At 40.6% G+C, this 115,343-nt stretch carries 104 protein-coding genes and 1 pseudogene (2 of these 105 cut by a window edge); 57 read left to right on the top strand and 48 right to left on the bottom strand.

Annotated features, from left to right (window positions below; translation table 11 throughout):
* The 3 genes in view from DI077_RS03605 to DI077_RS03595 are tightly spaced (at most 54 nt apart) and all read left to right on the top strand, a layout consistent with a single transcriptional unit that may run on beyond the window.
* Positions 1-1,089 carry the 3' portion of an ABC-F family ATPase gene (locus DI077_RS03605; RefSeq protein WP_109020779.1) on the top strand. The gene continues 552 nt to the left of window position 1, outside the view, so the window shows 1,089 of its 1,641 coding nt (coding positions 553-1,641); its start codon lies beyond the left edge, outside the window; the stop codon is at positions 1,087-1,089.
* Between the two features lie 54 nt (positions 1,090-1,143).
* Positions 1,144-1,605 carry a GNAT family N-acetyltransferase gene (locus DI077_RS03600; protein WP_109020780.1) on the top strand — a complete coding sequence of 154 codons (462 nt, stop codon included), beginning with the start codon at positions 1,144-1,146 and terminating at the stop codon, positions 1,603-1,605.
* A gap of 10 nt (positions 1,606-1,615) precedes the next feature.
* Positions 1,616-2,338, top strand: coding sequence for a class I SAM-dependent methyltransferase (locus DI077_RS03595; RefSeq protein WP_109020781.1), 723 nt, complete (start codon positions 1,616-1,618; stop codon positions 2,336-2,338).
* 77 nt (positions 2,339-2,415) lie between these two features.
* Here DI077_RS03595 and DI077_RS03590 read toward each other — a convergent pair whose 3' ends face one another.
* From DI077_RS03590 to ompL47, 7 genes are all read right to left on the bottom strand, one after another.
* On the bottom strand, positions 2,416-3,243 hold the full coding sequence (locus DI077_RS03590; protein ID WP_109020782.1) for an amidohydrolase family protein: 828 nt from the start codon (positions 3,241-3,243) through the stop codon (positions 2,416-2,418).
* Between the two features lie 118 nt (positions 3,244-3,361).
* The gene (locus DI077_RS03585) at positions 3,362-3,955 is read right to left on the bottom strand and encodes a GNAT family N-acetyltransferase (RefSeq protein ID WP_109020874.1); all 594 of its coding nucleotides are present in this window, start codon (positions 3,953-3,955) and stop codon (positions 3,362-3,364) included.
* 36 nt (positions 3,956-3,991) lie between these two features.
* Entirely contained in the window at positions 3,992-4,933 is a 942-nt protein-coding gene (locus tag DI077_RS03580; protein ID WP_109020783.1) for a S1C family serine protease, read from the bottom strand.
* A gap of 114 nt (positions 4,934-5,047) precedes the next feature.
* Positions 5,048-5,647: an RdgB/HAM1 family non-canonical purine NTP pyrophosphatase gene (gene rdgB / locus DI077_RS03575; protein WP_109020784.1), complete on the bottom strand. Its 600-nt coding sequence runs from the start codon at positions 5,645-5,647 to the stop codon at positions 5,048-5,050.
* Between the two features lie 15 nt (positions 5,648-5,662).
* Positions 5,663-6,007: an STAS domain-containing protein gene (locus tag DI077_RS03570; RefSeq protein WP_109020875.1), complete on the bottom strand. Its 345-nt coding sequence runs from the start codon at positions 6,005-6,007 to the stop codon at positions 5,663-5,665.
* Positions 6,008-6,012: 5 nt separating this feature from the next.
* Positions 6,013-6,726, bottom strand: coding sequence for a ComF family protein (locus DI077_RS03565; RefSeq protein ID WP_109020785.1), 714 nt, complete (start codon positions 6,724-6,726; stop codon positions 6,013-6,015).
* 61 nt (positions 6,727-6,787) lie between these two features.
* Positions 6,788-7,828 carry a multi-beta-barrel domain surface protein OmpL47 gene (ompL47, locus tag DI077_RS03560; RefSeq protein WP_109020786.1) on the bottom strand — a complete coding sequence of 347 codons (1,041 nt, stop codon included), beginning with the start codon at positions 7,826-7,828 and terminating at the stop codon, positions 6,788-6,790.
* Positions 7,829-7,893: 65 nt separating this feature from the next.
* Here ompL47 and DI077_RS03555 point away from each other — a divergent pair, with 65 nt between their 5' ends.
* Positions 7,894-8,529 (top strand): flagellar assembly protein FlaA, encoded by a 636-nt coding sequence (locus tag DI077_RS03555; RefSeq protein WP_109020787.1) that lies wholly within the window; start codon positions 7,894-7,896, stop codon positions 8,527-8,529.
* Positions 8,530-8,607: 78 nt separating this feature from the next.
* Positions 8,608-9,063: a hypothetical protein gene (locus DI077_RS03550; RefSeq protein ID WP_109020788.1), complete on the top strand. Its 456-nt coding sequence runs from the start codon at positions 8,608-8,610 to the stop codon at positions 9,061-9,063.
* Positions 9,064-9,069: 6 nt separating this feature from the next.
* On the opposite strand, the gene DI077_RS03545 is transcribed toward DI077_RS03550, so the two are convergent.
* The 8 genes from DI077_RS03545 to DI077_RS03510 all read right to left on the bottom strand — a co-directional run bounded on the left by DI077_RS03545 (position 9,070) and on the right by DI077_RS03510 (position 19,070).
* Complete coding sequence (locus tag DI077_RS03545) at positions 9,070-10,614, bottom strand: hypothetical protein (RefSeq protein ID WP_109020789.1); 1,545 nt, start codon at positions 10,612-10,614, stop codon at positions 9,070-9,072.
* Positions 10,595-12,355: an apolipoprotein N-acyltransferase gene (locus DI077_RS03540; RefSeq protein ID WP_109020790.1), complete on the bottom strand. Its 1,761-nt coding sequence runs from the start codon at positions 12,353-12,355 to the stop codon at positions 10,595-10,597. Before DI077_RS03540 ends, DI077_RS03545 begins: the two co-directional genes overlap by 20 nt.
* 24 nt (positions 12,356-12,379) lie before the next feature.
* Positions 12,380-13,411 carry a PIN/TRAM domain-containing protein gene (locus DI077_RS03535; protein ID WP_109020791.1) on the bottom strand — a complete coding sequence of 344 codons (1,032 nt, stop codon included), beginning with the start codon at positions 13,409-13,411 and terminating at the stop codon, positions 12,380-12,382.
* A gap of 42 nt (positions 13,412-13,453) precedes the next feature.
* Positions 13,454-14,032, bottom strand: a complete 579-nt coding sequence (locus DI077_RS03530; RefSeq protein ID WP_109020792.1) for a CarD family transcriptional regulator — start codon at positions 14,030-14,032, stop codon at positions 13,454-13,456.
* A gap of 84 nt (positions 14,033-14,116) precedes the next feature.
* On the bottom strand, positions 14,117-14,758 hold the full coding sequence (locus DI077_RS03525; RefSeq protein ID WP_109020793.1) for a hypothetical protein: 642 nt from the start codon (positions 14,756-14,758) through the stop codon (positions 14,117-14,119).
* A gap of 412 nt (positions 14,759-15,170) precedes the next feature.
* A complete protein-coding gene (locus DI077_RS03520; RefSeq protein ID WP_109020794.1) occupies positions 15,171-16,649 on the bottom strand; it encodes an Lcl domain-containing protein in 1,479 nt (492 codons plus the stop codon).
* A 74-nt stretch (positions 16,650-16,723) separates the two neighbouring features.
* Positions 16,724-17,686, bottom strand: a complete 963-nt coding sequence (locus DI077_RS03515; protein ID WP_242935341.1) for a LamG domain-containing protein — start codon at positions 17,684-17,686, stop codon at positions 16,724-16,726.
* A 244-nt stretch (positions 17,687-17,930) separates the two neighbouring features.
* The gene (locus DI077_RS03510) at positions 17,931-19,070 is read right to left on the bottom strand and encodes a LamG domain-containing protein (protein ID WP_109020796.1); all 1,140 of its coding nucleotides are present in this window, start codon (positions 19,068-19,070) and stop codon (positions 17,931-17,933) included.
* Between the two features lie 110 nt (positions 19,071-19,180).
* Between DI077_RS03510 and DI077_RS03505 the strand changes: the two genes are divergently transcribed.
* Complete coding sequence (locus DI077_RS03505; RefSeq protein WP_109020797.1) at positions 19,181-20,770, top strand: 7TM diverse intracellular signaling domain-containing protein; 1,590 nt, start codon at positions 19,181-19,183, stop codon at positions 20,768-20,770.
* Positions 20,771-21,041: 271 nt separating this feature from the next.
* Here DI077_RS03505 and DI077_RS03500 read toward each other — a convergent pair whose 3' ends face one another.
* Entirely contained in the window at positions 21,042-21,851 is an 810-nt protein-coding gene (locus tag DI077_RS03500) for a hypothetical protein (protein WP_109020798.1), read from the bottom strand.
* Positions 21,852-21,969: 118 nt separating this feature from the next.
* Between DI077_RS03500 and DI077_RS03495 the strand changes: the two genes are divergently transcribed.
* Together DI077_RS03495 and DI077_RS03490 are read left to right on the top strand one after the other, a co-directional pair.
* Complete coding sequence (locus DI077_RS03495) at positions 21,970-22,821, top strand: SH3 domain-containing protein (RefSeq protein ID WP_109020876.1); 852 nt, start codon at positions 21,970-21,972, stop codon at positions 22,819-22,821.
* Complete coding sequence (locus DI077_RS03490) at positions 22,818-24,086, top strand: phospholipase C/P1 nuclease family protein (RefSeq protein WP_109020799.1); 1,269 nt, start codon at positions 22,818-22,820, stop codon at positions 24,084-24,086. Before DI077_RS03495 ends, DI077_RS03490 begins: the two co-directional genes overlap by 4 nt.
* Here the strand turns inward: DI077_RS03490 and DI077_RS03485 are convergent.
* Positions 24,083-24,466 (bottom strand): DUF2237 family protein, encoded by a 384-nt coding sequence (locus tag DI077_RS03485; protein WP_109020800.1) that lies wholly within the window; start codon positions 24,464-24,466, stop codon positions 24,083-24,085. The genes DI077_RS03490 and DI077_RS03485 overlap by 4 nt on opposite strands.
* Before the next feature lie 260 nt (positions 24,467-24,726).
* Between DI077_RS03485 and DI077_RS03480 the strand changes: the two genes are divergently transcribed.
* Positions 24,727-25,113 (top strand): TIGR04452 family lipoprotein, encoded by a 387-nt coding sequence (locus DI077_RS03480; RefSeq protein WP_109020877.1) that lies wholly within the window; start codon positions 24,727-24,729, stop codon positions 25,111-25,113.
* A 31-nt stretch (positions 25,114-25,144) separates the two neighbouring features.
* Here DI077_RS03480 and DI077_RS03475 read toward each other — a convergent pair whose 3' ends face one another.
* Both DI077_RS03475 and DI077_RS03470 read right to left on the bottom strand, forming a co-directional pair.
* A complete protein-coding gene (locus DI077_RS03475; protein WP_109020801.1) occupies positions 25,145-26,365 on the bottom strand; it encodes a multidrug effflux MFS transporter in 1,221 nt (406 codons plus the stop codon).
* A 59-nt stretch (positions 26,366-26,424) separates the two neighbouring features.
* On the bottom strand, positions 26,425-27,477 hold the full coding sequence (locus DI077_RS03470; protein WP_109020802.1) for an alkene reductase: 1,053 nt from the start codon (positions 27,475-27,477) through the stop codon (positions 26,425-26,427).
* A gap of 349 nt (positions 27,478-27,826) precedes the next feature.
* On the opposite strand from DI077_RS03470, the gene DI077_RS03465 reads away from it, so the two are divergent.
* The gene (locus tag DI077_RS03465) at positions 27,827-28,963 is read left to right on the top strand and encodes an NAD(P)/FAD-dependent oxidoreductase (RefSeq protein WP_109020804.1); all 1,137 of its coding nucleotides are present in this window, start codon (positions 27,827-27,829) and stop codon (positions 28,961-28,963) included.
* Positions 28,951-29,937, top strand: a complete 987-nt coding sequence (locus DI077_RS03460) for a sigma-70 family RNA polymerase sigma factor (RefSeq protein WP_109020805.1) — start codon at positions 28,951-28,953, stop codon at positions 29,935-29,937. The genes DI077_RS03465 and DI077_RS03460 overlap by 13 nt, the downstream gene beginning before the upstream one ends.
* On the opposite strand, the gene DI077_RS03455 is transcribed toward DI077_RS03460, so the two are convergent.
* On the bottom strand, positions 29,930-31,156 hold the full coding sequence (locus tag DI077_RS03455) for a M23 family metallopeptidase (protein WP_109020806.1): 1,227 nt from the start codon (positions 31,154-31,156) through the stop codon (positions 29,930-29,932). The two genes, DI077_RS03460 and DI077_RS03455, sit on opposite strands and share 8 nt — an antisense overlap.
* A 310-nt stretch (positions 31,157-31,466) precedes the next feature.
* Here DI077_RS03455 and DI077_RS03450 point away from each other — a divergent pair, with 310 nt between their 5' ends.
* On the top strand, positions 31,467-32,204 hold the full coding sequence (locus DI077_RS03450; protein ID WP_109020807.1) for a glutathione S-transferase N-terminal domain-containing protein: 738 nt from the start codon (positions 31,467-31,469) through the stop codon (positions 32,202-32,204).
* Here DI077_RS03450 and cutA read toward each other — a convergent pair.
* A complete protein-coding gene (cutA, locus tag DI077_RS03445; RefSeq protein ID WP_109020808.1) occupies positions 32,174-32,488 on the bottom strand; it encodes a divalent-cation tolerance protein CutA in 315 nt (104 codons plus the stop codon). The two genes, DI077_RS03450 and cutA, sit on opposite strands and share 31 nt — an antisense overlap.
* Before the next feature lie 62 nt (positions 32,489-32,550).
* Between cutA and DI077_RS03440 the strand changes: the two genes are divergently transcribed.
* Entirely contained in the window at positions 32,551-33,336 is a 786-nt protein-coding gene (locus tag DI077_RS03440; RefSeq protein WP_109020809.1) for an NADase-type glycan-binding domain-containing protein, read from the top strand.
* A gap of 2 nt (positions 33,337-33,338) precedes the next feature.
* Here DI077_RS03440 and DI077_RS03435 read toward each other — a convergent pair whose 3' ends face one another.
* Both DI077_RS03435 and DI077_RS03430 read right to left on the bottom strand, forming a co-directional pair.
* Positions 33,339-34,394 carry a hypothetical protein gene (locus tag DI077_RS03435; RefSeq protein WP_135354905.1) on the bottom strand — a complete coding sequence of 352 codons (1,056 nt, stop codon included), beginning with the start codon at positions 34,392-34,394 and terminating at the stop codon, positions 33,339-33,341.
* 127 nt (positions 34,395-34,521) lie between these two features.
* Positions 34,522-35,616: a DegT/DnrJ/EryC1/StrS family aminotransferase gene (locus tag DI077_RS03430; protein ID WP_109020811.1), complete on the bottom strand. Its 1,095-nt coding sequence runs from the start codon at positions 35,614-35,616 to the stop codon at positions 34,522-34,524.
* Positions 35,617-35,777: 161 nt separating this feature from the next.
* Here DI077_RS03430 and DI077_RS03425 point away from each other — a divergent pair, with 161 nt between their 5' ends.
* Genes DI077_RS03425 through DI077_RS03410 form a run of 4 tightly spaced genes read left to right on the top strand, consistent with a single transcriptional unit; the run spans position 35,778 to position 40,177 of the window.
* Positions 35,778-37,034 (top strand): valine--pyruvate transaminase, encoded by a 1,257-nt coding sequence (locus DI077_RS03425; protein ID WP_109020812.1) that lies wholly within the window; start codon positions 35,778-35,780, stop codon positions 37,032-37,034.
* A 3-nt stretch (positions 37,035-37,037) separates the two neighbouring features.
* On the top strand, positions 37,038-39,383 hold the full coding sequence (locus DI077_RS03420) for a hypothetical protein (RefSeq protein ID WP_109020813.1): 2,346 nt from the start codon (positions 37,038-37,040) through the stop codon (positions 39,381-39,383).
* A gap of 58 nt (positions 39,384-39,441) precedes the next feature.
* Entirely contained in the window at positions 39,442-39,741 is a 300-nt protein-coding gene (locus tag DI077_RS03415) for a type II toxin-antitoxin system Phd/YefM family antitoxin (protein WP_109020814.1), read from the top strand.
* A gap of 1 nt (position 39,742) precedes the next feature.
* On the top strand, positions 39,743-40,177 hold the full coding sequence (locus DI077_RS03410) for a PIN domain-containing protein (RefSeq protein ID WP_109020815.1): 435 nt from the start codon (positions 39,743-39,745) through the stop codon (positions 40,175-40,177).
* A gap of 39 nt (positions 40,178-40,216) precedes the next feature.
* Here DI077_RS03410 and DI077_RS03405 read toward each other — a convergent pair whose 3' ends face one another.
* Complete coding sequence (locus DI077_RS03405; RefSeq protein ID WP_242935338.1) at positions 40,217-40,831, bottom strand: hypothetical protein; 615 nt, start codon at positions 40,829-40,831, stop codon at positions 40,217-40,219.
* A gap of 16 nt (positions 40,832-40,847) precedes the next feature.
* Between DI077_RS03405 and DI077_RS03400 the strand changes: the two genes are divergently transcribed.
* Complete coding sequence (locus DI077_RS03400; protein ID WP_109020817.1) at positions 40,848-41,885, top strand: calcium/sodium antiporter; 1,038 nt, start codon at positions 40,848-40,850, stop codon at positions 41,883-41,885.
* On the opposite strand, the gene DI077_RS03395 is transcribed toward DI077_RS03400, so the two are convergent.
* Positions 41,875-42,849, bottom strand: coding sequence for a DNA-processing protein DprA (locus DI077_RS03395; RefSeq protein WP_242935337.1), 975 nt, complete (start codon positions 42,847-42,849; stop codon positions 41,875-41,877). The genes DI077_RS03400 and DI077_RS03395 overlap by 11 nt on opposite strands.
* A gap of 11 nt (positions 42,850-42,860) precedes the next feature.
* Entirely contained in the window at positions 42,861-43,766 is a 906-nt protein-coding gene (locus DI077_RS03390; RefSeq protein WP_109020879.1) for a tetratricopeptide repeat protein, read from the bottom strand.
* A gap of 167 nt (positions 43,767-43,933) precedes the next feature.
* Here DI077_RS03390 and DI077_RS03385 point away from each other — a divergent pair, with 167 nt between their 5' ends.
* The 5 genes from DI077_RS03385 (at position 43,934) to DI077_RS03365 (ending at position 48,586) form a co-directional block, all read left to right on the top strand.
* Positions 43,934-44,320: a GNAT family N-acetyltransferase gene (locus DI077_RS03385; protein WP_242935335.1), complete on the top strand. Its 387-nt coding sequence runs from the start codon at positions 43,934-43,936 to the stop codon at positions 44,318-44,320.
* Positions 44,317-45,090, top strand: a complete 774-nt coding sequence (locus DI077_RS03380; RefSeq protein ID WP_109020819.1) for an SDR family NAD(P)-dependent oxidoreductase — start codon at positions 44,317-44,319, stop codon at positions 45,088-45,090. Before DI077_RS03385 ends, DI077_RS03380 begins: the two co-directional genes overlap by 4 nt.
* A gap of 2 nt (positions 45,091-45,092) precedes the next feature.
* Positions 45,093-46,424, top strand: coding sequence for a DUF445 family protein (locus DI077_RS03375; protein ID WP_109020820.1), 1,332 nt, complete (start codon positions 45,093-45,095; stop codon positions 46,422-46,424).
* A gap of 589 nt (positions 46,425-47,013) precedes the next feature.
* The gene (locus DI077_RS03370; RefSeq protein WP_109020821.1) at positions 47,014-47,394 is read left to right on the top strand and encodes a TRL domain-containing protein; all 381 of its coding nucleotides are present in this window, start codon (positions 47,014-47,016) and stop codon (positions 47,392-47,394) included.
* Between the two features lie 106 nt (positions 47,395-47,500).
* Positions 47,501-48,586, top strand: a complete 1,086-nt coding sequence (locus tag DI077_RS03365) for a hypothetical protein (RefSeq protein ID WP_109020822.1) — start codon at positions 47,501-47,503, stop codon at positions 48,584-48,586.
* Between the two features lie 1,004 nt (positions 48,587-49,590).
* Here DI077_RS03365 and DI077_RS03360 read toward each other — a convergent pair.
* Together DI077_RS03360 and DI077_RS03355 are read right to left on the bottom strand one after the other, a co-directional pair.
* Complete coding sequence (locus DI077_RS03360) at positions 49,591-51,723, bottom strand: toprim domain-containing protein (protein ID WP_109020823.1); 2,133 nt, start codon at positions 51,721-51,723, stop codon at positions 49,591-49,593.
* Positions 51,724-51,726: 3 nt separating this feature from the next.
* Complete coding sequence (locus tag DI077_RS03355; RefSeq protein WP_109020824.1) at positions 51,727-53,097, bottom strand: DNA gyrase subunit A; 1,371 nt, start codon at positions 53,095-53,097, stop codon at positions 51,727-51,729.
* Positions 53,098-53,267: 170 nt separating this feature from the next.
* Here DI077_RS03355 and DI077_RS03350 point away from each other — a divergent pair, with 170 nt between their 5' ends.
* The 10 genes from DI077_RS03350 (at position 53,268) to DI077_RS03305 (ending at position 65,321) form a co-directional block, all read left to right on the top strand.
* Positions 53,268-54,032: a hypothetical protein gene (locus DI077_RS03350; protein WP_135354906.1), complete on the top strand. Its 765-nt coding sequence runs from the start codon at positions 53,268-53,270 to the stop codon at positions 54,030-54,032.
* A complete protein-coding gene (gene gltX / locus DI077_RS03345; RefSeq protein WP_109020826.1) occupies positions 54,029-55,582 on the top strand; it encodes a glutamate--tRNA ligase in 1,554 nt (517 codons plus the stop codon). The genes DI077_RS03350 and gltX overlap by 4 nt, the downstream gene beginning before the upstream one ends.
* A gap of 169 nt (positions 55,583-55,751) precedes the next feature.
* A complete protein-coding gene (locus tag DI077_RS03340) occupies positions 55,752-56,285 on the top strand; it encodes an ATP-binding protein (RefSeq protein ID WP_109020880.1) in 534 nt (177 codons plus the stop codon).
* Position 56,286: 1 nt separating this feature from the next.
* The gene (locus DI077_RS03335) at positions 56,287-57,414 is read left to right on the top strand and encodes a glycosyltransferase (RefSeq protein ID WP_109020827.1); all 1,128 of its coding nucleotides are present in this window, start codon (positions 56,287-56,289) and stop codon (positions 57,412-57,414) included.
* Complete coding sequence (gene polA, locus DI077_RS03330) at positions 57,392-60,166, top strand: DNA polymerase I (RefSeq protein ID WP_167837164.1); 2,775 nt, start codon at positions 57,392-57,394, stop codon at positions 60,164-60,166. Before DI077_RS03335 ends, polA begins: the two co-directional genes overlap by 23 nt.
* Positions 60,167-60,985: 819 nt before the next feature.
* Positions 60,986-61,765, top strand: coding sequence for a GNAT family N-acetyltransferase (locus DI077_RS03325; RefSeq protein ID WP_109020828.1), 780 nt, complete (start codon positions 60,986-60,988; stop codon positions 61,763-61,765).
* Positions 61,762-62,895, top strand: a complete 1,134-nt coding sequence (locus DI077_RS03320) for a hypothetical protein (RefSeq protein ID WP_109020829.1) — start codon at positions 61,762-61,764, stop codon at positions 62,893-62,895. The genes DI077_RS03325 and DI077_RS03320 overlap by 4 nt, the downstream gene beginning before the upstream one ends.
* A gap of 91 nt (positions 62,896-62,986) precedes the next feature.
* Positions 62,987-63,667 (top strand): biliverdin-producing heme oxygenase, encoded by a 681-nt coding sequence (locus DI077_RS03315; protein ID WP_109020830.1) that lies wholly within the window; start codon positions 62,987-62,989, stop codon positions 63,665-63,667.
* A gap of 1 nt (position 63,668) precedes the next feature.
* Positions 63,669-64,922 carry an MFS transporter gene (locus tag DI077_RS03310; protein ID WP_109020831.1) on the top strand — a complete coding sequence of 418 codons (1,254 nt, stop codon included), beginning with the start codon at positions 63,669-63,671 and terminating at the stop codon, positions 64,920-64,922.
* Between the two features lie 33 nt (positions 64,923-64,955).
* Positions 64,956-65,321: an LIC13410 family lipoprotein gene (locus DI077_RS03305; protein ID WP_109020832.1), complete on the top strand. Its 366-nt coding sequence runs from the start codon at positions 64,956-64,958 to the stop codon at positions 65,319-65,321.
* On the opposite strand, the gene DI077_RS03300 is transcribed toward DI077_RS03305, so the two are convergent.
* On the bottom strand, positions 65,318-66,082 hold the full coding sequence (locus DI077_RS03300) for an LIC13411 family adhesin (protein WP_109020833.1): 765 nt from the start codon (positions 66,080-66,082) through the stop codon (positions 65,318-65,320). The two genes, DI077_RS03305 and DI077_RS03300, sit on opposite strands and share 4 nt — an antisense overlap.
* Positions 66,083-66,145: 63 nt before the next feature.
* Between DI077_RS03300 and DI077_RS03295 the strand changes: the two genes are divergently transcribed.
* The 4 genes from DI077_RS03295 (at position 66,146) to DI077_RS03280 (ending at position 70,567) form a co-directional block, all read left to right on the top strand.
* On the top strand, positions 66,146-67,150 hold the full coding sequence (locus DI077_RS03295) for a helix-turn-helix transcriptional regulator (protein WP_242935334.1): 1,005 nt from the start codon (positions 66,146-66,148) through the stop codon (positions 67,148-67,150).
* Positions 67,140-68,636 carry a DUF2779 domain-containing protein gene (locus DI077_RS03290; protein ID WP_109020834.1) on the top strand — a complete coding sequence of 499 codons (1,497 nt, stop codon included), beginning with the start codon at positions 67,140-67,142 and terminating at the stop codon, positions 68,634-68,636. The genes DI077_RS03295 and DI077_RS03290 overlap by 11 nt, the downstream gene beginning before the upstream one ends.
* Positions 68,630-69,679, top strand: coding sequence for an alpha/beta hydrolase (locus DI077_RS03285; protein WP_109020835.1), 1,050 nt, complete (start codon positions 68,630-68,632; stop codon positions 69,677-69,679). The genes DI077_RS03290 and DI077_RS03285 overlap by 7 nt, the downstream gene beginning before the upstream one ends.
* 72 nt (positions 69,680-69,751) lie before the next feature.
* Positions 69,752-70,567, top strand: a complete 816-nt coding sequence (locus tag DI077_RS03280; protein ID WP_167837165.1) for an LIC13212 family protein — start codon at positions 69,752-69,754, stop codon at positions 70,565-70,567.
* A gap of 41 nt (positions 70,568-70,608) precedes the next feature.
* Here the strand turns inward: DI077_RS03280 and DI077_RS03275 are convergent, their stop codons facing one another.
* Together DI077_RS03275 and DI077_RS03270 are read right to left on the bottom strand one after the other, a co-directional pair.
* A complete protein-coding gene (locus DI077_RS03275) occupies positions 70,609-70,833 on the bottom strand; it encodes a hypothetical protein (RefSeq protein WP_109020838.1) in 225 nt (74 codons plus the stop codon).
* A 2-nt stretch (positions 70,834-70,835) separates the two neighbouring features.
* Positions 70,836-72,185, bottom strand: a complete 1,350-nt coding sequence (locus DI077_RS03270) for an MFS transporter (protein WP_109020839.1) — start codon at positions 72,183-72,185, stop codon at positions 70,836-70,838.
* 67 nt (positions 72,186-72,252) lie between these two features.
* On the opposite strand from DI077_RS03270, the gene DI077_RS03265 reads away from it, so the two are divergent.
* The 5 genes from DI077_RS03265 (at position 72,253) to DI077_RS03245 (ending at position 75,694) form a co-directional block, all read left to right on the top strand.
* Positions 72,253-72,492, top strand: coding sequence for a (2Fe-2S)-binding protein (locus DI077_RS03265; RefSeq protein ID WP_242935333.1), 240 nt, complete (start codon positions 72,253-72,255; stop codon positions 72,490-72,492).
* Entirely contained in the window at positions 72,489-73,127 is a 639-nt protein-coding gene (locus DI077_RS03260; RefSeq protein WP_109020841.1) for a RibD family protein, read from the top strand. The genes DI077_RS03265 and DI077_RS03260 overlap by 4 nt, the downstream gene beginning before the upstream one ends.
* An 86-nt stretch (positions 73,128-73,213) precedes the next feature.
* A complete protein-coding gene (locus tag DI077_RS03255) occupies positions 73,214-73,651 on the top strand; it encodes a DoxX family protein (RefSeq protein ID WP_109020842.1) in 438 nt (145 codons plus the stop codon).
* Between the two features lie 168 nt (positions 73,652-73,819).
* Entirely contained in the window at positions 73,820-74,875 is a 1,056-nt protein-coding gene (gene lpxD / locus DI077_RS03250; protein ID WP_109020843.1) for a UDP-3-O-(3-hydroxymyristoyl)glucosamine N-acyltransferase, read from the top strand.
* A gap of 15 nt (positions 74,876-74,890) precedes the next feature.
* Positions 74,891-75,694: an LTA synthase family protein gene (locus DI077_RS03245; protein WP_109020844.1), complete on the top strand. Its 804-nt coding sequence runs from the start codon at positions 74,891-74,893 to the stop codon at positions 75,692-75,694.
* 54 nt (positions 75,695-75,748) lie between these two features.
* Here DI077_RS03245 and DI077_RS03240 read toward each other — a convergent pair whose 3' ends face one another.
* From DI077_RS03240 to DI077_RS03230, 3 genes are read right to left on the bottom strand one after another with little or no spacing between them, the layout of a single operon-like run.
* Positions 75,749-76,141: a response regulator gene (locus DI077_RS03240; protein ID WP_109020845.1), complete on the bottom strand. Its 393-nt coding sequence runs from the start codon at positions 76,139-76,141 to the stop codon at positions 75,749-75,751.
* Positions 76,138-78,087 (bottom strand): ATP-binding protein, encoded by a 1,950-nt coding sequence (locus DI077_RS03235; protein WP_167837166.1) that lies wholly within the window; start codon positions 78,085-78,087, stop codon positions 76,138-76,140. Before DI077_RS03235 ends, DI077_RS03240 begins: the two co-directional genes overlap by 4 nt.
* A 16-nt stretch (positions 78,088-78,103) precedes the next feature.
* The gene (locus DI077_RS03230) at positions 78,104-79,753 is read right to left on the bottom strand and encodes a SpoIIE family protein phosphatase (protein ID WP_109020847.1); all 1,650 of its coding nucleotides are present in this window, start codon (positions 79,751-79,753) and stop codon (positions 78,104-78,106) included.
* A 427-nt stretch (positions 79,754-80,180) separates the two neighbouring features.
* On the opposite strand from DI077_RS03230, the gene DI077_RS03225 reads away from it, so the two are divergent.
* Positions 80,181-81,326, top strand: coding sequence for a DUF1577 domain-containing protein (locus DI077_RS03225; RefSeq protein ID WP_109020848.1), 1,146 nt, complete (start codon positions 80,181-80,183; stop codon positions 81,324-81,326).
* An 86-nt stretch (positions 81,327-81,412) separates the two neighbouring features.
* Complete coding sequence (locus DI077_RS03220) at positions 81,413-81,808, top strand: FKBP-type peptidyl-prolyl cis-trans isomerase (protein WP_109020849.1); 396 nt, start codon at positions 81,413-81,415, stop codon at positions 81,806-81,808.
* Between the two features lie 55 nt (positions 81,809-81,863).
* Here the strand turns inward: DI077_RS03220 and DI077_RS03215 are convergent, their stop codons facing one another.
* The 3 genes from DI077_RS03215 to DI077_RS03205 form a co-directional block, all read right to left on the bottom strand.
* Positions 81,864-84,071 (bottom strand): hypothetical protein, encoded by a 2,208-nt coding sequence (locus tag DI077_RS03215; RefSeq protein WP_109020850.1) that lies wholly within the window; start codon positions 84,069-84,071, stop codon positions 81,864-81,866.
* A gap of 72 nt (positions 84,072-84,143) precedes the next feature.
* Positions 84,144-85,508 (bottom strand): adenylate/guanylate cyclase domain-containing protein, encoded by a 1,365-nt coding sequence (locus DI077_RS03210; RefSeq protein WP_109020851.1) that lies wholly within the window; start codon positions 85,506-85,508, stop codon positions 84,144-84,146.
* Between the two features lie 116 nt (positions 85,509-85,624).
* The gene (locus DI077_RS03205) at positions 85,625-86,467 is read right to left on the bottom strand and encodes a hypothetical protein (protein WP_109020852.1); all 843 of its coding nucleotides are present in this window, start codon (positions 86,465-86,467) and stop codon (positions 85,625-85,627) included.
* Positions 86,468-86,528: 61 nt separating this feature from the next.
* Between DI077_RS03205 and DI077_RS03200 the strand changes: the two genes are divergently transcribed.
* The 4 genes from DI077_RS03200 (at position 86,529) to DI077_RS03185 (ending at position 92,087) form a co-directional block, all read left to right on the top strand.
* Positions 86,529-87,728: a helix-turn-helix domain-containing protein gene (locus DI077_RS03200; protein ID WP_109020853.1), complete on the top strand. Its 1,200-nt coding sequence runs from the start codon at positions 86,529-86,531 to the stop codon at positions 87,726-87,728.
* Positions 87,729-88,056: 328 nt separating this feature from the next.
* Positions 88,057-89,220, top strand: a complete 1,164-nt coding sequence (locus DI077_RS03195) for a beta-propeller fold lactonase family protein (RefSeq protein WP_167837167.1) — start codon at positions 88,057-88,059, stop codon at positions 89,218-89,220.
* Between the two features lie 198 nt (positions 89,221-89,418).
* Positions 89,419-90,669 carry a beta-propeller fold lactonase family protein gene (locus DI077_RS03190; protein WP_167837168.1) on the top strand — a complete coding sequence of 417 codons (1,251 nt, stop codon included), beginning with the start codon at positions 89,419-89,421 and terminating at the stop codon, positions 90,667-90,669.
* 308 nt (positions 90,670-90,977) lie between these two features.
* Positions 90,978-92,087: a hypothetical protein gene (locus DI077_RS03185; protein ID WP_135354908.1), complete on the top strand. Its 1,110-nt coding sequence runs from the start codon at positions 90,978-90,980 to the stop codon at positions 92,085-92,087.
* On the opposite strand, the gene DI077_RS03180 is transcribed toward DI077_RS03185, so the two are convergent.
* On the bottom strand, positions 92,036-94,363 hold the full coding sequence (locus tag DI077_RS03180; protein WP_109020857.1) for a hypothetical protein: 2,328 nt from the start codon (positions 94,361-94,363) through the stop codon (positions 92,036-92,038). The genes DI077_RS03185 and DI077_RS03180 overlap by 52 nt on opposite strands.
* Before the next feature lie 23 nt (positions 94,364-94,386).
* Positions 94,387-94,794 carry a GFA family protein gene (locus DI077_RS03175; protein WP_109020883.1) on the bottom strand — a complete coding sequence of 136 codons (408 nt, stop codon included), beginning with the start codon at positions 94,792-94,794 and terminating at the stop codon, positions 94,387-94,389.
* Between the two features lie 192 nt (positions 94,795-94,986).
* Between DI077_RS03175 and DI077_RS03170 the strand changes: the two genes are divergently transcribed.
* Positions 94,987-95,751, top strand: a complete 765-nt coding sequence (locus DI077_RS03170) for a UDP-2,3-diacylglucosamine diphosphatase (RefSeq protein ID WP_109020858.1) — start codon at positions 94,987-94,989, stop codon at positions 95,749-95,751.
* A gap of 176 nt (positions 95,752-95,927) precedes the next feature.
* Entirely contained in the window at positions 95,928-96,353 is a 426-nt protein-coding gene (locus DI077_RS03165; RefSeq protein ID WP_109020859.1) for an organic hydroperoxide resistance protein, read from the top strand.
* Positions 96,354-96,447: 94 nt separating this feature from the next.
* On the opposite strand, the gene DI077_RS03160 is transcribed toward DI077_RS03165, so the two are convergent.
* A complete protein-coding gene (locus tag DI077_RS03160; protein WP_174705644.1) occupies positions 96,448-97,305 on the bottom strand; it encodes an SDR family oxidoreductase in 858 nt (285 codons plus the stop codon).
* Positions 97,306-97,440: 135 nt separating this feature from the next.
* Between DI077_RS03160 and DI077_RS03155 the strand changes: the two genes are divergently transcribed.
* The 3 genes from DI077_RS03155 to DI077_RS03145 all read left to right on the top strand — a co-directional run bounded on the left by DI077_RS03155 (position 97,441) and on the right by DI077_RS03145 (position 100,830).
* Positions 97,441-99,528, top strand: coding sequence for a cellulase family glycosylhydrolase (locus DI077_RS03155; RefSeq protein ID WP_109020860.1), 2,088 nt, complete (start codon positions 97,441-97,443; stop codon positions 99,526-99,528).
* 270 nt (positions 99,529-99,798) lie between these two features.
* Positions 99,799-100,383, top strand: a complete 585-nt coding sequence (locus tag DI077_RS03150) for a DNA-3-methyladenine glycosylase I (protein WP_109020861.1) — start codon at positions 99,799-99,801, stop codon at positions 100,381-100,383.
* A gap of 36 nt (positions 100,384-100,419) precedes the next feature.
* Entirely contained in the window at positions 100,420-100,830 is a 411-nt protein-coding gene (locus DI077_RS03145) for a CoA-binding protein (protein ID WP_109020862.1), read from the top strand.
* Between the two features lie 11 nt (positions 100,831-100,841).
* On the opposite strand, the gene DI077_RS03140 is transcribed toward DI077_RS03145, so the two are convergent.
* Entirely contained in the window at positions 100,842-101,654 is an 813-nt protein-coding gene (locus DI077_RS03140) for a helix-turn-helix domain-containing protein (protein ID WP_109020863.1), read from the bottom strand.
* Position 101,655: 1 nt separating this feature from the next.
* Positions 101,656-103,620, bottom strand: a complete 1,965-nt coding sequence (locus tag DI077_RS03135) for a sensor histidine kinase (RefSeq protein WP_242935332.1) — start codon at positions 103,618-103,620, stop codon at positions 101,656-101,658.
* Positions 103,621-103,857: 237 nt separating this feature from the next.
* Here DI077_RS03135 and DI077_RS03130 point away from each other — a divergent pair, with 237 nt between their 5' ends.
* The 3 genes from DI077_RS03130 to DI077_RS03120 all read left to right on the top strand — a co-directional run bounded on the left by DI077_RS03130 (position 103,858) and on the right by DI077_RS03120 (position 107,824).
* Positions 103,858-104,466 carry a hypothetical protein gene (locus DI077_RS03130; RefSeq protein ID WP_242935331.1) on the top strand — a complete coding sequence of 203 codons (609 nt, stop codon included), beginning with the start codon at positions 103,858-103,860 and terminating at the stop codon, positions 104,464-104,466.
* Between the two features lie 195 nt (positions 104,467-104,661).
* The gene (locus DI077_RS03125) at positions 104,662-106,155 is read left to right on the top strand and encodes a lactonase family protein (protein ID WP_109020865.1); all 1,494 of its coding nucleotides are present in this window, start codon (positions 104,662-104,664) and stop codon (positions 106,153-106,155) included.
* Between the two features lie 283 nt (positions 106,156-106,438).
* Complete coding sequence (locus tag DI077_RS03120; RefSeq protein ID WP_167837169.1) at positions 106,439-107,824, top strand: lactonase family protein; 1,386 nt, start codon at positions 106,439-106,441, stop codon at positions 107,822-107,824.
* Here DI077_RS03120 and DI077_RS03115 read toward each other — a convergent pair.
* Together DI077_RS03115 and DI077_RS03110 are read right to left on the bottom strand one after the other, a co-directional pair.
* Positions 107,821-109,548, bottom strand: coding sequence for a 7TM-DISM domain-containing protein (locus DI077_RS03115; protein ID WP_109020867.1), 1,728 nt, complete (start codon positions 109,546-109,548; stop codon positions 107,821-107,823). The genes DI077_RS03120 and DI077_RS03115 overlap by 4 nt on opposite strands.
* Before the next feature lie 207 nt (positions 109,549-109,755).
* Positions 109,756-111,483, bottom strand: coding sequence for a hypothetical protein (locus DI077_RS03110; protein ID WP_135354909.1), 1,728 nt, complete (start codon positions 111,481-111,483; stop codon positions 109,756-109,758).
* A gap of 638 nt (positions 111,484-112,121) precedes the next feature.
* Between DI077_RS03110 and DI077_RS03105 the strand changes: the two genes are divergently transcribed.
* On the top strand, positions 112,122-112,385 hold the full coding sequence (locus DI077_RS03105; protein WP_109020869.1) for an RNA recognition motif domain-containing protein: 264 nt from the start codon (positions 112,122-112,124) through the stop codon (positions 112,383-112,385).
* A 504-nt stretch (positions 112,386-112,889) separates the two neighbouring features.
* Here DI077_RS03105 and DI077_RS19850 read toward each other — a convergent pair.
* The 4 genes and pseudogenes from DI077_RS19850 to DI077_RS03095 form a co-directional block, all read right to left on the bottom strand.
* Positions 112,890-113,021 carry a YgjP-like metallopeptidase domain-containing protein gene (locus DI077_RS19850; protein ID WP_423241757.1) on the bottom strand — a complete coding sequence of 44 codons (132 nt, stop codon included), beginning with the start codon at positions 113,019-113,021 and terminating at the stop codon, positions 112,890-112,892.
* Between the two features lie 448 nt (positions 113,022-113,469).
* The gene (locus DI077_RS03100; RefSeq protein ID WP_109020871.1) at positions 113,470-114,687 is read right to left on the bottom strand and encodes a Crp/Fnr family transcriptional regulator; all 1,218 of its coding nucleotides are present in this window, start codon (positions 114,685-114,687) and stop codon (positions 113,470-113,472) included.
* A gap of 65 nt (positions 114,688-114,752) precedes the next feature.
* Positions 114,753-114,995, bottom strand: a pseudogene (locus DI077_RS19845) (hypothetical protein); the annotation flags it as partial.
* 12 nt (positions 114,996-115,007) lie between these two features.
* On the bottom strand, positions 115,008-115,343 hold the 3' portion of the coding sequence (locus DI077_RS03095) for a hypothetical protein (RefSeq protein ID WP_135354910.1). The gene runs 144 nt beyond the window's last position; the window shows 336 of its 480 coding nt (coding positions 145-480); its start codon lies beyond the right edge, outside the window — the gene reads right to left on this strand; it ends in the stop codon at positions 115,008-115,010.

The following is a 115,343-nucleotide window of genomic DNA, read 5'->3' as shown; positions in this document are numbered from 1 at the left end:
CACTTGGATATCAAAACCATTCACTGGCTGGAAGAGCTACTTACAAATTATAACGGTGTGGTCATCGTGATCTCCCACGACCGTCACTTCATCAACTCGATATCCACCCATATTGCGGATTTGGATTATAATACCATCCGTGTCTTTCCCGGAAATTACGATGACTTCATGACTGCTGCGGAACAATCCAGAGAACAACTATTAAGCGATAACAAACGGGCCAAAGAAAAAATCAACGACTTACAGGATTTCGTTTCCCGTTTCTCCGCCAACGCAAGTAAATCCAAACAAGCGACTTCCCGCCAAAAGATGATCGAAAAAATCAAAGAAGAGATGGTGGATGTAAAACCTTCTTCCCGAGTCGCACCGTACATCCGGTTCAAAGCGAAAAGAGTACTTGGAAAAGACGTATTCGAAGCAATCAATATTTCAAAATCTTACGATGATCTGCAAGTGATCAAAGATTTCAGCGTTTCCATCTCCAAAGGAGAAAAAGTAGGAATCGTAGGAACAAACGGTGTGGGAAAAACTACTCTGCTTCGTATGCTGATGAAAAAATTGGAACCGGATTCCGGTCAAGTGAAATGGGGTGATTCCGTGGAAGCGTCTTATTTTCCGCAAGACCACCGTGAGGCGATAGAACCTGACGCAGATACACTCATTGAATGGTTGCTTCGTAACGCTCCGCAAGGAACGGAAGTCCAGGAGATCCGGGCGATTTTAGGAAGAATGTTATTTTCAGGAGATATGGCCAACAAATCCACCAAAGTTTTGTCAGGTGGTGAGAAGTCGAGAATCATCATCGGTAAGATGATCCTTGTGGGTGATAATGTGATCGTTTTGGATGAGCCTACAAACCACTTGGACTTGGAAACGATCGAAGCATTGAACTATTCCCTATCCTTATTCGAAGGAACCGTGTTACTCGTATCCCATGACCGTGAATTCATCTCCTCTCTTTGTACAAGAATCATCGAAGTCACTCCGGAAGGAATCAATGACTTCAAAGGAACTTACGAAGAGTTTCTGGAAAGAGAAGGCGCTGATTTTTACAAACGACTTGCAGGCGGATCTGTCGCATCAGGATAGAAGTTTCAGTTCTAAAACAACCGATTCTTTTTCCATTTCCTATTTTTAAAATTTATGAACTTACGAATCGGAAACTATTTAGAAGCGAGAAAACACTCGGAGCTCATTGCCAAATGGTACAAACAGGAATGGAATGTGCCTGAAGAACTTACAATAGAAAGACTGGATAGGTTCCAAAATACGATTCCTTTCCAGGTTATCGTTTTTAAAGACGAGATTCCGGTCGCCACCGGAGGAATTTATAATGAAGTCGGTCTCTTCAAAGAATTTCCCCATTACAAAGCAAACCAACCTTGGTTGGCATTGTTGTACACTATTCCCGAATGCAGGGGCTTAGGGATAGGAACCTATCTATGCGATTTTTTGGATCGCGAGTTGATTGGATCCGGATACAAAGAATATTTTCTATTCACTAGCACTGCCGAAAGTCTATATCTCAAACAGAACTGGGTGCCTATTGATCGTGTCATTGATCGAGGCAAACCGACTGTCATTATGAAAAAAACATTACTCTGATCGGGGACCTATGGATACGAAGGCGCATTACGACAATCATCTGGGAAATTTTTATTCATGGATGATAGGCGACTTCTCCGTAAAACAAAACGAATTTCAGGATTTTTTAGAAGCCAACCGTATACTCCCCCAATCTTCCCAACTGGCGATTGATCTTGGTGCGGGAAACGGAATCCAATCGGTTTCCCTTGCCAATTTAGGTTTCTCAGTAAAAGCAATCGATTTCAACAAACAATTGCTAGATGAATTAAGAACAAATAGTAAAAACTTGAAAGTCGAAATTTTCGAAGAAGATATCAGGGAGGTTGCAAAGTATGCAAACCTACAACCTGAGTTGATTCTTTGCTGCGGAGATACGATCACTCATCTCGATGACAAGAATGACATCCGGGAACTGATTACGTCCATACACAAAACATTACCGCCAAATGGGAAGTTGATTCTATCATTTAGGGATTATTCACAAACTCTTACCGGATATGATAGATTTATCCCTGTGAGAAGCGATGAAAATAGGATCCATACTTGCTTTTTAGAATACGGAGAAGAGTATGTAACCGTAACGGATCTATTGCACGAAAAAACAGAGACAGGTTGGAATCAAAAAGTTTCTTCTTTCAAAAAAGTAAGGATCACTACGCAAGACATATTAGGATTTTTGGAAAATCACTCTATGAAAATCATATTCAACAAACCGGTAAATCGTTTAACTACGATTATTGCTTCGAAGTAATCGATAGCCTGCGGAGTATATCGCAAAGAACCGGGAAATCACATCGTTTACGATAATTTTCCGAACAATCCGTTTTGCTAAATCCCGAACACTTTCTTTGCATTCGTATACACAAACCGTTTCAAAGAAGGTAAAGGCAAATCCAATTCCATTACCTGATCCGTACATTTTTTAAAATCCAAATGAGGAAAATTAGTACCGAACAATACCTTGCTTCTGCCCGATGTCTTCATATAATCCAATAATTGTTTAGGATAATAAGAAGGTAGGTAAGCCGACGTATCGATATAAACATTTTCATGTTTCATACAAAGACCGATCATTTCGTCCGTCCAAGGATATCCGATATGACCTCCTACAATTTTAAGTTCGGGAAATGTCAAGGCGACTTCATCCAGATAAGGTACAGGCCTTCCCGGTTCGGAAGGCATCAGTGGCCCGGTTTGCCCTACTTGGGTGCAGAAAGGTATTCCTAACTCAATGCACTCCACATACAAAGGATAATAGAGTTTATGATTGGGTGGAAGATTCCAAAGCCAAGGCAAAACAAATAATGCTTTGAAACCGTAATCTTTCACAGCGCGACGAAGTTCTTTCACCGCCTCTACCGGTTTTGATAGATTGACCGTCGCTACACCCACAAAACGATCGGGGTAACGACTCGTAAATTCAAACACCTGTTCGTTGGTACAAACCCACCCTTCCGGCCGACACCAGGCACGCAAAAGGATTTTTTCAATGCCTGCCTGATCCAAAAGAGCGATAGTCTGTTCTGCTGTGAGATTTTTTTCGGAGTAACCGCCTGAGCCGGATCGTTTGAACAAAGAGGCAACTTCAGGCATCTTTTCATACATGGAAACAAGTGCCCTTTGAGTCCAAACATCGATGATAGGAGGTTTTTCCATTCTGATTCCCCTTCCTTTCACAATCAAAGAAAACTATTTCAAAAAAGCAAGTTTATTAGATATCTAACTATATTTGTCGGGGAGATACTTCGATAAAAAATACGAAACCAAAAAGAATCTAACTCAATCTATATTGCAAATTGGTTTTTACGGTGGGCCATTCTGTTTCGATGATACTATAGACCACCGTGTCTCTTATGGTTCCATTCGGCATAATACGGTGGTTGCGCAAAATTCCGTCTTCTTTGGCGCCCAGTTTCTGAATCGCCTTTCTGGATTCAACGTTGAATATATGAGTTCTTAATTCTACCGCAATGCACTTCAAATTCTCAAATGCATGATCCAACATCAGCAACTTACATTCCGTATTCACTTCCGTCTTTTGCGCCGATTTGGAATACCATGTGTGACCGATTTCCAATCGCCTTACGTCTTTTTCAATATTCATGAACCGTGTGGAACCCACGAATTTTCCATCCGATTTTCTTTTCACCACAAAAGGAAGAGAAAGTCCTTCACGCTCCTCATCATTTGCCTTTTCAATCCACTTTCCCATGTTAGCTGGAGTTGGAACGGAAGTGAACCATAATTCCCACAACTTTCCATCGGTGACAGCCTCTTCCAGAAAAGGAGTATGTTCTTTTCTTAAAGGATGCAGTTCTACGTATTTACCTATCAGTGTGACTGGATGCGGAGGGTAAGGAGCATTCATATGGGTGGAAATCCTACCCATATACTAAACGATATTTTATCCGTTTGCGAGAAGTTTTAGCTTTTCGATCGGAGTGATATTCAAAATCACCTTTTGATTTTTTCTCAAAATGGTTATGCTTTGAATACTTCCTATTTTTTCTTTGGTAAGAATCCGGAAAAGATCATCCGAGGTTTCCACAGGATCTCCGTTGAAAGCGAGGATAGAATCTCCGTCCCTTAAACCGGCTCGAGCCGCGGGGCTATTCGGTTCCACCGAAATCACAAACAATGCCTTACGATTTCGAATCTCATTGTATTGCATCACCTTAGGATTCAATTCGATGACTTGGGACATGATTCCCAGATAAGCCCGCTTCACCTTTCCTGTTTGAATCAGCTCCAAAGCGATTTCTTTAGCCGTATTGATTCCAATGGCAAAACAAAGTCCTTGCGCTCCAAGTATTGTCGCGGTATTTACACCCACAACTTTTCCCTCCGAATCAATGAGCGGACCGCCTGAATTACCCGGATTCAAAGCTGCATCCGTTTGAATGATATGATCAAGTAGTCTTCCTGACTGGGTACGAAGTGTCCTACCCATGGCACTGATGATTCCGTGAGTCACAGTATGTTGGAATCCATGCGGATTCCCGATAGCGATGACCAATTGACCGATCTCCAGTTCACTGGAATCTCCCAAGGAAACGGTTTGAAAATCGGAAGCGAATGTTTTTAAAACAGCCAAGTCCGTATCGGGATCCTCTCCCACAAGAACCGCTTCGGATTGAGAACCGTCATGTAATGTGGTTTTGAATTGATGACCACCTTGCACCACATGGCTGTTAGTAAATAGATATCCGTCCGAAGAAAACAAAAAACCCGAACCTGAGCCGCCTACTCCGGATTTTCCATTTTGATTTTTAATCGTATCGATTTTTACTACGGAAGATTTGGCCCGACCTACTGCTTGGATTATAATTTTTGAAAACTCATCCACTTTAGATATTCCTTAAGAAAACAATTCTCAAAGATTTAGACAGAGGATGGAAAAGGATTAGTTTAAAAAAGGGAAACTGAAATCGAAAAATACCAAGCTATCCGCAAGGTGTATTTAAGAAGTTTTAGTGGAAAGCCAATCTAAGAATTTCCCCATGGCGACAGCTCTATGGGAAACTTTGTTTTTTTCTTCTTCGGGAACTTCTGAAAATCGTTTCTGAAAAGGCGGATAATAAAAAACAGGATCGTATCCGAATCCGTATTTTCCTATCGAATCGTAATCTTTTGCAATTTCACCAAACACTTGTCCTTCGAAGGAAACGTCTTTCCCCTCGGACGAATAGGCAATCACACAAGTATAGTTCGCCTTTCTATTCGGGTTGTCCCCTAGTTCCGAAAGCAATCGAATCGCCCTATCTTTATCATTCAAACCTTCCCCGCCGTAACGTGCGGAAAAAACTCCGGGCCTTCCGTCGAGTGCTTCCACACAAATCCCCGAATCATCGGCAAACGCAGGTAAGCCGGTTAACCGGAATAATTCTTTGGATTTAATGAAAGCGTTTCCAACAAAACTGGATTCCGTTTCTTCGGGAGAGAAAGGAATGGATAAATCTTTTGGAGTTACCACTTGGAAACCAAGAGGTTCGAGAAGCAGCTTCATTTCTTTGATTTTATGAGCGCTTCCCGAAGCAAAGGCGATTTGTTTGGTTGTCATTTGAAAAAGAAGATATTAGTCTTCTGCGTCTAATTGAAAGCCTTCCAAAGCGGAAGATAAATCGGGGAAAATTTCAAATACCTTGTCCAACATAGTGATTTCAAATAATTGAATGAGGTCTTCGTCTACAACGATGACTTTGATATCACCGTTCATCGGTTTTAGTTTTCTTTTTGTAGCAACAAAAATACCAAGAGCTGTGGAACAGATATGATGAACCTTTGTTAGGTCAAGAATGATCTTCTTCACAGAGGTCTGAGTGAGTTTGGACAATTCTTTTTCAATTTCGTCCGAATCCACTTTCAAAATGGCACCGGCAAACTTAATGATTCTTATGTCATCCTTGACTTGAATATCCATCGAATTCAATCACCCTCTTTGTTTAATAATACCATACAAGATACCTTTCTTGCTCCGGCTGCTATATACATTTTGGATACTTCATTTAGGGAAGCGCCAGTAGTGAATATATCATCTATGATCAAGATATGAAAACCTTTCCATATTCTATCACTTTTTGAAAAAACGAATGCCTTTTTTGCATGAAAAAACCTCTCCTGGAACATTTTTCCCGATTGTTTGTCTTTTGAGACTTTTTTCACTCCGGGCAAAATAGGAACCTTCCACTTTCTGGAAAGTCTCTCCCCCAGATGCCTGGCAGGGTGGAAAAAACGTCCTCTCTCCCTATCTTCTGACGGTAAAAACACGATACAATCCGGCTTGTCTTCGATTTTTATGAACTTTTCCTTTCTAAAGTCCAAAGCAAAGTAGTTCTGTAAGATCTTCTCGTTCCGAAATTTGCAAGTTTGGAAGATCTGTCTTTCCCAAGACATCCTCGATCGTAATGAAAATAGTGCGGAGAAAAATACAAATCGGGAATTGCAATACTCACAATTGCCATCTTCTTCCAAGTGAGAGGAACAAACAGAACAGCCGGGGGGAAAGGTTTTAGAATTTTGGATTTTCCTTCGGGAACGAATGCAATGAATGCAAATTCCGATCCGGTTGGAGAAAGAGTCCAATCTGCCGCAGGCAGTGCAAGGGTGGGAATAGAAAAAACGAATGATTTGAGAAAGCATAATGCCTCCTCAAATCAAGGTTCGGAACCAAGCTGGTTGGTTCCGACTATTTTAGAAAAATTTATTTTTCCGGAGTAGTAGCTGCAGGTGTCGCCGCAGGAGCTTCAGTTGCAGTTGTTTTTTGAATCACGGAAGAAGGAGGAGTTAGATCAACAAAGAAGGATACTTCTACAGTTGCAGATTCATTTCCTACGTTATCAATCGCTTTCGCTTGGATTTTGTGTTCACCTTGTGTTTCCACAACGATTCCTTCCACATAAGGACGGAATTCCGCTTCTGCATCCAATTTCACTAAAACTTTTTTCAAACCAGATTCTTTATCTACCGCGTTCACATGGAAAACATTTCCGCGTTTTGCGTAAGGTTTGCCGGAGATGTCAACGAGAGGGAGAGAAGGAACGATTTCCACAGTAGGTTTCACATCATCAATAGTGATTACAACGGAAGCTTCAGGGGAAGAATTTCCTGCTTTATCACTTGCACTGTATTTGATTGTGTTGGCACCTGCAGTCTCCAACTTGATCGGGTCAGTGTAAGATTTTGCAGCGTCGTTATTGATTGCGTATTGTACAGCTTGTACGCCTACTTTGTCTTCAGCGATAACAGTATAACTATTGTTTTTTGAAGTAAAAGGTACTCCATTCAATACGAAAAAAGGTTCAGCAGGTTGAAGAGTTACTTTAGGAGCAGTATTATCAACTGTTACGTTTAAGATTTTAGGAGCTTCTACGTTGCCGACTTTATCTACAGATCTGTATTGGATTTCTGTAACACCTTCTTCAGCAAGACGAATGGGAGCTGTGAAACGTCGGTAATCTCCGGCTTTCGTTTTCCATTCGATATAATCTACTGTTGAAGAATCATCTTTTGCTTCGAGAGTAAAAGCTGTTTTGCTATTAATGAAAAGTGTTTCTTTGGAAAGAGCATCCGATACCGCATCTGCCGCTGCTTTTTGTGCATTGGATGAAGTAGTGGAAGCTTCCGACTCTACCGCCGCTTCGCTTTTTGTGGAAGTATTTGCTTTTGGATCAGCTACCTGAGCTGAGATTTGGCCTGCTAAAAATATAGTTGTAATGGCCAATAAGAACTTGTGCGCCTGCATTCTTTAGTTTCTCCTTTTTTACCGATAAAACATATATATCCTCTTCTTTAGGAATTATTGTCAACATGATTGCATTCAGAATATTTACTTTCCTGAGCATTTTTCTATCGATTCTATCTATATTATATGCAGATGTTACAATCTGGAAGGAAATCCTTCTGGAAAATTTCGAATCCAATAATTACTCAAAATCTAATATTCGTACAAAATTAGAAAAAGATACTCCGCTTCCCGATATTTCCCTCTCCCAGAATTTTACGGCCCCCATTCCCGGTTCCAAACAGGCATTGGTAATTCGGGTTCCGAAACTTTCCAATTTTCCCTTTTCCGTCTATTTTCCCGAACCTATTTTGCTGAAAGATTTTGTAAAAGAGATCAGAATTCCGGTATATTCCTCCCAATCGAACGGGAACCTAACACTCATAATAGAAAATCAGGATTTTGAAACCCGACAGATCGCAATTACCTCCTTAAATTACAGAGGTTGGAAAGATTGTGTCGTTTCTTTTGCAAACCATATCGATCAAAATGATCGGATTTTTTTGCAAGGAAGCTCCCTCAGAATGCTCGGCTTTTTTTACCTTCCCCATGAAAACAACTCCAATAACCAAGAGGTTTTGCTCGCAATCGACGATATAACCGCCATTGTGCGGGATAAATACAGGCCGCTACGAAACAAAGAACTTCTCCTGGAAGACTGAGTATTTTGCCTGATTTCCGGGAACCTTGGCCCAAAAAAACTCTTTTCTTTCCAGACAAGCGAACAATCGTATCTTTAGATGAATCTTGAACTTTCCCTCGAGCAATACGAGACTCTCCTCAAATTAGTATATATGGGGGATTGGGTCATTTCTACTTTGCAAGCCAAAGAAAGAGCGGAAGATGATTCGGATAATGATTCCCGTTTCGCAGAAGTAGTACGCCATGTTTTCAATCAGGCTGAGTCCATAGGCCTAGGCAATATCGTTCAGATAGACCAGAACAATGGGGAGCCCTACCTCACCCGTGAATTCGAAGAAGAAAGCGGACTAGTCGATATTTTAGAAGATTATGAAGACGAAGTTTTCTGGCAGGCGCTCATTGAACGTCTTGCCCATAGGGATTTTTTGCGTCATTTCGGAGAGTCTTCCATTTCCGAGATGGCAATCGAAGAAAGGATCGAAAAGGAAACTCCTTTCCATGACAAATGGGCGAATGAATTTCACGAAAACGGAATCGAGAATCTTAAAACATAAATCCCTTTAGTTCGAGACTTGTTTTTTTGTCTTGGGCCAGAGGATTTTTTCCTCTCTCAGCTTTTTCTTTTCTAAAACATCTGCTAAACGATAACGGACGGCCATATCGATTCTTTCCCTAGTATGGGAAGGAAATTTTCCAAAGGCGTCGCGAATCTCTTCCTGTTGTAAGGTGAGAAGAATATTTTCCACAGTCTTCTCCGCTAGAAAATCCCCCTCTCCTTTTTTAGAGATCTTTTTCCATTCACCGATAGCCTCGTACAATAACTTGTCATCTCCCTTTAAAATCCCCGATTCCCAAAGAATCCTTCCTTTTTCAAAAAGAGCGTCCTGAAGACGATAACCATTCGGAGTGTTTTGGATCAAACTGTCCATGATCTGCAATCGTTTGTTTGTGTAAGCTGCTTCCGCATCGGAAAAAGATCGGATCTTTTTTTCACGTAAGATCGGTTTGTATTTTTCAACAACCCTGCGAATGGTTTCCACTCTCAGTTCTTTTTTTCTTTCTTCGGAATAAGTTTGGTAGAGCGATTCGTTTTGAAAATAAACGTTCAAGGCTCTGCCTTGGATCTCATAAATATTTTCTATCGTAAAAAGAATTTCCGTTCCGGTCTTTGTTCCGAGGTGTTCGGACAATAGTGCCATCATCTGTTTGAGAAAATCTTCTTTGTTCAGGTTCTCCTGAAAATAATCGACTGCAAAGTAAGTGGGGTCATTACTGAATGTATACGCCAATCTTTGCAGGTTTTCATAATAAAGATCCCGCACAAATGTGGAAAGATCTCCCTTGTTCACATCGTATCCCAAAAAGCGGGAGATAAATTCGTTTAACTGTTTTTCCTTCGGTTGTTTCAGGCTCTGATCCAGGTATCTGGAACGTTCTTCCTTAGGCATTTGCAAAGGAGACCTCGGAGGTTTTTCACCTTCCAGAGACAAACGCATCGTGATGGGAGGAGATTCCTCTTCTCCTTTTCTGAATTCTTCTATGATTCTGTTTCTTTCCTTATGAACTGCCAGACTGTCTTCGGCTTCTTCAATATCCACTTTGAAAGGTTCACGTATGCTGTGTAAGGTGGGGAAAACTTCTTTGACGATGATATCTTCGTAATCTCTTTCCCGTTTGATATAAGAATCGGAAATTCCCGAGGAAGGAACGATTGAATCCAGATCATTTTTAAAGTTTTTGCGAAGATCGGATGTGGATTCCAAGTCTTTTACGAGCTTGTCCCATTGTCCTCCTTCGTATTTGCCTTTTGCAAATCCTTCGTTTTTCCCCTTTTCTCCTTCGCCTTCCTCTTCTCCTTGATCGCTTTCTCCGTCCTGGTCTCTTTTTTTGCCGCCGTCAAGCTGAGTTCCCATTTCGAAAACAAGCTCCGTATCTCTTGTTTCTTCCGTATCATAAATCCAACTAGGTCCGCAAATCGTGAGTCCATAAGGGGATTTTGATCCGTTGAATGACCATATAGCAAGAGTTATATGGATTAAAACGGAAAGATAGGCCGCAAAAAATAATCTGTTTGCGTAGAAAAATTTAACGGAATTTCCAAACATAGAACACAAAAAAAGATCCGGAGATTGTCAAAAATAACCAAGATAGAAGATTTCCATACCTTCTATAGAATGTTTCATAACCCGGAATCACTGACACTGTTCCGCGTAAAAAAGCGGCAGAATCAAGAGAAGTAAACTCATCCTTTATATTTCTTCCCAAATGATCGGTAAAAACGGATGTACCCGAATTTGTGGAGCGAACGATCCATTTTCTAAACTCGATGGCTCGCATTCTTCCCAAAGTATGATGTTGGTAGGTCTCGACGGAATTTCCATACCATTTATCATTTGTTACATTGACGATAAAATCGGGATCTCCCTGGAACTTACGGACGAATTCGGGAATGATCACTTCGTAACAAATCAACGGTAAAAAACTGCCCGCTTGCTTTTCGGAAATCGTTTCCTTACCATAATATTCTTTCACCGCTTTCGGATTAAAATTGGCGGTATCAAACCAATGAAGAGGAGAAAGTGGAGTCACGGAAGGCGGGGTAGTTTCCATATAAGGAATAAGAGAAAGAGACTTGCCCGCTTCGAATCTTCCTGTTTGTCCGGAAAGTTCATACATCCATTCGAAAGGCATATATTCTCCAAAAATCAGTAGATAGACTTTTTGATAACTACCTTTGCGATCCGCATTCGGTCCGATGAGAGCCGAGGAATTATAACTTCTTAAGTTGTCACGGGTATGAATTCCGTCTTTAAAATCCACATCCAATTCATTATAAAATACATTCGCTTTGTGACGAAGCGCAAGTATGTTCATCATGGATTCGAAACGATCCCAATAGAGTCTGGTCATTTTTGTTTCTTCGGTTTCATGAGTGGAAAAGAAAGGAACACCTGACTCCGGTAATACGATTAAATCGATTTTGTCCTTACCCGCACCTTGTTCGGCGAGACTGTCGATTCGTTCCATGAGAAGATTGATTTCTTCCGCGATACTTCTACCGTCCCGAAACTCCAAAGGAGCATTGGGTTGAATGATCAGAACTTCTTTTGTGCCGAGCGGTTTTACATTTTCCCATTTATAAAATAAATAGGCACCGTTCATCCAGAATCCTAAAAAAACGACGAAGACGGAACCAAGTCCGAATACGATTTTTCTCTTCCTGGTTTTGTCCTTTCCCGTTGTAAAAAGATAGTTCCAAATTTTTTTCCAACGTTGGAGCTTCAAAGATTGAAACAAAAAATAAGAGAATACGAATAATAGGACACTCAGCCCGTAGGCGCTCGCATACTCTGCGTTTTGCGATAGGATATGATTTTCTCCTACCACGTTTCCCCAATACCATGGAAATACCTGAGGAGTAAAAAATTCGGAGAATAAAACGGCAACTCCGGCTAGCCAGGGAAAAAATCTTCCTACCTTTTTTACAAGAAAGGAAAAGCTAATCAGAAAAACAGGAAACTTGAAATTTAAGATGATGGCTGATATGAGAAAGATAGGACCTGCTAAAAACCAGGGAAAGCCTCCGAATACGGTGACCATATGGTAGATCCAATGAAAGGAAAAACTATAAAATACGAGAGCGAACCCGAATCCGTGCCAAATGAGTTTTTTCCATTCTCCACGGTATTTTTTTTCGATATAAAAAAGACCGAGAGGAGCGATCCAAACCAGATAGGATTGGGAAAAAGGAGCGAAAGCAAATGTGGAAAACCCGGCGGTTACCACATAACAGAGTATTGCAATGAGACCTTCGCGGCTAGAAAAGTAACGAAAGAAAGACTTCATATACAATACTCTGACAACAAATGATTACGATTTGTTGTAGTTATTATTACCGTTTTGTACTTTTGTGAAGATCATCTTACCTGCGGCTGTTTGGATGATGGAAGTTACGACAACTCGTACTTCTTTTCCTACCAGATGTCCGCCGTTTTCGATGACAACCATAGTTCCGTCTTCGAGATAACCGATCCCTTGGTTTTCGTCTTTACCTTCTTTGATGACGGAAATCGGAAATTCTTCACCGGGAAGAACAACCGGTTTCAGAGCATTTGCGAGACTATTCAAGTTTAACACTCTCACACCTTGCAACTCCGCCACCTTATTTAGGTTAAAGTCGTTTGTAACTACGGCACCACCTGTGTCGCGAGCTAATTTGATCAGCTTCGCATCCACTTCGCGTGTGTCTGAATAATCGGTATAAGTGATCTTTACTTCGATCGAACCTTTGCGTTGCAATTTGTTCAACATTTCCAAACCACGACGTCCCCGCGCTCTTTTGATCGGATCCGAAGAATCGGAGATAAGTTGGATTTCGCGTAACACGAAGTTAGGAAGGATCAGAGGACCATCTAAGAAATGCGTATCTGCAATGTCCAAAATTCGACCATCGATGACTACAGAAGTGTCTAGGATTTTTTCTCGGATATGGGAATGACCGGATTCTTCAAGTCCTGGAAGAGAAAAGCTCCCTCCGGAACCGCCGCCAAAAATGGCAAGACCTGGTTTTTTTGCAAACGCAACACCTGCTTTTACTCCTGTGAGAAAAAACAAAAATACCAAGGCGATGCCAAAGGATTTATGTCCGTACTCGGAAAGTAAACTTGCGGGATAAGCTGCAATTGCAACTCCCAAAAGGGAACCTAAGGAACCACAGAGAATTACATCTGCCTTGATTTCAGGGTAGAGTTTTTTCTCACCAAACGAAAGAAAGATTCCATAGAGAAGTACCAAACCCGACAGAGAACCAGATAGAATTAGATTCTGTGATTCTGTGTAGAGAAAGAAAAATGACGCCAAACCGACTGCAATCGAGCCGATGGCTGCAAGGAGGTGTTTCATGACTCAAACCTTTTTAGCCAAAATTTGAGCATATACGGAAGTCTATTCTAAATCTAGATCATCAATTTCTTTCGGGGGAGGTGGTGGTGCCAAACCTTGCACGGAGGCGGCCAGAACATCAGAAACAATATTTCCTGCTTCTTCCTGGGGAACACCTTTACTAAGTGCAATTTCCATCTTTACCAAATTATATGCGCTTTCATATAACTTTCTCTCCATAATGGAGAGCTCTTTGCCATAAGCGCGTTTGTAAAGATTGCGGCATACATCTGCTACTTCAAATATAGAACCAGATTTAATCTTGTTCATATTGTTTTGGTAGCGAACCTTCCAGTCTTCTTCCGTATCGATTTCATCCTTTTTCAGGAGAGTGAGAACTTTTTTGATCTCTTTTTTATCAATGATCGAACGGATACCTACATCGATCGCACGTTCCACAGGGATAGAGACCTTCATCTTGGAGCCTTGAATCTCCATGATATAGCAGTCTTTCTTCTTCCCCAGGATCACTTTTTTAGCGACCTCGGTGACTTCACCTACCCCGTGGATGGGATATACTACATAGTCTCCCACCTTGAATTTAGGCTCTTTTACTTTTTCAGTTAATTTTTTTGTTGCCAAGTAAGTATAATAACTTCCGTAAATACTCTTGCCCTTAGTATAACCCGGAAAAAGGGCAATGTCAAGGGAACTAATAAAAATAGTTCAGAAACGGATTGTTTTTACCAAAGCTTCCGTCTGTGCACTCGGAATGCGTGTAGTGATTTTCTCCAAAGCTTCTTTTGCATCTTCCATTCTGTAGAAATAACCCGCGTAAAGTTTGCCTGTCGAAGTTCTGAAAATTCTACCTTGGAGGCTTGGTTCCGAAGTCATCAGATGTTTTCCCACTTGTACTGCTTCTTCGGGAGAAAAGTTACCGATTTGCACCATATAGTTGATTTGGTCGTTTTTGGGTGGGAACTTCAAACTGGAAGGAAAAGGAGAAGATTCGTTGGAACCTGTAGATTCTTCCCGGGAAGTAGTTGCTTCTGATTCTTTGGATTCAAATGCCTTTCGATCGTTTTTCTCTGCTCTTTCGGATTTACCCACATTGGAAAAACTTTTCTCTTGGTTCGATTGAAATCCTTTTTCTTTTTGGTTTAATTGGATTCCCACAACCATCCCTGATGTGAAAAGCAAAATGGCGCCGATCAAAAGCACAAATGCGGATTTGGATTTATTGGATTCCGAAGAAGGAAAAGATGAATACGAATGAGAATGTACAGGTGAGGAATAACCTTGCGGCGATTCCTGGGAATAAGAGGTACCAGGGGACCTGAGCCTACGTGAGTAATCTATATTTTGCATGGCTTTCCGAAATCTCTTTTCTTATAGAATCGGCATGTAGAACACAAAACAAGAATCGTTTTTTTGGGAAGGAGGTCTCACTTTCCTAAGTAACAAGGATCTCTCTCTTTTACTTTCGAATAGAGTAAGGGTTTCCGTTACAAAAATATGGGTTGGTTAAAATTAACTTTTTAGGGAGTGGTAACAATTTTTAATTAATATTGCAGAACGATCTTGAAAACCCCCACCCTCTTTAGGGTTGGGGGGAGTGGCTCGTGGGCTGCAACAAACCGCCTAACACAAATTCATAATTCCGCCTATCCTTATCTCCACTTTCCCAAAAATTCTTTCGAAAAGTTCGTCTTTTTGCCTTTCACATCAAAAGGCACAATAACAGGAACTCTCTGATAAACCTGACTGACCCAAATTGCTGTTATGGTCCAGCAACACAGTCCGTCCAGCGATTGTTTGATGCAGTTTTTGGTAAATTCGAATACATAGATCCACCACTGGTAGAAAAGCCGAAGGCTTGTGATGGGGTTCCTAGGTTTGTATTTGCCGAAGTAAAAAATGCTCCATTATAAGGGGAACCAAAATACGTGGTATTGACGGAGGGAGTATTTGATGTCATGATACTTGCGAGTTCGCTCACTGTGGGCAAACGCCAATCTTTTCTTCCCCCATAACCTGTACCATTGTTCAATTGATAACAGGAAATGCCATGATTGGTCCAGGTCAATCCACCACCTACGAAGGTACAATTCGGATCGGTCATTTCTTGGGCACATTTTTTCCAAATCAAACCAGTATCGTTGTCTGTTACCAAATAACCTCCGGAGACGGTCGTAGATGTATAATTTGTTTTTGAGGATGCGGCAATGATATCTCCATCACAGACGACGGCGACAGTCAGAAAATTTCCGGAAATGGTTCCTCCTTTGTTCACTCCGCCATCATCCACATCCACCCGACAGGATTGACCGGAAGTGGAAGGAATGGTAACGGTGAACGATGCTCCACTTGCGAGTGGTGTCCCAAAATGAAACGGTCCATTTCCGGACAAACTGAGAGTCTCATTATTAAAGGTATTTTGTAAACGAAGCATTCCCTGAAGTCCGCTCACCCAACCACCCACGGAATAAGCGACTGCACCATTGATGATATACGAAGCAGATCCAACAGGAGAATTTGCGTATCCTGTCTTCACAGCGATAGCTCGAATTGTTTTACTTACTGCAACATTAACAGTGGAAGAATAAACGAAAGTAGAGCCTCCTGCAGTGGTTTTCGGGTTCGTGCCATCTGTGGTGTAGTAAATCGTCGCTCCTGCAGTGCCTGTGGTAAGAGTCACATTTTGAGCACTATTGTAATATCCGGGAAGCACACTCATATACACTTGAGAAACAACCTGATTCATAATGGCAATATTAACATTCGTTATCGCGACACCGTATTGATTTGTCGCTGTGATTGTATAAGAATTGGCGGACTGTATCACGGTAGGTGTTCCTGAAATCGCACATGTTGTATTGTCGATCAAAAGCCCCGAAGGTAGTGAAGGATTCGAAGAACAGGATGCCACAGTTCCCGTCACAACCGGTGTGATTGTAGAAATCGGGAAATTTCGTAAAAAAGTATACGGTCCATCCGTGTAACTCATAGTAGGTGGAAAATCGTTTTTGGTTTCGGATTGATTTTCCGTGAGCTTATTGGAATTACAGAAAGCACCTTTGAGCAAACAACTCAACACTTGTGTTTCATAAAATTCATGACTGTCAAAATCTCCCGAATTACCAAAATGCAATGGTTGGCAGAAAGCAACCGAACACAACAAGGTAACTGGAAATAATAACCTAATCTCTCTGAACCAACCCTGAAATCGGCAAAATCGGAATATTCGAATTTTCTCCATAATGGCGAAGTATATCCGAAACCGGAAGGCGGGTCGTTCCGAGATATATTTCGGAACTTTTTATCGATCCTGTATTACTTATATGCAATTCCAGTGCTATGGATCTGACCGATTTGTGTGGCGCTTAATTCAACATCATAAATACGCACATCATCGAGAGCTCCCCGCCAGTAGTATGCTGTACCTCCACTTCCCGTCCAAGTTCCTATCGCGAATGATCCGGATGTTGTATTGAGTGGTCCCGTACCGGAAAAGGACGAACTCGCGATAAAGATTCCATTCACATAGAGACTCGCCGTACTACCTCCGTTGAATGTAGCGCATAAATGCGACCAGGTGTTAATCGGTACAGTGTAATCGGCAAGGGCATCGTAACCAAATCCTAAAAAAGAAACTTTACTTCCGGTTGCTGTTGAAATTGCCAATACAGATGCATTAGCTGTAGTAGTATTGCCATAACGAAAGACCATATGATGAAAGCCATTTGCAGGAAGCGATGAAGGATTGATCCAAGCACAGAAGGTTCTTGGATTTGCTCCCATAGGTAAGCTGGAATCGCCGTTTCCCGCAGTTACAAAGTATTGGTTATTGGTGGTGTAAAGATAGGCGCCACTAGTGTCGCCGTCTTTGCCGAGAGTCACGACTGGTGCCCACTCAGGAGAGGATAAAGAAATAACCGCTGATCCTGAATTCAGCAGCGAACCATTAGTAAAATTATATTGCACCAATGGTGAAAGAGGTATGGCAGGTGAAGAACTGCTTTCCGTTTTCGATGACTTATTATCTGTTAGTTTAAAATTACAGTAATCACCTTTTAGCAAACAACTCAACACTTGCGTTTCATAAAACTCATGACTGTCAAAATCTCCGGAATTACTAAAATGCAATGGTTGGCAGAAAGCAACCGAATACAATAAGGTAACCGGAAATAACAACCTAATCTCTCTGAACCAACACTGAGATTGGTAAAATCGAAAGATTCGAATTTTTTTCATAATGGCGAAGTATATCCGAAACCGGAAGGCGGATCGTTCCAAAATATATTTCGGAACTTTTTTTATAGGTGCGTCTCGGGGTTGCGCGTAAAAAGCTAAGAGACATAATGTCCGGGGAATCTTGAAAGCCCCCACCCTGTTTAGGGTTGGGGGGTGAGGCTCGTGGGCTGCAACAAACCACCTAACACAAATTCATATTCCCGACTACACTAATCTCCGCTTTCCCAAAAATTCTTCCGAAAAGTTCGCCTTTTTGCCTGATCAAAGTAGGATCGTAGCGGAATGATTAGGGAAGACCCATCAAAGTGGAAATGTCACTTGCGCTCAGTTGACGTCCTTTGAAAAACCAGATATCATCCATCCTTCCCGTAAAAAAACCACTGGGGAACGCATAACCGATATTTAATGGTGTTCCGTTCCACCATTGGTTCGGCGAGGTGCCTGTGGTACATCCGGCAAAGGAACCGAAGTTTGAGGTAACACCTTCGTTTACTCCATTGACCCAAATATTTCCCTGACGAGTGGTTCCATTGTGAACATAGGCAATATGAGTCCATACGTTTGCAGATATAGCCGTTGCAGAACTCCCAATGATACCATCGACATTGCCCCAACCTGCGATCCAAAAGGCACTAAAATCGACACGCCCTGTTGCATTCAATGAAAGTGTGATTCCAGGATTATAACTCGGAGCGTCTTGGTACCCCATGATTTTGTTATTCGTGACAGAGCCCGCATAAATCCATAGGGCAATGGCAAAATCCTCGTGACAAAGAGGAACAAAGTCGCTTGCAAACAATTGGTTCGATCCGTTGAAGGTAGCAACATCATTCGGTATGTTGGAGCGACCGGAGGTATAAGACGGCCCTGATGTAGCGGGCCAAATACCGCCGGGAAAATATCCATCATGAGAGTTTCCGCTCATATCATTGATGTTTCCGTCGAGAGGATACCACGCATACAAACCGGAGGAAAGTGTGGAAGGGATCAAGAAATTATTAATGGAAATTTCAATGTTTCCCTGTATCGAACTAGAATCGGAAAGATTTGCGATAATGGTGTACGACGTCTTCGGCTGTAATGTAAGTGGCGTTCCGCTGATCTTACATTGACTATCAATGGAAAGCCCGCTAGGTAAGGAAGGACTGGAACTGCAAGATACGACTTTTACTGCCAAAGAAGGGGTCAAGGGAGTTATCGAAACTTTTTGGGTGAAAGAATACGGGCTTCCCGTATAACTTATGTTCTTTATAGAATCACCACAGCGTTTTTCCAAGAAACATTGTAAGATTTTAGTTTGATAGTATGCTTTGCTTTCATGATCTCCCGTATTATTAAACACCGGCTGGCAATAAAATGACAAACATAAAGTGAATGCAAAATGAATACACCTAGGCAAATCAAAAAATCGAATATAACTCTCCATAAACGTAAAGCATATCCGAAAAAAAGGATCGGTCGTCCTAAACTATATTTTAGGACTCTTTTTTAGAATTAAACTTGTAAGTTGTCAAAAAAAATGGAATGTGTTTCCAAATGAAATCGGTTCGATTGTTGTTCTTAGCGTTCCTCCTGTTTGCAAATCTTGCCTGTTCCGGTCAGGAAAAAAATAGAACCAATATTACGAATCGATTCGAATTCTTCCGTGATTCCACAGGGAACATGACTTTGGAGGATATAGAGAAACAAACTTCTTGGCAAAAAGTCAAAGAGGATTCTCTTTCTTTCCATTTTACAAAAGACATCCTCTGGCTGAGAGCCTCAGTAAAAGATCCTGCTTTTTTACCTGAGAAAATTCTCTCTTTAGAATGGAAGGCACTCGACAGTGCTATTTTATATTTGCCGGAAGGAACATCCTACCTATCTCTGCGAACGGGAGACTCTTTTCCAAAATCAACCTGGGCAGTTCCGAAAGCATTAGATCCTAGTTTCCAAATTCCTGGGCTCAACCCAGCCAAGAAAAACTATATTTATCTACGCCTTCAATCCATTTCACTCATCTCTTTTCCCATCTACTCTATGGATGAGGACGCATTTTATCACAAAATCGTTTTGGAAACTGCGGTGATATGGCTCATCTTGGGATTTTGTGCGGTTATGTTCGTGATCAGTCTGTTTTATCTGATCGCATTTCGGCTTTATGAATTTTTTTATTATGCGGTCTATGTTCTAGCAACGACTCTATGGTACAACACTCAATTCGGAAATTCCTTTCACACTCTTTGGCCCAATTCTACTTGGTGGCAAAGCAGATCGAATCTATTCTTTTTGGCCTTGGGGATCGCTGCATCCTTTCAGTTTGTTAGAATGTTCTTAAATACGAAACGAAGAACTCCATGGATCGATCGGTTGCTACTCATTTTAGCAACCATCGGATTTGTTTCCTCTTTCTGCATTCTATTCACTCAAACGAATGCATTCTTTTCCAGGGTAATCAATTTGATTTATTTAATATCGATTCCGATGATTCTCATCACAGGAATTCGAATCTATCTTAAGGGAGAAAAAAGAATTCAATTCTTCCTACTCTGTTGGGGGACATATCTTTGTGTTGGATACAGCTCCATTTTTTATTATCTGGGAATCATTCCCTACTCTCTTCCGATTCTATATGGATCCATGTTCATCTTCCCCATAGATCTGTTCTTTTTATTATTCAACCTTCTTCAGAAGTATAAAGATTTAGCAGGAGAAAGAAATGAAATTCTGCAAAGATTTCTTACTGTAAAAAATTCACAAAATACACGTTACACGAAATCAAAATTGGATTCTGTGAATACGAACGAGTTTTTGGTTCGCCTGGAAACATGGATGTCGGAAGCAAAACCCTATCTGGATGAAACATTGGATTTGGAAAAAACTTCCCAAGCCATCGGGCTGAATTTGCAACAGACATCCGAGTTGATTAATTCTCAAATAGGAATGAGTTTTAGAGCTTATTTGAATTCCTATAGAATCGAAGAGGCGAAAGCACTTCTCAAAACCAAGCCGAATCTATCTGTGATTGCAATCGCTTTCACTACAGGCTTCGGCTCCAAATCGGTGTTCAATTTCGAATTTAAAAAATCGACAGGAATGACTCCGATCGAATACAAAAAAAACAAGCTAACAAAAGATAAATGCTAAAAAATAAGACACGACAACCCACCCTATAACAAAAAGATAACGGTTCCATAATAATCCTCGCCATTTAAGGCAAAAAGGCGAACGTTTTAGGAAAATTTTCATACGATTTGAGGTTGGGATGGACAAGGTTGTTATTTTGTGTTAGGGAGTTTCGGCAGGCCCACGAGCCACTCCCCCCAATCCCGAAGCAGGGTGGGGGCCACTGATTCCCCGTGCCCCCATTATGTCTCTTTTAGTCTGTTACTAAATCATTACAAGAAAACAAGAGGATTCAAACCTTTTCAAACTTCTCCAGCATGGGAAAAAGACCGTCTTTATTTTGTTTTGCGGTATTATAACCGGGATAGATTTTATAAAGTTTGAGAAAAAAATATTTTTCTTTATTCCCGTCCAGATGAGATGACTCCGAATCTTTCGTATAAAAATGAAACTCGAAATACCCTCCAAGGAATTTCAAATCTTCCGTCAATGTTTTACCCAATCGAAACCGAATCGGTTCGTTTGATTCGATGGAATTGAAATTCAAATAACCTTCTTCACTTTCTTCCTTCTGAATGGTGAATCTTTCTCTGGCACCCATTTCCGTCATTTGTTTCGAACCTGGCAAAAGAATAAGAACTTTACCTTCCCTTCTAAATTCAAGATGATAGGAAGCTCCTCTTTTCCGAATAATTATAGTTAAATGATAGTCGGTAACCTCTGTGGAATGCGTTTTAACCGTTCCTTCCGATTGTCCGACAATAATTGTTTTTTCGGAAGAAAATCCTGAGACACCGAATTTGAATTTAAGACCTGAGTTGAGTAATTCGTTCGGTTGAGGAAAATGCGCCCCTTCCGGTAAGGTCTGTGTAATCGTATTTACATCCGCCAAAATGTTTCTTTCCCTTTGTTGGCCCGGCCTTGTCAGACTATGATTTTTGCGCAACTTGACGATTGCCAATCTTTGCAAAAGAGATACAAGAGACAGCAACACCACCAAAAATACTAAAAAGAAAACCCAAGTCTCGTAAGCATTGGCTTTGTCTTCCAATGCTTTGATTTGTTCTATGGAATACGGATTGATTAGCTGTAGAAAAATCATTTTATACCCCGAACAAGTAGGTGCATACAATTATCATCGGCTTGGGTCATGGGAAAAAAAACTGTCCCCCGGGGAAAAGAGATCGACTTACGATCCGGGTATAATCCGATTCCCAGTGATGTTTTCTTTGTTAAAATATTCTTCTTCCGCATTGATCCTAATCAGTTTGGCATCGCCCCTCCTCGCACAAGGCCACTGGGAAGGAACTCTTCCCGAAAAGAAGGAAAATACAGAGTATAAGGTATTTGCAGAAAATGTGAATATTCGAAAAGAGCCGAATTTAAAAGCGGATGTAGTAACAAAACTCCAACCGGGAAACCCAGTAAAAGTACTAAAAAAAACAAATACCGCGCTCGCACAAGGAAAGGTGAAAGAGTATTGGTACAAAGTGAAGGCAGGGAAAGAAGAAGGTTACGTTTGGGGAGGTCTTCTTTCCGATTACCACCTTACATTGGGTAAATACGAAATCCTTGTTCGAAACCTGGGGGTTGTGTCCGAGGTTTTGGAAATCAAAGCTCTTTCGGATTCCAAGCTGACGTCAAGTTTGAAGTTGGACCCGGGACCGGTGAGCAACGAATCCTGGGGACATGAATTGTACAATACCGAATCCTTCAAACCGAGTCCCGGAGAGATGTTCAGTCTTCGTTATTTAGTATATTCTGAAATAGAATATGGTTTTCCCAATGAAACATTCATCACTTTGAAAGACGGCAAACTTACATCCCATTTCTCCAGGGTTCCCGGAATGTGCGATCCTCCTTCCTGCGCAGAGTCCTGGCTTGTTTTTCCGGATGATATTTTGACTGCGGATTCCGAGATCAAAAGAAAGATCTACAAAGGTAAGCCGAATACGATCCGAGAGATCACAAGACATTATGATATAGATGATATCTCCGCTCAAGAGTATTACGAAAGGGAATATATTTGGAACGGAAAAACATTTAAAGAAAAGGAACAAGAAACGAAATGAAATCTAAAACATTAATTATTTTTACGGTAATTATATTCTCACTCCCCTGCTTTGCTTGGAGCAATCATGCAGGTCTTACTTATATTATTTTAAAAAACTATTGGAAAAAGTCCCCTCCTGCAAATGTAAAAGCGGAAAGCCTTGCGAACTTTCTGAACAAAGAGAAAGAAGGGATCAAGGCGGTCTTGACTGATGCGGATGAATACGGTGCCAAACTACTTCCCCATTGCCCAAAACCTGACATAAGTTTGGTGTTTCACCCGGAAGGAATTAAAAAGAAGGAAGATCTGGTTCCCGCTTTTTTCAGAGCATTACGAGTCTTCCCTCACCACAAACCAAGTCTTTATATTCAGTCCGTTTTGAGTCCTCCTCAAAACATTCAATCGAAAGAACTAGTCAACATCACTACCTTAAAAGACAAAGGAAGGCTGGTGAGTGAAAAGTTTGTAGCTCTTACCGAAGGCGCAAACGTATCCCCTTTGGATGTGGTTGCCACTGCGGTGGATGAGCCGGACTATGATTTGGATTTTTATCTATTCACCGATAATGATTCCGAATTTGGAAAAATTTACGGATTCGGAACACAACCTTTCGGCGATCCCAGGTTTGAATATTCGTCACAAGCTCCTTTTCATATGGGATTTTTTCATGAATCCTCTCTCACTCTAACCGTTGCCGGTTTCTTAAAAAGAACATATCCCGAATATAGAATCTATCAATTCACAAAACTCGCAGAGTATGCTTTTAAAACGGGACATACTTATTGGGGTTACAGATTCAGTGGTTGGGCATTGCATTACATTCAAGACCTGACTCAACCGTATCATTCTTCCGTTCTTCCGAGGGTAGGATTCGGAAAGAGAATGGGAGTTCAACTTTTATCTATCATCGGAATCGATTCTCCGAAAGCGAATATGGTGGAGTATGTAGTGAACCGCCACTCGTTGATCGAAGAATACCAATACAATTTGGTCAGAGAAATTCTTTTGAATAAAAAGGAAGACCATCCTGTTTATACTGCACTTTCCGTAGCACCGGAAAAGAACTTGGACGCTTGGAAGGATTTCAATTATATAAGGGATGTGGTTTCCAAAGAAGCCTACACGACTGCGGAAGACGCGGACCTGGAAATCGAGCATCTAAATATTATAAAATACGAATCCTTATATCCGATAGAACATCCTCTGAACGGGATCATTGCAAAACTTTTAAGCAATACATCCTATCATACGAGAGTGTATGCTAAGACTTTTTTCAGGCCTTAGGAAATTTCCGTTTCTGCGGCAAATCGTTCCAAGGTTTCCAAAGGAATAATCTCTAACGCCCGCTTGTGGGTAGATTCCAGAAACACAAGCGGTGCCACTCCGTTTCGATAAGCTTCCAGCCATCGGCTGGCGCACAAACACCACTTTTCTCCGGGCTTTACTCCTGCGAAAGAATATTCAGGATGAGGAGTCATCAGATCATTACCTGAGGCCTTTTGAGAAATTAAAAATTCTTCCGTAGCTTGGATGCAAACCGTATGGGAACCGAAATCTTCGTCCGAAGTATTGCAACACCCGTCCCTGAAAAATCCGGTGAGCGGATGATGAGAGCAAGGAACTAATTTACCGCCTAAAACATTTACCGATGGATCCATATTCATTATTTTGTATTCTTTGCTTTCCGTCTTAAAAGGGAAAGGTGTTTTTTGAGAAGATTTTGCCTGAATATAAAATCATTCACATCCCATTGGTCGTAATGTTTCCCTTTATAAAAACTATAAAGTCTTTAATCCCTATGAAGGGGGATCAGCTAGTGGACGTTTTGCTCCCAGATGAAATCATTTCTATTTTTTTTTATATCTTTTGCCTTGCTATTTCCTATTTCCCATTGAGAATTGTCGAAAAAATCAAGGTGACCAAAATGAAAATCAAATGCTTAATTCTCTTTGTAGTGATTAGTATGTCAAACTGCGTTCTGCTAAATCCGGTAGGCCTCAATATAGATCGCGAAAAAGGTAGCGAAGCTGCATCCCGCATTCGTGAAGCGGCGATTACAATTGACTTAGTCAATACACTTGCGGCAACCGGTGGAAGAGCTGCGGGAATCAGTATACTAAGTTTGATCGCAGATGATATCGCAGGTATTGATGCGGCAAAATACTATGTAAGATCGGATGTGGATTCTTGCGTGAAAGACATCAAAGGACTTACGGGATTTGTAGTGGGTTCTACAATCGCAAATCTAATCTCCTGCAGAAATTTAAAAACAGACGGTTATCTTACAGGAGACCCTCTTCCCAAACTTTAAATTCTTTCAAACACAGAAAAGGCCCTTAATTTTATCCGAGGGCCTTTACATTGACTTCTATTTTTTTCTTAACACCTAAACCGTGATATATGCTTAAACTAATCAGTGCACAAATTGCCATTGGTGCTGCCATAGGCAAAGCGCTTTCAATGTGAAAGTATCCTACTCCCGCAGTCGCCACAGAACCGATAAACATTTGCAAAAATCCTAAAAATGCGGAAGCACTTCCCACATTGGATGTGAAATGTTGTAAGGCCAAAGCATTTGCATTCGGAGGAATGCATCCTGCGAAAAATAAAAAGAAATACAAAGGCGCAAGATAAAAATAAGGAGAAACCGACAAAAGTGATACCGATCCCAATAGTAAAAGCCCCGATACCGCCAAACAAATAGAGGCGACAGAGATAATCTGATCCGAAGTGTATCTGGATAACAAGATTCTACCTACTTGACTGCCCAAAAGAAATCCGGAAGTATTGACGGCAAAAACGATTCCGAATTCACTCGGACTAAATCCCATCAAATGAATGATTACAAAAGGAGAACCTGCAACATAACAAAATAGTCCGGCCAATGTGAAACTACCGGCTAACGCATATCTTAAGAAAATCCTATCCTTTGCTACAAAGATATATTTTCCCAAAATGACATTCGGTTTTAAAGATACGCTTGTATCCGGACCGACCACAGTCGGAAGAAAAGCCACCACCCAGAAAAAAAGAATCACCGAAAACGAAGCGAGCACAAGAAAGATAAACTGCCAGCCGAAGGATGCGACGAATATACCTCCAAGCGTAGGTGCAACCATCGGTGCTACACCCATGATTAGAATCAAAAGAGAAAATACCCTTGCGGTCCGATCTGCGGGAAAAACGTCCCGAACGATCGTATTTGCCGCAACCATCCCCACACAACCACCTAGTCCCTGTAACAACCTAATCCAGATAAGAGAATCTATATTGGGAGCGACGGAACATCCTATGGATGCCAATGCATAAAGAAAAATCCCGATAAGGAGAGGGTTTTTTCTACCGAAACGATCAATCAACGGGCCATAAAACAATTGGCCAACTGCGATCCCGGCAAAGTAAAAAGTCAAAGAAAGTTCCACCTGAGCGATATCCGTTTTAAAATATTCCGTAATCGCGGGAAAACTAGGCAAATACATATCGATCGAAAAGGGGGCAATAGCAGTCAATGCCCCCAAAAGAAAGATCAAAAGGGTTTCTTGTTTTTTGGTAAGTTCTTTCATGTTCTATATTTTTTTATCAGCTTCAATCTTTCAGGCCGGTCATCGTTTCATCCCTTATATTAGGAATGAAACGGGTAATCCGTATAACCTTCCGAACCCTTTGCATAAATAGTAGAACTATTTAATTCGTTGAAAGAAAGATTTTCCTTAAAACGTCTCACTAGATCCGGGTTAGAGATAAACAAGGTTCCAAATGCCACCGCATCGGATTTTCCACTCGCGATAAAATCCGAGGCAGTTTCCTTCGTAAATTTTTCATTTGCGATATACGTGCCATTAAACAGTTGTTTGATCTCACTACCGAAATGTCCTTCTCCCACATAATCACGTGTGCAAATGAATGCGATTTTTCGTTTATCCAATTCTTTTACAACATAAGAGAATGTTTCTTTGATGCGGGAGTCGCCCATAGAATGAGCATCTCCTTTAGGAGCAAGATGTACACCTACTCTTCCTGCGCCCCAAACGGATACGACCGCATCCACTACTTCCAAAAGCAGTCTGGCTCTATTTTCCACAGAACCTCCGTATATATCGGTTCTATGATTGGAAACATCTTGTAAAAACTGATCCAACAGATAACCGTTAGCCCCATGGATTTCCACTCCGTCAAAACCAGCTAACTTAGCGTTAGCGGCACCTTTACGGTACAATTCGACGATTCCAGGAATTTCATCCAATTCCAAAGCCCGGGGTGTTTCGTATTTTTTCTTAGGACGGATGTGGCTTACATGACCTTCAGCCGCAATAGCACTGGGAGCCACAGGGGATTTTCCATCCAAATAAATTGGATCGGAAATTCTACCCACATGCCAAAGTTGAAGCAGTATCTTTCCTCCCTTATCATGAACGGCTTTTGTGATTTTTTTCCACGCTTCCGTTTGTTCCTCGGACCAAATTCCGGGAGTATCCGGATAACCGACTCCCATAGAAGTCACCGAAGTAGCTTCCGTAATGATCATCCCGGCGGAAGCTCTTTGCTCGTAATACTCCGCCATAAGGGAATTGGGAACTCTATTGTCTGCGGCACGACAACGAGTCATAGGAGCCATAATGATTCGATTGGAAAGTTCCAATTCTCCGATTTTAACAGGATCAAATAATGTAGTCATTCTTAAGTTCAAACCTCAGTTCAATACTTCAATATTATTGAAATAATGAACTAATACAAAAAAAATAACCGTGAGAATTTTCACAACCGGATTTTTTAAGGATTTGCGATTTCTTAGTTACGGATTTCGGAAAAACGGAATGATAAAAAAAAAGGAAGATCGAACGACAATGGCGAAGTAAGCTATGCCCCGGTTCGATCTTCCCATCAAAAGATTTGGTTGGAAAGCCTGAAATCAAAATACTAAACATACATATACTTGTCAAATGATTATTTAAAAAAATTTCTCCTTTTTTAGAATCCGTCACAAAAGATTTTCCCGATTCGTCTTCTTTCTAACAGGAGAAAACATGGAATCTACAAAAACAGTTATCATTGCCGGAGGAGGATATGCAGGGATCATTTCGGCAAACCGATTGGCCAGAAAAAAACTCCCGATCCGAATCATCCTAGTGACAGCAGAGGAAGAATTTCACGAAAGGATTCGTAATCACCAGGTACTTTGCGGAACTCTCGCAAAAACATATTCAACCAAATCCTTATTGCATAAAAAAGTAGAACTCAAAATCGCCAAAATCACAAAAATCGAATCCGGCTCGAAAGAAATTTTTCTAAGCAATAATAAAAAACTGAATTATGATTATCTGATTTATGCGTTAGGTGTTCAAAAGAAAGCAAACGGGACTCTGCCTGATACTTACATCTCTATCGCGGAAAAAGCCGATTGCATTCGCATGGCAAATACATTGAAGGCAGTGATCAAACCTAAGATCACAATCCTTGGAGCGGGGCTGAGTGGAATTGAAACAATGGCCGAACTTGCGGAAACATTTCCCGCAGCAGATCTTTCTTTGGTAGATTCCGGAAAACTAGGGGCAGGATTTTCGGAAACAGCGACAGATTGGATGAAAGGTTATGTTGCAGAACATAAGGTCCATTTGATAGAAGATTCCTATATTCAATCTTTCGAAGCCGGTTCATTGATTACAAAATCAGGAAAAAAAATAGAACATGATATATGCATTCTTTCCAACGGGCTAGTGGCTTCTCCCGTTGGCGCGGAATCGGGACTACCTACGAACGAAATCGGTCAATTGCTTGTGAATGAATATCTTGAATTGAAAAATAACCCAGATGTGTTTGTAGCAGGAGATGCCGCCAAAGTGGTTTCCGGAAACCACGATCATTTGCGAATGGCATGTGCCACTGCTCTGCCTATGGGAATTTATGCCGCAGAAAGATTGGCCTATACTTTTGGCATAAAATCAAAGTTAGGTGAAAAACCTTTTAGCCTTTCCTATTTGGGACGAAATATAAGTTTGGGAAGACAAAACGGAGTGGTTCAATCTTCACTGCCGGATGATACTCCTTACGGAAAGGTTTGGAAATCCAAAATGGCTGCCTTTATCAAGGAAACTATTTGCAAGCTTACAATACTGTCCTTTAAATTGGAAAAATATGCGGACGTTTATGTATGGAAAGGTTAGATCAATTTTTAGAACATAAAGGTCTGGTATTCGGAATCGCCTATCGCATGACAGGTTCTTTTACCGATGCGGAAGACATTGTGCAGGAGACTTTCCTGAGATGGTCAAATGCAAAAGAACAATTGATCCGTTCTCCGAAAGCGTTCCTCTCTACAATCGCCACAAGACTTTCTCTGGACACGATCAGAAAGACCAAACGAAAAAAGGAAACTTACATAGGACCTTGGCTACCCGAACCGATTCCTGCAAACAACGAAGATGAAATAGATCCGGATACTCTGGATCTAGCCTTCCTTCATCTCTTGGAAAAATTAAACCCCGTGGAAAGAGCAGTTTTTCTGTTAAGGGAATCCTTTGCTTTGGATTATGAAATCATTTCGAAGTCGGTAGGCAAAAAACAGGACGCCTGCAGGCAAATTTTAAAGCGGGCAAAAGAAAATCTTCGTTCCGAAAAAAAGAAATTCAATCCGAGTCTCGAATCTAAAAATGCATTGATCCATAAATTTTTGTTAGCTTCCTCACAAGGAAACCCCGAGCTGCTTTTGCCTTTGTTAAGGGAAGACATTGTAGTTTGGAGCGACGGAGGAGGAAAAGTACACGCGGCAAGAATTCCTATTATGGGAAAACCAAGAGCGGCAGCATTTTTAATCAGAACAAGAAAAAATCAATACTACAAAAACGCAGAACATTTCCTAGCCCAATCCAATGGTACAAATTGTATCATTGTCTATCGCAAAAATCAGCCGATAGGCCTGCATTCTTTTGCAGTGGATGAAAAAGGAATCTCAAAAATCCATACGATTTTAAATCCGGAAAAGCTTACCGCCTTTTCCAATAAACAAGCATTAATTGATGACGGCAAGTTGGTTCCATTGAGTTTGTTTCTTTTGTTTCCGAAAAAGAACTTTTTCAGAAAACCGATTCCTATTTGGGCCAAACCACTGGCCAATGTAATCAAATGGATATTTACTTGATATTGGTATTGCCAACGCTAAAGTTCAAAGTTTTACGAAACCGATCATCCACTTTGACTTCGGCCTTCCATTTTCCCTGAATATAAGGCGACTTTGAAAGTTCAAAGTATCCTCCTTCGTAAACATTTTCCAATCGGGATCTCCATTCCAACATAAGCGGCTTAACCGACTGCTCCAAGTTTATCACGGTTACTTCGATCTTATGATCTCCCGGTTGGATGAAATCCAGAGAGACGATTACGGACTCGCCCAATTTGAAATTTTCCGAACCACAGGCAATTCTTTCTCTTTTTGCATTCAGCTTGCAAAGAATGATATCTTCATCCAAAAGAAAATCGACCGGTTTCGACTCACCCGGCTTCGGTTTCCAGTAAACAAAATACTCCTTAATCGTATCTCTTTCCCCGTTTTGGGTTTTGAAAACCGTCGGGACAGTGGTAGCTTCGAATTTTTTATTCGGCTTATGAATTTCAAAATGCAAATGAGGCCCTTGCGTATAACCGGTATTACCCGAATAACCGATCAGTTGTCCGGCGGAAACCTTGTCGCCCACACGAACAGCCACACCTCCTTTGTTCAAATGTGCGTAATTGGCAACTGTACCGTCTTCCTGTTGGATGGAGACAAAATTCGCTTTGGTCCAAAGTTCGGGAGAAAATCCCCCTTCCGTAAATTTGCTCTCCGTCGCAATCACATAACCTTCTCTTGCGGCAAGAATCGGAGTACCTATTGGCATGGTAAAATCAATCGCATAAGCGAATTGGCCCTGATGAGTCACCTTACCATTATAAGCTTGTCCGATCTTGATTCTTTTCCCATCCTCAAAGGGAAGTTCGTAGATCACGGAGTCATCATGAACGCTATCCCAATCTCCAGGTCGCACTCTATATCCGAAAGATCGGTAATAATATTTCCCTTTTTCTTTGAAAGTAAACTTGGTGATAAAATTTTCTTCCGTTCCTTTTATCACAGTGAACAGAGGAAACTCGGTATTGGATTCCAAATTGGTTATATTTGCTTCTATCTTGATGGAATTTCTGGTCCAAGGATTTGCATTTTTATTTCTAAATTTAAGCTCAACTCCGTCTTCGGTTTCAATCTCAATCATACAAACAAAATCAGCGCAATTTTCAACCCGATTGGTCTGAGAGAAGAGTCCGTTTGAAAAAAACGGATAAAAAAGTAATAAGAATAAATTAGAGTATATATATTTTTTCATTTTCTATTTTGGTTTGGAATCGTATTTTCCAAGGCATCTCCGCTTAATTAGGAAAGGGATCCAAGTTCCTTTCATTTCTCCAAAATCCTTTCGTCAACCGACATGTATATCAGTAATCAACCGATCATTCCCAGTTCCGACAAATGCCAGTTTGGGGAAGAATACATGCATATCTCTTTTCTCCGAAAAAAGCGGAGAACAAAAAGACAATGGTTATCATCTTAATCAAGATTTCAGGAGACAATACATTTTCTTCAAATTTTAAAATCTTGGCTGACATAAATTCGGAAATAAACATTCTTATGGATTTATGAAACCTGTTTTGTATACGTTCCCTATTTCCCATTTTTCGGAAAAAGCCCGTTGGGGGCTTGACATTGCGGCTTATGATTACGAATTAAATCCTCTTGTGCCGGGACAACATGTTACTTTTCTAAAACAGATCGTTCCCGATGCATACGTTCCCGTTTTAAAAGACGGTGATTCGACTATCCAAGGGTCTGATGCCATCCTGGACCTAGTGGATAAGGAAGCTTTCGGTTCTCCTTCAACTGCGGAAGAAAGAGAATGGGAAACAAGAATCGGTATTGAAATCGGAAAAACACTACAAACGATTTTATACAGTTTTATATTGGATTATCCTGAAATCGTGGGAAAATTATTTCAATTAGTTCCACCGAAAAAAGAAGATAAAACAGTAGTCCCGGACCATTTCGATCTGATCGCAATGGTAACCCGCAGAAGATATAAGATCACACCTAAAAACGTAGATATTGCAAAACAAAGTTTTTCGGATCTGGCAAAAGAAATGCAATCCAGGTATGCGAAATCAAAATTTTTCAACGGAACTTCTTTCGGTCGCGTGGATTTAACAATTGCTAGTTTAACCTCCGCATTTGCGCTTGCTGATGAATACCCGGGTTCTCCTTGGTTCCGGGCTGTGGATATGCCGGAGAGTTTTATCTCCTGGAAGGATTCCTTGGAAATAGAATCATTATTGGAAAAAGTAAGAGAATTTTATAAAGACTTCCGCAACCAATCCAAATAATCCGGATTGCCCGATTCAATGGGTAAAGCAACGATACAAGGAACTTCATACGAATGCAGTTCCTTGATTCGTAAGATTAAAGATTCCAATTTGGATTCATTCGTTTTAAAAATCAAAACAACTTCCTTATCTTCCTGAAGTTTGCCTTCCCAGAAATAAAAGGAAGTCATCTGAGGCAAAATATTCGCACACGCTGCAAGTTTCTCCTCCACAACCTTCTTTGCGATCAAACTCGCCTCTTCTAAATTTCCAACCGTAACATAAACAAATCTTAAATCTTTCATTTGAATACTTTCGTCCGTTTCGCGCTTGCCCTTTCTATTGAAAAATTATCCATTGTTTCATTATGATTCGATCCTTTTTTATTATTTCCATCATCGTATTATTGCAAATTACACTATTCTCCCAAGGACTGAACCCTCCTGCTTTAAGTTCATCCAGCATTCTGGAACCGAACAAAAAGAAATTCCTACCTGGATTTGCAATGGATGGTAAATTGGAAACCAGCTGGGTGGAAGGTGTAAAAGGCGACGGAATCGGGGAAACGCTTACCATCAATTACAAATCTCCCGTTTTATTTCAAGTTCTCGCCATCTATAACGGGTTTGGCGATCCTAGGCTTTGGCATGCAAGCAACAGAATCAAAAAGATCAAACTCACTGCGGATGAAAATTACGAAGAAACTTTCAACTTAAAAGATTCACTCTCTTTGCAAAAACTGGAATTGAAAAAAGAAATTTCCGCAAAAGAAATCAAGCTTACCATTTTGGACATTTACAAAGGAACAGGTAGCGAAGACACTGCGATCGCAGAAGTCAATCTTATCTCCGATGGAGCCCATTCCATTCTCATTCCCCCGAAAAATACATGGGCGATCGGCAAATGGAAAACGGAATCCAATGTGGCAAGAATTACGGTTCATTCCGACGGAACTTGCGAGATGGGTTATGAAACTGCAAAAATGTTATGTACTTGGACGGATAAAGGTTCGTATGTTCAAGTCAGTCTCGAAGCGGAACTTCCCATAACAAAGACCGACAAACTCCAGTTAAGGTTGAAGCAAGGTGGAACCAATCCGATTGTGGAAGTGAATGGAAAACATCTATTTATTGCAAATAAAGACGAAGTTTAATTTCAAAAAAGATTCTGCCACTCTTCCATAACCTTTTGAAAAGTGGCGGAAGCATCGTAGTCGAGACTTTTCTTCGACTCAAAATAAAGACCGACTGTTTGGAACAATTTACCTTTCTCATCTCTCGGGGGCGTTGCAAAAAAAATCTCCCGACCGGTCTCATTTCGAAGTTTGGAAAGCCATTCCCATTCCGACCATTTTTTCAAATTGGCCAAAGGTAGAAAAAGTAGAACCGACTCTTCGTCTTTTAAATTTCTTCTTTTTCTGATCTCATATAAAATTCTTCCCATCGAATAACGAAAGTTAATTTCAGAAAAAGGCTGACAGCTTACAAGTCCGTTCCCGGTCCTATATAAAAATCCGTCCATTGCCGCAGGGCCTGTCGGTTTCACTTCCAAAAGTCCGGAAACTGTCTTAATGGTCTGCAAACTAGGCTCCAAGAAAGGTAATAAACTTTCCTCGACCCCTCTTCCCATTCGAATCCCCCGAAAGGTTCCGTCCTTTTCCACAATCATTTCCGTACATCCCAGATAGATAGGACCGTCTTCCAAAAAATCCCAAAGAGTGGAAAAGTCATAAAACCTTTCCTCACCTACCCATTGTTCGGCGATAATAGGAAAAGAAAAAAGTTTTTTGGAAATCTGTTGGAGTTTCCAACCTTGGGATTGTTTTTCGATTACGATTTGATTTCTGCCGGCAAGACCGAAAGCGGATTTCAAAACAACGGGAGAATCCAGTTCATTTAAAAAATCGATCAGAGTTTCTTCGGATCGAATGATCCTGGACCAAAGCGGGGAAAGACAGGTATCTTCTTTCCATTGGAATTGATTGAGTTTGGAGTTGAGATAACGGGAGTCTTCATAGGAATCAGGATCGAAATCCAAACCGCCATCGGAGAGAACATGCATTTTCCCCCATTCCGTAAGATTCAGATCACCGGAAAGTAAATCTCCTTTAAGGACTTGGGTTCCCATCTCCCAACCAATCTCTTTCCAGTCCTCTTCCAAACTACGTGGCAATCCGGATTCGAGTAATACGAAATCCTCCTTCTTTGACAAAAAAAAGAAAAGATTCTCAAGAGAGAATCTTCTTCTAAGTGCGGAGGAATCAAATGGAAAATTTTTATCTACTAGTCTGTATTCAAATAGAGGATCTAAAGAAAATAGCCGGGACAAGAATCACCAACTAATAAATCCTTCTGATCGCAGTTGCAATTCTTTGTACATTATCCTTTGTTAGGTTAGGATAGACAGGAATGCAATGTCCTCTTTGGAAAAGTCTTTCTGCGTTTGGAAAATCGGATTTACTTTCCTCCAAAACACTATGCAAAGGCTCTTCAATCGTTCTTTGCGTCCCAATATGGATCGATTTAAAATAACGTTCTACTTCTTCGTAACCTTGGTTCGAAACAATAATGGGAAATCTATGAAAGCTATCTTCATTCGGAGAAGCGAAATAAGTTTCAAGCCTTGAATTCTGAACGGCTTGCAAATATGCTTGCGCGATTTTTTTCTTCCGTTCCACTATCACACCCAGTTTGGAAAGTTGTTCGATTCCGAGTGCGGCTTGATAATCAATGAGACTGTATTCGAATTTGGGTTCTCCCAAAATCCGTTTGGAGGAATTTCCCGTTTTCAAAGAACGAATGTTAGCGGCCAAAGAAGTATCGTTCGTAGAAATCATGGCACCATTTCCGGTGGTGATCATGTTTTCCGCGGAAAGTCCGCATAAGGAAACCTTTCCCTGTTTTCCGATTGCAACGATTTCGGATGTCGCTCCGATCACTTCGCTATAATCTTCCAGAACAAGAGTTTCACCTAATGTGTATTTGCTGATATTGATAATGGATCCGAAACTATGATCGAAAATCGCTACTTTGGCATTCGATTCTTCTCTTTTTTTTGCGAACTGTTCTACATCGGGATGAAACGAATTTTTTCCCAAGTCCACAAGAACCGGTTTTGCTTTGATTAGAAAAATCGCATCAAGCGCAGCAATCGGAGAAAAACTGGAAAGGATGACCGAATCTCCCGCCTCTACTCCCAAAGAAAGAAGGGACAGATGATAAGCCGAAGTAAGGGAATTTGTGGAAACAGAAGACTTGAATTTGAATGTATGAGAAAATGATTTTTCGAATCGATCTACGATTTCACCAGATGACAAGTGTTCATCGACGAGACATTCCAAAACCCCTTTTAAATCCTCTCGGGACAGGGTAGGTTTGTGAAATTCGATTTCTTTTTGTTTTTTTAACGGCCTTTGTAATGTTTCCGTGCTCATCCAACTATCCAACTTTTATTTATTATGTCTCTTTACACCCCCTATACCGAATTATGTCACTTCCTTTTTAACAATGAGAACATAATTTTTTTTAGTACAGCCTCAAATCCCTAAAAAATGGGTGGGGCGGGCAAAAATCTTCCCGATTGTGGCCATTAATCATGATTCTTTCTCGAATCGCAAAAAAACTCACCCGCTCCAATGGAATCCAAAGTCTGATGGAAGATTTAGGTTCCGCCTGGTCGGGAGATACGGAAAATATAGCCTTTCTGGGCGGAGGCAACCCTGCGCGGATTCCGGAAGCGGAAGCCATCTACCGCAAATCCGTAGAATCCATCCTAACATCCGGTCAATCACTGGAATCGTTGTTAGGAGATTATACATCCCCCGTCGGATCGGATGAAATACGCCGATTGACTGCGGAATATTTGGGGAAATTTTTCGGCGCAACTCTCCAAGGAAACCAAATCGCATTTTTTAACGGCAGCCAAAATGCCTATTCTTTTCTATTGAATTCATTTTCGGGAACGATGGAAGACGGTAGCTTCAGGAAAATCCTACTTCCCGTTGTTCCGGAGTACATCGGTTATGCGGACCAGACATGGGAAGAAGATGTTTTTTTCGCTAATTTGCCTATAGTGGAAAACATAGGCACTCATCGTTTTCGTTATAAATTGAATCAAGAAAGTATTCCCTGGGAAACGATCGGTTGTGTTGCACTTTCCCGACCGACCAACCCTACGGGAAATATAATGAATCGGGAAGATGTGGAGTGGTTGTATCGGGAATCCCGAAAAAATAATATTCCTCTACTCATCGATCTTGCCTACGGAAACCCCTTTCCCAACCTGATCGGAGAGAAAGAGCCGATCCAGTGGAAACCGGGAATGGTTCTTTCCCTTAGTTTTTCCAAAGTGGGTCTACCTGGTGTTAGGTTGGGAATCATCATAGCCGATCCAAAAATCATTTCCGTGCTTTCTTCATTTGCAGCGGTGGGAAATTTAGCGGTAGGGAACTGGGGCCAAGCTCTCGCGAAGTCTTTTTGGAAAGAAGATACTCTCATTCGAGTTTCCAACCACATCTTACGTCCGTACTACGCAAATAAGCTACAGATTGCCCTGGAAATCATTGAAGAAATTTTTGCAAAATACAAAGTTCAATATGCAATTCATGAACCGGAAGGAGGATTTTTTCTATGGATTCATTTTCCAGATCTGCCGATCAGTAATAAAGAACTCTATCAAACCTGTAAGAAGGAAAATGTTTACATTGTGTCGGGACATTATTTCTTTCCCGGCCTAAATGCCCAATTTTCACACACGGAAAAATGCATACGTTTGACATATTGCAGAGATAGAAAAGAAATAGCTCGTGGGGCAGAAATCATCGCCCGGATTGTCTCTAGGACAGCAAAGTAAAAAATGGCAGAACAAGACTCACTCGATATCAGCACGGATACCCTTGCCGCTGACGCGGGATCAGGGGAAGACACAAAAGAAAGCGCTGCCGGTTCCTATATCCAGTTATCCGATGCTATAGGATCCCTTTCTCCGACCGCCAGATGCATATTAGACGAACTTAAAGATTGGCACAAACGAATTGAAAAACACGGAAGCCGCGAAAAACACGCATCCTACTTACTCACACTCGACAAACTCCCGGAAGCTCTCGGCAAATACACAAATCTAAGCGGACAATCCAAATCCGACGTCGGCATCTATCAGGCGTTAAGACAGATCCTGGACCTGGACCATAGAGGACAAAACCGGGTTGCCTATGCATATCCTTATCTGATACGTACGGGGAGTAAAATCACGAGCAAGATCGCTCTCATTGCCCCGCAAAAAGAAAATAAAACGGACACCATTCCTTATCGCCAGGCATGTTTTAATTTTTCCCAAGAGCTGGTGAAAATGCTTTTGGAAAACCGTGGGAAAAAAGGCCGCAACTGGGATGAACAAAATCCCGGTATGCTGCTAATGCAAAAAAACAAAGAAGGACAACTATGGCTTTATCCGAAGTTAGGTTGTCTGGAAGCCGAAGTTTCCTCTTTGGTCAGAAAGGGTTTCGGGAATGTTCCTTATATTCCTATGACCGATTTTTTGCAGGACTTTGTGAATTACGCAAAGAACGAAAATCTCGCTTTATCGATATTAAACGACTACCATATCGTTATAGACGAATTGGAAATCCATGCGGACGGAAGTTTCAAAAAATTGCCGGAAGCAGTGAATCAGATTTTGGCGCAGTTGGACGGTTTGGAAACTTTTACAAAAGACCATTTGGTTCGGATCGCAAAAGAAAACAACTACCAAGCTTTTTTAGAAAGATACGACGGGTATTTCTCCGAACCGAAGCCGGAAACAAACGAAGAAAAAATGAATCCGGAAGAAAGAGTAAAAAAATTTCTTTCTATCATCGAAACTTTTCCTTATCCTACCGGCAAAGGCAATCTGGTTCTCGCTGTAAAAGAAACAGTGGAATTATCCTCCAAAATCTTAAAGCGCCTGATCGAAGAAAAGGGTTCCGTATTACATAGAAAAGACGACAATATCTATTCTTCGTTGAAACAGGCGGTGATGGCTAAAATCCCCGCACATACGAAGAACAATCACACTCTTTTAAAAATCGATTTTGAAGAAGAAGTGGAAACTGCGGGAATTACTTCCGAAGAGAAGGCAAAAGAGTACGTCAAACGCCTGAAAGACGATGTATTATCCGATTTTTCCTATTATGAAGAAAGAACCGCTTCCGGCCAAGTGAACTATTATGTAGTGGATCACGGTTATATGGCGGCAGTGATTCACAAACTGTCCTTCGAAGGTAGATCCAACCCCGAACTCAAAAAACAATTGGAGTTTGCAAAGATCATCAATCATCGGCTTTCCAACCCGAAACATCCCGAACTCAACGGAAAATTAAAACCGGACTCGATCGGAAAGATGAATGCGGAAGTCCGCAATATGGAACACGAAGAAGAAGAACGAGCCAAGTCGGAAGAAATGAGAAGTCGTTTCAATGTAGTTGCCGGAGTTTTGACTTTCGTAGTATCAACGTTAATCTTTGTTACGGCAGCTTATTATCTGAAATCCGCAGTTCCCATTTTCTTCGGAGTTCCCTTTTCCATTGCAACAGGATTCTTTTCAGCGATTTTCTTCCGGGAAAAAACAACCCAGGAAATCCGCGAAGATATTAAAAACTCGGGAAAATTTCCGGGCCTTACTTCTACTGACTGGGGAAAACCTTCCTATTCTGCTTCCTCTTCGGGGTCTTCTTCCTCGGGAGGAGGAGATGACGATTCTTCAGGCACAGCCAAAGAGAAAGAAGAGAAGTTGGCACATATCGTCAAAGCCGCCGACAATTTCGTATTCCCTAAAAAATTCAACAAGATCGTGGAAAAGGTTTTGGATCCCAAATCTCTAAAAAAGCGAATCTACGAAAACCTGGACAATATCAAACGCAATAACATGACTTTGGCGAAAGAAAAGGATGATGATAAGGTTGCTTCCACCGTAGAATATGCCGTATTACAATCCGTCTCTACCATCCAGATTCCCCCTGACATCGTCGTATCGGATCAACTCGCCACTTTGATCATCAATCGAAATGACATGAAGTCTGCGCTTTTCCGAAGTCAATTGGCGGACTACTACAGAGAAGAGATGAACAAAAAGAAATTCGATAAAAAGCTGGTGAAGTATTATACTTTTTTAATCAACACTTTGGAAATGGAGTATTACAAGTATTTGCCGAAGAAAAGGGTTTAAAAGTTCGAACAGGCAAAATCGATATTGACAAAGTGTCTACCGTAGCTACCTTAGAAGTATGAAATCAGTAGGAATTAAGGATCTAAAAAACAATCTAAGTAGCTACCTTGATTTTGTCAGGAACGGAGAAACTATCATAGTTCTTGATAGGAACATTCCTATTGCGGAACTAAAGAAACTTGAAAAATCTCTCGATCTTACTCAAACTTTCATTCAAGAATCAACTTCCAATAACTCGATGATACCCGCTAAATCAAAAGAGTTGATTACTTTCCCAAAATCAATTTTGATTAAAGCAAAAACTAAAGACCAAGTTTCCAAAACATGGAAAAAAACTTATCTGGAAGATAGGGATTAATTTGGCTTTATACATTGATACCAGTTTTCTTCTGAATATCATTTATTCTGAAGATGGATTTGAAAAGAATCTGGATACTTTCAATAAATCAAACAATTTATTCAGCTCTATCCTACTTGAAATCGAAACGACCAGAAGTTTGAACCTTACTTTTACCAAAGAGAAAAAATCTCTGGGAAATAAATGGCTGAATGATGTCTCCGAATTTACTGATAAGTTGTTCTCTAGGATAAACTTAAAAAATGTAGACATTGATATCAAAAACGAAATAGGCAAAAACAAAACGATTCTTGAATTAAAATCTTTGGAGGCCACTCACTTAGCCACAGCGTTGTACATTCAAAAACTAATTTCAGAAGAACTTATCCTTTGCTCTTGGGATGACCGATTCAGAGAAGTCGCACAAAAATGTGGATTGAAATTAATTAAAAAATAAATTCATCTTCCGACTAATACGATTTTCAAAATATTCCCGTCACTCCCATTCAATCAAACGAACCACATCTTTCAAACAATCGTCCCTCACCAAACCGTCGTTCTTGATTGCCGGCAGTCCCGAAAACCAAGTCCCATTGGGATAACGTAAATCAATCCAGTAAGAATAAAGAGTCGCCGTTCCGTTATTATTTTTGATTTCCAAATTTAATAATTTCAAATCGGCAAGACCCGACTCTTTATAATAACTCTCACCGGAACGGGCACGAATCCGGATTTTTTTCGGCATAGCTTCGAAACTGATTCCTTTTTTTTCTTCTTTTTTCTGTTTCAATTCCCAAGTTTCGATACGGATGGATTCAATCTCTTCCATCTTTAATTTTTTTTTGTATTCGATCCCTTCCCGAATATGAGTGAACTGAATTCCTTCGGTCAAAACACTTCCTTCTCCCCGAACGGTTCTTCCGTCACACAAAGTTAGGTTTTGTACAACGGTTTTTTGTTCCTTCGTATCTCCTCTTGCATCTCGATCTTCTTTTTTTTCGGACCCGACCACATTGGGAAGATTCGGTTCCTTGGGAAGTTTTGGTTGGGCGGTGAGTGACAAAGATAGGGAAAAGAAAAGAAAGACTCGAAAAAGGTTCTGGGAGATCATAATTTGGTGTTTATCCATGGATGAATTCTTACAAGCAAGCTTTCAAGCATTTCCTCTTCCCCTTTTGATTTTGGTCATCATCGTCTCCATCCTATTTTTAGGCAAAGCAGCGGATGTCCTTGTAGACGAAGCGGTTTCCCTCTCCGCCCGTTGGGGTGTTCCTAAAATGATCATCGGTGCTACGATCGTAAGCCTCGGGACGACTCTTCCCGAAGTCTCAGTATCCGTCCTGGCGGCTCTGGAAGGAAATCCGGGGATTGCACTCGGAAACGCAGTCGGTTCCATCATTTGCGATACCGGGCTTATCCTCGGAATTGCCATTCTGATTTCACCACCTAGCATTGATAAGAGGCTTGTGAACCGACAAGGCTGGATCCAGGTAGGTTCCGGATTTTTATTATTCTTTTTCGCCTTACCTTGGGACAATGTTGCTTCCGCTTTTCAACAAGGCGGCCGAATCACTCAAAGTACTGGATTTCTTTTTTTGATACTACTGGCGGCTTATATTTACATCAGCATCAAATGGTCGCGTTCCAAACCGGGAGAAGCCGAAGCAGGACTTGATGATATTTCGGAAAAAGAAGATTCCGCTCCCTTGTGGCAAATATTACTCAAGTTAGCTGTTGCCATAGGAGTGGTCATTTTATCTTCTAAGGTACTAATCCCTTCCGTTCAGGAAACCGCCATCCGTTTGTCGATCCCAGAGTCCATCATCGGAGCAACACTCGTAGCTTTCGGGACTTCCTTGCCGGAGCTAGTCACTGCGATCCAAGCCTCCAGACGCGGACATTCCGAACTCGCCGTGGGAAATATCATAGGAGCGGACATATTGAACGTTCTATTCGTATCCGGAGCCGCAGCAGCAGTCACTTCCACGGGACTAGATGCACCGAAAAACTTTTTCCAGTTTTTCTTTCCGGCAATGCTCATCGTTCTCGTGATATTCCGTGTAGGGATCGCATTCTCAAAAGATACAATTAAACGACCGTTTGGTGTATTTTTAGTATTGATCTATGTCGCGGTAACAATCGCGGGATATTATTTCAAAGAATAGAAATCCAATGGGCGCCTCTTCCGAGAGGCGTCGTGTTTCTTTCTCTTAAAAATTCCCTTTCACAATCCTTTTCTTTTTTCCAATCGGCAAATCCTATCGTTTTTCCATCTCCTCTTTCCTGAGGATAATGAATCCACCCTTTGTTAGCTGCAATCTCTTCCCAAAAAATGGGATTCGCACCGTCATTCAGTAGGTTTTTTCCGCCTGAATTATCGGATTGTAAAGGATGATCAAATACATGAATCTCCCTATTTTGCGAAAGAGCACTCATAGCTGTGGAAATGGTTCCTGATTTTTTCCCGGACTCCATAATGTAAACATGAAGGGAAAGACCGGAAATCACCCGATTTCTTTTGGGAAAAGTCCACTTGGCAGGTTCCGTCTTTAACACAAATTCGGTGACAAGACATGAGTTCGGATCTTCTTTGACTTTTTTATAGAGGTCCCGATTTCCGGGAGGATATTCCTGATCCATGCAAGTACCAAGCACTCCTAAAACGGGAATTCCCAACTCCAAAGCGGATACAAATGTTTCCCGATCAATTCCTAAAGCCATTCCGGAAACTATGGCTAGGTTGGCATTTTCGGATTTTAATTTTTCGATAATCAGCTTTGTCGCCAAACGGGAAATAGGAGATGCCTTCCTGGTTCCCACGATGGAGATCAGATCTTTCTTCAAAACTTCCTTATTTCCCCTAACGGCAAGAACCAAAGGAGGATCGTAAATCTCCTTTAGATATCCGGGATATTCGGAATCGTAGATGGATACCAACTGAATGTCCCTGTTTCTTTCGGAATGAATCCAAACATAACATTCATTTAATACCTGTTCAATTATTTTGGGATCGACCAAAGACAGAATCTCTTTCGATAAGCCGTCCGGATGATTCGAATGTTTCCATAACCTGAACTTATGACAAAAGCCGCTGATCTTCGGATGGGAAAAAAATACAATTGGGAACACTCATTAAGAGGTCAGAAATTGGTATTTTGGGCCCCTAATTTTTCCAAATTTTTCAAAACATTCTGATAAGAAGGATTTTTCTCCAAGGGTTCCCGAATGGCGCCGTTCGTCTTCATTTCTTCCAAAATGGATTTGAGGCGGATGTATTCGTTATGTGCCTGCGATGATTTTCCCGTTTGATATAAAAAGTTTGCTTTGGCAAATCGAGCGGGAACATTATAAGGTTCTTTTTGCAAAACCAAATCCAATAATTGAAATGCGGTGTCAACTTCATCATAACCGGCATTAGTTTTTCCGGACCAGTTTTCTCCCTTAATGGAAGAGTCAAAATAAATAAGCGCAAGTTGAAACGGGAATCTGGTATCGTCTTTATCCAATCGGGACAATTGTTTGAGAAGTTGAATGGCCCTTGCGCGTCTGGTCGGTTCCCATCCCATATCTTTGGAAGCATTTCCGAAAGCAAGCGCCGCCTCAAATAACAGTTGTTTATCTAGTTTTCCCATCTCCATTGCTTTCTCAAAATAAGGAAGTGCCGATTCGAAACTATGAATTTCATAACCCTTGTCTTCCGTTTGCGCGACGATCGCCTCTTCGTAATGTTTGGCCCCTACTTCGAAAGAACCCGCCCTCATATAAGCGCGTGCAATCTTCCAGGAAAGTGCTCCCGCTTGATTGGTTTTTTGCACCATTTTTCGAATTCGTTTGTCAAGTTCTTCAATCTCGGCTTCTTCCAGTGCGAGCTTCTCTTTCCAATTGGCGATGTCCGATTCACTGGGAGGTTTTGCAAATTTCTGCTTCTCCCATTTGGATTTGGTAAGATCTTTCAGTTGATCACAGGAATTCAGCGAAATGCCGAAGATTAGAAAAATAAAAATACGAAAGTAAGTGGTTTTGCTTTTGAAAACTCCGGAAACCATGATTTGCACTAATTTATTTTCCATATTCCCTTCGTACCTGTTTTAAAGCCAAAATCCCGCATTTTTTTGGGTCTTTGGTTCGAATTTAGTTTATTTCTTATGCCTGGCTAGAAAAAAATGAGATTATGTCTCATGGAATCCGAATCCTCTCGGAGGAAGATCTGCCCTTGCTTTCGGACCTAGAGAAACAATGTTTCCCCGGTGAAGAATGGACTTCCAAAATGCTCGCTTCCCATTTGGAATACCACCAAGCATTTGTTTGGGAAGAAAATTCCGTCTTATCCTATGCGCTCGTATGCGAAACTCCCTGGGAAGTTGAAATCTTCAGGATCGCCACTGTTCCCACCTATCAGAGAAAAGGTGCTGCGCTTAAACTTTTAGAATCCATTTTGAAACGATTTGCCACAAAAGATTTTTTCCTGGAAGTAAAAGAGAGCAATTTGCCTGCACTCTCCTTATATGAAAAATCAGGATTTTCCATCCTGGAAAAACGAAAAAATTATTATGCCGACGGATCAACCGCAATCATTATGTTAAGGAAAAAAGAATTATGAAAAATGCCTACGTTACAGGTGCCTCTCAAGGGATCGGAAAAGAATTCGTTCGGGCTTTGGCTAAAGATTATAATGTATTCTTAATCTCACGTTCGGCGGCCGACTTAAACAAAGCCATTATAGAAATAGAACCGAAAAGCAGGGGAATGTTAAAAGCGATCTCTTTGGATCTTACAAAAAAAAAGGAGCAGGAAGAACTCGCATCCATTTTGGAAAAGGACAAAGATTTCGAATTTCTGGTGAATAACGCAGGATTCGGAACTGTAGGTGAATTTGCAAGCCTAGACTTAGAACAAGAGTTAGATGAAATTAATTTAAACGTCAAAGCTCTGGTTCTTTTGAGTCACAAAGCTTTGAACAAATTCAAAAAAACCGGAAAAGGTTTTTTAATCAATGTTGCATCCATCGCAGGGTATTTGCCTGCTCCCGGTAGCGCAACATATGCTGCCACAAAAGCATTCGTAAAATCATTTACGGAAAGCCTTCATGAAGAAGCAAGACCTTACGGGATTTATGTGCAAGCACTCTGTCCCGGACTCACTCATTCGGATTTTCATGAAAGAGCGGGAATTGAAAAATCAAAATACCCTTCTCTACTTTGGCAAAATGCAAACGAAGTGGTGGATGAATCTCTTTCCGCACTTCGCCATAACAAAGCGGTATGTATTTCAGGTGCGGTAAACCAAAGTGCAATCAGCCTAACGGAGTTTATGCCAAGAACATTACTTCGAAAAACGGCGGGGTTGTTTCTCAAATTTGACAGGAAATAAAGATGGACATAGCAAAAATTGATTCCTGGTATAGAAAGAGTTTGGTGTTTTTTTCCATTATAGCCGGTGGATTCCAAGTCTATTTGCCTGACAATATTTGGATAGACGCCTGTTTTGTGATCCTTATGGCGGGAGTGGTCGGTTATTTTACCAACTTTCTCGCAATTAAGATGTTATTTCAACCTAAGGCAGGTAAGGTGCTCGGTTGGGAAGGACTCGTCCCGAAGAATAAACCGAAGATTGCCAAATCGTTAGGCGAAAGCATTCAAAACAATCTGCTGCATCCCGATATCATTCTCGCTTATATCTATGAAAGAAACCTGGTAGAATCGGGTGTACAAAAAATAGTCAAAGAAATCGACGAAGCCATACATAACGATGAAATCCGGGAGATGTTGGTAACAAAAATCATTACCATATTGAAAGAAAGAGGCCCCGAGATACTGGAAGTCATCTTTGATTTTTCAGAGGAAACTATTAAAAAGATGGCTTCCCGACCGGAAGAAATCCAAAAGCTCTGGATCTATACCCGTAACAAACTGATGGATTATCTCAACGAACAAACCAATCGCGAAGAAATCGGAAACCAACTGCGTGTCGTACTATTGGAAGAGATGCCCAGACTTGCAAACCTTTTGAACGAGGGCCTGGAAGATTATCTTAAAACAAGAAACACTCTCGGTAAAATCGGAATCGGTGTGAAGAAGATATTTTCCTTCAATGACGAAGCGATTCAGGAACTTTTGGAACGATTTGTACAGGATCCCGAAACATCGGATCAATTCATGGGAATGATGGATGAAGTGATGGCAAGATTGCAGGAACGATTGGATTCGAAAGAAACACAAGATTTCATTACAGCCAAAATTTCCGATTGGCTATCGGCAAGCGGTGATTATGCGAGACAAAATCTATTGCCAAACGGTATCGAAAGATTGCAGTCTTATCTGGACGATCCGAGCAATTGGGAAGAAATCGAAAAAAATTTCTTCCGCGCGGTGGATTGGATCAAGAACAGGCTAGTAGAGTTTATGAATAGCGAAGAAGGAAAGATTTATCTAAAAAAGAATATAGAGAAATTCGTTCACAAAATCAATGTTACCGCACTTGTGGAAGAACGTGTAATGGAATTGGATACGGATGATCTGGAAAAGATGATCCTGGATAATACCGGCGGAAACCTGGTCGTCATTCAATTCTTAGGCGGAATTCTGGGAATGATTGCCGGGCTCGTTCAAGTCCATATCTACTTTGGGATACCGGTAGGAGCCTTGGTAGGGATAACATACATTGCTCATTATAGGAATAAGAGGAAGCAGGAGGGGGATCTTTGATATAAATCAATGACCTTGCCCAGGTATTCGGTGGTGTTCCGAATTGCGTCTTATAAACTAAGACGGGATGGGGATTGTAAAATCGACGTGCGTATTCGATCGACATCTTTTGTGTATCTTTCGTTCAAGTATAAATCGGCAAACGACTGTATTCTCAGGGCCAATCCGAAGTCAGTGTTAAAAATGCCTCATACAAATTATTGCATAAATCGGAGAAAAAAGTAAAAAACTACCGATTTTACAAAATCCCAAATGATAACAGAAACTAACAACTAAAATATTTCATATTACTTGTTTTTGTTACGCGGAACCAAACAAATCTTTGGCTCCAATTGCAACTGAAATTCATTATATATTAAAAAATATTTGCTTCCAGTCACAGCGACTAAAATAGGTAGATTTTTCCGTATCGAATGGCTCAAGCTAAGCGTTGACTTTTCTTAGTTGTTAGTTTTTTTTTCTTGAGTTTTGTAGCCCTTCAATCAAATTCTGTTATGTTATGCGGATGTCTTATTGCGGATATTAACTAGTTTGACGTTTACAATAATGCGTTTAGTATAATAAATTTAATATATTCTAGGAAAAACTCATGAAAAAAGAATACTTTCTCTTAGCCTTTGCAATGGCTACTGCCTTATTGGTAGCTTGTAATAATTATCCGACAAGATTGGATCCACCAGGTTCTTACGGTATGTCTGGAGGAGCGCCGGCATCACTTTTTGCAAATCAAAAAGGTAATGTTAGCTGTCAAGTTAGTGATGGTTCTTGCCTTGGCCAAACAGTAGGCGCAAAAACAGGCGAAGCGTGTTCATCAATTTTTCTATTCGGGGTAATTGGTACTGGCGATATGAGTATCGCTACGGCGGCGAGAAACGGAAAAATTACGAAAATCGGTACTGTTGATTATAGTCAATTGAACGTTCTTGGTTCACTATATTTCGAAAAATGTACTATCGTTAGTGGGGATTAATCCTTCTTTTCTCCTATCCTGACTTAGAAAACATTGGCCGACCCGTAGCGATATTGGTCGGTTATTTTAATTTTGACAATCCGGTAACTGCAAGCAAAACAGTTTTATGCGTTTTGACATCCCCATTCTTTCTTTTTTGTTGGCAGGACTAGCGGTCTCCTGTTCTTCAGCCTATAGAAATATTAAAATCCCAGAACCAGTTTTCGCATCGGAATGTATTCATAATGCCTATTTCGTAAATGAGCTTTGCAAGGATGAGAAGGAATATCTCGATTGGGCAAATAAGTTCCCTGCCTATCCTTTGATTACAGATCTTACACGCGATCGACTGAGTGAGTTAGCAAGACAATATGGCATTGATGAAGCTGCGGCGCTCATTTATAATCGGATCATCACAGATCCGAAAAACAAAGCCCTCTATAATTACTTAGAAAACCAGAAAACTAACAAACGATCGAAGCAGCCTGATGTCACTTCAAAACACCTAACTCTTGTTTTTATTCCAGGAATGTTCTATAGAAGTAACAAAGATTTCGATTCGGAAGGGTCCAACATCCGCAGGTTGGCAGAGAAAATTGGTTATAGAACGGACATTATTCGGGTAAACGATACTGGAACGGTGCAAGATAACGCCATCGCGATCTGTGATTATCTAGAGGGGCCCACTCCTGGCAAATTAGTTATGGCAACGCTGTCAAAAGGTGCTAGTGATTTAAAGACAGCATTTGCAAGGTGCGGTAAATCTCCTCATTTCCGAAAAATTATTGGGTGGTTCAATATAGTCGGATTAACAAAAGGCACACAAATTGCCAATTTCGTAAAAGATAATTGGACCATTAAACTATATACGAGAATTTATTTCTGGTGGAAAGGTTATGATTATAATGGCATCCTCTCCATGCAATCTGGACCTAGTACATCGCTTGACCCTGAACTTCTGGTTCCTAATCACATTAGACTATTGAATATTATGGCTGTCCCGATTCGCCGGACAGTATCCGAAAAAGCTATGCCTTATTACGATTTGCTGGCACCTTACGGGCCGAACGATGGCATCGGTCTCCTGGCAGATATGTATTTACCCGGAGGACACACATGGGCTTATTGGCGGAGCGATCATTACTTTTTCCAACCAATAAGTGATACCACAATCATTTCTTTACTAGCTTTCATGGCGGAAGGTTTAGATTAAAGAAAAGGGATATTTTCAACGTTTAGAAAACTTAACCTACTTTTCATCAATAAATTCTCAAAACACTCTAGCCTCGACTGTATGGTTTTGACTCCTAACTTGTTTGAAAGCTTTCAAAATGGAAATCCGGTAATGCCACCTAACATAATATCGCTGAACAAAAGACAGTCGGCACATATTGGAGCAGGCTAAACTCACACTAAATAACGGGGGTTGAAACGCGACGACACTTTCTGCGGAATAAGGTGGGTCCGTTCCCGCTACTCGTCCAAGTTCGACAACCCTGTTGGTTGTATTTTAAAATCCAATTCAAAAGTAATTTGGAGTTGTATTAAACTCCCGAGTTTTTTAGGGGAAACGGGGTAAAAATGGAGCTGTAGTCATGATGATCTTACCATCTGGACGAGTATACAATCGGCTTGGGCGTAAAACTCAGCGATTTACACCCCCTCCTATATCTGCGTGATAGCTACCGGTTTGTGGAATTATAGTGGGAATCGATGCCTGAAATTCTAGCAAAGTTTCTCAGCGTGAGATTGGAGACAAAGATAAACTTACCGTAGTCTCAGTTAGCTATGGAACTTACGCAAGAACCTTTACCTTTGCTTGGAGAATAAGTTATTTTTTAAATGAGTCTTCTTATTTCAGTCGTAGAAGTCTACTTTAAAAAATTTCAGTATGGTTGATACATGAGCAAATTCAAGTTTATCTGAATCAATCTCATAATCTTCGTTATTACATTGGTCATGCGCAAGTATTTAACACCTTAACGGAGTCCGGCTCGATATCTACGTAATTATTAACAAGAGAAAACTGAATCTTGTCTTTCTTTTTGACCCAAGACATTCACATTTTCGTCGAAATAAATTTTGTCTGAGTCGGAAATAGTATATATATACCAGGTCTACGAGCAATTCGGTTTTATAAAACTAGGAGACGTAAATAGCGGGAGCATACCCCCCCTCACTCTTTAACCAAGACATTATCGGTGTTAAATACTATTTCTAATCCTCTATCACACTCATCGAATATTCGGAAATGGCTTCTCTTCTTTTATCCGCATAGTCTTTATGAAACCAAAGATCCTGGATCGTCTTAGCGCTCTTTTTGTTGCCAATGGTGATCTTCGTCATACACTCATCCACTGCAAACTTCATCGCTTCTTTTCCGGTCTCACCCAAACCTTTGTTACGTTTCTTGCGGGTGATCTCAGACCCGGTTTTATTGACTTTTGCGACCAATTTGTCATAATCCGAGTCATCAATACAGAAGACCGTTTCCTTTTTGGCATCTTTCCATTTTACATCCACTTCATAAAGAGGAGCGGAGGAAATATTGATAAAACCGATATCAAAAAGCTCGGGCCAGTATTCGTAAAAGAAAGACAACATCAAAGAACGAATCGCATAACCGTCAAAATCCGCGTCCGTAATAATACTGATTTTATCGTAATGCAATTCATCGATGGACTTTACCTTCCCATCCAAAGGAAGACCGCAGATCGCAACTATGTTTTTCAATTCTTCGTTTTGCATCGCTTTGGCGAGAGACATACCTTTGCAATTCAAAGGTTTTCCACGTAGAGGAAAAAGACCGTGAAGTTTAGGATTCCGTGCGGGACGTAGTCCCGCAATCGCCGAGTCCCCCTCCGCAACAAACAACACCCTACCTACATCATTCGGTTTGCCGGTAGGAGGCATAAGTTTGGGAATATTATTTCTGGAAGCTTTTCTAAGTCCTTTTTGTGCATCTTCCAATTGTTTCAGTTGGGTTCTGCGCTCCATTACCATTTTAACTTCTTCCACAAGAGCGGTTTTTTTCAGAAGTTTATCCAGATGTTTATCAACGGCCTTACGAATGTCTTCGTTCAAGTCATTGATCAGATAGGATTTATCTTGGGATTTAAAACGAGGGTTGAGAATTCGCAAATTCACATACATGTGGAAACAACTTCTTACATCGTTACGCGTACATTGTGTATTCAGCTTTTTCTCTAAAGACACGATTTGTGACTTTTTACGAATCTCATCACAAAGTCTGTTTTCCAAATATTCAATGGCAGAACCGCCTTGCGGACAGAAGATGGAGTTCACCCAAGTCAGGGTTTTGTTCTGACCGACAACCGCATACGTATCCATATTGATCTGCGAAGCGGACGTTTTGTCCGTATAATCCAGTTTGTAGTAAACCATGTCGGAATTGCTGAAAATCTCATCAAAACCTTTTTTAAATTTATACTTTTCTTTACCGGATTTATGAATAAAAACAACTTCCAAACCGGGATTGGACATGGCAATATCCTGTAAATACTGCTTCACCAAATCAATATTAAATGAGACATCCAGATTGTTAAAATAAGCCGGATTCAATTCAAACTCTACGGTGGTTCCGTGATCTTCCTTTTTGGCAGCTTCAATCACCGCAGTCATTCCCGCTTTTTCGGAAGGAGCTTTCAATTGTTTGATCTGCTCAGGAGTAAGGCTCGGGCAATCGGTAAAATGTCCATGTTCGTCAAAATATAGAAAAGTTCTTTCCTGATCTTCTTTGGAAAGTTTGAAGGCACGGATTACTTTTTTTACATCTTCCGTGATGGTAAAAGTTTTTTTATACGCCTTACCATTGTTAATTGTCTTAACGCGAAAGAAAGAAGATACCATTCTTACAAGAGAGATACCTACACCATTTTGACCGGCGACGTGATCTTCTTTGACTTTATCATCAAAGTTTTCTCCGTACATAAGATGTAGATACACGCCTTCCGCGTTATCTGCAGGAATCCCGCGACCATTGTCCTGGATGGTAACCCGTTTTCTATCACTGGAAAGCTGAACGATGAGTTTGTTCATCTTGTCTTTTTCCTGGATGGATTTATCGTTCAGGTTCTTACGATACTCATCCACACAGTTCATACAAGACTCATCCAAACATTTGATTTTCGCAGGTATGTCGGAGAGTTCTTCGTGAGTAATATCGTATTTTCCGGCGCTATCTTTCGTAAAAAAATGCTGTTCGAATGTGGACAATGAGTTCTGTCCGAGCCACATCCCCGTACGCATACGAACGTGTTCTACGTTCGATAGTTTTTTAAAATTACGTGAGTTTGATGCTGACGCTTTTTCTTGTTTTGCTTGTGCCATATATTATTTCGGATCCCACTTCGCTTTCAATTCGTCGAGTTCCAGAGTCATAAATCCTGTGAGTTTCTTATCATCTTTTTGAAGAGCGGTATACTCGGTAAATTTAGTCTTCGCTTCCACAATAGCTTCTTCGCATTTACGAACCTCATCCAAAGTCATTCGATAAACCGGGATCGTGCTCAACCATTCAAAATAAATGAATTTCGCAGCTTTCAGTTTGTCTTCGAAATCCTTTTTGGATTTGATTCCAGTTACTTTTTCGTTCCATTTTTCTTTGATAAAACGAATGAGTTCGGAGTTTCTGTCGATTTTTTCCTTTTCCAATCCCGCAAGACGCTTAAATCTTCGTATAAGATGCGTTTTACGGAAATCGCAAAATCGTTTTATGATTTCTTCAGGAGTATAATTTTTTAGTTTTCCTTCATGAGTGATGACATTGATGGTAAGAACTTCGTTATTTTCCTTGGAAAACAGCGCTTTTACTTCCGCATCGCTCGGCTCTTCGCCTTTTTTGGCAATGAGCTCTATCTTAAAAGTCTGACTGGAATGATCTATATAGTCCTTCAACCAATTGTCTTTTTTCTCAATCAAATCATCCAGATAAACAATCACCTTTTCGCGGTTCCAGTTCATCGGAGAGTCGGTCAAAAACAACTTACCGTCTTCTTTCTTGAAAGCAAATGTTGTCGACATGACAACGGAACCGTTATCATTTTTGGATAATTTAACTTCCCCTTTGTAACCTTTGTACCAAGGGGTTATCTTTTTTACTTTGCCTGTTTTTAAATAAGAAACTTGAGAATCGATGACATCACTGAGTTTATGAGCGGGGATAAAACAACGAAATCCGGTAGCGATACCTTGGATATTATTCAGAAGTACGACGGGAACTTTTCCTACGAAATGAATCGGTTCGTCTTCCGTTTCATCGTAGTTTTTTGCATAATCAATATCGGGAAGACTCTCAAAAAAGCCCAAATCCTTAACAAAATCGGATAATTTCACTTCCGTATAACGAGGGCTGGCGATAGCGCTCGGATCCAAAACGTCCCCGAACGTTCCCTCACCGCTAACAAGAGGATAGTTGTTCGCAAATGCGAAATCCTGTGCCATTTGGGAAAGAGCATCTTGGATGGACTTGTCTCCGTGAGGGTGATACCCCATCGCAAGACCCGCTACTTTTACCGTTTTTGTATGTCTTGTGCGTGCGTCGGAATTCCACATTGCCCAAAGAATTCGTCGCTGAACAGGCTTTAGACCATCAATTTCTTGCGGAATTGCACGTGAATCGCAGACGTAACGGGAGTATTTTCTCTGGTCGTCGTGGACTTGTTCTTCAAAGGGGCGTTTGGGAAATTGATCTTCGCTCTTCATGATACCAAATGACAGAGGGAAGGGGTGAATTGACTTGTCAAGCCGTTTTCCCATTTTAGATTGGCAAAGTAGCCTCTACTATGTCACCCAAACCCCGAGTAAAACCCTATTTTTATTGGTCTATTTGCAGTTTGATTTTTTTTCTATTTTGGGGGTGTAATTTCATAAACTTGAGCCTGAAAAACCGGTCCCAACCTGATTTTTCAGCCCCGGTTCTCTACACAAAAAACCCAAAAAAACCGAACCCGAAGTTCTTCGCGGATGGCTCTTCTACCTACTACTTTTTAGAGGCGGAACCTTCGAAAAAAGCCGGTTTGGCCGCAAAATGGGAGATCGGTTTTTTCATTTATGAGAAAGATTTCCTGTCTTCCCTCAAAGAAAATTTCAATCAAGAAACATTTTTCACATACAAACTCACTTGGAAAAGGTGGATCGGAAAATTGGATCCCGGTTCCAATCAAACCGTTCTTAAAGCAAATTACAACTCTATCGAGTTAGGTGAAGTACAAGCAAATTCATTGCCGGAATTATTCAATCTGATCGGTACCGCTCCGATCAAAAAATCAAATACCGACGAGTATGATGTATTCCATATTCAAACCGATTTGGCCTGGTATGCGGAAGAAGGTAAGGCGGGAAATGACGGAGCAGTTTATATTTGGAGAGACGAGCCTAGTTCCAATACGGATTTTTTCTCCTCTTCTCCCTCTAAAGAAACTTTCAAATACTCTTCAGCAAACTATGATTATACGAGAAACAAATTCGAAGTGATTCCGAACGATCGAAACAAACTTTTTTATAAAACAATCTATTCGGATTCCAAAACCGAAATTTTCTTTGTTCCACCTTTTGCCAACAACTCCGCTTCCAAAACAAAAGAACCGGTAGGTTACACTAGAATTGGCAATTTTTTATTAAAAGAGGATATGAAATGACCGAAGTTCGTACACGATTTGCCCCTTCTCCTTCCGGTTTCCTACATGTAGGAGGAGCGAGAACCGCATTATTCAATTATCTTTATGCAAAGGCAATGAAAGGTAAGTTTATCTTACGAGTGGAAGACACGGATCAGGACAGATCCACGGAAGCATCATTTAAAATCATCTTGGAATCTTTAAAATGGTTGGGTATGGAATGGGATGAAGGTCCTGGAGTCGGCGGTCCCCACGGACCTTATACCCAATCGGAACGATTGCATATCTACAAAGAATACACTGACAAATTGATCGGGGAACGCAAAGCCTATCGTTGTTTTTGCAGTTCCGAAGAATTGGAAGGCAAAAAGAAACAAGCCGAGTCCATGGGTATTCCTTATCTGTATGACGGAAAATGTTCCGAACTGACGGAAGAAGAAATCGGAAACAATCTTTCCAAGAAAGCTCCTTATACGGTTCGATTCCGTACTCCGAATAAAATCGTAATCGTCGACGATATGATTCAAGGAAAGGTGAAATTCGAATCAAAACTGATCGGAGACTTTATCCTTGTAAAATCGGACGGATTTCCTTCCTATAATTATGCAGTGGTGATCGACGACGCACTGATGCAAATTACGCATGTTATTCGGGGAGTCGGTCATTTATCAAATACTCCCCGCCAAATTTTAATTTTCGAAGCATTCGGATTCCCGCTCCCCAGATTTGCCCACGCAAGCGAGATCGTAGGAAGTGACGGGAAAAAATTATCCAAAAGAGCCGGGGCCACATCGGTTCTCGCCTTCCGGGAGTTAGGTTATCTTTCGGAGACTTTACGGAATTATATGGCTCTTCTCGGATGGACTTCTCCCGACGGAAAGGAATACATGGAAGATTCCGAACTCTGTTCCGTATTCGATATCGAAAGATGTTCCAAGTCACCCGCTACATTCGATGTTTTCAAAAAACTGAAAGAAGAAGAAAAGGAAACGGTCGACTTCAATAAGTTAGATGCCGCAGGACTTTCCGATTATTTGAACCCGAAATCAAAACTGAATTGGATGTCAAACAAACTGATCCGTGACGTTTCCATCGAAAGACTGGGAAAAGAGATGGAACCTTTCCTTGCGAATGCAAAGATCCCTAACGAATACAAATCAGGAACTCATCCCACACTTCTTTCCATTTTGGATTCGGTCAGAGTTTATCTGGACAGGTTGATCCAGGCACCTCCTTATATCGAAGAATTCTTTCTGGAAGATCTCGGGTTTGAAAACGAGGAAGCGAAATCCCTTCTTCTCGAAGGCAACGGAACCATCGTAGCAAAAACTTTTTACGAACAAATTCTATCTGCGAATCCAAGTTCTCCCGACCAGTACAAAGAAATTATGTCAAAGGCCGGGGAAAAAACCGGCGAAAAAGGAAGAACCTTGTTTATGCCGATTCGTTCAATTACGACCGGAAAATCCCATGGATTGGAACTTCCGATCCTATTTACCCTTCTAGGAAAGGAAAAACTGCAAAAGAGAATGGAGATTCTCGCAAAGGTAGCAAATATTGCCTTAAATTAGGCCTATTTTTTGCGTTACAAAAAAAATACTTTGAATCTTTCTAGTTTTATGGTTTTTTCTTTGGAAATTCGTTGTATCCTGTAAGAAAAGGCAGTCGTAAAGAATTAACGTGAGCGAAATCCAAGAAAAAGAACATTTTGTAATGAGCCCTTCTCCAGGGTCCTATGCTATGTTTTTGCCACCTGATATGGCTTCGGTGAAGTCCTTCAGAAGGGAACTTCGCAAATCTTTAACGGAAAACCATTTCTCCCTCGAAAACATCATGCAGATCGAACTTGCTGCGGATGAGGCGCTTACCAACTCCGTAGCAGCAAATGTTTGTAATTGCAGTGATGAAACCATCATCTGTCGTTGGAGGATCAACGGTTCCAAATTCACCCTTTATGTTCTGGATTACGGATCCGGTCTCAAAGCGGAGGAAGAGGAAGAAGAAGCGGAAAAAGCCTTCTCCTCAAATCCTTGCCTCGCCACCTTCATCGGAAATGTAATCAATCACCAAACCAAAAAACCCGCTCTCCTTCCTTACAACGGTCAAAATCAAAAACATAAGAATATGGGAAAAGGCTTGAAAATTATCAATGCCATGATGGACTCCGTTAAGGTAATGTTTCACGGAGAAGGCGAAGTGGAAGAAGTTCCGCAGGGTTTTAAAGTGATGGGATCCATTCTTACACTCGAATACGATAGCGCCAAACATCTATAATTTGATTTTACATATTAATACCTCCCGCGAATGGCGCGGAGGAGAACAACAATTATACTATCTTGCCCAAGGGCTGAATCAAAACAAAATCGAACAATTGATTGTTTGCCAGCCGAACTCTCCCCTCTTTGAAAGATGTACGGAAGCGGGATTTTCGTGTTATCCTTTGGAAATGAAAGGAGAATGGGATAGAAAAGCGGTAAAAGCGATTCGAAACATTTGTTTGGAAAAGAAAGTCAAATTGATCCACACTCATACGGCGCATGCGCATGGTTTGGCGGTGTTTGCAAAAAGGAATACTTTGAATATTCCTTTGATAGTCTCGAGACGGGTGGATTTCAAACCGGGCACAAGCATTTTTTCCCGTTGGAAATACGGACATTCAGCTAACGACTATTATCTGCCAGTATCACAAGCAATTAAAAAAGTAATGTTGGAAGCGGGGATCAGCCCGGAAAAACTCATCACCGTCTATTCGGGGATCGATCTAAAACGATTCTCCAAATTGCCTTCAGGGGAAGGCATCCGGGAAGAATTTTCGATTCCTAAAAAAACGATCATCATAGGAAATATCGCCGCACTCGTCGATCATAAAGATCAGGAGACATTGATTCGAGCGATTGAGAAAATGAAAACCCAAGTTCCTTTCAAAGTTCTGATCGTAGGCGAAGGCAGACTCGAGAGAAAGCTGAAAACCCTAACAAAAGAGCTGGGCCTGGAAGACAAAATTATATTTACCGGATACAGAACCGATATCCTCGCATTACTTTCGTTATTTGATATATTTACGTTGACTTCCAAAGAAGAAGGTCTCGGTACATCGGTATTGGACGCGATGGCATCTGCCCTCCCGGTCGTAGCAACTACAGGCGGCGGAATCGGAGAAATGTTAACGGACGGACAAGGGGCATTTCTCTCTCCGGTGGGTGACAGCACTTCTCTTGCAAAATCATTTGATTCCCTCGTAGAATCCGAAGCTCTACGAAACAGTTTCGGAACTTTCAATAAGCTGGCTGTGAAACGATTTTCCTGTACAGAGACCTCCGAAAAAACAAAACTCATTTACTATTCCTTACTAGGTGATTCTCTGTTCGGGAAGGATAATTATGAATCGTCTACTCATCATTGACGGACATGCCTTAGCATTCCGAGCCTATTTCGCTTTTGCCGCATCGAACCTAACCAATTCCAAAACGGGGCTCCCTAGCGGCGCCGTATTCGGTTTCTGGAGGATGTTATTCAAACTTCTCCAAGATGAAAAAGTATCCCATATCGCTTTTACATTCGATCCGGGCACACGACTTCATAGAAACGATATGTACGAAGCATATAAGGCACAGCGAAAGCCGATGCCTGAGGATCTAAGACCTCAGATCAAAGAAATATACAAAATGATAGAAACCTTGGAATTCCCCATGTACAAAATGGACGGAATCGAAGCGGATGATATCATAGGTTCCCTCTGTAAAAAGTTTGCAAAAGATTTTGATGAAATAGTAATTCTCTCCAGTGACAAAGATCTTTATCAGATATTAGGTGAAAACATTCACATGTTACGTGGTAAAAAGGGAGTTTCCGAGTTTGAAAGGATCGATCCCAAGTGGGTGAAAGAAAATATAGGAATCACAAGAGAACAAGTCACCGACTATATGGGAATCTTGGGAGACGCTTCGGATAATATCCCTGGAATCAAAGGGATCGGAGACAAAGGGGCGAAAACCCTGATACAGGAATACGGAAACCTGGAAGAGATTTATAAAAATCTGGGTAACATCAAAAACAAAAATCTTGTAGAAAAACTAACAGCTAACAAAGAGAATGCGTTTTTGTCCAGAAAGCTTGCTACTATCATTACGAATCTCAAATTAGAGATCAAAAAATCGGATCTAAAAGTACCGAATTATTTTGATCCTGCAAAAGTTCAGTTTTTCAAAGATGAAGGTTATAATGTACTTCACCGCGACCTTGCCAAACTAGCAGGGATTAAACTGGAAGATGCGCCATCCGCTCCTGCCGCCAAAAAAAGCAAAAAGAAGGGAGAGGAAGCTCAGGAGGAAGCGGCACCGGCTGCACCTAAAAATCTAAAGTATATCAGAATCAAAACTATCGATGAATTGAAAAAAATCCTGAGTAAGATCGATCCCAAAAAACCGATTTCAGTAGATACGGAAACAACGTCGCAAGACCCGATGCTCGCGGAAATTTTAGGAGTGTCCTTTACCCAAAAAGAAGGAGAAGGATACTACATCGCTTTAGCACATTCCGAATCCATCTACTCTCATTTGCTCCCCAATCCCACGGAAGCTTTGGCCTTGTTTAAACCGATTTTAGAAAATCCGAAACTTCCCAAAATCGGACAGAACATAAAATATGATGTTTTGGTTTTCAGAAATTACGGAATCCGAGTCAAAGGAATCGAGTTTGATACCATGCTCGCTTCCTACATTCTCACACCGGGAGAAAGACGTCATAATATGGATGATATGGCAACGGATTATCTTAATTACAAAACAATCACCTATGATGAATTAGTTGGTACAGGAAAAAAGAAACAAAATTTATTTGATATAGATCCTGATCGTGTTTCCGAATACGCCTGCGAAGATGCGGATATCACTCTGCGACTTTATCATGTTCTGGAAAAGAAACTGGAAGGTACATCCGAAAAAATCTTCAAAGATGTGGAGATGCCTTTGATTGATGTTTTGGGAGAGATGGAATTCACGGGTGTCAGCGTTGAGAAAGAATATTTCGAAGGCCTATCCACCGTATTTGAGAAAAAGATCCTGGAACATGAAAAGAATATTCATTTTTATGCAGGAAGACAGTTCAATATCAATTCCACCAAAGAACTGCAAGTTGTTCTATTTGAGGACTTGCGTTTGCCTGCGGAGAAAAAAACACAGACAGGATTCTCAACGGATCATTCGGTCTTGGAGTCTTTGCAAGGAAGTCATCCCATCATAGATGATTTACTTGCTATCAGAAAATTTTCCAAACTGAAAAGTACATATTCGGATAGTTTGCCTACCTTGATCAATCCGAAGACGGGACGCATCCACACCAGCTATAACCAAACGATTGCCGCAACAGGAAGATTATCATCGACTAACCCCAATTTGCAGAACATCCCGATCAAAGACGAAGAAGGTCGCCTTCTTCGAAAAGGTTTTTTCCCCGGCAAAGGATTGGAAATTCTTTCTCTCGACTATAGCCAGATTGAGCTCAGGATTATGGCTCATTTTTCCAATGACCCTCAAATGATCGATGCCTATCAATCCGGTGCGGACATTCACAGAAGAACCGCTGCAGGTCTTTTCGGAGTCAAGGAAAAAGATGTAACGCCTGAAATGCGGAATAAGGCGAAAGTCGTGAACTTTTCCGTAATCTACGGAGTTACTTCCTTCGGTCTTTCCAATAACCTTCGAATTGCACGCAAAGAAGCAAAAGAATTTATAGAACGGTATTTTGCCCAATACACAGGGGTAAAAGAATATATGGAATCAACCGTAGAGTTCTGTAAAAAGAACGGTTATGTGGAGACGTTACTCGGCCGTCGTCGTTATCTTCCCGATATCAATTCCACACATAAAATGGCATCCGAAGCCGCAAAACGGGTCGCGATCAACTCACCGATCCAAGGAACTTCCGCCGATATGATCAAACTTGCCATGTTGAAAATACATGATCATATCCAAAAAAAGTCTTTGAAATCACGTATCATCTTACAGGTGCATGACGAACTTGTATTTGAAGTGGATAAAAAGGAAAAAGAAGAGTTTTTCGCTTTTGCCAAAAAAGAAATGGAAAAGGCCCTACCTTTGAAAGTGCCCGTGACGGTCGAAGGTAAGTTTGGCAAAAACTGGGACGAGGCACACTGATAGGGTTGTGGATATTAGTCCCTTCCTCGCGCTAATAGAAGCGAGGAAGTGTTCGAAACTCCTGTGCGCCTCGATCTTCTTTCTTTGTTCAATCGCATAGCTTTTGCGAGGCTCATGCAAAAAGGCGAACTTTTTCTGAGAATTTTTCGGAAAAATGCAAAGAGGAATTGCTAATTCGGCTTAGATATGTTAGTTGGAACTCATTGGGTGGCGGGTGGACTACCCCTCCCTAATCAGGGCGGGGATACCAAAATCTCATCTTATAAGAAGTAACTCTCCTTAAACAAAAATTTTACCTGCGCCAACGATCGCAGCGAAAATCCTTTGCGTAGCAAAGATTGAAGCGGAGAGCGTGATCGGGGCTTCGATACATCCGGATCGTCTAATATATCCGAGGCGCCCTAATCTTCACCATCTTCAAATACAAAAAAATCAAAACATTCTTCTCTTAAAAGCAAGTGAGATGTTCCACGCGGTGGCATAAAGTGCATCTCAGGATTTAAGTGCATTTTTAAATGTCAGGTGATTAAAGATTTATGTGTCGATTGATTAGACTTGCAAGCAAGTCTGTAAATCTAGACTACCGCATTCGCTTACCGTCCAGTTTACATTCTCGCTCCCTATGGGTCGCTGCGAATGGCCAGGGATGCAGGAGCTCGTGCGTCGGAACAGGATGTTCCGCGCACAGGAGCGTGAAACATCGAACGAAATATACTTGCCAAAACCGAATCAATTCTGTCTAATTTTTACTCGTTTGTCACATAGACGTAACAGAGAGGGGTTACTTTGAAGCCAGATAAGAAAAAAGGAAAACCCTTTATGAAAGCGAACAACCCTACACTGCACAAAACGGAACGAGTTCTGGAAGTCCGTCTTGCCGAAAACCAATTGGAAATCGAAAGAGCACTCGCTCTTCGTTATGACGTATTCAATCTTGAAATGGGAGAAGGACTCCCTCAATCGTCAGCAACCAGAAAAGACAGAGACGAATACGATCTTTACTGCCACCACTTACTTGTATTTGATAAAACCAATGATAATAAAATCGTAGGAACCTACCGTATCCTAACAAGAGAAAACGCAAAAAAAGGAATCGGATTTTACAGCGAAAACGAATTCGATATCACTTCCATCTACAACCTTCCCGATGAAATCGCGGAAGTAGGTAGAAGTTGCGTTCATCCCGACTACCGTGACGGTTCGGTGATCTCTCTTCTTTGGCAAGGACTTGCCGAGTTTATGATCAAGTATGACGTTCGTTACTTGATGGGCTGCGGTTCCATTCACTCTACAAATGCGGACGTTGCTTCCGAATCTTATGCATTCCTGAAAGCGAAAGATGCGCTTGCTCCGGAAGAATTCAGAGTGTTCCCGAATCCCGACTATTGCCTACCGGGTTTCAATGTGAACCATGAAATAGGAGATCCGAAATCCGTTTCCAAAAATATCCCTCCACTTTTGAAAGGATATATCCGGATCGGTGCTAAAATCTGTGGAATTCCCGCGCTGGATTCTGTTTTTGGTACTACGGACGTGTTTATTCTCTTTGACCGAAAAGAAATTACGGAGAGATACGCAAAACACTACATGAGTGCATGAGTAAAAAAGAGGAAGTCGATTACCAACACCCCAGTTTCAAAGACCAGGTTCGTTTCTTTTCCATCACAGCAGTACTTGTTGCTGGGATTTGTCTTGGCTATCTTTACGGGCTTCCTACTTATTTCCTAGGTTGGTGTTCTTTCGCTATTGCCGCATTTTCTGTTGCAGGAAACGATGCGGTTCAAACCGTCGGAACTTTTATTGAAAGTAAAAAATCCGTTCACTGGTTTCGAAAATTAATCGTACTCGGTGGACTACTTGTCCTAGTCCATCTTTTCGGATGGTTTCTCCACAAAGGAGAAATTCACTTCCACCGTTTGGATCAATTTCCCGAACCGGATCATTTCAACTTATTTCAATTGCTCGCTCCCGTAGTCCTTGTAGTCATAACAAGGCTCAGAGCACCCGTTTCCACCACGTTTCTCGTATTAGGTCTGTTTGGTGGAAATAACATAGAAAAAATGCTAACCAAATCCTTTTTGGGATACGGTCTCGCATTCTTATCCGCCATAATGATTTGGGCAATACTTGCCAAAGTCGATCCCCAGGAATATTACGAAGAACATACCCCCGATCCTGTTTCGGAACGAAAATGGTCTCGTTTGCAATGGTTCTCCACCATCTACCTTTGGGTAGCCTGGCTTTTTCAGGACACAGCTAACATCGCCGTATTCATACCACGCCATCTGAGCTTTCTCGAATTTTCGGTCGCCTCCTCTTTGTTAGTATTCGCATTATTCATCATCATCCGAACGAACGGAGGAACCATCCAACAAGTCGTCTCGGAAAAATCTGACATCAAATGGTCGAAGGCCGCTACGACGGTTGATTTTGTTTATGGAACGATTTTGTTTATATTTCAGACCATCAGCAATGTTCCTATGTCCACCACTTGGGTATTTTTAGGATTACTTGCTGGCAGGGAAATCATTCTGAATGTTCTCACCTACAGAGACCTCCCCTACTTGGACACATTCAGAAAAGTCGGCAAAGATGTGGTTCTCGCGGCAATGGGCATTATCATCAGCATCTTTATCATCTATATGGCAAACATTGTTTATCCCGAAGTAAAACCGATCCAGGGAGAAGTGATCAAAAAACAATCCGACGTACAAGAATCCCCCCTCTAAAAATCCTTTACCTCTCTCCCAATTGTCAGGGTAATGTCATTTATGAGACTGATTCTCACCAAATGAGCTTCAGCCGCAACTAGGAGATTTTATGTCAGTAGCACTTATGTTGAGAGAAGGAACGGCGGAAAAACACCAGGAAACGGAACGAGTTCCTTACCTCAGAGCCATCTTTCGCGGCGGACTCGATCCTCAAACTTATACATACCAATTGGAAAGCCTTCGCGATGTTTACAACGTGATGGAAGATCTATTTCGTGAAAATGCAAAAGACCCCATCCTTTCCAAAGTTTATTTCCCTGAACTTTTCCGAACGAAAGCGTTGGAAGAGGACATTCAATTTTTCCAATCTAAATTCGGAACCAAAGTCAAAGGAAAAATTTCCCCCAGAACACAGGACTACATCAATCATATCCAAAGAGTAGCAAAAGAAAATCCTTCCTTACTGGTTGCACAGTCTTACGTTCGCTATCTGGGAGACCTTTCCGGCGGACAAGCGATCAAAAAAGTAATCGCAAAAACTTTTGCTTTGGAAGGAATTCCCGGAACAGCTTTCTATGAATTTCCTGAAATCCAAGACCACCAAGCATTCAAAGGAATCTACAGAACAGCGATGGACACTCTTCCTTTGAATGATTCCCAAAAGGCGGAATTATTGGAAGAAGCGAAACAAGTTTTCGATTTAAACAAAAATCTATTTGTAGAGTTGGAAGCGGATTTAAAAATCAATATCGGTGCTGAAAAATTCCAAGAATTGATCCCGGCAGGATGAGTTGAGTTTCCCTTATACACTAATCACTCTCGTTTTTCTTTCCATGTTGCCGGTCACGATGATCGTCCCTGTCGTCAAGGACATCGTCAAAGACCGGTTACTCGGTTCGAATTGGGAAGTAGCTTATTTTACAAGCATTCCCATGCTCGGCTCGTTTTTATTCGCACCGATCGCAGGAATGATTTCCGATAGATTCCGCAATAGAAAGTATTTTATTGCGGCATTTTGTTTTGTAGACGCCTTTTTATTTTATCTTCTCACCCAAATCCACAATATGAATTTATTCCTTCTGGTTCGTTTCTTCGAAGGAGCTTCTCATATCTTTATCATAGGACTTTTACTCTCTTCTGCGGCAGACAGAGAAAACGACCCGGAAAACACCCGTTACTACGGCAAAGGGGTTCTTATGGGAATTACTGGAATGTTTTTATCCTTAGGCGGTGCTTTCGGAATGCCTCTAGGTATTTTGGGTAGGAAAAATCCACTTCTGCCTTTTTATGTAGGTTCCGGGATTTTGGTTTTTGTAGGACTCGTTGCTTTATTCAAATTGAAAGACACCGGTGTTCATAAACAAAAAGAATTCAAACTTTCCCATTTGAAAACTGCGATCATCGACAATCCTTACCTGTACGTTCCGTTTTTATTCAACTTTATAGACCGTTTTACAGTCGGATTCATTATTTCCTCTTTCAATATTCATTTGAGAGAGACATTGGCATTTCACCCTGGGATTTTAGGGGTATTCTTAGGACTCGTTCTGTTTCCGATGAGCCTACTGTCTTATCCTTCGGCATTGGTTTCTCGCAAAACAGGTGTTTTGCCTCTAGTGCTGGCCGGTTCCCTGGTATATGGGATTTTCCTCGGACTTTCGGGGACTACTGACAATTTTTGGCTTCTTTTCACCTATCTTTTGATATGCGGGATTGGTGCAGGAGTAATGTTCGTGCCTTCCATGATGCTTGCAAGCAAGATGTCTCGTTCCGGTTTGACTGCAACCACCATGTCGGCATTCACAGGAATCGGATCTCTCGGTTTTATGTTAGGTCCCGTCGTTTCCGTACAAATGGAAGGTGTTTTCAAAGCGAATCTGCCTGCAGAATATTCGTTTCCGGCATTGTCTTTCTTTTTCGGATTTTTGGAAATCGGACTTGTACTTCTCACGATTCCATTCTTCAAAAAAATCCTGGAAAAAATCAAGATCGCAGAGAAAGAAAGGCACGAGATTCCACTTGCCAATTCCACTCCACTTGTCTAATCTTAGAATAGAATTTACATTACGAGGTGAACTGTGAAACGTTCTCTAATCTTTTTTTCTTTTTCTCTGGTCTTACTAACATTTGTTTCATGTAGCTCCGGAAACAAAGTAACATCCGACAGCTCCAAAGTGCACCCGCATACTGCACTCCGCAAATTGGAAATCGATATGATTAAAGTCGGTGATAGTCTGGTTAAAACGGAAGCGGTTCTCGGCAAACCTACTGAAAAGTCATCTGATCCTGCCGGTACTGTTCAAGTATGGTGGCTTGCAGAAGATAAAAATGTTCCGGAACAGTATTATACCTTGAAAGAGAAACCGGAAGAAACCGACGGAAAATTCATTAAATTGGTTTTTGATACGAAAAACAAAATCGTTTCCAAAGATTTCAAACTTTAGTCTTCCGAAGAGTCATCCTCTTCAGATTCTGAATTTGTTGGAAGAGGGAAACCCGGAAAACTAGGTTTCTCTTTTCCCTCCAAATCATCGTCAAACATATCAAAGGTGGTAAAGCCCAAAACAAAGTCCAAAGCTTCCGCGATATTAAATCCTACTCTGGCACCACCGTAAATCCCACCTACAAATTCGATATTCCACAAAAATCCTTTAGGATACCCGAACGGTTTTTCTTCACCCTTGGGCAAATACATCATCAATTCTTTGTTTCCCGTTTGGTTCACTATATCGAGAGTGAGTTCTCTTTGGAACGTTTCTTTTTTACGTTTTTTTCTTTCTCCCACGGGATCATTGAAATAGGAATAATAACGCATCTTATAACTTTTGAGATTGGCTCTCTCGTCTTCCGTTAATGGAATCCCTTTCTTGTCGACGATCCAATTTCCTTTGTCGTCTAACATAGGAAGGCCGGAGTGATGACTTTCCCCGCCTAATATACCAAATACGAGTTGTTGGGAATGATAACCGCCAAAGTCCCCTCCCCGAAGTCCGTAACCGCGACCCAAATCCCTTTTACCCATTTCGGATTCTCCCCCTTGGAAAAGAAATCCTATGGGCAAAGGTCCGATTTTGACTGCGGCACCGTACATGGGAGTTTCCGCGCCTACCGTGACAACGTCTTGCATGTCTTTGCGTCTATTTTTCCAATAGGTGGCACAATCTGCCAAAAGGAAGAGTAAAAGAATTGGGGTCCAAAATCGCATTCTTTTCCAGTTTTTAAGATTTTCTACTTTTCGGAATCAAAAAAACAACAAGTCTAGGAAGATATGGCAGAGATGATCACGGAAGATGATTTTCCAATGATAGAAGTGAAGAAAATGAACGAAACGGAAGTTCGTCTATTTGCCCTTCTTTTCAATCTTCTGAGGGAACCGAAAGGGATTTCCTTTCAAAGATTCCGTAAAATCATGCCTCGTTATTATCGAAATGAAGACATAGACTCGGATCGCAAAAAATTATACAGAGATCTGGGTCAACTGAAGTCCATGGGATTCAATATCAAAGTCGCCAATTTCGGATATCAATCGGAAGACCATTTCCCATATTATTTGGAAAAAGAATCTCTCGAATCCGTTCTTAAATTTTCAGACGAGGAATTGGAATTTTTGTCGCGTAAACTCTGTGAGGTGGAGAACCAGGACAACGAAACTCTCCTTTCCCTTTCTCAAAAACTTTTTTCAAAAAATCTCGAACTCTATCCCAAAGGAATCAAGATCAACAAAAGAAAAAAAGAATCCGATGCAAACGAAGAAACCGATCTGATCAAAGTCATTCAAAGTATCAAAGACAAACGCGCGCTCGTGATTCGTTACGCCGGAAAGGAAAGAATCATCGAACCCTACAGATTGATTCGAAAGAACTCGGAAGATTTTTACCTATTAGCTTACGACCGTTCCAGGAAAAACTTACGTAGATTCATACTTCCCAGAATCGAAGTCAAAAAAGATTTGAGAGAAGATTTTATCTCAAATAAAAAAATCACCGATAAAGATATGAACTTTCATCCACTCGGCTTCGATGTTCATGAGGAAGAAAAACTACAAATCTCCGTTGCAAATCATTACTTAGATTCTTTGGAAACATTCTTAAACGGGTATCCCTATTCCTTGGACGAAAACACATTTACGATCCAAACCACCAACAAAGCCGCGCTCTTTCCTTTTTTCACAAAATATCCCGACGCATTGCAAACATCTGTAGAGAATCCGTTTTGTGTTTCCTTTCAAAATCATCTGAAACAAATCCTAGAGACTTACAAGAGTGTCGTTTAATTCCATTCATTTTCCGATCACCAAATCTCAATTTCTTAATTTTACAAAATGTGTGAATTCGTTTTATATCCTCAACCAAGGGCTCATTACAAAACAAAATATCCAACACAGCGGGAATTTGGAATGGAGTGAGTTCCAGGATTTGTGCAGATCTTTATTTCCAAAGGCAGTTTCGATACCGAAATCCTTATCCAAAGAAGATCAACTAACGGAAACTTTGGCGGCGATACGGGAAAGAAACGCAATCTTTCACGGTTTTCTTGAGAATGAAACTCTTTCTTCATCTATAGAATGTTTGGTGCCGGAACCGGATTCTTCCGGATGGGTGCTTTGGGATTTCCGTTCCGTCGGCTCCCAAAAACAGGACATTCTAAGGTCATTGTACTTTCAAAAAAAACTATTGGAGTCTTTCCAGATCCCGGTTTCACAAATCAAGGTCATCCGAATCAATTCCGGTTACGTTCATACTTCCGAATCGATCGATAAGGAAAGTTATCTGGTAATCGACGATGTTACGGAACGTATAGAAACGGAAAAAACCAGATTCGACCAAGAATGGATTCTTTTCGAAAACTATAAAGGGAATCCGAACTTCCCCCTATTTATGGAGGATTTCCACACATGCAAATCACCTAAAACCTGTTATCTGGATACGGTGTGTTTTCCCGATTTGAATCGGAGGGAAATTTTCGATTTGAGAGAAGGTCACGATCTTGCAAAAAAATACTATCTGGAAGGTTTGGGAAGTTTTCTGGAAATCCCGGAAGAAGAATTGACCCCCATCCAAAAAATCCAAAAACAAAGCCATGAAACAGGGAAGTTGTACATCGACTTCCCCAAAATGCAGACTTATTTTGAAAATGTAACTCCGAAGATCGCTTTTTTGGATTTCGAGTCAGTCAATCCCCTACTTCCTATTTTTGCGAACTCCCGTCCTTTCCAGCACATTCCCTTTTTATTTTCTTTGCACATCTGGGATTCGGAAACGGATGAATTGACCCATCATACTTATATCCATGAGCCGGACGGAACCGACCCGCGCTTATTTATCTTAGAGCATTTGTCAAAGAAACTGCAAGAAGACATAACAATTTGCTCGTTTAATGACTTTTTTGAGAAATTAGTGATCGAAGAAGCTACTCAAGTATATCCTAATTTTATAGAATGGTGGAGTACGATCCGTCCGAAATTTATTGACTTGGCTTTGCCTTTTAAAAAATTTTGGGTCTACCATCCCAAACAAAGAGGCAAAGCATCCCTGAAAGATATACTTCCCGCCATCACGGACGTGAGTCATGGGAGCCTAACAATCAAAGAAGGACAAGACGCAAATTACCAATTCTTACGATTATTAAAAAAGCACGTGACAGATGACGACAAAAATCGTGTTCTTGGAGATTTATTAAGATACTGCGAAATGGATACCTTTGGATTGTTTCTTATCTATAAGAAGTTGAAAAATGAGATCTCGATTAGTCAATGTTAGTAGATATTAAACGTTCCATCACTGGGTTCGCTTTTTCCATGCCGGAAAACTGGGTTCACTCTCTATTCGGGGGAGCCATCATCTCCAATGAGCAGGTTTTGAACGCGCAATGCCAGCTTGCTTGCAATTTTGCCCGGTTCCTGCCCAAGATAGAAACCCTGCCCGCCCACAAAGCCCGCAAACTTTATGCGGAAAATACCAAAATCTTCGACGAACCCCCCATAGGGATTTCTCATATAGAAGACAAATTGATTCCCACTCCTTCGGCATCCTTTATCCCGATTCGTCTTTACAATGCACACCCACAGAAGGGAAACCTTCCCATTGTCATCTACTTCCACGGGGGAGGACTGACCATAGGTTCCCTTGATACCCACGATGCACTATGCAGACGAATCGCTTATTATTCCAAAGTCATTGTAGTATCCGTAGGATACCGATTGGCACCGGAACATCCTTATCCTGCCGCGATCGATGATGCCATGATTGCCTACCAGTATGTAAGAAGCATTGCTTACCTTTTCGGAGGTTCTCCGAACGCCATTGCGGTAGCGGGAGACAGTGCGGGTGGTTTGCTTGCAACTGCACTTTGCATTCGGGCAAAAAGAGAAAAGATGCCACTTCCTGTATTCCAGGCATTATTGTATCCGGTAACAGATGTTTCCCGGGAATCGGAAACTTATGATACTTATGGGGACAAATTCATTCTGACGAGGAGCACCCTTCGTTGGTTCATTCGAAACTATACACCGGATGAAAGAGATAGAAAATTAACCGTCAACTCCCCACTTCTTTCCGATCCCAAGGACTTGAAAGGGCTTCCCCCTGCTTATGTCGCAACTGCAGGGTTTGACCCGCTTTCTCAGGAAGGAGAGGCGTACGTGCAAAGTCTGGAGTCCGCGGGAGTAAAAGTGCAACACAGACATTTTCCTTCCCTGATCCACGGGTATGTGCATCTGACAGGGATGATCCCTGCGGCCAAAGAAGCGGAAACCGATTTTTTACAGTCCATCCATTCTTTTTTCGCCACAAGAAAATTCTAAAAATCTTCATTCAAGTATCGACAGGATAGAATTCGATACTATAAAGGACTGTAAGTTTACTTGAGGTATGTCATGATTCATCGTTTGAACGCTTTGTCTTTATCGTTAGTTCTATTTTCCGGGATAACCGTCTCCCTGTTCGCGGAAAGACCTGCCTCTGTGACAATGAAAGACAGAGAGACCCAAAAACATATAGATGCCCAAAGATCCTCCGGATTTTCGGACAACGAAGTTGACACCTTACATGGATTAGTGGGAGAGCATCTCCGCAAAATGAAAAAATTGCAGGATCTGGGAGTTGATAAATCAGCGGCCCAATATCTGGCTCACACTCCTACGGAAGTCAAACCGCTTTATAAAAAAGACGATGCGGGAAAATTTTATTTGGAAATCAAACTCCCGCAAGGACAGTCTTACATCGATTGGCCGAAAGTATATCTTTATGACGGAACCGCTTTTGTTTATCCAAAAGAAGATTTTTCCGATTTGGACAAGATCATTTTAGCGTTCCGAAGAGTGAATGCGGACGGAACCATCCATGTAAAGGAAATGAGAAGACTAATCAATCCTAGTCCCAGAGCACAAAGCCCGGACAAAGATGAAAAAGGCGAAGCAAAGATCGACACAAACTCGGATATCATTTTGGAGTATTTTCAAGCATTGACGTCCGACACGATTTGGCCGAACAAACCCGTGCAAAAAGATCCTGCCAATATCACAATGGTATTGAATGACGACAAAGATCCCCTTCCTTATGAAAAACAAAAACACATCATGCTTACTTACAAAAAAATGTTACGAAAAATCAGCAAACATACGGCGCATAAACTTCGCGATATGGAACTCGATCAAAAACAACTGATTACAAAAATTCTGGATTACAACTAAAGATTCGTTAAACGAAATAAGTCAAAAAAACAAACACAAGGTCAGGTATTCGCCTGACCCCGCTTGATAAGGAGCTGCGATATCGTTTGCTCCTCAGTCACATACTTCCTCTTCAAATAAGAAATCGCATTATTGATAAAAGTGGGAACATTCTTATCCGCGTCCAAAAGATCGAGCTTCGTTTGCATCAGCTCGTCAATGGTTGCCAAAGCCAGTCTTCTCTGGCTTTGGTGCAGTTCGAAATCGTCCTCTTCTATCTCATTCATTTTTATTCTTGGAAGTTATTGGCAGCTTCCACTCCCCTCTTTTCATTTACGAACAGATTGATAATCAACGATAGGAGATAAAAGAACGAAACTACCAGGAAAGCATTTCTGAGAGTCACCAAGGTTTGGATAAATCCGAACAAAAATAAACCCACAGCCGCTGCGATCTTTCCCGACAATCCCCACATTCCGAAAAATTCACCCGATTTGGACTCGGGAGAAAAAATTCCTACCATCGCCCTTGAAGCCGATTGAGTGGAACCAAGTCCCATCCCTGCCAAAGAAGAAATAAAAACAAATACCCACTGAACCGTCCAGGATTTGCCCAAAATAGTATTCAAAACCACAGTGACGTCCTGAACAAAATAAATCAGTCCGCAAACCACAAGCCAAAGAACAAGAGTTAGGTTAAATGTTTTTTTCGCACCGATACTATCCTGGATCACTCCAAAGGCAAGAGCACCGATCGCAGCGGAAATCTGAATGAAGATAAACATCACTTGTTTGTGTTGTGCTTCGATATGGATTTCCTGCGAGCCGTAGATAAATGCAAAGGAGATCACGATGGCAAGTGCCGCCATAGTAAAGAAAAGCGAAACCAGATAGATCATCAAATCTTTGAATCGACTTGCATATTTCAATGTGTCTACGACACGATTGACACCTTCTTTCAGGTAGTTCACCTTGCTGGGAGTACCTTTGGGAAGTTTCGGTTCTTTCATCAAAAGAAAAGTAGGGATTGCGGCTATTAGGAAAAAGACGGCAGTATAAGGGCCGACCAATTTTAGATTTTCATAGTTTGCTAATGTATAATCACCGAGAGTGGTTGCAAGTACCACCGACCCGATCCCACCGAAATATCCGATACCCCAAGCATAACCTGAGATCTTGCCCAAATCTTCTTTTTCTCCGAGGAAGGGAAGAAAACTCGCGGCAAAATTTTCACCGCTGGCAAAAAAGAAATTGGATAGAGCAACTAGTACGAACCCGAGCCATACATAACCGGGGTCTACATAGTATAACAAAAATGTGGTGACTACACAACCGGCATAACTGATAAACAAAAACATTTTTTTAGTGGAGGAATAGTCGGTAATTGCCCCGAAGATAGGTCCGGTCAAGACGACAAACAAATAAGAAACTGCGAGCGCCCAGGCCCAAAGGGAATTTCCAAACTGGAAAGGGTTTGCGGAATTCGGATCCGAAGGTACGACCAATTGGGTGAAAATCTCACAATAAACTACACTGATAATTACTGTTGTATAGGATGAGTTTGCAAAATCAAACATACACCATCCAAAGATCTCTCTGTTGCGACTTTTTTTCTTTTCCGGACTGATATCCTTTGCCATAAACTTTTTGGATTTTTCCTTATCTGAAGTAATTAAAGAGTTTCCCTCCCTTTACAATTTCTGTCAAATGATTAGTGTTGTCGTGGACAGTTTCGATTTAAATTCCCTGATGCGACCCAAACGGGTTTGTCTCTGTAAGATGGTGACAGAAAAAGAATTGGTAGACGCCATCCGAGATGGAGCAAATTCTATGGCAGATATACGGGAAAAAACAAGAGCCACTACAGGTTGCGGCACCTGCTCTCCGCAGGTTTACCAAATCCTTCAGAGGGAATTGCAAATTCTTACCGCAAGGAAACCTGAATGAAACTTTCGATTAATATGGCGATGACTCTGGATGGCAAAGTGGTGCGCCCCGACGGACGTTGGTACGGACTTACTTCCAAAGATGACAAACACCAAATGGATGTCTATCGTTCCCAATCGGATGCACTGATTATAGGTAAAAACTCAATCATCAACGACAACCCAGTTGTCAAAATCAGAGCATTTCCGAACGTTTTGAACCCTAGACCGGTGATTTTGGTGCGAAAAGGTTCCCTCCCTATTAACAAACACGTCTTCGAAGAATCCGATCATATACCTCTTGTTATCTGCACCAAAGTCAACTTAAAAGAGATCAAAACCGATTTGGAAAACCGCGCGGAGATTTTCGCACTGGATTCTGAAGACATCGATCCTAAAAAAGTAACCGGAATTTTGAAAAGAAAAGGTTACAAGAATGTACTTCTGGAAGGTGGCCCCAAGTTGAATTTTTCCTTTCTGGAAGGAGATTTGGTGGATCGGGTTTATATCACCCTTGTTCCTTATATCATCGGCAAAAACGGACTTCCCGGAATTGCGGACCAAAGCATAGAACTTCCCAAATTCGACCAAAACGCTTGGAAATTGACTTCCTCTACCACAAAGGGAAACGAAGTTTTTCTAACTTACGAAAAATAACCTGACACTTCAGAATCATAATAAGTTGACAAAGTCCCCGGCATAAATAGTTTGACATTAAGTTATTTAAGAATAAGAGGTTCGAAATGAATTTACTTTACCGTTTGCTTGCAACAAAAAAAGACATTACTTTGACTATCATCCGAGTGACCCTTGGGATCGTGATTTTACCTCACGGAGCACAAAAACTTTTGGGTTCTTTCGGTGGATATGGTTTTGACGGAACGATGGGATTTATGACAGGACAGTTGGGAATTCCTTCCATATTTGCATTCCTTGCGATCATTGCGGAGTCTTTCGGAGCACTTGGACTCATTCTAGGTCTTTTCACTCGTGTTGCTGCTTTGGGAATATTCGCTACCATGCTCGTTGCCGCATTACTCGTTCACCTTCCGGGTGGATTCTTTGCTCCTAACGGAATTGAGTACTTTATCTTAACTTTCGGATTGGCAATTCCCGTAATCCTAAAAGGTGCAGGATCTTTCTCCCTTGACGATTTGATTTCTTCCAAATTGGAAAAATAATATTCCCACCTAACATCCATGCTCTGTCAAACCAAGGTTTCAGGGCATGTTTCTTTTTTTTCAAAAAACGCATAATTCGTATATAAATGATTTGAATAATGTTTCGCAATAATCTCCTTCTATCTTTTTTTAGTGTTTATTAGATAAACGCGGGTCAGGAAATTAGAAATGAGTAGTTTAAAAACAATTTTAGCATTATTGGAAGGAGCAGAATTAAAAAATTGTCCAGCCCCAGAGAACATCGAAGTAGATAAAGTATTACCTCTCACTAGTAAAAATGCAAAATTCATTTCTTTTGTTTCTTCCAAAGCATTCGTAAACGATGCGAAAGCTTCGGAAGCCGCTGCAATCCTTGCTTCCTCCGAGCTAGCGGAACTTATCCCCGGCAAAGTCCTTATTGTTGTTCCTCAAGTCGAGCTTGCACTTAGCAAAGTATTACTTCATTTTTCACCCCAAAAACAACCGGATGGAAAAATAGCGACTAACGCCGTGATCCATCCCACTGCGAAGATAGGTGAAAATACAACTATTGGAAATTTCGTTACTATCGGCGAAGGTTCCGTCATCGGAAAAAACAGCATCATCGGAGACGGTGTAAAAATCGAACACAATGTAACAATTGGCGACGATGCCAGAATTGGAATGAACTGCGCATTTTATCATGGAACCAAAATCGGAGACCGATTCACCGTATTTGCCAATTCCACTTTCGGAGGCGACGGTTTCGGATTCGTATTTGCCAATGGAAAACACAATAAACTGCCGCAAGTAGGCAGAGTGATCATCGGTGATGATGTGGAAGTAGGTGCAAACTGTACGGTAGACAGAGGAGCGATTACGGACACAACTATCGGGAACGGATGCAAGTTCGATAATATGGTTCACATCGCACATAATTGCAATGTAGGAAACCACGTGATCATCGCAGGCCAATCGGGACTTGCGGGAAGCGTAACACTAGGAAATTATGTGATCATCGGCGGAGCCTGCGCAATCAGCGACCATCTAACCCTTGTTGAAGGAACGATCATCGCAGGAGGGACTTCCCTTCGCACTTCTCCCAAAACAAAAGACGTATATATCGGCTGGGATCTAGGATTGAATTTTCCCGACTTCCAAAAGTACAGAGTGAACATTAAAAATATCGTAGTTCTGAACAAATGGATCAAAAGAATCAAAGAAGTTGAGAAAAAATTAGGAATCGATCTTCCCGATCCGAATTAAGAAGGTACAGCCGTTGTGGTCAAGTACCAAGCAGTTGCTTATAGTATTTGGAATCTAATCCTCGGATTGAGCATTCTTATCTGGCAAGGGAAAAGTTATGCAGAAGGTAGCCCTTCCGCACGATCGGAAATACTTTTTACATTCGCAATTGCGTTATTTCATTTCATCTATTCCATTTGGTTTTGGAAAGGAAGGGAGATTTTTTCTTTTATCAAACAAAGTCTGGCCCCCAGAACGTTCGTTTTGTTTTTTTATATTCTCTGCTCTTTTTTATTCTATCAAAGTCGAAATCAATTGGAACTTTCCGATGATTTTAAGTGGTTTTTTCTCGTTTATCTTCTATTACATTCCGGAGAGGAGATTGCGAATATCGTTTTTATCTTCTTTTCTAAAAGAAAAATAGATCCGCCGGATTGGAAATCATTCCTACATACAAACTTTGAATATAAGAATCGATTTGTATTCGCCATTTACATGATCCTTATGGGAATTTGGATCTTATCCGCGTCCGACGGGTTTTTGAGATTTTTCAGATTGCCTGTAACCGTATTTCCAGGTTTGCATTCATCCGGCTTTCTATTCGGCCCCATTCATATCATAGGACTCCATTTCCTTTTACTCTCTTATTATAATCTCATCGCAGTCTTTTATCAGATAGAACCTCTGATTGAAGCGGGAATGAGGGGCGGGAGTTTCACCTGTGTGTTCTTACTAATACTTGTTATATTGGGAATCTTGTCTCCGATGATCCTACTGATTCCTTTGGTAGACTTGATCAGTGTAGTTCTTTTGTTTGGGAAAAAATTGATCCGACGCTAGATCTTGTTCATTCGAGATCAATCTCTACGTAGATGATAGACGGGAGAGAAAAGTCTAAGAAGCGAGCAACCCTTGAATGGATTGAATCAAACTGTCTTGGGTCCAAGGTTTTGCCAATACCACTTGCACCTTACCAATGTTTTTTGCCCGATCGATTGACTCGGGATCGGCTTGGCCGGTGAGCAAAATCTTTTTGATTTTAGGATAAGTGTTGTTGATCTTAATGAAAAACTCATCGCCCTTCATTCCCGGCATCAGCCAATCGCTTACTATGATCACAATGGTTTCATCAGGACGCTCATATTCGTCTATGATTTCTATAGCCTCTTCCGCGCTCTCCGCAGTTTCGTAAATATAGGACAAGCCGAAAGCGGATCTTAACTGCTCTTTCAGTGCTCCCAGAATGGAAGACTCGTCATCAACGCATAAAAAAACGGACTTGCTCATATTTTACCGGGAAGGATCACCGTGAAGGTTGTACCGTTCCCCTCGATACTTTCAAATTGAAGAATCCCATTATGTTTGTCGACGATTCTTTTTACTATATCCAGACCGAGTCCGGTTCCTTCTCCTCTCGCTTTCGTTGTGAAAAAAGGTTCGAAGATCTTGGATTGAATCTCCTTCGGAATCCCCGGTCCGGTATCCGTAAAGCTGATGAAAACGGAATCTTCATTGACGATCCGATGAACACGAATGTTCAGACTCCCTTTGAAATCCATGGCTTGTAAAGCATTATGAATCAAATTGGTCCACACTTGCGCCAGTTCATCCGGGTAACCGTAAATCTCGGGAACATCTTGAAACTCGCGGACGACCTCAACACCTTTCTTTGTTAGGTTTTGATAAATCAGTAGTACCGTTTCGATAGAATCCTGAATAGAAACCAAAGATTTTTCTTCCGTATGGTCCTGGTGAGAATATTTTTTCAAAGCAAATATGATTTTGGATGCCCTCTCGACTGCGAGTCTGATATTATCCGAATTTTGTTTCTGACGAATGATTTTATGTGCGAGAGTGATCAGATTTTGATCGGTTTGATCTTTCAAAAGCAATTTCCAATCTTCCAGATGATCGTAGCCTCCCAAATCAACTAACATATCAGAGACGGAATCTACGTCTTGTATTCCCAAGTCCGCCAGGTTTTCGATAATCGATTTTTTCAAATTCCTCTTTTCTTTCGAACTGAGATACACTGAGGATTTAGGTCGGGAAACCAACTGAAAAAAACGATCCCTGATTTCCACTGTTTGAAAATTGGACGGCTCGGGCAATGTCTGTAGAATGTATTCCATTCCATCCGCCAAATTTTCAACCGATGCCTGAATGGCACCCAGGGGAGTATTGATTTCATGTGCAACTCCCGCCACGACTTGTCCCAATGCCGCCAGTTTTTCGGAATGTACCAACTGTGCTTGAGTTTCATTTAATTTTTTCAAAGTTTGATTCAATTCCAGATTTGTTTTTTGCAACTCCAAATTGGTTCGATTCAAGTCTTTGAATAATAAGGAAATTTTTTCTTTGGAGATCCGAAACGCTTCCGCCAAAAAACCGATCTCATCCTTTGACTTGTATGTAACCGGCAGATCCCAATTTTGATTTCCGATTCCGATCGCAACCGTTTGCAATTCTGTAATCGGCTCGCTTACTTTTTTACGAATGATAAACGAAGAAAATACAAGAGAGAAAATTACGGATAAAACAAGAATCAACATCAAAACAATCAGAAAGATACTTTCCCTTTGATATTCCTTAACCGTACGATCCGTTCTTTTCTCCAGTTTTTCAAAGAAACGATCAATCGGTTTCATAATTTCTTTTTTATCGCTATGATACTTACCGTCATGCATCAAAGAAATCGCCATTTTCTGGTTAGGCGGTTTTCTTACGGTAAAATTCCCTTTTCCATCGTCATACAATCCTTTCATCGCATTCATGGCAATGTTCTCGGTGGAGACAAGACTATCCGAATTCTGCTGTGCTTGTTTTAATTTTTGAAATTCTTCTTCCGTAAATCCCAATTCCATCATCATGGAACGAAGCGGTTTGTTTTCAGAATAAGGTCTGGGGCGAATCTTCGGATCCAAAACAAGATCCCAATAAATCCTTTCGTAATTTTCCGGCCTGGGTTTTTCTCCGTTGCGGATCGCCAAAATTTCCCAGAAAAAATCTTCATACATCTTATTTCCGGTAATGACATACGTACGGGCAAATCGGGTGAGATCATCGGAACTTTGTCTCAGCTCATCGGCAACTTTATAAGATTTATACCGGATCTCCTGGCTCTTGGCCAATTCGGATTGAGTATCAAACAATAAAAAAGTACATAGAATCAATAAACTTAAGAGAAAAATATTGAAACCGAATAAAATGAAAAACATGGATTTAAGTTTCATTGGCGTATCTTTCCTCTTATAAGTCGATTGCCACCAAACAGACATCATCTTCCGGATCTTTTTTCCCGATAAACTGTGCGAGTTCCGAGAGGATTGAGTTCAAAAAAACATCCAATTTATATTTGGAATACTCTTCCAGAATCTCAGGCAATACCGCTTCAAAATAAACTTCCTGATTTACATGCCTTCCGCTCTTTGCTTCTGTCAATCCGTCCGTATAAAATAAAATCCTGGTACCTTTTTCAAACTTTGCATCAAAACTCACATATCCTTTGCCTTTGGATTTTCTTACGGAACTACTCTGCACTCCCAAAGGAAAACTTCCTTTTTTCAAAGGGAAAAGCTCTATCGTATTTTTATAAATCTTAAAAGGCATAGGATGGCCTGCGGAAGAATATCTGACCGTGCGATTTTCCAAATCAAACAAAGAATACATCGCTGTCACAAAACGATTGTCTATATAATCCATTATGGAATCGTTTACAAACTCCAAAAATTCGGATGGATTTTCCTTCAATTCCGGACTTGCTTGCTGGATCGTACTTTTCATAATCGCAGTAATGAAAGCGGAAGGAACTCCGTGCCCCGCTACATCACTGATAAATATACCGAACTGATTCGGATTCGGAAATTTGATAAAATCGCAAAAATCCCCGCCTACTTCGTCTAACGGTTTATAGGCGAATGAAATCGATTCATTGGGATTGGAAGAAGGAAGTAATTTTTTCTGTACTTTCGCAGCCATAGCAAGTTGGTTGCTAAGAGTTTTATTTTTTGATTTTACCTTATTCGATTCCAACTCCAAAGCGTTCTGAATTTTTGATTTTTCCGTAATGTCAAACACACTGAGCCGGAATATGGTTTGATTTTCCGTAGGAAGAAAAATCTTTCTGCCTGAGACAAGACAAGTGATCCGATCCCCATTTCTTTTTGAAATATCCAATTCCTGATCGTTTAGATTGTTTCCTTCAATTAGGTTTCTGAGAAATTTTTCGAAAATGATTTTATTCTCTTCACTTAAGACATCTTGAAATAAGAGTTTCCCAACCATTTCCCTTTTGGAGTATTTCAACCAATCCAGAAAAGTCACATTTGATTTCAAAATCAATCCCTGGTGGTTTACCGTCAGATACCCGCAAGGAGAATTGTTGTATAGATCATCCATCTCTACATATTGATTTAATATCTGATAGTCTTTCTGAAGAAGAGTTTTGACCTTCGCTCTCAGTTCAAGCACGGTCATTATCCTTTGGGCAAAAAACCGGAATGTCTCTTTGGTTCGGATGGCATCTTCTATCAAGGAATCGGAAAGAACGGATAACACCCCGATAGGGATCCCAAGTTTCGTGATGATAGGATATCCGATATAACAGGGATTTGCCATGTCTGGCAAATCGGAAAAAACTTCCGTAACTATCGTCAATTCTTCGGGTTTATCCTTAACCTTTAAAACAAGAGGTATTAAAGAAGAAAGAGATCCGTTTTTGATGTCAAAGCTATGGGCGAAATGAACTTCTTCCTCACTAACCCAACTAATAAATGCTAACTCTTTCTGCATCGTGTCCGCAAAAAAAGAGAGTATCTCTTCCAATTCGGGAATGGGGGAATTGGGGGGAAGTTGATAGATTCTAAATGCTTCTAAAATTTGCGAATTTTCATCTATCATGCGAATCTCTTATCAATTTTACCCGGATTCGATTTTCCTGTATATTCGTTTCATTAGAAACCCAGGGTGCACAGGACAAAATTTCTCACGAAATCCGCTCATCCGTTTTTCAGCTGATCAATCTTTATTCAAAATGCTTAAAAATTTGCACTCTATAGATGATTGGCCGGGAGCCGGAATCAAACTAATATCTGTTATATAATAAGCAAACAATTGTTAATTTCAGAGCGTATCAATGAAATAGCATTCTACCTGAGACTAAGACTCTTTTCGGGGAAGGACTCGGTTTTCTACTAAATTCCGCGAGGACGCCCTTCGCTTAAGTTTTTCTTGCTTTTTCCTTTTCTTGTAAATAAATTGACAATATAATTTTTATAGATTAATAAATTATTTTTCGTCGAAAAAGACATTTGGAAATAGGAAAGAAATGGAAAAGAATTCTCGTCCCATGGACCACATTACGAATACGGAACAGAAAAACCACGTCATCCTCAAATATTTAATCAACCAACAGATATTAGTGAAGATGAGCCATTTGAATCAATCTGGAATGATTCTAAAGGCAGCTGCGGGAACGGATGAAATCACTCTGCAACTTCCGGAAGCCTGGGACTTCACTTCGAAGGAACCGATTTTTTTATCCAAAGTACTTGCCCGATACATCGAAATCCAATGTTCTTTTATTTCACAAGTAGACGACCGCCAAATCCGCTTAAAGGTGGAAAAAGTCGCGATCGCCAAAAAGGACCGCCAAGCTCCCCGTTATCCGGTGACCGAAGAAGGTTTCGTAAATATCACAAACATCGTCAGTTCCAAAACCATCATCGAAGCAAATATGTTTAACATTCCTACTCTTGTTCGTGTGAATTTCGAAGAGTATGCAAAAAAGCTGAATCAAAACCCCAATGACTTTGTTTCCATAGACGTATTCAAATCGAATATGGACAGAGCTTTCGAAGTAGTTAAGCGCACTCATAAGATTTTACTACTGGAAGATTGTAACGATTTAAAATCATATAACAACGTAGATCCGGATTACATAGATTACGAAGAAGAGATTGACGACCATCTGGAAGCTGCGATCAAAAAATACAGAGAGAAAAAAACGGCTTCAGAACTGATTTTTCCAATCATCTACACAAATGAATTGGAAGAACAAATTCCCATCGGATACGTTTGGGTACAAAGTAAGGAAAACAAACTTACGAAAGATTATGTTAGCCGAGTGCAAACCTTGATGCAGGAAATGGTGGAAAGAATCAAAGACGCAAACTTAACCAAATCGGAAACCAGATTTCCGGTATTGGATATTTCCACGTCCGGACTTAAGATCAAAATCAATGATTCCAATCTAATCGAGACCTTGCCTAAACAAAAAGGTTTTTTATTTGATCTCTTCTTCAAAATGCAAGCTCCGTTCCGCGTATTTGTCAGAGTTGCTTGGTGGAGAAAAGATGATGAAGGCAATCTTCTCTTGGGTGTTGAATTCTCAAGTAAGTCAAGAACCTATTTTGAAAAACAAAGATTCGAACAAAATATTGAAATCGTAAAACAAATAGGCAGTGCTGCTTAATACAATTCTCATAAAATTAGAGTGGAAAATGATCCGTGCCCTCAGATCTTTGATTTGATTCCATTCTTTGAGAGGACCTGTCCAAAATGAAACGATCATATTTATTTTTCTCTTCATTCTGTCTCATATTTCTATTACAAACTCCGATGATTCCCTCGGAAAAAGATTTAATCATTCAAGATGTTAAATTAGGGACGGGGAAAGAAGCTTATTCTGGTTCCAATGTTACGGTTCATTACGTAGGAAAACTTACAAACGGAAAGAAATTTGACAGTTCCAGAGATCGCAAAAAGCCGTTCGAATTCAATTTAGGAACAGGTGAAGTCATCAAAGGTTGGGACAAAGGAGTAAAAGGAATGAAAGAAGGCGGAATCCGCAAACTAACCATTCCTCCCGAATTGGGTTACGGAGCAAAGGGAACAGGATCTATTCCACCTAACTCTACTTTGCTTTTTGAAGTCGAACTGATTAAAGTTTACTAATCCAACCTACCTCCGCCTCCTTAAGAACGACGCACAAAAGCAAACGTGCGTTGTTTTATTTGATATATCTGGAATATCCGAATTCGATTTCCCGGATTATAAAATTAAAATAGTTTAACATATCTTTGTCGGATTGATACACACTTGCTTCCTTTCGGTAATATTCCGCCAGGTTGTCCCGAAACAGAGCGGTTTTAAAATCAGCTTTGCTGATAATGATTTCTTTGGTGCGCCCTTTTATTTGCAAAGCTTCCGGAATTCGAATCACCGCAGAAATCTGTAAAATGGCATGTTCTACTTCGGAAATGATCTTTTGATCTTCTTTTTTTCTTTCTTGTACGGAGAGTAGATTCCTGATTTCATTCAGGTTTTCTTCAATCTGATTTCGTAATTTTTTAGGATCGTATACCTTATCAAGCAGATGATTGTATTTTTTAGGGTAGATAAAAGACTCTGAGGCTTTGATCAGAGATAAAAATCTTTCTTCCTGAATGGAATGATTCTTTAAGGAAGTTTTATCTTTATTAGTTTTTTTAGAATCGTCTTTGCGTAAAATATAAGCCAAAACAACACCGAGGATTATACTCGCAAATAGTCCGGTAAGCAAACTATTCAAACGGTTGAAAGCGATTGCAATGATCGTAGAAAGAACCGAACCGGAAAGTGCTGTGATGATTCCTACGGGAAGATTGAAGTTTTTTTGAATTTCCGCAAAATCAAATGCAGTAGTTTTGATTTCCTCTTTTTCCGTTTCTTTTTTAGAAATGGGATCATTCTGTTCTTTGTTTTGGGAAAGAGTATCGAAATTTTCATCTTTTCTTTCTTTTAAAATCTTTTTGATTTCTTCCAGAAAAACTAGATGTTCCTTGTAAATGGGATCTTTCAAAGAAAGATCTTTCGTATTCAAAACCACATCGGAAAAATATTTCTGGTCTACTGCAACCAAAGCCCCTTTCCCCGATTCGCCTCCTGCGATAGTTACTCCTAAAGATTTTGACAAACCTGCTTGCAGCTGTTCAATGACGGATTTTTCTTCAAATTTCGGTAAAGATCTCAAGAATTGGATTTCTTGTTCCAGATTGATCAAGCTGAGGCTAAGAGTCCTTTCCGTATGATCCATCACCCTATTCTTGATTTTGACTATGATCTCCGCAATTTTGGTTTCTAAAATATCTTTGCCCTTGGATTGAATTTCATTCAAAAGTTTTTCCAAAATAGCAATGGATACCAAACAGGAATCTTTAACTCTTTGTAATTCGTCCGATTTGACCTGATCGAATGGAAATCCTTTTACAAGAAAAATAAGTTCGTAAGCAAACTTCCAACCGCCTTCCACCAACCTCTTCCCCGAACTGGGAATCTTGGCTTCCAAATCCTCAATTTGATCCAGAGCTTTAAGTATTTTATTTTCTTTTGCGAACTTCTTAAGATAATGAAAAGAAAAACCGGAAAGCGCATCCAACTGCACCGCTATGTGTTTGAATAGAGTGTCTAAAAAAGAATTTTGAGACAAAACGATATGATAGTTTTTATTTACTTCGTATAACTTGGAAGAGGCGTTGGCATAACTCACCAAGTCTACGATAAAATCGGGGAGAGGAATATAAAAATAAGGTTCAAATCCTTTTCTCAGAATGAATTCGACATCGGACTCGAAAGAAAACCCATTCGGGTTTAAAAACAAGATCCCTTTTTCATCCCGATACAAAAGCCTCGCCCCCGGCTTCTCTTCCTCAATCATCGTTTCCCTGGAAGCGAAATTTTTCATCAGTATGGCGATGATATCCTGAGAGTATTTAAAACAAGCTCTTCGGTATGGAATGATATCCGTCTTTTCCTTGTTTTGTGGAGCAACCAAAGCGATACGAACAACGAGTCCGGTATCCGTCTTAAGAAAATAAGGATAAAAATAAACCGACCTGTCTTTGAATCCGTTTCCCAAGTCGGAAAGCTCTTTCAGCGCTTCACTGATTGCTTCGGGAGTTTTATGATTTTCAGTCAATTGAACCGCTTTCAATAGTAGTTCGGAAATACTATCAAGCGTTAAAAGAAGAGAGGGAGCAATTTCAGAGCTACCATGCATCGCGAGTCTTTGATGACGCACTCGCAATTCTTCCAATATCAACTGTGCGGTAAGAGAAAATCTACCTTGGTTTTTGGGTAACCCCAAAATAGCCGCTCCCGAATCCCACTCCTCTTTCGGGGAAATGGTAGAGTCTTCAAAAGAAAAATTCTCCAAAGGATTGTCAGGGCTGTCTGGCATTGAATTCGGTCGGTTCCAATTTGATTCTTATAAAGAGACTACAAAATTCAAACGATAAAAATATTTATTTAGTCAATTTTTCCGTGAAACAGGCTTTGGTCCCGAAAGACTGTATACTTGAAGAGGCAAAGACTTTCCTTTTACTTTTGTCAGAGGTAGTTTTTTTACCAACAAACCCGAACCGACTTCCTTTAATACAGCATCCGAAATTAAAAATCTTTCCTTAAACAATTTACATAGGGATTCAATTCTGGAAGCGGTATTAACGGCGTCTCCGATCACAGTGTATTCCATTCTGCCTTCTGTTCCGATCGTTCCGCAAAACACTTCTCCGACATGGATCCCTATTCCTATCTCAACGGGCAACAAACCTCTTTTTTTTCGTTCCGAATTGATTTCTTCCAGAACCAAAAACATTTTCTGTCCCGCCTTTATTGCGTTAGATGCATCTTGACCTTGAATTTCGGAAGGTTTGGGAGTTCCGAAGGTTGCCATGATAGCGTCTCCTATGAATTTATCGAGCGTTCCTCCGAACTCGAAAATCGCATTTGTCATTCTATTCCGATAGTCTGTTAAAAATTGCGCCAATACGGAAGGATCCAAATCTTCCGACAGTTGAGTGAATTCTCGGATATCCGAAAAAAGTATGGATACCTTTTGTCTAACTCCTGATTCAAATCCTGCTTCTGCGGAGCTTAATTGTTCGACTACATCGGGAGAAAAAAACCTGGCTAAAGAAGCACGACGGGATTCCAAATCTCCGATCCTTCGGATCATTGAGACTGCGCGATAAGTAATGAATGTTAATATCAATCCTAAGATGATAAAAGGTAGCGGCCTCAAAATCAAATCGCTTAATATAACTCCCGGACCTAAAACATAATCTTTCCAATCCTGGGTCAATGGAATCCCCAAATACAATCCTGCGGACACCAACCCGAACCAAAATACAACAAAGAGTAGTATTGAAAAGAGAACCAATCTTATCCGAAACTGAAGAGCAGTCAAAGCAATCGGAAGCATTAGCAAAAACAGGATGGGATTTTTCAAAACATGAGCGAAATTATCCGGACTAACCCGAAGACTATAAATGACAGGAGTACCGAATATCAAAGAATAATCGAAGATCACAGTAAAGTAATCAAAAACAATATTCAAATACTTTGATTTTCTAATTAATAAAACCGTATGTAGAATCGTAAAAGCCAGGAATAAAGACAATGTGAGGAAATTAAGAAATAAGTCGGAGGGAGATTTGGCTGTGCCAAAGGCCAGGAAAAGGAATAAAACCGCGATTCCATATCGAAACAAATTCGTTGCATAGGCACCGATCTGTTCCTCCTTAACCAAAATCCCCCGAACCGTTCCGTTCATCGAATTTCTATTCAGTAAATTCGAAACACCCTGCCAAAAAATGAAAAGACTATTGCGCTTCATGGAAAACTCCGGATTGAAATCTCTTATGATTGATCAATCAGTCATATATCATTGGAACCGGAACCACCCAATGTCAAGACCCATTTGTATATAGAAGGATATTGATTTTCTGCTAGCTAAGGTTTGTAGTTCTTTGCATCGTCAAGACATTCGGATTGAAACATAATTTTATCCGTTTTGTTAATGTAAGACTGGACAAAGTTGACAATACTGTTTTGTGACTCAACCTGATAGTACATCGCACATTTCGTATTGGAGCAATGTTTTCCATTGGCGGTATCCTGATGCATTGTGGAAAGAGGAACTCCTCCATTGACAAATCCCAAAGCATGACCTATTTCATGAATGACTGTAACTTGTTCAGCAATAGGTCTAGTAGTCGTAGAAAAAGTATCTACCACGTCTTTGAAAACTACAGTAACAGGTGTTCCTGAGATATTCAAACCTATCGTGGACTGACTCGCAGTTCCGTTGTCATTATAATATCCGTGAACTAATACTAAAAAAAATCTTGCGGTCGCATAATCAGATTTTTGCGATTGATACTTTGCACTCAAAGCAAGTATGTCAGATATACTCCATAAGGATCTATTTTGGGAAGGAATCGACTTCATATTGCTCAAGCTGGAAGGAATTGAGAATCCGACCGAATAACCCCGATCAGCGAAAATTGCCTTTAGATTATCTTCTGTAACCGACCAGTAGGAACTCCCGCCTAATGTAAAGTTGCCGATCTCCGGTTCCGCTCCCGGTTCGTAAGCAACTTCCAAGTTTAACTGCCTAACCGTAGAAAAATAAACAGAAGGGCTATCGGGGTTTTGATGATTACGTAAATAATACAGAAGCAAAATTCCGAGGCCTTCATTTTTACGTTCCGGTTCTTTCCGGCAATTCGCAAAAAATGAAATCAATAGAGAAAGAATAACTATCGTCTGCGTTAAGTTTGAAATTCTAAACATTTTTCCAGTATACCCAGTTACCGAGAATGGTTCGTCCAATCCGAACAATTTGGACTAAAAAATGAAATTTCACTGGATTCTTTACGTTACTTTCAATGTTAATGAGATCAAAATGACTTTCTCTTACGATATTTATTTAACATATTTATTGTTTTTCTTCAGCGGACTCTCTTTGCTTTTTGCGATAGGTGAAGTTTCTTTACAGCACAATTCGAAAAAAGAAAAAAGACTTTCGGTAATTTTTTTAATTCTCTCTTATTATTTTTTTCACTCGTTTCTTCTGTTTTCCGGGTATATTCTTTTCATTCCGTTTTTACTTTTCACACCTCTCCCTTTCATCACCTTACTCGGACCATTGGTTCGTTCTTATATCTCCTTGGTTTTGAATCAGGAAGACTCTTCGAACAAAGTATGGATTTTAGGATGTCTTCCCGTAGGAATTGTGTTCTTGAGCTTAATGCCTTTTCTATCAAGTGACATTTCCAGAAAAGATTACTTATGGAAAGAAGGGAATGTGATTCGGGTTTTCGCTCCTTGGAATGTAAAGATCGCTTTTGTTACGGCATTCATCTCATTATTCGCTCAATTTACATTGATTGTCGTCAAAGTATTCACAAACATTCGTTTTGTTAGGTTTCGTGCGGACGTGAACTTACGAATTGTTTTTTACATATCGGTTTTTATTTTATTTATCGTTCTGGTAGTAACCTTACAATTGTTTTCTATTTTGAAAATCGGGCAAGGTATACCGTTAGTCTTCGTAGGGATGATTCCTATTCTACTCTATCTGATAAAATTGCGTTACCCCGAACTTTTCTTCGAAGTAAAGAGAGTTGTGGAAGAAGAAAGGCAAATCAGAAAATCTTATCTAAAGAATCTCGATTTAGTAGCTATCGGCAGGAAATTAAATGATCTATTGGAAAAAGATAAAGTATATTTGGATGAAGATTTGTCCTTGGCAAAGCTTTCTTCCTTTCTCGGAATCACAACTCATAAATTGTCCGAGTATTTGAATTTGGAGGAAAAGACCCAATATTTCCAACTGATCAACAAATACAGGGTGGAAGAAGCAAAACAGAAAATCTTAAATCATCCGAAAGAAACCTTTTTGTCTATAGCTTATTCCTCCGGATTCAATTCCAAATCCAACTTCAATCAAGTATTCAAACAACTTACAGGCCTTACACCTTCCGAATTTAAGAAGGAAAAAAGAGTAACCTATGCAAAGGTTGTGCCTGAGCGCGTTAGAAAAGCCCAGTGAAGTTCCGTTGCAATCTACACCTCTCCTTCCCGGCAACTTTTCAATACTAAGCCGCTCAGATTGTACTGTGTAGGGGCGAAATGATCGAATTTCTGAAATCAATAACTTTCATTTGGAAATTTTTTTCGGATTTTCGTTGAAAATTCTAAGAATAGATCTTCTCATTGATAGTATGTTCCCTAGGGAAAAAAAATTACCCTCTTTGCTATTGCTTTCTTTTATTTTTCTTTTAGCGTCGGTAAATTGCCAACCAGGTTTCAACAACCCGGCAGATCCTTCCAGCTTGGCATTTTTCAAAACGAATTTGGTCTCCACGTATCTAAAAAGTTTGATTAAGGACGCAGAATTGGTTGAGGCAGAAGTGCCTCAATTCCTAGCGCTACTTTATCTTAAATCCGGCCCAAACGAAGTGGGAATCAAAGTCTGGAATGTGGATCCGGACACGGGCAAATTAACAAGTACTATCGGGATGCAAGCGATTCCCCCGAACGCTCCCGGCAATAGCCCTGTTAATTTGAAGAGAGTCCCGAAAAGCAGGGAGTTATTTGCTTCATCCGGTTTCGGGTCACCATCAACTTTCAATAAGATTTATTCTTTTAAAATTCAGGATGACGGGTCCGTTACCGTAATAGGCTCTTCTCCATCCGGTATTTTACCAAATACAGTTACACCTAATATATCGGGGACGAACGTATATGCAACCATCACAAGCAGCACTACCAATGTCTATCTTTACCAAAAGGACACTTCAGGCAATCTAACACAAAGTACATTATCGTCTTATCCATTCGGAACCTATTGCAGCCCTTCTTCACTTCTCGTTTCACAGACGGAGCGAAATATATTCATCACCAATCCGTCTTATTTGAGTATTTATCAGCAGGATACTTCGGCAGGAACTGTAACGATCGGTTCCGGTAGTCCTCTGCCTATAGCCGCCTCACCAACATTAAATGACAATTTGACATTGCATCCGACCAGGAACTACATCTACACTACCATTGCCAATATTGCTGCCCCGATTGCAGGTTTTATTTACAACCAGGATTCAACCGCCAGTGCCATCCAAGGATCTCCCTTTACACCTTCCGGTAGTTATTCGGCAACTACTTCTTCGACCAAAACCTTAACTATCGATCCTTACGGAAGATTCATCGCTTTTGTATATTCTGATGCATCAGGCAACAGACTCCAACTTTTGAAAATAAATTCGTCTACAGGAGCACTCACTCCTTCGGGATTTCCCATCGGTGTGGGAAATGCTCCCGGCGATCTGACATGGGATGAAAGCGGTAGGTTTATTTATTTTTTCTCAGATACGGGCGCAGCAAGCAGCGAAAAACAGCTTGAGGTTTACAAAGTTTCTTCTACCGGAGAACTCACTTCCACTCCAGGCTCACCGGTGATTTTAGGAACCATTTCTTCTTTCAGTCCGAGAGGAATCGTTTCCGTTACAAAAACAATGAAAGTCAAACCGGGAGAATATCCCTAATTCAAATTCGTTGCGGCTTGACGAACATCGATCCTGTTTGCTGTATTATGGTCTCATTATTTATAATTTATTTCCGGATTTTCATTGCAAAATTTAAAAATAAGTTTATAAAGTTCATTTATGCTTCAGAGGAAAAAGAATATACCCTTTCTACTGTTAACTTCTGTAGCTTTTTTTATTATCACGATTCACTGTAAATTGGGTTTCAACAATCCTGCAGATCCTGCAAGCCTGGCATTCTTCAAAACGAATTTGGTTTCTACATATCTAAAAAGTCTAATTCCTCAGGAAATAGCACTCGTTGATGCGGAAGTGCCTCAATTTCTAGCATTGCTTTATCAGAAGCCCGGTGAAGTAGGTATCAAAGTCTGGAATGTCGATCCGAACTCCGGCCAACTAACTAGTACAATCGGAATGCAGGCGATTCCCCCGAACGCTCCCGGCAATGCACCTGTCATATTGGTGAGAATACCGAAAACCAGAGAACTTCTTTCCTCTTCCGGAGGAGGTGTTCCCACCAGTTTTAATAATATTTATACCTATCAAATACAGGATAACGGTTCGGTAAGTGTTGTAGGAACATCTCCTGAACCTTTGCCGAATTATATAACTGTAAATAAAGCGGGAAGTACCAACAATGTATATATATCCAGAGGGGCTTCCCAGGTTTTTCTATACACAAAAGATAAGTCCACTCATATACTCACCCAGAGTCCGTCCGTAAGTTATCCTTTCGGTACATACTGCGGGCCGAATTCCATAGTGGTAAATCCTACGGAAAAAAATATATTCGTAACCAATACTGCATTCGCTCCCGTATCATTGAGTATTTACAACCAAGATCCTTCCTCCGGAACAGTCACCATCGGCTCGGGCAGTCCCTTAACTTTGCCGGCCAGTCCGACATCGAACGATAATATCAATCTACATCCTACAAAAAATTACGTTTACACAACCATTGCCAATATCGCAGGACCGATCATAGGTTTTGCCTATAACCAGGATTCAACCGCGACAGCGATCCCCGGCTCTCCTTTTACACCTTCCAGCAGTTATTCGGCGACGAATGTATCCACCAGAACATTGACAATCGATCCTTACGGAAGATTTATCGCTTTTGTATATTCGGATGCATCAGGCAATAGACTCCAACTTTTGAAGATAGATTCCTCCACAGGCGCGCTCACTCCTACGGGATTTCCCATTGGTGTGGGGAACGCACCAAATAGTTTGACATGGGATGAAAGCGGTAGGTTTATTTATTTTCTTTCGAACACAGGCGGCTCCACAAATCAACAACAGCTTGAGATATATAAAGTCTCCTCTACCGGTGAGCTCACCCCCAGCCCGAGTTCTCCTACAACCCTCGGAGCGATGGGGGCTTTTGTTCCGTCGGGGCTTGCTTCCGTTACAAAAACAATGAAAGTCAAACCGGGGGAATATCCCTGATCCGTATATCCAAACCTTCTTCGATCGCAACTGGAATTTCGATTTTTTTCTATACGATTTATTTTTTCTCCGGCAACCACCTACCGGATGCTGATATCTACTATCATACCGCAATCGCCAAACTTTATTTAAACGATGGATTTGTAAGAATTCTCAGTTGGCCGGAATTCGGAATACAAAAGATCGCATTTACGGATTACCACTTTCTTTTCCATATTTTTGAAATACCTTTTTTGTTACTTCCCCTCTCGGAAACGAACTCAATCAGAATATTTTTACTTGTATGCTTGAGCTTTTCCTTGTATCAGATGTATTCTTTTTTAGAAGAAGAATCCGAATCCTTTCCCGTTTTATTTGCATCTTTATTTTTTACATTAGGCTCCCCTCTCTTTACAGGGAGATTGCTTTTCGGAAGAGGGATCGTTTTGTTTTTGGGATTCATCTTTCTTTATCTCAGAAAGCATAAAGAAAAAAATCGGATCTATATATTCTTGATCTCTTTCGTTTCCGTTTGGACTTACTCGGGTTTTCCGATCTTGCTTATCCTTTCTTTTTTCTTTTTACTGGGAGATTACCTTCGAACAAAAGAATTATCGTACAAACCGGTTCTTTATACAATCTCAGGTTTGACCTTAGGAATGATTCTTCATCCTTCCTTTCCCAATCAGTTCGAAGGATATTTTTTAGAATTGATAGTACAAGCTTTTCCGCCTTCCGATACCGAGGCTATTGCGGAATGGTTGGCCCCCGAAAGAAGTTTGATCTGGGGAGGTATTTGGTTTTTATTGATTTTCATCATCTATCATACATTTCACGGCTCTGAATTCTCCATTACCCAGAAAATATTTCTCAGCCTAACAATCATTTACCTTGTTTTTGGAATTTCTTCTTTGCGATTATTTGAATATTATTTTTTATTCGGATATTTGTTCTGCTTCAGTGGCAAACCGAGTCCGAGACAAATCAACTATGCGGGAATCGCAGTACTGCTTTTGATTCTCTTTCCAATCACTTACGGAAAAATGAAAGTACAATATGAATTTACAGATCCAAATCCTGCGTTCAATGCCGCCGACTGGATCAAAAAAAATCTGCCGGAAGAGAAAAATATTTTCTTATCATGGGGAGATTATCCTTACTTTGTGTTTCGAGCTCCTGAAAAGAATTATCTATTCGGACTAAATCCTATTTATGCATGGGCCTTTAATCAGAAAAAGTATATGTTACAAAGATCCTTTTTCGAAGGAAGCAGCTTGGATTACGAACAGATTCCGGGTATTTTAGGTTATAAATATGCAGTTATCAATCTAAATTATTATAAGCCTGTTGGGGATGCTTTGAAGCGGTCGAAAAAAGCGGAACTCGTTTATGAAAATAATAAATACCGGGTTTTTCGTATGATAGGAGCTAACAAATAAAAAACCGGAAGTAGGATCAAAGCCCATGTGATCCATTTTGAACGAAAACCGGAAAGAGAAACATTGATTTTTCCGGAACCATTAATGACTGCTATCTGGTGCGAATCCGACTGATAGAGTGATATTCCGCTACTTTCTTTCAACTCGGGAAAATATCCCATATTATGGAATTTCCAAGGATTTGTTTTTACTTGCGAATTTTTCAAATGTATTGCAATTCTTTTTTCTATATCAGGACTCCAATCCCATATATAAGGATCATTAGGTGGTGCTGGCACACCGAGCAGAACGACATGAATCCCTTTTTGTGCAAATGACTTTGCATAAGAGATCCCATCCAGACGGTATTTTGAATCTACGGAAAGAAATAGAAAACTTATATTTTGTTTCAAATCTTCGTCCGAAAGCTCGGAAGACGATTCCAGATTGACGATCCTTATGGAAATGTTATGGGAAACCAATCGGGCGAGAATCGTATTGGAATCTCTTAAAAAAACATCCGGCTTCACCGCAGTTTTGGACTGTAACCACGAATAGGACAGATATCCTCCCGGAAGGTTCGGTTTTTCGGAAGGATACAACAATTCCACAATCAGAAACGGACCGGATTGAAATAGAATTTTGAAATCATTATTTCTTATTTTTATGAATTCGTAGAACGGTGCAGTATGTCCGGTCAGATATTTTACTCCGGACCTTCTCAAGAACTCGGGCAGCTCGCCGTTTCTATTATCACCCGTTAGGCTGGATGCCCATAGGCTTTTCCAAGAGACATTCGTTCCCCAACGGAAAGTATGCGCAAGCCCGAATTCTTCCCAGTTAAAAGCAAGAGTCGGATACAACGAAGATTCCACAGTGAGTCCCAAGGCGTTTCTGAGCCCATGCTTTCTAAGCAAATTCGACCAAAAATGCGGAGTATCGAGGATAACACTCGTTCGAACGATTTCAGGAAATACGAGCGAACCTTTGGGTAGTTGTTCCAGAGCTTTTTCTGTTTCATGAAGATGGAACTCCATTTCTTGGGAAACATCCCTATCGGAAGATACTTCTTTCGGTTGAAAAAAGATAAAATTTCGTAACGTAAATAAAAATAAGAACACAAGTCCCCATTGCACTGGAAGTTTCCATTTCCAGCGAATCAGTATATGAAAAGCACCGAGTACGGATAACATGGAAAATCCGAGAAAAGCGGAATCAAAAGCCCTATAATTATGAATCATCAGACCGGGAATAATATATCCGAAAGTATTATCCAAAGACAACCAAAGAAAAAAGAAGGTGAAAATCGTCGCATATCTTCTTCCATTTCTATGTTTCAAATACCGAACACATAAGGAAATAAAACCGAATAATAAAAACAGGGAAACAACTCTTCCGCTTAACAGTAGTTCACGAATATACGCTACCAGAAAATTTTCGCCGTTCCCGGTAGAAGCTAATGCCACATCATAAGCATCTTTTCCCAAAATCGAAAGAAGAGGAGGATACGTATATCCGTAAAAAACCCCGCTCGTGTATTCGCTAAACTTCAGATAATTGTATAAAACCGGAAATGATAATATCAATATGGCGACAAAGAAAGAGGAATAGTATTTAAAGTTCCGAAACCAATCCTTGCGAAATACGATCAAATGAAGCAGGACCGCCAATCCCCAGAAAAAAGAAGTTAGAAAATGGGTGTATATAAGTAAGGAAGATATTAGGATAAACTTAATTCCTTCTTCCTTGGATTTTGTTTTACGAAAGACTTCCAAATGGGAGAGAGAGATCAATAAAAACCCATGTGCCAGTGAGGAGATGAATGTTCCTTGTTGCATTCCGATCGCACTTGTTCCTTGCAGCCCGTCACCCGAATAAGAAAAATAAAACAAAACAGAGGTCCCATAAATAGGGAGCTGATAAGAAAGGGGAAACCTGTTCAAAACAAATACGTTCAAGAAACGAATGATTGCATAAGCAAGAAGCGGGATGATTAAAAAAATACCGAACCCGAAAGCAAAAGGAAAATTAACGGGCAAGAAGATGGAAATAATATTCGTTAAAAAATAAAAGAAAGGTGGGTAAAAATAAAAAGCGGCGAACCCACCGAACCAACCCTCATCCCAAGCAAGAGAATTGAAACTCGCAAACGATTCCCGATAAACATTTGCTAACTGATAGTGTCCTCCAGTATCCCAACCTATAGGCTCCGTACCCGTAAGGTAATTGGAAAATTTCCAAAGGAAAAGCAGGCCTAAAAAGAAAACACTGCCGATTTTTATAACATTTGATTTCAAGACGATTGGCAATTCGATACTGTTTAAAGATGACGGATTTCGGAAGGTTCGTTCATCCAATTATTATTCAAGCCGTCAAAAAATCGAACAGGCGCTTCTATCAATTCCGAAGGTTCCGCATCATCCAAACTGGCAATCGAAATGGAGATATAATCTCCGCCGATTTCTTTCACATGACCTTTGGAATAAACTCTGATTCCGCAGTTTTTACAAAAATAATGTGCATTGCTTTTTGTCCCAAATTGATGGAAACTAAGGCTTCCTTCACCACTTAACAAACGAAAAGCGGCTGGTTTTATGATGGTAGACCAGTTTCTGACTTTTTTACAATAGGAGCAATTGCATTTTCCCGTGCCGAGACTGAGATCCAAATCCGCTTCGTATTTGACATCCCCACAATGACAACTTCCATGATAAGTTTTCAAACTCATATTTGTTCCTTTTGTCCGATATTCGGATTTCTTTTCAAGAACCAAAGTATACCTGAATGTCAATCATTCTCAAATGCATTTTTTCGAAGCGACTTAATATCTTTCAAAGGAACCGGAGCAAGATACTACTTGACAATGACTGATTTTTAAACGGGAATCAATACTTAGTAACTTTTATACAATCTTTCCGACATGAAAAAAATAAAATACAAATCCGTTTTTATTTCAGACCTTCACCTGGGTACCTCGCACTGCAAAGCCGGCTTATTACTGGATTTATTTAAAAAAATCAAATTCGAAAATTTATTCTTAATCGGTGATATTGTAGATCTTTGGGCGCTCAATTCTCATTGGTATTGGAACAAAGACCATGGGAAGGTAATTGAAAAGATTTTGAAATACAGTAGAAAACGAAATGTAAATTATATTTTGGGAAACCATGATATGATTTTTAGAAATCTTCTGTTAAAGAATGCATTTCAGTTCGGTGAAATTCCATTAAGCGATTATCTCATTTACAAAACAGTGAAAGGAAAAAATTTACTATTGATTCATGGCGATCAGTTCGACGGATTTATGAGAAACCTAGGCTGGTTGTATCATCTCGGCGACAAAACATACGACCTTGTCGTTTTCTTTAACTCGGTATTAAACCGATTCAGAAAATTTTTCGGAAAAGAATATTGGTCTCTTTCCGGATACTTAAAATCAAAAGTCAAAACAGTTCTCGCCAATGTTACAAAATTCGAATCCATCCTGGTTCAATATGCAAATGATCATAATGTGGACGGAGTCATTTGCGGACACACTCATACCCCAAGTATGACGACGATCGGCTCAACCATTTACATGAATGACGGAGATTGGGTCGACAGCTGTACGTTCATTGCAGAATCGTTAGACGGCCGGTTTTATCTCTTGGATCACAAACTGAGAGAGATCGCTCGCATAGATTGATGCAACGGTAATCAACCGAAACAATTTACAAAAAATCCTTTCCATCGGTGTTTTTTGCAAAAAAAACGAAATTTCCCTTGAAAATAGGATTGCATAAATATTGCGCACAATTTAATTTTAAACAATCTAATTAACGGAACAATCACTTGCTCCCGTCCTACTGTAAGGAGATACATATGACAAAGATTAAAGCGCTTTATACGGCTCACGCCAAAGCTACCGGAGGCCGTGAAGGAACCGGTGCGACTGATGACGGCAAGGTATCCGTAAAACTATCCACACCGAAAGAACTTGGCGGTGCAGGTGGCGAAGGAACAAACCCGGAACAATTGTTTGCCATCGGTTATGCTGCTTGTTTTATCGGTGCATTGAAATTTGTAGGTGGTCGTGACAAGGTAGCCGTGCCTGCCGATACTTCCATCGAGTCCAGCGTCGGAATCGGACCGACACCTGCGGGTTTCGGTCTTGAGGTAACATTGAAAATTTCCCTACCCGGTATAGATCCCGAAACAGCGGACCGGTTGATTGCGGAAGCTCATAAGGTTTGTCCGTATTCCAACGCAACCCGCGGTAATATCGAAGTCACACTCATTCGCGCCTAACGGATATAAGTTCATTTTGATCGGACTTGGAAGAAAGGACTTAATGTTTTTCTTCCAAGTCGTTTTCCGTAAGAGCCCTACCGGGATTCGGATTTTACTTCGAAACCGCCTTGTTTTTCTTTTTCAATCGAGCCTCCGCTCCCCGCAATTCGGAATCAGTAAGTCGAATCGCCCACTCCGGGAAATGTCTGAATAAAAAATATTGCAACCAAGAATCCCAGCCGGTGTATCCGATGAATTTTCGATTCGGAATCCACCTAACAATTGCATTAGCAACACTTTCGACGGAATGTACTTTGTTTAATGCAGAACCCATTTCCATTTCTTTCGTGATCGCAGGTTTGTCCTCATTCTCCCGAGCAAGTCCGGGAGTATCCGTCGTGGGAGGAAAAAACAATTTTACTTTCACATTATGAAACATCATCTCCTGGCGAAGGCCTTGGGCAAATCCCACGATTGCTTGTTTACTCGCAGCATAAGCTCCGTATCCGTAGATGGAAAAAAATGCAAGAGTGGAAGATAAAAAAACAATTTCTCCCGACCCTTGTCGTATGAATTGATTTTGGAAAGCAAGAGAAGTATTCACATGTCCGAAATAATTCACATCCATGAGTTTGCGATAAACGGAATCATCCAAGTTTGCCGCTTCTCCCACTTGCGCATAACCACTATTACAGATTAGTAAGTCAAGGCCGCCTAAAGTTTTGATTACATCCTTCGCTACGGATTCCACCTGTTTTTTATCGGAAACATCCAAAACCACATAACCAAAAACAGCTTCTGGGTTACCGACCTGTTTCAATTCGGCGACTGCTTTTTCCAAATTTGCCTGATTCCGAGCGCAAATGATTACGCTTGCCCCTTCTTTTGCCAAAGCGAGCGCGATTCCTTTTCCGATCCCGGCAGATCCTCCGGTAATGAAGACTTTTTTACCTTTGTATTTGTTATTCATTATGAATCCCTTTCTTCCCTTAGTCCGATCCCAGATCAACATCAATCTCCGAACATTTTTTTCACAAGACAGAATATTCTAATTTTTTAAAAAACGAGTTGGCATTTTTAAAAACGGTTCCTAAAATCACCTCCCATGAAGAGAACCCATTTATCCACGTTTGCCACGATCTTACTCTCTTTCTCCGCCTGTTTCCCCGATTCAGGAAAATGGAAAACTTCTGCTCTCGGTTTATTGCAACAAAGTTCGGGACAAAATGAAAATGCGGATACCCGAAATCAATCTGCAAATTCAAGAGCGAACAATGTTTCGGTTACAATGCATTCTTTGGATTACTCCGATACCGGCCCGGAAAGAGAAATTTTCATTTCCGACAAAACCAATAATAACATCACGGATAAAATTTTCATAGATGGCTTGGGGCGCGAAGTCTCATTTCGCGGTTTCAATATTTCAGGAAATATGAAATTAGCGGAGCACGGTTTCAAACCTTTTCAAAACGAATCGGATGCGGAGATAGCATTTGCAAGACTCGGCAAAACAACAGGCTCCAATATCATTCGATTTACGATCGCATGGGAAGGAGTTCATCCTTCCGTAGATACGATCGATTATACCTATTTGGATGCGATCATCGCGCAAATGCGAAAGGCTACTGCGAAAAAAATGTACATCCTTTTGGATTACCATCAGGATTTATTTTCCAGACATCTATTCAATAAAAATTCCTGGCATACCGGAAATGGAGCTCCCGTCTGGATCACGAAAGGCGGATCTTACCCGAGCGAATATTGCGGATTCATTTGCGCAAGCTGGAGCCAAAACAATCTAACCAATGAAGCAATCCGCCGAGGTTTTCGTAATTTTTGGAATAACTCTTCTCTTTCCACTTCCGCCGGTACAAGAAATATGCAAACCGAATTCATCTGGCAAATCGGGAAAACATCTTCTTACATCAAAGAAAAGTTAACTGCAGAAGAATTCGCTTATGTATTGGGGCTCGATCCGTTCAACGAACCTGTCGACGGGGGAATGGAGGGATTAACTCCTGCAAGCTGGGACAATCAGAAACTTTGGCCAATGTATAGAAAAGTCCGAACCGTGTTGGACCAGAACGGTTGGGAAAATAAATGGGTATTTGCCGAACCGTTGGTATTCTGGAATACAAACGTTGGTTCTGCGATTGTTCCTCCAACGGGAGGAGGCCATCTTCTCACTCCGCCTGGTCCGGGTTTTGTATTCAACTCCCATTTTTACGACGCAGGCAGAATGGGAACCGATCTGACTGGAATCGACAACGCCACTTATTTCAAATATTTGGACGAGATCAGAAAAGAATCACGTTTCTTGAATATTCCGGTTTTCTTAAGTGAATTCGGTATGTGGCTCAAAGGAACGGGAGCGAAAGACACTCCCAGAATGCTGAATGCAGTCTATCAGGCGATGGAAGTTTCCGACGGAACTCAATCCTCCAAAACAAGATTCGCTGATTTTTATAACCCCATTGTGTCCGGAACGGAATGGCACTGGGATTATTATTATAACAACCACCACGAGTATATGAATGGAAACACTTCCAAATTGATCACAACCAAAGATGCTTGGAACGAAGAGGATTTTTCCGTGGTAGGAAATTACGGAACAAGTTTCAATGTAGACTCTCGTGTGATACAAAGATCTTACTTTCGCAGATCCCAAGGTCGTGTGATGAGCTCTCATTACAACGCAATCGGATATGATACTTGGAATAATGTTTTCCAATGGGCTGCGATCAGACCGGGAGATACGGAAACAAAATATTTCGGAGACAGAAGGTTTATGATTCTTATCTGGAAAGGAAGAAACTCGGATGCTCCTACGGAAATCTATCTACCTCCCCATATCGATCCCAATCAAACGGTGCTTATTTCCGAAAAAAGAATTTATAATAAATCACTTCCCACCTCTCCGAACCAAGAGCCAAACGAAGCGATTTTTATAAACGATCGAAATAGAGAAACAGGTTCAGGCAATCTCGTTGTTTTATGGGACGACCCCGATCAAGAAGAAGATCTTACCTCTTCCTATCATTATGTATTGTTAGTTGATGCCCAAGGGATCTCTCCAGGCAACCCAATGTTACAAGATTTACAAACCAAGTTAAACAATCGAATTCTCTTGGAACGAAAAAGCCCTATTTACTTTACGGGAAAAATGACATATTCGGGTTATCCTGCGGAATGATAAAATCGGCGGTTAAGGTCGGGCGTTCCCGATCAAACGAATGATACGACTAATATCGATTAGGGGTCGGGCTACTCCGGGGTGCGCTGACGCTCCCGTCCGACTTTGCAAAGCAAAGATCGGACCTACGCCCTACATATCCCTTACGCGGTAAAAAGAAAATGATATATGAGATTCATCGGTATTATTTTTTTGTATATGAATACCCTTAGTATTGTATTAGGGATAAAATTTCGTAATGATCAGTGAGGAGTAATCGATTTGATTGATATGCCTATAAAAGAAAAAAACAGATGCTCCTGGTGTTTGAATTTCGATCAATACATCAAATATCATGACGAAGAATGGGGTGTTCCCGTTCATAATGATCTTATACATTTTGAATTTTTGGTTTTGGAAGGAGCGCAAGCAGGTCTGAGTTGGGCGACTATCCTGAAAAAACGGGAAGGTTATAGAAAGGCATTTGCCGATTTCGATCCTGAGAAAGTGGCCAAGTTCACTGAAAAGAAATTGGAAAAAATATTACTCGATCCCTCCATCGTTAGAAATCGTTTGAAGGTTTATGCAGCGGTTAATAACGCCAAAAGGTTTTTAGAAATTCAAAAGGAATTCGGTTCCTTCGACAAATACGTATGGAGTTTTGTAAACGGAAAACCCATCGTCAATCGTAGAAAAACCTTAAGGGATGTACCTGCCACAACGAAAGAATCGGATGCACTGAGTAAAGATCTGATCAAACGAGGATTCAAATTCGTAGGTAGTACTGTAATCTATGCACATATGCAGGCAACCGGTTTGGTGAATGATCATTTAGAAGAATGTTTTCGCTATAAGGAAACTTCTAAACTGAAATAAGAGTCTAAGATAAGTAATGTTTAGAACGGCAAAAATATGAATGTCAAAGACAATGAAATTAAAGATATATTAGTAAATTATAAAAAGATTGCAGTGTATGGTCTTAGTCATGACCCACAGAAAGCAAGCCATTATGTGCCCGCCTATATGAGAGGGCAAGGTTGGGAGATCGTAGGAACATACCCAAAAATTCACGAAGTGAACGGATTCACAATTTATAAGAATCTGAGCGAAGTACCGCCAGCTTTCAGAAAGTTTGTCGACGTATTTCGAGGTTCGGAGTCCATCCCGACAGTAGTCGATGAAATACTTTCCATCGGTGGTGTGGAGGTTTTATGGCTTCAACTTGGGATTTCCCACCCCGAAGCGGAAGCACGCGCAGAAAAAGCGGGAATCCGAGTCGTATCTAACCGATGTTTGATTATTGAACACAAAAAGTATTTTTAAAGTTCAGTATCTTACCTGCACCTGACAAGTTCGTTTGCACGAAGTTCCGATGCAGTCATCCCCGTTTCCTTTTTAAAAGCCTCATAAAAGTTTGAAAGCGATTTGTAACCAACATCAAATCCTACATCACTTACATTTTTATCCGGAAATTCGAGCAGGATTTTTTTAGCTTCGTTGATTCTATATTTGTGAACGTATGAATTGAAAGTGATATTCATCCTTCCGTTTAAAAATTCGGAAAGTTGTCTCGGGTGCAAATCGAGTTTTTCCGCCAAAACTTCCAAGGAAAGATCCTCATCCAAATAGATTTTTTCCACATCCATCAGATGATTCAAACGAGTTTGTAAATCTTCCAGATTTACTTGCAATAAACGTGTTTTTGCATACTGACCGATCTCCAATCTCGGAGTTTCTTTCATTGGTATATGACGTGTAAATTTTTTATTCAACTTCGGATCATACATACGGCGAAAGGAATCATATCTTTCCAAAGCCAAACGAAGGCGGTCTTCCAAGACAGGCTTGGCAATAAAATCAATCACACCGTATTCGAATGCAGACAATGCCTGATCCGTGTTACCCGAAACAACAATGGTAAGAATATTAGTAGTGGGAACGGTTTTCAGTAAATCAAAACCATTTTCCCCGAACAGATTCAGATCCAAAAATAAAAGATCGATCCCGCCTTCTTTTAAATAATTTCCCGATTGAATGAGAGAAGTCTCGTGGAATATGGCTTCGATGTCATTACCCAACACCTTTTCCAAAAGCTGCTTAAGATATCTTGCATGTACCGGTTCGTCTTCAACGATTAAGATATTCATTTTATGTTTTTTTACTATAGTCTTCTATTTTTATCACGATTAAAACACGATAGCCAGTTCTCGTTTTACCATGTTCCAATTGCCAATTGCCAGGGTAAGACTCTTCCAAACGCAAACGAATATATTCCATACCGGTTCCTGATCCGCTTTTCGTAACACTAGTCCTAGAATCCCTACTATGGTTGTGTACAATAAAACAATAATGTTCCGAATTTTTATCACTCTTTATATTCTTTTTTTTCCAAATGCAGAAGGAAAGTTTCGCATTTCCGGAATCGTCGTGTGTAAATGCGTTTTCAAGAAGGGTGTGAAATACAAGCGGAGGCACGGTTTCATCACCGGCAAAACCTCTCAACTTCAAAGGATAGTTCTTTTCCATACGCATTCCCATGACAGCAACATGGTATTTGCATAAATTAAATTCATCAATGATAGAAATCTGTTTTTTGTTTGCGACATTCTGAATGATGCGTAGTTCTCCCGCAAGAGCATCCAGAATATCCGTTGATTTTTCAGGATTTTCCATCACCCAATACCGGATTGCAGAAAGTGAATTCATTAGAAAATGAGGTTGGATCGTTTTTTTTAGAAGTTCCAATTCCATTCTCTTCGATTGAATGTTTGTAAGGAATAATTTCTCTTTGAGTAATGCAGATTGTTCCAACTCTACATTTTGTTTTTCCACTGTGGAAAGTACGTTTGTAAATTTCTTAGAGAGAAAAAACGCCTGTGAAAAAAACATCACAAAAGATCCGATAGGTGAATAGATTTCAGTCTTTATTATATTTTTCTCGAAGAGTATATCGTTAATGACTGTTATCACAAAAACCAAAAAACCCGCAAGAAACCCGAGAGCACTTTCTCTTTTCCGAATCGCTGCATGGACGAATATGTGCAAAACGAACAAACAACACAACATAATCAAAAGTTCACCGGGTATCAGTGAGTATTCCAGTAAGGAAGATTCTGAGAATATTACGAAAACAACCATTGCCAAAAAGAGCCATTGTATCGACCAGGCGATCCTTCCGGGAGTCTCTTCCGGGAACATTTGTCTTACAAAGCTAATAAGAACCGGAAAAGTCAAATATACGGAGAGTAAGAATATTTTAATCAACCATGTCCAATCCAGTCCGGGAAACAACATCATCAAAAAATATTCACCGTTAGTGAGTTTATAAACCACACCTAAAAAAGCGTAAATGGAAAAGTATAGAATGCCTTTATCTTCTGGTCTTATCAAATAGATGCACAGATGAAGGAGAGAGATCACAAGTAGTCCGCCAACTAACAGTAAGTCTATCGTCAATCGCATCTGCTTGGTATTCAAAACATCCTCTGCGGTACCCAACTCTATACTTTGGCGAAATCCTCCGTTTAATGATTTGAAATTGGAAACATGTATGATGATTTCTATTTCCTGGTTCGGAGTGCTGAAGAAAACAGCGGATGGAAGCCAAAACTCCTTTGTCTCCCGTGCGTTTTTACCCGGTGTTCCGTTTTGTAATTCCAACTTTCCATTTATGTACATATAATACGCCGAAAAAGCATGAGGTACATACAACCCAAGGGACTGATTTCGAAGTTTATCCGGTAATTTTACAACCAATCGATAAGTCGCAAAACCTGTACCGCCTAATGTAATACCGTCAATTATTTTATCATTCCAAAATCCCGGAAAGGAAAGGTAATCCTTCTTAAGTGAAGGATCTTTTGTAAAATGGCTCTCGGAATAAAAATTCCGATAATAAAATTCCCACTCTCCATCAAGCTTAATTAGCGAATGTTTTGCGGCGAAATCTTCACCTAAATAAAAAACACCGTTTTTCGCCGTTGCATCGAGCGCATTTTTTTCAAAGGAACACGACATACTTGAAAGTATCAGGACAAAATTCAGAAGAACATAAGGTTTGTTACCGAAGGTGTGCATATTGAACTTAAAATCCAATGAAATAATATTTAACATTTATCTGGAACATTAATTTCACCTCTGATCATAAATTTATCTCCGTCTTCGGAATCATTCGAATTCAAAAATGTCGTGATATCACCGACGACTGTTCACACCTAACATTTTCGCAATGAACATAAAAAATTTATTTCTCCCGATTCCCGTCCCAGGACGACACAATTTATTTATCAAGTTATCGTAAGCACAACTTGATAAATTTGATGGAGAGAGTTCCATCAGAAGGAGAATCAATTGAAAACATCTTTCTTAAGGGAAAACAAAATATCGCAAAGGTATTTTTCGATGATAGGAATCTGCCTGCTGTTACCGGTATTGTTAAACTGCAATGACGGAGGTTATGATAAAAAAGATAATAGTTCGCAAGAATTGTATTCTGCCATTTTGCTGACTCAGTCCGCTCCGCCTGCGAACAATACAACTCCGGTCGCTGAAGAAGATCTACCGCAACCGGCAATAAATACGGCGGAAATAACCGTCGGAGAAACAAAATATGTAAAAACATTGGGTGTCTGTAGAGGTAATTTGAATGTGAACGGAAATGATGATGTGGAAATCCCGAACAATGATTTAACTCTACCTTCCTTTTACCTTCATCGGGTGGATTTTACAAAAAGCACAGGTGTTTCCCTAGCAGCTCAAGGAACATTTATATTGAATATTGATATGCCTGGAGGTGGTGGTTACGATCCTGTCAGTACCTGTGATGCCAAGATCATCGAAAACTCCACTACCATTTATGATATTCAGGTAAAAAAATGTGCTGTCGATAAAATATTCGGAGCGATCACACCTTCAACAAATACGGTATCCTTCCGAGCTCGCTGTACGAAAGGGCTCTAAGCTTATACCTGTCAAAAACGCGGATTTGTAGCGTTTTTGACGGGATCGCCAGCCACCCGTTAACCGAATCGTTTAAAACAAAACATTTCAAAACTAAAATACAATCATTCTGCACTCCGAATTCCCGTCCCAGGACGACAAAAGCAAAGATTTCGAATATCTTTAGTTTATTGAAACTAAAGATCCGGATCTACCATGATAAAAAAAACCAATTATGATTTCATTACTCCTTTCGGAAAAAAAAGGAATCTTACTTTTAAAAAAATACTTATTAGCGTCATTTCATTTCTATTTTTCGCAAATTCATTGTTAAATTGCAAATCACCCGTATTAAACGGTGCTTGTGATCCGCAAAGCGAAGGTTTTCTGCTTTCCCTCTTTTTAAAAGCATCTCAAAACGATTCGTCTTATGCCTGTTCGACTTTTTTAGCTCCCTCCGGCAAAAGTTTATTCGAAATAAAATACGAAAATCATTTTCTCGCTTTGAACCAAAATGAAACCATCAATGAAATCCTACCCGCCGCTTCAAAACCGATCACAAGATGCGAAATCACTCCGAGTTTACCGGTTGGACTCATATTTAATACTGCAACATGTGCGATTACGGGAACACCTACCTCAGGCCAAACAACAAAACCTTACACGGTCACGGCTTATCATAATTTAAAAGAAACTAAAACCACCTTGGGCATTCGGGTTTTATATATTCCAAAGTTTGCTTATGTAGGCAATTATACTGGAGGAGATATCAACGTTTATTCGATCAACTCCACATCGGGTGCATTAACGAGCCTATTTACAAGGACGGCTGGGGGCGGACCAAATTCGCTTTCCTTCACTCCTGACAATCGATTCCTAGCGGTTGCCAACAGGAATTCGCAGAATGTTAACATTTTTTCAGTGAATCAAACCAGTGGGGATATCACTCTCTTATTTACCGAACCGGTAGGACTTAATGAAGCGATTACTCTCGTCTATCATCCTTCAGGGAATTATCTTTATGTTTGCACAAGTGCCAATGTCCAAACTTTTTCCGTTAACCAACTAACTGGCGCAATAACAAATATCGGTTCGATTTCTTTAACAGGCGGCACAAGCTCTGTTGTGATAGATCCGTTCGGAAAATATCTGTATGTCACCTTATACAGCGCCTCTTCCGTCGCAATATTCAGAATCAACGAATCGACCGGCCTACTTACCGCCACAAGTCCGCCGACCGTAAGTTCGGGCATCAAACCTGTATCCATCGATATATCGGGGGACGGAAAAACATTATATGTGTTAAATGAAACCGACGAAACGGTAACTAATTATAAAACCGATGCCAATACGGGGATTCTTCAGCCGGGATCTCCTGCTACGTCGTCAACCGGACAATTTCCCCGTTCTCTAGGTGCTGATCCGAAAGGTAGATATGTTTATGTTGCAAACGAAGATTCGTATGATATCTCAGTCCTCAATGTGAATCAAACAAACGGTAGCCTAACAACCGCATCACTAACAAATGTAGGAACGAGTCCGAATGCCATCACGGTTGATACCTCCGGAAAATTTGTGTATACCACAAATTATGCTGCAAATACAGTATCCGTCTTCACCTTATCACAAGTTACCGGCGCATTGACTACCGGCACACCCGTCGTGGCTGGTACAGGTCCCACAGTGATTGCCACGATGGGAACAAATTAAGTATGAGCGTTCCCAATGAAATGCAATACCGGAACAGAACAGAGGAAGGGCCGGGCTCTTTCGGGGTGCGCTTACGCTCCCGTCGCATCGCGACCAAGCCCTGCAGATCCCTTACGCGAAGCAGCAATATCTAAAATGTAACAAAAAATACGATAAAGACCAATCAATAAATTATTGAATTCCGCAATGGATTCGTAGTATTTAACAGACCATGCGGCTCTTTGTTTTTATTTCTCTACTGAATAGCCTTATTTTTTTCAATTCCTGTTTATTGAATCCTTTGTTGAAAAAATATCTTTTTCCCGAGACTGGCACTGCAACAGATCCGCTTCTATTATTGGGAGCAGGCGGAATAGGAATCAATTCTTCCGATGGTCTTATTTTAGGCGGAAACATCTCCGGATTAACCCAATCAGGTCTCGTTCTATCCAGCGGAACTGCAACTACCGAATCACTGAGCGTTGCATCCGGTTCCTCTACTTTTCAATTTACAAACAAATTCAGCCCCGGATCAGCATATAACATTAGTATATCGAATCAAGCTTCAGGCAATGTATGTAGTATAATAAATAACTCGGGAGTTATGGATGGCAACGTAAATTCGGTTTCGATTCAATGCGAAACGGTTAATACTCTTTATATTTTAAATGCACAAACGCAAGTTATTCGGGCTATGACTATCAATTCCAACGGATCCCTTTCCCTTTTAAATACATACAGTACGGGCATAAGCGCCGGATTTATGATTTGGAATGGAAAACATATCGTGATCGGCGGTGGGAATAATATAAAATCCTATTTGCGAAATCCCGACGGAACTCTCAGTTTCTCGAATTCATTGACCCTGGTGAATTCATTGGATGGCGGAAGTCAGTATTTTGCACCTTCGGGAAAATTTCTCTATGCACATTCTTCCGCTCAAATCTTTTCAAAAATTCAAATCGATAGCGATGGATTTTTTTCCGGTGAAGCGAGTTACGGTTTCGGTTGCTATTTGGTCGTAGGACCGGTTCACCCCGCTTCAAACAATTTATGGACTTTCAATACCGGATGCGGGCAATCGCAAGGTTATTTTCCGATCATAGACACAACAACGGGAGCTCTCGGGGGAGGATCGACGAATGAATCAAATATCGGGACGCCTCCTTTTTTCCCGGAGGGTTGCGCGAATTGTTGTTCTTTCTCCCATAACGGCAATTACCTTTATTGTGCCGACGGTGGAGACGTTCCCGCTAATAAATCCGGCGGAGACGTGAAACAAATGTCCGTTACATCTACGTCGCTCGCTGCCCTCACTCCATTCAATATAGCACCAGAGACTCCGACGCATTACCTCGGCCCGAAATCATTGATCCTTCATCCCAACGGAAACTATATTTTTATATACGGAAATTCAAATATATTTTCATATAACATCAATTCTTCGACAGGACTTATCGGAGCAATGGTAAATAGTTTGCCCGCACCGAATTCTTGCGGTACATCAAGCAACGTCGGAACCAATCTTCAGATCAATACGGATGGAACTCTTTTATATGCAATTTGTACAATCACTGGCGATCTGGGAGTCTACTCCATTTCCGGTAGCGGTGTCTTGGGAAGTCCGACCATATACACAACAGCAGCCAGTGTAAATACGCAACAGTTGGTTTATATTAAGGGGAATTAAGGAATCGCATTCAATATTTGTTGTTTGCGAAAGTCCTGCGGGGAAATCCCGATTGTATTTTTAAAAGTACGGTTGAATGCCGTTCTGGAACCGAACCCGCTGGCAAATGCGATTTCCAACAAGTTCTCGTTTGAAGTCTCCCGAATCAAACGACAAGCTTCTTTGATTCTATATTCATTTACAAGAGTCCTGAAATTCGTATTCAATTCATTATTGATGATTGCAGAAACCTGATCTATCCGTAATCCGCAAAAGCGGGACAAATCTCCCAAATCAAAATCTTCTTCCAGATAAGGTTTCCTTTCCTCAAAAATTCCTATGATATCCTTTGCAATTTCATGTCTGTCGATCCGACTGGTTCTCTTATCATATTGCGTTGATTCGTTTTCAAAGCTGTTTTCGTCTCTGAAAACATTCGATGATTTTTGTAAGTCCTTATTTTCCAAAATCAAAGTGTGCAGTTTTTCCTGAAATACGATCCTATCTTTTTCCAGCTGCCTATAACGGTAGATAGTCGAAACCAAAACGAGAACAAACTCCACGATAAAGGAAAAAAAGATACCTTGCTCGAAGATGATGCTGTATTCGATGAAATGCAAAAGCATCAAAGTGCTTGCCATGGAAAAAAGAAAGATAATCACCCATGCAAAAATTGAAAAAAACACCCAATATCTTTTTTTCAAAAGATTCGCAATCCCTCCGTAAATCATAAAACAATACATGATCATCACATCGAAAGAACGTATCGATGATTGGATGGAATTGGGAACGGAACTAAAGAGCAATGGAATCAAAAGAAAAAAAGAACAAGCAAGAGTATTTGCAAACCAATTGTAATACTGCCCCATCTCGTAAAAACGCAGATAATCCTTGATAAACAAAGTAAAACAGAATCCGAAAAAAACCAAAGAGAGGAAAGGTATATATTCCCGGAACGAAACCATATCCGATAAAAAGAGTCTGTTTCCATCTCCATATAAAAAATAAAAGTATCCGTAACCGAAAAAAACTGCGGCGGCCAAAAGTATTTTCAATTTTAAATTCAGGAAACGATTAAAAAACAAATGCAGAATGATATAGAGAACGATAACCGAAAAAAAACCCAGTTGGTACGTTTGGTACGCATAAATAAAAGATCCGAAATCTTCCGATGAAATAAGATGAACGGGAAAACCGATATGTGAATCCGTCTCGATTCTTATATAGATAACGGCTGCTTCATTGTGACCCAACGTAAAATCCATATAAGGAAAAGAAGCTTTCGCTTTGGCAGGTATCGGGAGATGATCTCCGGTGTGGAGTTCTGTATTCCCGGTCTTCTTCAATACATGAAAGTCCACAAAATTCATCCTGTTGTTTTGCAAAGCCAAGTACCAATGTGTTAGGTCCGATGTGTTCTTGATCTGAAATCGAATCCAATGTACCTGATTGCTAAAACCCCGATCAAAAACGCTGGAAGTGTTCTGAAGCCAGCCTTCTTCTTTTTTTGTAACGGATGCAATATCCAAGGATTGATTCCCGGATAAAAATTCGATCCGTTTCGAAATATTAAACATACCTCCGGATTCCAGATGAATCAACGGCTCTTCCGATCGGGGAAGTATTTTTTCCGACTGACAGTGAATCAAAAAAGAAAAAATGAGAAAATATTTGGAAACAAGAAGAATCTTTTTCGATATCGATTTTTCGGAATTTCCAGAAAACAAAAATGTAATAATACGCATTGAAGATATGTCACACTTGATTCTTCAAAATATCACCCCCTATGATAGTGCAATAAAAAATCCGTAACACAAATTCTAAAACAGAATCCATCCTTTCAAATATTCGTACATTCCCGTATTCTATAACATATGATAGATTTGAACTTACCCGGATGAATCGATCACCAAACAAATATAAATTCACAAAACAAATCCTATCGGAACATTCTAATTTCTTCTGGTAGCATTCCATTTGCGTTGCCAAACAAGGTTTCCGCTTTGATCAAACTTTGCTACAAATATGCTCAGGCCTTGTACCCCTCCGATATAGAAATCACCGCTCACCTTATTGGAAGTGATTGCGGTAGATTTTGTTTCCTTTCCTGCTTCGCCAAATGATTTTACCCAAATACGATCAAATCCCTGGTTTGCCCCGGTTGTCCCATTTTCCGTAAAACGAATCAGAAAGGTATCCAAAGATCCGGTTCTGGTTTGTGACAGAATGTCCGCATTCGAGTAGGTTGCCATAGTGATATTTCCGGCATTGTCATAGGCAACGGAAGTTCCTACGATTCGTTTACTTCCATCTACCACCAGTGTCGATTTTCCAATTGTGTGAGTTGTTGTAGGCGGATTCGCGGCAGGGTTTGAAGAAAGATCCAGCTTCATCAAGGTATTGCCTTGGCTTTGTGCAGGAAGATTGATTCCGATAAAGGGCTGAGCCGACGAATCCCCGTTTATCGATCCCATTCCCATATAAAGGGAATTGTTAAGAATGAATGAGTTGTTCGCAAAGATAAGAGAACTCAGCGAGATTTTAGTGCCGTCAAACACATAGTTATTGGTCACCGCTCCGTTTCCATCCGTATGCAATAACATATAAGTTCCTGTTGAAGTCAAACTGACCGTATTTTTAAAGTTAATAGATCCCGCATTGGCTCTATTGTATAACATAAGACTTCCTATACCGCTGCATGGGCCTCCGGTCATATCCCCTACGCTGAAGAGTTCATTTCCCAGATTGATAAGATTATTGGAAACACCCGAACATGAAATACCTCCGAGCCCCCCGCTTCTGGTCACCCAGGTAGGATAAGTATTAGAAGAATTGAATTTAGCAATGTAAACGTCCGCGCTACCAGTGCTTATCGCGTTATTTGTACCACTTCCGGATCCGAATTTCATGCCTCCATAAGCATATCCGGAAACTGCATACCAGTTTCCGTCGCTACTGGCAACTCCCCCGCAACGAACTTCTTTGTACTCCTCGGAAGCTTGCAATAATCCGGTCCATGTAACATTTCCATTCGGATCCATTCGTCGAAGGAATGTACTATTGTAATTAGGTCCTCCCGTAGTTATGGAATCAAAATCTCCATATAAGTTCCCGCAAAAAAGCACATCATTCCCAACAGGCTCGATCGCATTGGCTGTAGCACTGTTACTGGCTCCCCCCGGCTGTGGCCCAAATTCCTTAACCCACTCCGCATCACTCGTAGATGCATTCACTTTCATAATAAATGCTTTCTGATCCGAACCTGTAGGCGTAGTACCGGAAGTAAGACTCCCCGTTACATAACCCACGGCATAAACCGAATCATTCAGAAAGGCAAGGTCATACAAATACGCGCTACCCGGTTGGGAAGTCGTGGAAGAACCACCACTGGAGCCTCCCCCTCCGGAACCATTTCCTCCTGAATCCGAACCCGCTCCGGAATTGTCCCCCCCTCCGGAAGAAGCGGCATTTCCGCTACTCGCGGCCAGAGCAAGTACGGCACATTCTTGAACGACTCCTTTGCGATCATTGCTTTGTCCGATGAATTGATTGATCCACTCCAGATCATTTTTTTCCGCAGCACCTACGCAAGGAAGCCCCGCTCTATCTTTTGTGAAACAGCCGAACAAAGTGAAATGAAATATAAACAATGAAAACATAAATAATAAGTATTTAAGCATATTCTAAAAATCGACCTCTCTCTTTAACAAAGATTGTAGCGAATTCTGCCGCAGATGTCGCACCAGTTCATGAACTGGTAATCGTTTCCGGGAATTTAAGATAAAAATACAGTTAGGTGCCGAATTTTTGCGTAGAAGCACTAATCCCCAATCAATAGTGAGTAGAAGATTTATTCATGAAACCGTTCGATCCGGTCATGTAGTTATGGAGATGGGCGTTCCCGATCGAATCGTATAGGCGTAATGTTTTTGTTAGTGGGTCGGGCTCTTTCGGGGTGCGCTTACGCTCCCGTCGCATCGCGACCAAGCCCTGCAGATCCCTTACGCGGGGTGGCTTCGGAAAAATTGGAATTCAACAATCCTAACCCCTTTATTTAATTCACAAAAAACATTCGTTAATTGAGAATTTTAAAAAATCTCCTTGCTATAGAAAGGGAGATATTTGTTAATGGTACCAGATTCACAGCATTATTTTTTATTTAATCACTAGAGTAGTCCCCCACTTTCTTGCATTCTGATCTCTTTTCTAAGGTTTCCCCTGCATTTTCGTTGAGTTTTTACCCGATCTCCCATATGGGTTAGTTGTATTTAAATTTTCAATTTTGAAGAATCAAAAATTAAATTCCCAAGGACATCAAATGTCAGTAAACATCTACGTAGGCAACCTTTCTTATGAAATGACGGAAAACAAGTTAAATGAACTTTTTTCCGCACACGGAGCAGTTACATCTGCAAAAATCATTATGGACCAGTATTCCGGTAATTCCAAAGGTTTCGGTTTTATCGAAATGAAAGAACGCAGTGAAGCAGACAATGCAATTAACGATTTGAATGGAAAAAACATTCTAAACCGCGAATTGAAAGTGAACATTGCTAAACCGAAAACCAACAACTGGAACTAACTTTCCATTCTATTTTTGATTTCAGTCTTTAAGATAAAATATTTTAGGGCTGAGATCAAATCATGAAAGAAGACTCTTTCATCTGCTGTTTCCCATATTAGTTTTTTTAATACAGTCAGTCGAGTTTTGTATTACTGTGGGTCGATCATCCTCCCAGGATCAAATGGCCTTCCCGCTCCTGTGCGCGTAACATCCTGTTACGACGCACGATCTACAGCCATCCCTTCCCTCGCCACCACGAGAATGCTATTTCCCAAGGTTTATTAATCTAATTTCAAAATATATTTTGTATATAAAAGCATTGCTATGTGTTGAATTCGGGAATATTTTTTTGGGCGTTCCCAATTAGTTTTAGTTAGGTGGGAGCTATTGATAAGTGGGTCGGGCTCTTTCGGGGTGCGCTTACGCTCCCGTCGCATCGCGACCAAGCCCTGCAGATCCCTAACGCGGGAATTAAACTTTACAAAAAGTTAAAAGTAATTACAAATTCTTAAATACTATTTCTCAAAGTGAAAACAAAGTTTTTTCCAACTTTGTTTTCCTTTTTTCCCAATCAGGAAGAATTCGCCTTAGAATTCTAAAAAAAGTTTCATCATGTTTTGGAGATACCATATGGCAAAGCTCGTGAACAATCACATAATCAACAATAAACAGGAGTTTTTATTAACTCGGAATTAATGATTACCGTATGTTTGGAAGTATAACTCCCCCAACGTTTTTGGATCTTATCGTTCTTTAAAAATCTGCTTCGATTGTTGTTCATACCAACGCTCTAAAACTGTTTCTGTTGGCTAAGCTCTCCGAACCTTTGCAATATTTAGAATTTCGTTTAAGATCTCATCTAAATCCGTGTATGTCGTGGAATAAAAGAATTCCAATGCTAGCATCTGTATTTTGGTCTAAGATTTGAACAGATAGCAATGGAGCCAATTTGCCTAAATCAGGATCAAATCCGGCGAAATATCTTTAGGTGGGTTAAATTTTAAATGCCAATGTTAAGCAATCCATTCATCGGTTTTTGCCTTGCTGTCTTCTTATCTAACAAAGCAAATTTTAGGTCAACAAAACTGAGTCAGAGTCATTTTCATCCTAGTTTGGCTAGGATTTGACCTTGTTTGGTTTTGTACTGACCTAATCTTTCTTCGATTCTTTTTCGACTTTTTACAGTGATCCTATCTTTGCTGATTACGATATTCGAATCGGTGAGAAACTCCTCTATGGTTTCGTTTTTTACCTTAATGATTCCGCACATGCTGCATAGTTCTTCAAATGCCAAAGGAAATTGATAAGTGGTCGCATAACTTGTTGTTAAGTTTGCACCTTTGCGGATGTCTTGGTCCCGAATCGAGTTGTAAAGAAATGCATATAGTCTTTTGACTGGCGATTGCATACGTAAGATAATAAGTCTCTGGTGTGAAAACCAAATCCTCCTTGCAATGCTTTCGAATATCTTCTGCAATAAAGATTCCCCTACCGTTTCGAGAATATTTTCCGGCGTCACACGCAAGACGGTGGATGGAGTTTCAGCGACAGCGGATGCCATTCTCGGAGCATTATCAATAAGACTCATCTCACCGAATATTTCTCCTGCACCTAAGACATCTATGACATACTCAAACCCTCTTACGATGCTAAACAGTTTTACATTTCCTTCTAACACAACAAAGATGTCCCGATTCATCTCACTTTCTACGAAAAGTACATCACCTGCGTTCAAAGTGTTTTTTTGATTTTTCCACTCTATTGGTTTTAGATTGGAGCGAATTTGAGCAAGCAGGTTCTCAGCTTCTGGAATTTGATTCGATCCCTGATGGGTTTTTGCCCATTCAATATATCGATGTAAGGAATGCGCTGCAAGATCTGGCTTTTGCCATGCGAGATAAGTTTTCGCATTTTGTATCAACTTTTCAGGGAGGTATTCCCTATCTGCCGGTTGATTGGCCCTGGAGAGATTCCTTTGAAGAGCTCTCAATTCATGGGAATAAAGTCGCAATATCTTCATCGCCAGTTCCTTGTTTTCTTTCAGAAAAGAACCTAAGAGACGAATCGGAATTTGCAGTAGTTCGACGTCCGTTTCTGCAAATAATGTAACAAGAAAATGATGTTCGGTGAGAGCGGAAACAAGTCCAAAGCTATCACCTTGGTTATAGCTTGTTAACTCATGATCAATTTGAATGTGCTCCGAATCAACAGCAACCCTTCCGTTTCTGACTATGTAAAATAACCCCGGATTGGCCGCATTCTGAACAACAATGGCAGCTCCTTTAGAGTAATTTACGACTTTTACTTCATCTTCTGCCATGCCAATTTAATGCAAATATTGAGGTAAGTAATCGTCAAACAGATATTGAGGAAAAGAAACGTAAATTAACCGCTTTTTGCCATGAGAAATTTCTCTGTGAATTCTGTGATGTCGCAAATATTGCAATTGGTTCTTTTTCTTAACTCAGGAAGAATCTTTTGGGACTTCATCACACTGTAACAATTCAAGGCATTCTTCAGCATTTTATGTCGTATGAATTCCTTGGTCTTCATCAACATATGTTTGCATCCACATTACCAATATTCCATTATAGAATAATTATTTGACGAACGAAAAGCATAAAGAATCGTATTTGGGTGCTAGAAAGCGGCATCTCGGCTCCAGGAGGTTTGAGGTCGATTACAACTTATATGATTTTTTCTGGCTCTTCCTAGATTTTTTGCCATCTCACTGAGAATATCTTTTATTTTGATAATTTCACCTAATAATAAATATACGACGATAATTTCAGCTAGTCCTTCGACTAATTTCAGTTCTTCACCTTCTTCCTCACGCTTAACGATTTTATCTGGAAGGCCGATTTCAGGAACTGGAGGAAAATAAGGTTCCAGTAAATCATTGAGAGATGGCGCCGCAAGCATATGCGCGCGTTTGGTGGTATTTTCCGTTTTTTCTAAGGTCTTCTCCTTTAGATA

Origin of the sequence: Leptospira kobayashii (genome assembly GCF_003114835.2) — a bacterium.
GTDB lineage: Bacteria > Spirochaetota > Leptospiria > Leptospirales > Leptospiraceae > Leptospira_A > Leptospira_A kobayashii.
This window is presented reverse-complemented; position numbering and strand designations above follow the sequence as displayed.

Excerpts from the sequence above, each read along its gene's own strand:
- DI077_RS03600 (WP_109020780.1), top strand. The coding sequence starts at position 1,144 with ATGAACTTACGAATCGGAAACTATTTAGAAGCGAGAAAACACTCGGAG.
- DI077_RS03595 (WP_109020781.1), top strand. The coding sequence starts at position 1,616 with ATGGATACGAAGGCGCATTACGACAATCATCTGGGAAATTTTTATTCA.
- DI077_RS03590 (WP_109020782.1), bottom strand. The coding sequence starts at position 3,243 with ATGGAAAAACCTCCTATCATCGATGTTTGGACTCAAAGGGCACTTGTT.
- DI077_RS03585 (WP_109020874.1), bottom strand. The coding sequence starts at position 3,955 with ATGAATGCTCCTTACCCTCCGCATCCAGTCACACTGATAGGTAAATAC.
- rdgB (WP_109020784.1), bottom strand. The coding sequence starts at position 5,647 with ATGACAACCAAACAAATCGCCTTTGCTTCGGGAAGCGCTCATAAAATC.
- DI077_RS03570 (WP_109020875.1), bottom strand. The coding sequence starts at position 6,007 with ATGGATATTCAAGTCAAGGATGACATAAGAATCATTAAGTTTGCCGGT.
- DI077_RS03565 (WP_109020785.1), bottom strand. The coding sequence starts at position 6,726 with ATGCTTTCTCAAATCATTCGTTTTTTCTATTCCCACCCTTGCACTGCC.
- ompL47 (WP_109020786.1), bottom strand. The coding sequence starts at position 7,828 with ATGCAGGCGCACAAGTTCTTATTGGCCATTACAACTATATTTTTAGCA.
- DI077_RS03555 (WP_109020787.1), top strand. The coding sequence starts at position 7,894 with ATGATTGCATTCAGAATATTTACTTTCCTGAGCATTTTTCTATCGATT.
- DI077_RS03550 (WP_109020788.1), top strand. The coding sequence starts at position 8,608 with ATGAATCTTGAACTTTCCCTCGAGCAATACGAGACTCTCCTCAAATTA.
- DI077_RS03545 (WP_109020789.1), bottom strand. The coding sequence starts at position 10,614 with ATGTTTGGAAATTCCGTTAAATTTTTCTACGCAAACAGATTATTTTTT.
- DI077_RS03540 (WP_109020790.1), bottom strand. The coding sequence starts at position 12,355 with ATGAAGTCTTTCTTTCGTTACTTTTCTAGCCGCGAAGGTCTCATTGCA.
- DI077_RS03535 (WP_109020791.1), bottom strand. The coding sequence starts at position 13,411 with ATGAAACACCTCCTTGCAGCCATCGGCTCGATTGCAGTCGGTTTGGCG.
- DI077_RS03525 (WP_109020793.1), bottom strand. The coding sequence starts at position 14,758 with ATGCAAAATATAGATTACTCACGTAGGCTCAGGTCCCCTGGTACCTCT.
- DI077_RS03520 (WP_109020794.1), bottom strand. The coding sequence starts at position 16,649 with ATGGAGAAAATTCGAATATTCCGATTTTGCCGATTTCAGGGTTGGTTC.
- DI077_RS03510 (WP_109020796.1), bottom strand. The coding sequence starts at position 19,070 with ATGGAGAGTTATATTCGATTTTTTGATTTGCCTAGGTGTATTCATTTT.
- DI077_RS03505 (WP_109020797.1), top strand. The coding sequence starts at position 19,181 with ATGAAATCGGTTCGATTGTTGTTCTTAGCGTTCCTCCTGTTTGCAAAT.
- DI077_RS03500 (WP_109020798.1), bottom strand. The coding sequence starts at position 21,851 with ATGATTTTTCTACAGCTAATCAATCCGTATTCCATAGAACAAATCAAA.
- DI077_RS03495 (WP_109020876.1), top strand. The coding sequence starts at position 21,970 with ATGTTTTCTTTGTTAAAATATTCTTCTTCCGCATTGATCCTAATCAGT.
- DI077_RS03490 (WP_109020799.1), top strand. The coding sequence starts at position 22,818 with ATGAAATCTAAAACATTAATTATTTTTACGGTAATTATATTCTCACTC.
- DI077_RS03485 (WP_109020800.1), bottom strand. The coding sequence starts at position 24,466 with ATGAATATGGATCCATCGGTAAATGTTTTAGGCGGTAAATTAGTTCCT.
- DI077_RS03480 (WP_109020877.1), top strand. The coding sequence starts at position 24,727 with ATGAAAATCAAATGCTTAATTCTCTTTGTAGTGATTAGTATGTCAAAC.
- DI077_RS03475 (WP_109020801.1), bottom strand. The coding sequence starts at position 26,365 with ATGAAAGAACTTACCAAAAAACAAGAAACCCTTTTGATCTTTCTTTTG.
- DI077_RS03470 (WP_109020802.1), bottom strand. The coding sequence starts at position 27,477 with ATGACTACATTATTTGATCCTGTTAAAATCGGAGAATTGGAACTTTCC.
- DI077_RS03465 (WP_109020804.1), top strand. The coding sequence starts at position 27,827 with ATGGAATCTACAAAAACAGTTATCATTGCCGGAGGAGGATATGCAGGG.
- DI077_RS03460 (WP_109020805.1), top strand. The coding sequence starts at position 28,951 with ATGGAAAGGTTAGATCAATTTTTAGAACATAAAGGTCTGGTATTCGGA.
- DI077_RS03455 (WP_109020806.1), bottom strand. The coding sequence starts at position 31,156 with ATGAAAAAATATATATACTCTAATTTATTCTTATTACTTTTTTATCCG.
- DI077_RS03450 (WP_109020807.1), top strand. The coding sequence starts at position 31,467 with ATGAAACCTGTTTTGTATACGTTCCCTATTTCCCATTTTTCGGAAAAA.
- cutA (WP_109020808.1), bottom strand. The coding sequence starts at position 32,488 with ATGAAAGATTTAAGATTTGTTTATGTTACGGTTGGAAATTTAGAAGAG.
- DI077_RS03440 (WP_109020809.1), top strand. The coding sequence starts at position 32,551 with ATGATTCGATCCTTTTTTATTATTTCCATCATCGTATTATTGCAAATT.
- DI077_RS03430 (WP_109020811.1), bottom strand. The coding sequence starts at position 35,616 with ATGAGCACGGAAACATTACAAAGGCCGTTAAAAAAACAAAAAGAAATC.
- DI077_RS03425 (WP_109020812.1), top strand. The coding sequence starts at position 35,778 with ATGATTCTTTCTCGAATCGCAAAAAAACTCACCCGCTCCAATGGAATC.
- DI077_RS03420 (WP_109020813.1), top strand. The coding sequence starts at position 37,038 with ATGGCAGAACAAGACTCACTCGATATCAGCACGGATACCCTTGCCGCT.
- DI077_RS03415 (WP_109020814.1), top strand. The coding sequence starts at position 39,442 with ATGAAATCAGTAGGAATTAAGGATCTAAAAAACAATCTAAGTAGCTAC.
- DI077_RS03405 (WP_242935338.1), bottom strand. The coding sequence starts at position 40,831 with ATGATCTCCCAGAACCTTTTTCGAGTCTTTCTTTTCTTTTCCCTATCT.
- DI077_RS03400 (WP_109020817.1), top strand. The coding sequence starts at position 40,848 with ATGGATGAATTCTTACAAGCAAGCTTTCAAGCATTTCCTCTTCCCCTT.
- DI077_RS03390 (WP_109020879.1), bottom strand. The coding sequence starts at position 43,766 with ATGGTTTCCGGAGTTTTCAAAAGCAAAACCACTTACTTTCGTATTTTT.
- DI077_RS03380 (WP_109020819.1), top strand. The coding sequence starts at position 44,317 with ATGAAAAATGCCTACGTTACAGGTGCCTCTCAAGGGATCGGAAAAGAA.
- DI077_RS03375 (WP_109020820.1), top strand. The coding sequence starts at position 45,093 with ATGGACATAGCAAAAATTGATTCCTGGTATAGAAAGAGTTTGGTGTTT.
- DI077_RS03370 (WP_109020821.1), top strand. The coding sequence starts at position 47,014 with ATGAAAAAAGAATACTTTCTCTTAGCCTTTGCAATGGCTACTGCCTTA.
- DI077_RS03365 (WP_109020822.1), top strand. The coding sequence starts at position 47,501 with ATGCGTTTTGACATCCCCATTCTTTCTTTTTTGTTGGCAGGACTAGCG.
- DI077_RS03360 (WP_109020823.1), bottom strand. The coding sequence starts at position 51,723 with ATGGCACAAGCAAAACAAGAAAAAGCGTCAGCATCAAACTCACGTAAT.
- DI077_RS03355 (WP_109020824.1), bottom strand. The coding sequence starts at position 53,097 with ATGAAGAGCGAAGATCAATTTCCCAAACGCCCCTTTGAAGAACAAGTC.
- gltX (WP_109020826.1), top strand. The coding sequence starts at position 54,029 with ATGACCGAAGTTCGTACACGATTTGCCCCTTCTCCTTCCGGTTTCCTA.
- DI077_RS03340 (WP_109020880.1), top strand. The coding sequence starts at position 55,752 with ATGTTTTTGCCACCTGATATGGCTTCGGTGAAGTCCTTCAGAAGGGAA.
- polA (WP_167837164.1), top strand. The coding sequence starts at position 57,392 with ATGAATCGTCTACTCATCATTGACGGACATGCCTTAGCATTCCGAGCC.
- DI077_RS03325 (WP_109020828.1), top strand. The coding sequence starts at position 60,986 with ATGAAAGCGAACAACCCTACACTGCACAAAACGGAACGAGTTCTGGAA.
- DI077_RS03320 (WP_109020829.1), top strand. The coding sequence starts at position 61,762 with ATGAGTAAAAAAGAGGAAGTCGATTACCAACACCCCAGTTTCAAAGAC.
- DI077_RS03315 (WP_109020830.1), top strand. The coding sequence starts at position 62,987 with ATGTCAGTAGCACTTATGTTGAGAGAAGGAACGGCGGAAAAACACCAG.
- DI077_RS03300 (WP_109020833.1), bottom strand. The coding sequence starts at position 66,082 with ATGCGATTTTGGACCCCAATTCTTTTACTCTTCCTTTTGGCAGATTGT.
- DI077_RS03295 (WP_242935334.1), top strand. The coding sequence starts at position 66,146 with ATGGCAGAGATGATCACGGAAGATGATTTTCCAATGATAGAAGTGAAG.
- DI077_RS03285 (WP_109020835.1), top strand. The coding sequence starts at position 68,630 with ATGTTAGTAGATATTAAACGTTCCATCACTGGGTTCGCTTTTTCCATG.
- DI077_RS03280 (WP_167837165.1), top strand. The coding sequence starts at position 69,752 with ATGATTCATCGTTTGAACGCTTTGTCTTTATCGTTAGTTCTATTTTCC.
- DI077_RS03275 (WP_109020838.1), bottom strand. The coding sequence starts at position 70,833 with ATGAATGAGATAGAAGAGGACGATTTCGAACTGCACCAAAGCCAGAGA.
- DI077_RS03270 (WP_109020839.1), bottom strand. The coding sequence starts at position 72,185 with ATGGCAAAGGATATCAGTCCGGAAAAGAAAAAAAGTCGCAACAGAGAG.
- DI077_RS03265 (WP_242935333.1), top strand. The coding sequence starts at position 72,253 with ATGATTAGTGTTGTCGTGGACAGTTTCGATTTAAATTCCCTGATGCGA.
- DI077_RS03260 (WP_109020841.1), top strand. The coding sequence starts at position 72,489 with ATGAAACTTTCGATTAATATGGCGATGACTCTGGATGGCAAAGTGGTG.
- DI077_RS03255 (WP_109020842.1), top strand. The coding sequence starts at position 73,214 with ATGAATTTACTTTACCGTTTGCTTGCAACAAAAAAAGACATTACTTTG.
- lpxD (WP_109020843.1), top strand. The coding sequence starts at position 73,820 with ATGAGTAGTTTAAAAACAATTTTAGCATTATTGGAAGGAGCAGAATTA.
- DI077_RS03240 (WP_109020845.1), bottom strand. The coding sequence starts at position 76,141 with ATGAGCAAGTCCGTTTTTTTATGCGTTGATGACGAGTCTTCCATTCTG.
- DI077_RS03235 (WP_167837166.1), bottom strand. The coding sequence starts at position 78,087 with ATGAAACTTAAATCCATGTTTTTCATTTTATTCGGTTTCAATATTTTT.
- DI077_RS03230 (WP_109020847.1), bottom strand. The coding sequence starts at position 79,753 with ATGATAGATGAAAATTCGCAAATTTTAGAAGCATTTAGAATCTATCAA.
- DI077_RS03225 (WP_109020848.1), top strand. The coding sequence starts at position 80,181 with ATGGAAAAGAATTCTCGTCCCATGGACCACATTACGAATACGGAACAG.
- DI077_RS03220 (WP_109020849.1), top strand. The coding sequence starts at position 81,413 with ATGAAACGATCATATTTATTTTTCTCTTCATTCTGTCTCATATTTCTA.
- DI077_RS03215 (WP_109020850.1), bottom strand. The coding sequence starts at position 84,071 with ATGCCAGACAGCCCTGACAATCCTTTGGAGAATTTTTCTTTTGAAGAC.
- DI077_RS03210 (WP_109020851.1), bottom strand. The coding sequence starts at position 85,508 with ATGAAGCGCAATAGTCTTTTCATTTTTTGGCAGGGTGTTTCGAATTTA.
- DI077_RS03205 (WP_109020852.1), bottom strand. The coding sequence starts at position 86,467 with ATGTTTAGAATTTCAAACTTAACGCAGACGATAGTTATTCTTTCTCTA.
- DI077_RS03200 (WP_109020853.1), top strand. The coding sequence starts at position 86,529 with ATGAAATTTCACTGGATTCTTTACGTTACTTTCAATGTTAATGAGATC.
- DI077_RS03185 (WP_135354908.1), top strand. The coding sequence starts at position 90,978 with ATGTATTCTTTTTTAGAAGAAGAATCCGAATCCTTTCCCGTTTTATTT.
- DI077_RS03175 (WP_109020883.1), bottom strand. The coding sequence starts at position 94,794 with ATGAGTTTGAAAACTTATCATGGAAGTTGTCATTGTGGGGATGTCAAA.
- DI077_RS03170 (WP_109020858.1), top strand. The coding sequence starts at position 94,987 with ATGAAAAAAATAAAATACAAATCCGTTTTTATTTCAGACCTTCACCTG.
- DI077_RS03165 (WP_109020859.1), top strand. The coding sequence starts at position 95,928 with ATGACAAAGATTAAAGCGCTTTATACGGCTCACGCCAAAGCTACCGGA.
- DI077_RS03160 (WP_174705644.1), bottom strand. The coding sequence starts at position 97,305 with ATGAATAACAAATACAAAGGTAAAAAAGTCTTCATTACCGGAGGATCT.
- DI077_RS03155 (WP_109020860.1), top strand. The coding sequence starts at position 97,441 with ATGAAGAGAACCCATTTATCCACGTTTGCCACGATCTTACTCTCTTTC.
- DI077_RS03150 (WP_109020861.1), top strand. The coding sequence starts at position 99,799 with ATGCCTATAAAAGAAAAAAACAGATGCTCCTGGTGTTTGAATTTCGAT.
- DI077_RS03145 (WP_109020862.1), top strand. The coding sequence starts at position 100,420 with ATGAATGTCAAAGACAATGAAATTAAAGATATATTAGTAAATTATAAA.
- DI077_RS03140 (WP_109020863.1), bottom strand. The coding sequence starts at position 101,654 with ATGAATATCTTAATCGTTGAAGACGAACCGGTACATGCAAGATATCTT.
- DI077_RS03135 (WP_242935332.1), bottom strand. The coding sequence starts at position 103,620 with ATGTTAAATATTATTTCATTGGATTTTAAGTTCAATATGCACACCTTC.
- DI077_RS03125 (WP_109020865.1), top strand. The coding sequence starts at position 104,662 with ATGATAAAAAAAACCAATTATGATTTCATTACTCCTTTCGGAAAAAAA.
- DI077_RS03115 (WP_109020867.1), bottom strand. The coding sequence starts at position 109,548 with ATGCGTATTATTACATTTTTGTTTTCTGGAAATTCCGAAAAATCGATA.
- DI077_RS03110 (WP_135354909.1), bottom strand. The coding sequence starts at position 111,483 with ATGCTTAAATACTTATTATTTATGTTTTCATTGTTTATATTTCATTTC.
- DI077_RS03105 (WP_109020869.1), top strand. The coding sequence starts at position 112,122 with ATGTCAGTAAACATCTACGTAGGCAACCTTTCTTATGAAATGACGGAA.
- DI077_RS03100 (WP_109020871.1), bottom strand. The coding sequence starts at position 114,687 with ATGGCAGAAGATGAAGTAAAAGTCGTAAATTACTCTAAAGGAGCTGCC.